Here is a 115343-nt window from a genome sequence, read left to right on the forward strand (position 1 = left end):
GGCTTCTTTATTCTGCATGGCACATATTCCGGTACTTTATTGTTACCAGCTGAGATCTATGTTAATGAATTTTGCAAAGGTTTCAGGCAAGAATAAGGGTTATACATAAATAAGAATGTATAACCCTTATAAAGCTGTGTGATTATCACGATAAATAATTATCTGTTTTGTCCTACATTTTCATATTCACGCGCACCATTATCATCTTCAGGCCTGCGATCACGGTTAGGACTGTAATTATTTATATTATACTGAAAGGATAATGTAAATATCTGACTCTGAGGCTTGAAATTGTTAACAGCCGAGAAATTTGTGCCGAGGGTTTCATTTCTGAATCTCATTGCATTAAAGACGTCGTTTACTCTAAGACTGACAGATAATTTTCTTTCAAGGAAAGATTTCTTTAAGCCGAGATCGGAGAAAAACATTCCTTTGGAATTTCCCTGCGGAGTAACATTTTTCGACATATAAAAGCAGTTGAACTGAAGGTCCATATCCCAGCCGAGCATTATCATAGATGTAAGTCTTGCATTCCACACCCTGCTTGTACTTGTATTACTCAGGCCCGGTGTATTGGGATCGAACTTTGTTCCATAATAGCTGTATCCGCCATTAAGAGTCCACCATTTGAAAAGAGAGGTATACCCGTTAAACTCAATTCCATAGGAAGTAACACCGGCAATATTGCGGAAAGTAGAAACTGTTACATTGTTTTCATTAAGGTCTGTAAACTGGTTTATATTATCATGAACCCGTCTGTAGAACACGTTTGAAAACAGTGAGGACTGATTAACTATAAGGTTATGGCCGAATTCATATGAGTCTGTATATTCAGGTTTCAGATATGGATTTCCTGCCCATGCATTCTGGGGATCCATATATCTTATAAAAGGATTTATCATCTGAAGCGGAGGACGGTTAAGTCTTCTGCTATAGCTGAGTTTTAGTTCCTGTCCTTCTGAGAGTTCCTGTGAAAGATGAATAGTCGGTATAAATGAGAAATAATCCTTTTTATATTCATTATTCAGTGTCTGCTGAACTGAGCGTGTAAGTGCTTCTTCCAATCTTAATCCGGTCTGAAATTTGAATTTGTTTATTTGACCGGAATACATTACATAGGCAGCGTGGATCTGTTCCTTATAAAGAAAAGCGTTGCTCTGGCTGCGGTCGTTAACCCAGTTATTCACGCTGTAGTCGTAGTTCTCGACGTTGTAATTTAGGTTGCGTTCTCTGAAAATAACTTTATAACCCGATTCAAACTTACCCGCCTCACCGACCGGGGAAACAAAATCAGTCTTAAAGGAAATAAGCCTGTTGGAGTTATCGGAGTAAGTGTTTTGCTTTTCAGGTCCTGCTGAAAGATTCTGTGCCATGTATGTATTAAGAATATCCCTGTCTGTACTGTCGCTGTTAATTGATTTTGAAAAATAAAAGTCGGCAGTAAGTTCCTCATCAGGTTTATCAAATTTCTTCTTGTAATCCAGCGTATAGTCAAGTGACTGGCCATTGCTTTCCGAGTGGTTACGCGTTGTATAACCTGTGACAGAGGAGCCGGGCAGCAGCCCGTCGTTAACGCTCACGGCGGAGTGATTAAAATTGCCGCCTCCTAAATTGAAAAGCAAAGTTGTATTTAATGAATTCTGTTCATTTATGGAATAATCTGCTCCCAGCTTTAAGTTATGGGAAAATCCCCCGGATCTGCCGTTCATTTCCTGGTGCATGCTGCTGGTCCCCTCTGCAAGAGTAGTACGCCTGTCCAGTGTGGCGCTCATTCCTCTTGTGTTAAAGCGGTTGTCATAGCTACCGAAAATATTCCATTTATTCTGTCTGAAGTTCAAGTTAACAGAACTGCCGTAGTTATCCCTGGTACCGGCATTAGCCTGGATCATTCCGTTCCAGTTCATTTCAGCCTGTTTCTTCATTATAAGGTTAATGATGCCTGCTGTTCCGTCTGCATCATATTTAGCAGAAGGATTTGTTACTACTTCAATTTTTTCAATTGCGCTTGCCGGGATCTGCTCGAGCATTTTTGAGTCAGTTACACCTGAAGGGTGGCCATCCAGTAAAATGGTAAGGTTTGTGTTGCCCCTTAAGCTTACGTTATTATCCATGTCCACGCTTACGGAAGGGGTATTCTTTAGGACGTCTATAACCGAACCGCCAGCAGCAGGAAGTGTTTTTTCAACGTTAACCACCATTTTATCGATTGCAAATTCAACTGCGCCTTTCTGTGCCGTTACTTCAACGCCTTTTAGCTGCACAGATTTTTGTGAGATTTTGATTACTCCAAGATTAACCGAGAGCCTCTGCGGAGTAATAATCACCGAATCTTTTGTAAGAGTATTATAACCCATAAAGGATATTTTTACCTTAAAAGGTCCGAACGGTACTTTCTCAACAATAAACTTTCCCTGTATGTCGGAAATAGAACCTGTAATTACTTTAGGGTCATTATTCCTCATGACTGAGATAGTGGCATATTCAATAGGTTTTGACGTTACTGAATCTATAATGCTGCCGCTTATTGTTCCTGCAGCGTTAAATTGTCCATTTCCCCTTTGAAAATTCTGAGCGGAAAGACTTCCCGATATAAGCAGCACAAAAACAAAAAACAAAATAGTATATTTTTTCATGGTTCCTTTTTTTACCTGACTTCTTTTTGATCAATATGATAATTATATACGCCCCAATAACCTTTTTTTTCGTTGCAAATATAACTCCGGAATGGAATAAAATGCCTTTAAAAAGTAAATTAATATCTGATTAAATAACTCTTTGGATCTTTTGTGGGGAATCAGTAATTTAATTCAGGAACAACGGGGGCATAGCAGTCAGATGGACTTTTCAAGTAAAATACCAGAAAAAAAAGCGGTTGTTTATCTGGTGCTCTTTCCTTTCTTATGCTTAATCTTCGTTATGGAGTGAATTATGGCACAAAATCCCTACAAGCCGCTCCTCCGGAGCTCTATGGGTGGGGGTGAGGCTGCCATTGTCTACAGACAAGTCGTACCTCCGGTACTCTTAGGAAGAGCAAAGGATGCGGGCGAAATTTAATCAAATCCGGGCGAGCCGCCGCTCGCCATACAGCAATAAATGTTTCGTAATGCTATTCTATTATTCGGCGATGAAGTATTGTGGGAGCATGTTGGCTATACCTGTATGCGACCAGGCGCCGAAGACCTGGAACGGGATCAGCTCTTTTACGTTGCCTTTGCTATCCATAGTGATTTCGGGATATAACATCCTGAGCCAGGTGGTTTCGTGGTTGTATTCAATTCTCAGAAAGCCCTTAAATTTAAGCGTGTATTCATCCCCTTTTGATCTGCTGCTTTTGTAGATCAGGTCATCGGCATTTATTCTTTCCGAGCTCATGCCGGCGTAGTTCTGTGCTTTGGGATACTGGTCGAGATAAATCCTGTAGCCTTTTTCAAAATAGTCGTTTTCAATGAGGCTTTGAAGAAAGCGCTCGGTGGAAAGTTCGTAGGCTTTCATTCTGTTCTGCTTCCATTTAAGAGTGTCCTGAGGACTCTTTGGTGCAAGGAGTGAAAATCCGGGTTTTACAATGTAGTTTACCATCTGGTTTGCCCTGTCCCACGTAAAGTCTTCCAGTATGCAGTTCAGGCGGTAGCCCAGGGCATTATTTATAATTGTAACGGGCACTTTTGCTTTGGCCTTCAGTATGTCGAAGCTTTCCCACTTCAGATCTATCAGCTCTTTGTTTTCAATTTCACATTCCTCTGCAAAGGAGGATTTCCCAAGGAAGAGTCCGCGGAAAAGGTTGTAGTTGTTCCGCCATTCCTTCGGGTCTTCAGCCGTAACACTGATGCCCTCAAGGACATAAGTCGCGGGACTCATTTTGAAATCCTTCTTTTGCTGGCGTGCATTATCGAAATACATGACCTGGCTTTTTGTATTATAGCCTATTAGCGAGGCAACGACTTCGTACTGCCCTTCGTGTATGCCGGAAATCTTATAGTATCCGCTGTCGTTTGACATTGCCCCGAGGAGTGAGTTTGACAGGTATACGTTAACATTTGCAAGAGGCCTGCCTGATGCATCGTCAAAAACGCGGCCGCTCAAAGTGTAGCCTGTTTGAGCCATAATGCATGAAGAGAGCAAGCAAAGAGTAAAAAATGCAATTTTCATTAATTCCCCTGACTGTTGTATGAAAACTTAAGGCAGGCAGGACAAAAAATAAAGGGAAAACAGGATAATTTTTATGAGCGGAAAAATGGCTGTTTGAGCGGTAAAAGTTTCCGGGAGGCACCCCACAGGGACCTCCCGGATAAAAGTGATGTATTTAGACGGCAGCGCTTACGCTTTCGGCTAATTCCATTCCTCTTCTTAAGGCCTGCTCATTAAGAGGAATGAGGTGATGATATCTTTCTGGGAGCACTTTCTTAAGCCCTTTAAGGATATTATCCATTGCAATTATGGGTTTTTTCTTCAGGAAGGCACCAAGGACGATCATGTTCATGATCTTTGAATTATTCATCTTTGTTGCCTCATTGGCGGCTTCAATCGGGAGCACGTCAATGTCTTTCCTGGTGGGCGGATTAAGGATGGTGGAGGCCTCATAAATAAGAAGTCCGCCGGGCTTAACCGCCGACTCGAATTTGTCCAAAGAAGGCTGATTAAGCGCAATAACAGTATCGAACTTTGTAAGGATGGGCGAGCTAATAGGTGTATCGCTGATAATAGTGATACAGTTAGCTGTACCGCCGCGCATTTCAGGTCCGTAGGAAGGCATCCAGCTTACTTCCTTATCCTCCATTACGCCTGAATAGCAAAGGATCTGTCCCATTGAGAGCACACCCTGACCGCCGAAGCCTGCAATAATGATTTCTTCAGTCATTTTATTTCTCCTTATCGTTAGGTACTTTTAATTCGCCAAGCGGGTAGTAAGGAAGCATATTTTCTTCCAGCCACTTGTTAGCCTGAGATGGTGTCATCTTCCAGTTTGAAGGGCAATTAGAGACTATCTCAACAAAGCAGAGTCCCTTATTAAGCTTCTGGTATTCAAAGCTTTTAGTAATAGCCTTCTTAGCCTTCCTGACGTTATTTGGAGTATTAACGGCGCAGCGGGTTGCATAGTAAACGCCTGGCAGTGTAGCAACGATATCTGTAATTTTCAAGGGGTTACCCATTGTTTCGACGTCGCGGCCATAAGGAGAAGTAGTGGATTTCATTCCGGGCAGTGTAGTCGGGGCCATCTGACCTCCTGTCATGCCGTAGATGCCGTTATTTATGAAAACGATTAGTATATTTTCACCGCGGTTGCAGGTATGTATAGTCTCGGCGGTGCCGATAGCCGCAAGGTCGCCGTCGCCCTGGTATGAGAAGACGAATTTTTCGGGCAGAACTCTTTTAATACCTGTAGCCACAGCGCTGGCGCGTCCGTGGGCTGCTTCCTGCATATCGATATTGAGGTAGTTATAAGCAAACACGGCGCATCCGACCGGGGCGACGCCGACGGTCTGGCTTTGAATGCCGAGTTCATCGATAACCTCAGCAATAAGTTTATGAGCAACACCGTGTCCGCAGCCCGGGCAGTAGTGCATCGGGGTATCGGTGAGTGTGTCCGGTTTTTCATAGACCACGTTTTCCGGGCAGCAGATCACTTCTTCGTTAGCTGCGGCATCCAGAGTGGATTCTTCTAACATTGTTTTCTCGTTCATACCAATTCTCCCACAAATTTTTCTTCAATTTTAGCGAGAACTTCTTCAGGACTAGGGACGACGCCGCCCATTCTGCCGTGAAATTCTACTCTTGTTTTGCCGTTGACGGCGAGGCGCACGTCTTCGACCATCTGACCGGCATTCATTTCAACGTCCAGTATACCCTTTAATTTCGGGCTGGAAGAGAGTTTTGAAAGTGCCTCATAAGGGAACGGGAAGAGAGTCTGGGGTCTGAAGACGCCAACTTTAATTCCCTTTTCCTTTGCGAGCTGGGCTGCCTTCTGGCATATTCTGGCCACAAGGCCGAAAGCAGTAAGAATAATGTCGGCATCCTCGCAGTTAATTGCTTCAAATCTTATTTCCTCTTCTTCAATTGCCTTATATTTCTTCTGGAGGTGGAGGTTAATTTCTTCCATCTTATCGGGCTGTATATGAAGAGAAGTAATGATATTTCTTTCCCTGTCCTTAGGTTTTCCGACAGTAGCCCAGGGTTCAACCTTAGTTTTTCTAGGCTGCTGTTCGAAGAACTCGACTTTTTCCATCATCTGTCCCAGTGCGCCGTCGGCCAGGAGCATAACAGGGTTTTTCCATTTGAAAGCCAGCTCGAAGCTCAGGCGTACATAGTCCACCATTTCCTGCACGGTTGAAGGTGCCAGAACGATCATCTTATAGTCGCCGTGTCCGCCGCCCTTGACGGCCTGGAAGTAGTCGCCCTGAGAAGGCTGTATAGTTCCGAGACCAGGTCCACCCCTCATGACGTTAACGATAAGGCATGGCAGTTCAGCGCATGCGATATAGGAGATACCTTCCTGCATAAGGCTAATGCCAGGGCTGGAGGATGAGGTCATAGCAAGTTTACCAGTGCCAGCGGCTCCATAGACCATATTAATAGAAGCCACTTCACTTTCTGCCTGAAGCACAATCATACCGGTTCTTTTATTAGCTTCGGCGCTAAGATATTCCAGTACTTCTGATTGTGGTGTAATAGGATATCCGAAGTAAGCATCGCATCCGCTGCGTATTACAGCCTCAGCCAGTGCCTCATTTCCTTTCATAAGTTTTAATTCTTTCATTGCTGCACCGTCACTGTTATATCGTTAGTTACATTAGTTATTATTGCTACCGGTTCCTTTTTGTTCAAGGTTTTTCTGTAGACTTTAATTATGCCTTCCGGGCATACAAGAGCACAATTAGTGCATCCTGTACAGTTATCCTCCACCCTCACGATGTAGTGATACCCTTTAGTATTAATTTTTCGTGAAAGTTCCAGGGAGTTCTGAGGACAAGCTACTTTGCAAAGTTCGCATCCTTTGCATTTTTCGATATCAACGATGATATCTCCTTTTACCTTAGCCATTATGGTACCCCGTATTTTATTTAAAAACAAAAAAGGTTACCGGGAAATCAGTAACCTTTCATTCCAATTATATATCAGAAAGAATAATCATGGATGAGTTTAGATAATAAAGATTCATTTTTATTCTCTTGCATGTTTATCTGCGTGATAAGAACTCCTGACCAAAGGAGCGCTTTCGACGGCTCTGAAGCCCATTTTAAGCCCCTCGTCTTTGTACATTTTAAATTCTTCAGGAGTCACGTATCTGTCAATCGGCAGGTGCATCTTTGTAGGCTGCAGGTACTGTCCGATTGTTAAAATATCGCACTCGTGTTCTCTCAAGTCGTGCATTAGGCTTAAGACCTCTTCGGTGCGTTCGCCGATACCGACCATAATACCGCTTTTAGTTCTCAGGCCGCGGGCCTTAAACCATTTAATAAGTTCAAGGCTTCTTTCGTATTTCGCCTGGGGCCTGACGACGTGATAGAGGCGTTTTACGGTCTCAAGGTTATGGTTCAGTATATCGGGCGGATTTTTCATAATAATTTCAAAAGCTTCTTCTGAACCCTTAAAGTCGGGTATAAGGATTTCGACCGTACAGCCGGGCACTTTTTGGCGTATTAGGCGTACGGTTTCAGAGAAAATAGTTGAGCCGCCGTCTTTAAGTTCGTCACGGTTAACCGACGTAATAACGGCATGCCTGAGCTGAAGTGTTTCAACAGCCTCGGCGACGCGTCTTGGTTCATCCAGGTCGACCTGGTTTGGGAGCCCGAGTTTCACGTTACAGAATCCGCAGCTGCGTGTGCACGTGTCGCCCAGTATCATAAACGTGGCCGTACGGGCATTCCAGCACTCGCCCATGTTAGGGCATCTAGCTTCTTCGCAGACTGTATGGAGCTTTGAAGATCTCATTAAATGATGAACGTCCGAAAAATTCTCCCCTATAGGGAGCCTGACCTTCAGCCATTCAGGTTTCTTACCCAGCTCGTCTTTATCTTTTTCTACCGACTCTTTATAATTTTTTTGGTACTGATTTATTTTCTGATTCTGATTTGTCAAAGCGCTCAACCTTTCTATAAAACAGTTGCAGAGCACAATTACCCTACAAAAGAAGAATTACGGTAATAAATTTAAGCAAATTATTTAAACTAAAAAACGAATTCCGTAAAATTTAATTCGGAGAAAATTCCCGTTTGTTTAATTAAATTTCAAAAGAATCGAAGTTTTCCAAAGTATCCTTTATGAATTTAAGGAATTTTCCGCCCAGCATACCGTCTACAAGACGGTGGTCGTGGCTGAGGGATAAATAGAGCATGTGTCTTACTGCAATAGTATCAGTACCGTCGACTTCTAGAACGACCGGCTTTTTGGTAACAGTACCGACTCCCAGGATTGCGACTTCCGGCTGATTGATAATAGGCGTACCGAAGAGTGTTCCAAAAACGCCATAGTTGGTAATGCTGAAAGTGCCCGAGGAAATATCATCAGGAGTCAGTTTTTTAGTTCTGGCTTTATTACTTAAGTCAGCAATTGCCCTTGCCAGTCCAACAATGTTCTTTTCGTCAGCATTTTTAATATTCGGAACAATTAACCCGTTAGGCTCCACCGCGACGGCAAAACCGAGGTTAATGAACCTTTTTAGTACAATATTAGTGCCATCAATTGTGGAATTCAGGTACGGATACTCTTTTAATGCTTTAATGCAGGCATAAGCAATAAATGACATATACGTAAGCTTGATATTTTCTCTTTTTAGGAAATTATCTTTATTGTTTTTGATAAAATTGTGAATTTTTGTCACATCTGCCTCCACAACGGCAGTTACATGGACAGACGTATCGCGGCTTTTAACCATGTGGTACATGATTTTCTGCCGTATGTTATCCATTGGAATCATTTCTGTGTTTCCGCCTACTGGTGCAGGCTGAGGCAATGGAGCAGAGGGCTTTGGCCTTTCCCGTTCCTCCGGGGCTTTTGAGTAGTAGGCAGCATGGGGCTCCTGCCTAATCTCTTCAGCCGTTAAGGCGCGAGGCCTTGGGGCTTCAGTCTTTCCCCTTTTAGAAATATAGTCGAGGATATCCTTTTTTGTAACACGTCCTTCGATGCCTGAGCCTTTAAGTCTGTTTAATTCATCAAAGCCGACGTTTTCTTTCTGTGCGATATTGAGGACCAAAGGAGAATAAAACCTACCTCCTGATGTACCCATTCCTTCGGGTGCTCTTTCCGTTGGGGGTTCCTTATAGTACTCAACGACGGTTCCTGCCTCCTTTACAGATTCTTCGATCAGGGGGGCCGGAGTCTGGACCTCATCTTTTACTGGCGCTACAACAGGCTCTTCAACTCTTTCCCGTGCTGACTGTTGAACAACTCCTCCTGTAGTTGAAATTCTGGCTACAATTGTGCCCACTGAGACGGTCTCCTGTTCCTGAACCAGGATCTCGGCAAGGACGCCGTTTTCGGGAGACGGGATTTCAGTATCTACTTTATCTGTACTGATCTCAAAAAGGGTCTCATCTTTTTTAACCGTATCGCCCGGCTTTTTATGCCATTTGATTATTGTGCCTTCCATGACGGATTCGCCCATCTTGGGCATTGGTATATCAACGAGGCTTCCTCCTGCCTGTTTGGTGGAAGGAGTTTCCTTCTGCTGAGGCCTGGACACAGGCTGAGGGGGTTCTGCCGGGGGCTGCGGCTGCGCCGGGGCAGGCACGGCTTTGGAGGCCTCGGTTTCAATTACAGCCACCACGGTATCCGTCTGGACAGTTTCCTGTTCAAAGACCCTGATTTCGGAAAGGATTCCGTCTGCCGGGGAAGGTATTTCGGTATCGACCTTATCTGTAGAAATCTCGAAAATGATCTCGTCTTTTTTAACGGTATCCCCCTGCTTTTTATGCCATTTTATAATTGTGCCTTCGTTGACACTCTCCCCCATTTTAGGCATAACAACATCAATTTTCATTTCATCCCTCTTATAAATATTTATTCAATAAAAGTGCAAGCCGCCCTTCCAGGGCTCAAAAAATTGTGGGAGACATGTTCTTTTCTACTGACAAGTCATCCCTCCGGGATTCTTTAGCTTAGATCCTCCTCATCTGATTTAATAAGCCAGAATTTCCTTTAATGATTTATAGATCCTCTGCCTGGTCGGGAGGACCGTATTCTCGAGGTTCGGGTGATACGGTACGTGTGTATCCATGGCTGCAATTCTTTTTACAGGCCCGTCCAGGTACTGGAAGCATCTGTCGGCAATGCGGGCCGCAATTTCGGCACCGAAGCCCCCGGTCAGCATATCCTCATGCACAATAACGGCTTTACTGGTCTTTTTAACGGATTCAAAAATCGCATTTTCATCCAGCGGGTTAATTGTACGGATGTCAATTAACTCAACCGAGTAGCCCTCTTCTTCCAGTTTGGAAGCCGCAAAATTCGATTCGTGCACCATTGCGCCGTATGTAATAACGCTTACGTCTGTTCCTTCCCTTACAGTCCTGGCCTTGCCGAAAGGAAGAAGGTAGTTTGCATCGGGTTCAGGCACGGTTGAATAGCTCTGGCGGTAGAGCCCCTTATGCTCCAGGAAAAGGACGGGGTCATTCAGCCTTAAGGCAGTCTTAAGAAGCCCTTTTGCATCGGCGGCATTTGAAGGGTAAGCTATGTATAGCCCCGGCATATGGGCAAAGAAGCCTTCAATATTCTGGCTATGGTAAAGACCGCCATGAATAAAGCCCCCTACTGCCACGCGCGTTACGACGGGAGCCTCCCAGAAGTTATTTGAGCGGTAGCGGTATGTAACCATTTCATCGCGGAACTGCATGAATGCGGGCCATATATAGTCCCCGAACTGGATTTCCACTACGGGCTTAAGTCCCGAGAGTGCCATACCTATAGCAACACCCACAATGCTTGCCTCGGCAAGAGGCGAGTTAAAGACCCTGTCAGTTCCGAACTGCGTGGAAAGGCCTTTTGTTGCAGAAAAGACGCCTCCTTTGAGGTCTGCCACGTCTTCGCCGAAAAGGTAGATCTTATCGTTTCTTTCCATTTCCTCTCGCAGAGCGTGGTTAATTGCGTCAACCATCACGACGGGCTTTCCGGAGGGCTTGGTTTTCTCGTAGTCCAGGCGGTCTTTTTTGCCGCTTTCGTCGTAAACGTAATGGGCCGCGGTTTCAGCTTTCGGGTCGGGGCGGCTCATAGCCCAGACCGAGGCCTCCTCGATATGGTTATTGACCTCTTTTTTCAGCTCGTTAAAGGCAAGTTCCGTAAGGACGCCTCTTTTTATTAAAAACTGTGAGAACTTTTCAATAGGGTCACGTTTTGAGTCCGTTTCTATTTCCAGGAGGTCGCGGTATTTTTTCTGGTCGTCAGAAGATGAATGGGAAAGGAGCCTGATGCATTCGGCTTCAATTAAAGCGGGGCCTTTGCCCTGTCTTGCGTACTTAAAAGCCGTCTGAGCCGCGGCATGCATGGCAAGGAAGTCGGTTCCTTCCACTCTTAGCCTGAGCAGGTTTTCATAGCCTTTCATCATCTCGGAAATTGAGTTATCCTTTCCTCCCGACTGCTGGCTTACGGGTACAGAAATGGCGTATTTGTTATTTTCAATTACAAATACTACCGGGAGCTTTTCTCGGCTTGCCCAGTTGACGGCCTCGTGGAATTCACCCTGGCTTGTTGTACCTTCGCCGCTTGAGACGTAGACCACGGCGCCTGAGTTTGTGCGGACACTGGCAAGGGCTGTTCCAACGGCCTGAAGGAACTGTGTTCCTGTTGGGCTTGACTGTGTGGGGATATTGAACTCCTTATGGCCCCAGTGGCAGGGCATCTGGCGCCCTCCGGTCATAGGGTCATCAGCCTTAGCCAGCATAGCCAGGAAGACCTCTTCTGGTTTAATTCCCACGGCCAGTGAGAACGCCAGGTCGCGGTAGTAGGGATAAGCCCAGTCGAGTCCTTTTCTCATAGCTAGGCCGCAGGCCACCTGAACTGCCTCATGGCCTGCTCCGGCGATATGGAAAAAAGACTTCCCCTGTTTAAGCAGGGTCATTGATTTCATGTCGATCTGCCTGGAGGTATACATCAGCCTGAGGGCGTTCATAAGCTCGTCCTTTGTAAGCCCTCCAAAGGTATCGCTCTTACCGGTCGGGCCTTCCGGTTTAATCTCGGCATCAACTATATTATCAGCAACTATGACATCTTTTTTAGTCATTGCACCCTCTTTTCATTGCATTTATGCATAATTAAATATTTTTTAGACAAACTATTTATTCACAATACAAGCAGAAAGTCCATAACCGCCTGTTGTGAAGTAATATACAAAACATAAGGCTTATGACAAACCGGTACTACGAAGAAGAAGCTGATTTTCCTGGTTTGAAAGTACTGAGTCATAATTAAAAATGCGCTTAAAGTTATTTACAAGCTTTTCCTTCACCTCGTTCATATCAGGATCATAACCCAGCTCTTTTGAAAGTGAAGTAACGCTTTTATCCGTAATGCCGCATGGAATGATGCCCTGGAACAAGGAAAGGTCGGTTGTGACATTAAAGGCGAAGCCGTGCATGGTAATCCAGCGGCTGACCTTAATGCCTATTGCGGCAATTTTCCTGTCTTCAATCCACACGCCTGTAAGTTTCTCAATTCTTCCGGCATGAAGACCGTAATCCCGGCAAGTAAGTATAATAACCTCCTCTATGCTGCGGAGGTAGAGGTGGGTATCCTGTTTCCACTCCGTGAGGTCCAGGATCGGGTAGCCCACGATCTGTCCCGGTCCGTGATAAGTGATATCGCCTCCTCTATCGATGTCGTAGACAGATATTCCCTTTTCCTTCAGGAAGTTTTCCGAACTGATGAGGTTTTTCCTGTCGGCAACCTTTCCCAAAGTGTACGTATGAGGATGTTCCAGGAGGTAGAGGGTATCGGGAACGTCCTTATTTCTTCTTGAATCGAAAGTTTTTCTCTGGAGATCCCACGCCTTTTCGTAATCGATAAGCCCCAGGTCGTAATAGACAAGTTCTCTCATATATGAATAGCTCCTTCATAAGCTGCTGCAGAAGCCTCGGCAACGGTTTCTGCGAGTGTTGGATGTGCATGAACAGTTTTAATAATTGATTCGTAAGTGGCTTCCATGGTTTTTGCCAGCGTAAACTCGGCAATAAGCTCGGTTGCCTCGGGGCCTATTATGTGAGCTCCTAAAAGTTCGCCGTATTTAGCGTCGAAAATAACCTTAACAAACCCCTCGCGTTCCCCAATTGCAAAGGCCTTGCCTGAGGCCATAAAGGGGAATTTCCCGATTTTTAGCTCATAGCCCATTTCTTTGGCCTTCCTTTCCGTCAGCCCCACGCTTGCCACCTGGGGGCTGCAGTAAGTGCATCCGGGAATTGAGTCGTAGTCGACCAGGGGCGGATTAAGGCCCTTAATCTTCTCGACGCAGCAGATCCCTTCGGCCGAGGCCACGTGTGCAAGCCACGGGGGCCCGATAACGTCTCCAATGGCATAGACGCCTTTAACGTTAGTCTCATAGGTGGATTTATCGACTTTTATATGCCGGGCATAAAGCTCGACACCAAGTTCCTCAAGACCGAAGCCTTCAACGTTGCCCGTAACGCCTACGGCGCTTAGGGCAACGTCAGCCGTAAGGACCTTAATTTCATCTGATTTGGATTTTATCTGAACTTCCACCCTGTTATCCTTGACTTCCGCCCTTTCAACCATTGTGCTTGTATAGAAAGTAATCCCCTGTTTTTTAAGCTCTTTTAAGAGCGCCTGGCTTACTTCCGTATCTTCAATGGGAAGAATATTATCCATAACTTCCACAACCGTAACTTTGGTGCCGAGGACGTTGTAAAAATAGGCGAATTCAATTCCTATTGCGCCGGCGCCGATAATTATCATCTCCTTAGGCTGGCTCTTAAGCGACATGGCCTCGGTTGATGTAATAATAAACTTTTTATCCACAGGAATCATCGGCAGGCTTCTGGGCCTTGCACCTGTTGCAATAATGATCCTGTCTGCATCCACCTGTTCAGTTTTGCCTCCTTCAAGCGAGACCTCGAGGGAGTTTTTAGAGGTAAGGCGACCGAATCCCCGCAGGCGGTCTATCTTGTTTTTCTTCATCAGGTATTCCACATTCTTGGAGATGCGGTCTGCGATGTCGCGGCTTCTTTTTATGACTTTTGAGAAGTCGAAGGAGTAACTGTCGATTTTAATGCCGTAATCGGCTGCGTGTTTAACCTTATCTAGCACTTCCACATTTTTCAAAAGAGCTTTGGTTGGAATACATCCCCAGTTGAGGCATATACCCCCAAGATTATCCTTGTCAATAACTGCCGTTTTCAGCCCAAGCTGAGAGGCTCTGATTGCCGCCACGTAGCCGCCCGGGCCCCCTCCTAAAACGGCAACGTCGTACTTTTTTGCCATATAGCCTTCTGTCCTAGTTATTTACTTAATATAAATAAAACATGCTAACTTAAAAAGAGGAAGAATCAGACAAGAGCAATTAAATACGGGGAGTGCTTTTTATCCAAAAAGTGTAAAATTCAGGTAAAAAGTATCAGAATGACGCCGATAAACATGATAAATGATCCAAGGATCCTTTCTCTCAGGTTAGCCTCACCCAGGATAAAGTGGCCGATAAGGACGCTCAGCATGCCGGAGGTTCTTTTTAAGGCAATAACGTAAGCCACGTAGGTTTGAGTAATTGCAAGGAGGAAAAGGAGGCTTCCCAATAAATTAAGTATACTGAGCATAAGGAGGTTTTTCCGCCCGCGGAGGAGTTCATCCGTCTTAAAGCTTTTTGTAAGAAGGACAATAGCCGTTACGCCTAAGAAAACGTAGAGGTTAAGGAACAAGAGGTGCTGCAAAGGCGAGGAGCAATTAACGGCAACCTTATCGAAATTTGAAGTTATGCTGTAGAGGAAAGATACAAAAAGCATGATCCTGGTTCCTGTATTTCGGAAAAGCGCCTTTACCGGGTCAATGAAGTTCCTTTTCCTGAGATTGACATTAAGGAGGTATGAGCCGGTAACGACCAGTATAATCCCTGCTATTCCGCCAGGCCTTGGGAACTCCCCTACAATTATGGGGGAAGTAATGAGCATAAAAAGGGGGGTAAAGCTGAGCATCGGGATAATTTCCGATATGTCCCCTTTTGAAACGGCGTGCATATAGAGGATCGTGGCAAAAATATTTATTGTACCGGTTACGCTGAGGGCTATAAAGTAGCCAGCTGTAAGTTTGAAATCCACGAAATAAGACAATAAAAGGACGAGTAAGACGACAACAACATTGTTGCTCCAGGAGATCAGTATGGGACGGACACCCATGAGGGAAGACTTTTTATTGAACAGGTTGCCGAAGGCGTCAATAAAAGGTATAATGGTGATAAGAAATATCCACATGTTTCAGAAGTGAAAAATGGAAAAAATTAGTTATTCGTGCATAAACAAAGATAAAAATAATTTGTATTTAGATAAAAATCTTTAATTTTGCATTATTATTTACTTACTTTGTAAGATATCCTTATACTCATTTTTTAGAAATTATTTTATTCGAATAAAGGAGGAACAATGCCTACCCTGATGGTAAGTATTTCAGGAATCAGAGGTATAATTGGAGATGGACTTGAGCCAGAAGTCCTGGTGAAATATACTTCCGCATATGCAGACTTTTGCGGAGGAGGAAAAATTGTTGTCGGCCGTGATGCAAGGGTTTCAGGCGAGATGGTCAGAAGCATAGTCAGCGGCACACTTGCCGCCAAAGGCAACGATGTAATTGATATAGGAATAGTTCCTACTCCAACCGTTCAATATACAGTTAAGACACTTAAGGCCGCAGGAGGAATAGCAATTTCGGCAAGCCACAATCCGAATGAGTGGAATGCCTTAAAGCTCCTGAACTCCACGGGGCAGTTCATGACGCCGGAAGAAAACCTTGAGCTTCAGAAAATCCTCCTAAGCGGAAAAAACGATTATCCCGCGTGGGATAAGATTGGTAAAATTACGTACTATGAAGAGGGGCTGAAAAGGCATGTTCATGACGTTCTGAACCTCAGGCACATAGACGTTGAAGCAATAAGAAAAAGAAAATTCAAGGTGCTCTGCGACTGTGTCAACGGCGCCGGAGTGTATGTAATACCCGAACTTTTAAGGGACTTAGGGTGTGAAGTAATTGAAATGAACTGTGAAAAGACCGGCATTTTCCCGCGGCTTCCGGAGCCCCTGCCTGAAAACCTGACCGAGACGATGAAAGCCGTCAAGGCCTCAGGGGCAGAGCTTGGTGTTGTGGTGGATCCCGATGTAGACCGCCTGGTTCTAATAACAGACAAAGGGGAACCCTTTGGAGAAGAAAACACAATTACGCAGGCCGTAAGGTTTGTCCTTTCAAAAGAAAAAGGGAACGTTGCAATTAACCTTTCCACCACAAGAGCAGTTGACGACGTTGCGCGTGAGGCCGGCTGCCAGGTCTTCCGCTCCCCTGTCGGAGAGGCAAACGTGGTAAAGAAGATGAAAGAAGTTGATGCTGTTATAGGAGGCGAAGGAAGCGGAGGCGTAATTTATCCTGCACTTCACTTCGGGCGTGACGCGCTGGTGGGCGTTGCAATTACGCTTCAGCACCTGCTGGAATTCGGGAAAAGCATCAGTGAGCTTAAAAAGGCTTTGCCCCAATACTATATAGCAAAAAGGAAAATTGTTCTGGGAGGCAAGGACCCCGACGAGATAGTAAAAATACTAACTGAGAAGTACTCGAAAGAAAAAATCAATACCGAAGACGGCCTCAGGATAGATTTTGAGGATCACTGGGTGCATTTCAGGAAGTCGAATACTGAACCTATCATCAGGTGTGTTACAGAGGCCAGAAGCCAGGAAGAGGCTGAGAAGTATATAGATAAATACTTTGGCGAAATAAAGAGCTTTTTCTAAAGAAAAATGGTCTTACTCCAGGAACGGCAGAAAGCCTGCCGTTCCATTTTTCTCTCTCCTAAAAAGTTCCTGTTATTCGGGTTATTATTTAATAATCCATTTGCATTTTCATAAGTTTTTACTAATTTCTAAACGGATTCAGATCGGATTTAAGCCGCCGGGACCGGCGCTGAAATTGGCTTTTTATGTTCTTTTGACCATAACAGTAATATTTCACAAGAGGAATTTCCGGAAAGATGAGGCCAAAGGTTTTCAGATCCACAATAGTAATATTTCTCTTCTCAATAGCTTTCTGCTTTACAGGGGAACTGCAGGCACAGGGAATTAACCATACAGTTTCAGGTTTTATAAAAGACAGGACCACGGGTGAATTTCTTTCAGGTTCAAGCGTACTTATCTACCGTGACAGCCTGAGTTTTTCCAATCCCCCTTTAAGAGGCTCCACTTCAAACCAGTACGGTTACTTTGCCATTCCAAATGTCCAGTCCGGAAAATTTCTTTTAGTTGCCCGGCGCCTCGGATACAGGCCTTTGATAAAAGAGTTACCGGCAGGTGGCAAAGAGCCCGTAATCAGGATCGATCTTGAGCTGGAGCCGCAGGATATAAGGCTTCAGGAGGTAGTGGTAAAAGGGAAAAAAAGCGAATCGGGTGAAGTCAGCTCCGTAGACGTCTCTCCCGGGCTTTTAAGCCAGCTTCCCTCTTTGAGCGGTGAAATTGACCTGTTCAGGAGCCTGCAGATGCTGCCGGGCCTGACGCAGAACAATGAGCTTTCTTCAGGGCTTTACGTAAGGGGCGGCAGCCCGGATGAGACCCTGACACTTCTTGACGGAGTAGTTGTTTACAACCCCTCGCATCTTGGGAATTTTGCAAGCACCTTTAATTCTGATGCCCTGCAGAACGTAAGGCTTATAAAAGGGGCCTACCCGGCTGAATACGGGGGAAGGCTTTCGAGCGTTCTGGACATTAAGCTCAGAAGCGGCTCCAGGGATAAGCATAAAGGCATACTTGGCCTTGGCATTATAAATTCGCATCTGACGCTTGAAGGACCGATGGATGATAATTCCACGTACATTTTATCAGGCAGGAAAATGTATTATGATGCTTTTCAGAAGATGACAGATAAAAACGGCATGGCGCCTAGATACAATTTCTACGACATTAATTCAAAGTTTTCATTCAATGCCTCGGGAAACGACATTGTTTCTTTGAGCGCACTTTTAAGCCGTGACCAGATTTACAGCTCCCCTTCCAACCAGGTGAACTATGATATACAGTGGCAGAATGCAATTGTGAGTCTGAACTGGTCGCAGGTGCTTTCAAATTCCAGGTTTTCAAATACCTCTTTTAGCTACGTCAGCTACAATTTCAAATCTATTCTGGACGACACTACGAGCAGGGTAACTACGTCTGACTATTATTCGTCGTCTGAACTACAGGACCTGGTATTTAAGAAGGATGTGGAATTTTATCTTTCTGAAAACAACCTGGGGAAGCTGGGGCTGGATTTATCGCTGCACGATTATAAGCTGATTTACAGCGACGTCTACAGCGAGCTTATTGAAAGGAGCCTGGGAAATGAAAAGGAAATTATGAACTTTGAGGCTGCGGTTTACCTTCAGAGCGAGTGGCAGGTCAGCTCCCGCTTTAAGCTTAGTCCGGGCTTAAGGTTATACTATTTTAACGACCAGAAGAAGCTTAAGTATGAGCCCAGGCTTTCCATGGCCTACAGCCTTACGGATGAGGCCACAATAAAAGGGGCATTTTCCGTTACGAACCAGTTCCTGCATATGATAGTAAGAAACGACATATCGCTTCCGACGGATCTCTGGTATCCATCGACCAACAGGGTTGAGCCATCAAGCTCAAGGCAGTATGTACTGGGGGTGGATTCATATTTCTGGCAGAAAGAGTATTTCTTCTCGGTTGAAGGATACTATAAGGATATGAAAAACCTGTATGAATTTAAGGACAACGCGCGTTATAACCCGCAGAGCACGGTTGTGGACCTGTTTACAAAAGGAAACGGTGAGGCCTACGGGGTGGAGTTTTTCTTAAACAAGATCTCGGGAGATCTCTCGGGATGGATCGGATACACTCTTTCATGGACGAGAAGAAAGTTTGACGAGCTTAATGCAGGACAGATATTTTATCCGAGGTACGACAGAAGGCACGACATATCTGTCCTTGCAGCCTATAAGATTTCCGAAAGCCTGACATTCAGCCTGACATGGACCTTTGCAACCGGGCAGGGCTACACGCTTCCGGTAAGTCAGTACCAGATCGGGTCGATTGACCTGGACCCGAACAAAAGAGTGCAGTTTGATTATACTGCCAGGAACGCCTATAAGCTGCCGGACTACCACAAGCTGGACCTGAATGTAACGTACAGGTTTTATTTGAGTGAGCTGCAGTTAGAGACGTACCTGAATATTTATAATGTATATGACAGGAAAAATCCATTTGCCTATTACGCCTCGGACGTTGAAAAGCCGACCCCGGAAGGAACAGTATCGCTTCCAAAATTCCATTCCATTACGCTGTTCCCTTTTCTGCCTACTGTGGGCGTAACATTAAAATTTTGAGGTCGTGAAAATTAACATGAAAACAACTGGGATAATATCATTTTTAGCAATTGCTCTTCTTTCTTTTGCGGGCTGCGAGAAGACAGAGACACTGGAGCCGGACAGTATTTATAAGGAAAAGACGGTTGTATTTTCATCACTTAAGAGCGATTCCCTCTTCCAGGGGGTGACATTTACACGGACGCTTCCACTTAATACTGAATTTGATATTAAAAAAGCTGAGCTTAAGGATGTTACGGCATACCTGAAAATTAACGGGGTTAGTATCATTCCGATTATTTATACTGCAGACGGCATTTATAAGCCCAGGGATCTGATGATGATCCATTCGGGAGATGTGTACGAACTATTTGCAAAATACGGCGAGAAAAGCATTTATGCACGCACCAGGATCCCTGTAAAACCTTCAGTTTTCAGTGCCACACTTGTCAACAGCAAGTATATTGAGGCCAGGATTGCCCCCAGGGAAAATGAGGCTTATGCCGCAGCCTGGTTCATAACAGGCGCAAATCAGTATTCCTATTCAGGCCTGGCGACAGACTTTTTCGAGGTATATAAGACTCCTGAAAATCCGCCGGCAAGTGTATCAATAAGAACGATGGACATTCCAGAGGATTACAGGACAGATAATCTGGCCGGCAAAACATACTTAAAGGTAATTTCCTTTGACAATGGGTTTTACGATTACTTCAGAACCAGGGGTAACAACCAGCAGGTCCATAACTCATTTACGCAGGGAGGAAGCCAGGTTATCTGGAATGTTTACGGCACAGATGTTATAGGAATGTTTATCGGAAGCGCCTCGGGGGAACTTGTTAAACCAAAATGATTTATTTCAGGCATAAATAATGAAATATAAGGTATTTATATATTTTTATCTCGTACCCCTTTTATTATCTTTTGAAGGGTGCATGGAAAACAATCTTATTCCTGAAAACCACACTTCGATGGATAATGCAGCAGAAATGCTGGTTTATTTTGAATCGGAAGGGGACTTCATAAATTCATTGGATGCGCCTCCTGTAGTCAGCGCCAGTGAAGTAAACAGCAGTCCTGAGAGTTACCTCATTATAGACACAAGAAGCCAGGACCTTTTCAGGGCAGGCCACATAAAAGGAGCCGTTAACGTTTTGGCGAAGGACCTGCTTAGCTATTTTAAGCAGAATAATACGGGAAAATATGTTAAAGCAGTGCTTGTAAGCAAAGCCGGGCAGGCATCATCATACTATGCAACGCTTTTAAGACTTTTGGGCTATAATAACGTTTATTCTCTTAATTTCGGCATGGCTTCATGGAATACAGCATTTTCGGCCATCATGAATGCGAATACAAAAAACTCTCCCAACATGCAGAAATATACAAATGCTGATGCAGGGATGAATCCCAAGACCGCACTTCCCCGCCTTGAATTCAGGACAAAGTCTCAGAACATAAAAGACAAGGTTGAAGAAAGGGTCTCTGATATGCTTTTAGAGGGTTTTAATGAGGATCTGATCTTTGAGGGCGCTCAAGTTTCGGGCCCCGCCATAACGGCCGGGCACCTCTTCCCAGAGGAAAAAGTAAGTGACTACTACACTATCTGTTACGGCTCTGAAGTGCTTTACGCGGCTGTTGGAAAGTCAAATCCTTACAGCGGCTTAGGGCATCCCGAGGGGGCCATTTCCTATGCCCCATATTCCTCGCTTAAAAGCAGCAATTACCTTCAGACTCTGCCCACGGACAGGAAGATAGGCATTTATTGTTACAACGGTCAGTTCAGCGCTTCTGCTGCGGCATATCTGAGGCTTTTAGGTTATGACGCGAGGTCGATGCTTTTCGGGGCGCACGTGCTTTTCTACAGCCGCATGCTTTATGAGCCGAGGCTTCAGAAGTATGCGTTCCAGAAATATGCGGCAATTGAGTACCCGTTTGTCACGGGAGACTGATATGTTTTTTTACAAAGTAGCTAGTGAAGCTGTGCCCTTTTCTTAAAATAGCTGAACAGGGCCTTATCGAATGGAACTGATGTATCAAGCAGATTATACTCGATTCCGGAGTTCAGGCATTCTTCCTTAATTCTTTCTATATATTCGCTCATCGCCTTCTGATATGCCTTTTGAATCTGGAAAGGCTGGGTTACCATTTCCTCGCGGGTTTCCATATCCTTAAAGACGGCGTCACGCCCGAAGGCAAAGCTAATTTCCATCGGGTCGAGGACCTGGAAGACCACGACCTCATTTTTCTTGTACCTGAAGTGCTTCAAGGCGGTAAGGACGGAATTAACGTCGTCAAAAAAGTCGGATATAATAATAACGAGTCCCCGTCTTTTTACTTTTTCAGCCACGTAATTTAAGCAGTTTGCAGTTTTGGTCTGGCTGGAGGGTTTAGCAGAAGCCAGAGCCTTAAGGAGTTCCGTGAGGTAAATTCTGCTGGATTTAGGGGCCATAAAGGTTTCGATCTTATCGGAATAAAGAGCCAGGCCTGCGGCATCCTGCTGGTGCGTCATTAGGTACATGAGGCTTGCGGCAAGAATGGAAGCGTATTCAAGTTTCTTTATGTTACTTCCGTATGCAAAATCCATTGAGCGGCTGACGTCCAGTATGACGTGGCTTACCAGGTTCGTTTCCTCTTCAAACTGTTTGATATAGTATTTTTCAGTTTTGCCGTATGCCTTCCAGTCGACGCTCTTCAGGCTGTCGCCCTGCATATAAGGCCTGTGCTCGCTGAATTCAACGCTAAAGCCGTGGTAAGGGCTTCTGTGAAGCCCTACCATAAAGCCCTCAACAACAAGCCGGGCCTTAAGTTCCAGTGAATTCAGCTTGGATACAACAGACGGGTTCAGGAATTTTCTATAATCCTGGTTAGTTTCAGCCACTATTTTTTTGCCTCAAGTTTCTTTTTTAAGATTTCATCGGGAGAAAGCCCCATATTGTCCAGCTCCGCCTGTGCTGAAGGCGACATTTCATGGTTAGGATAGCTTGACAAAAACTGCTTAAAAGACGCAGTTGCAGCGTTAAAGTCCTTCAGGTAATTTGCCTGGATGAAGCCAGCCATAAAAAGGGCGGTTGAAGCTTCGGCACTCTTAGGGTATTCTTTGAATATCCTGCTATAGTATTCAACGGCTTTTTTCAGGGACTCCGTCTCCGGTACATTTTTAACAGTTTTACCCTCATAAAGTTTCCCGATTTCGAATAAAACTTTTGGTGCCCTGGGGCTCTGGGGGTAGTCTTTGACCAGGGTTTCATAGGCATCTACGGCCTCTGTGTACTTCCCTTCCTGTACGTCTTTCTGTCCGGCGTTATATAGTTCCTGTTCACTTTTCTTAGAACATCCGGTTAACAATATAGCTGTAATAAAAACTGAGCATAGCAACACGAAGTATCGATTCATTTCTTTTCCAATTAGTTGTGATTAAATGTAAAAAAGACCGGATATTAATATAATAATAAATCAAATGAATTGAGACAAGTTTGCGGCGTGTTTCATGGAATCGCCGCGTGAGGTTGAGACCTTTCTTCCCATGGAGCTGATAATATGCTGAATTGAAGAGGCGCTGTTAAGCGGGTCGTCGACAATATATTTTTTATTGGGGTAAATGCAGTATTTATCCCTGTAAGGTTTTGGCGTAAAGTTAGGCATAATCACGTTTGCGCCTACTCTTAAGGCCTTTTCCCTGCCGAGCGAGTCGATAGTTGCGATAGCCGTTGTTGCCGGAATGTGTGTGTCTTTCATGAGTATGCGGCTGACGGCAATGGTCTTAAGCGTCAGTTCCACGCTTCCGACGGCCTTATTCCTGTATGGGGTGTTAGGAGACGGGATAAAAGGGCTGAAGGAAGCCATATCGACGTCCAGTTCCCTGCAGAGCAGGAGGTCTTCTGCGATATCTTCAACCGACTGACCGGGAAGCCCAATAATGTTGCCGCTTCCGATCTGGTAGCCGATAGATTTCAGGAACTGCAGCTGTTCAAGGCGTTCCTGAACTTTCTGCCTCTGGTGGTAGACGGAGTAAAGCCTGGGGTTTGCAGTTTCATGCTTAAGGAGATAGCGGTCTGCCCCGGCATAGCGCCAGGTTTTGTATTCCTCGAAGTCCCTTTGGCCGAGGCTAAGAGTAATAGCGACGTCGCAGTTCTGTTTTATGAAATAGATTATGTAAGCTATTTTATCTACGTCGAAGGCCTGGTCCTCGCCTGACTGCAGAACGATAGTACGGATGCCGAGGTTAGATATGAGTTTAGCCGTATCGATTATCTCGTCGGCATTCATCCTGTAGCGTTCTATTGTATCATTGCTTTTCCTGAGGCCGCAGTACAGGCAGTCCTGTTCGCAGTAGTTTGAAAATTCAATAATTCCCCTCAGGTGGACCTCGTCGCCGCAGTAGGCTTTTCTGACCTCATCGGCCTTATCGAAAAGCCTGCGCGTATTTCTGAAGTCAGAAAGCTCCAGGAGGTAAATTATCTCCTCTTTTGATAAATCCTTTTTATTTAAAATATGGTCGAGTTTCATTTCATGCCTTAGAGGTAGACGTCCCTTTCGCCACCAGTTACTCTTTCGAGCATTGAAGTTACAACATTTTGAGCTGTCCCGTTTTCCTGAGGGATACGGGTTTTGAGGAATTCTTCACCCAGGAGCCTGGTTTCCTCAGAAGCAAAATCCGTCAGGTATTCCCTGAAAGTAGAAAGTGCATTTTGAGTACAGAGCACTTCAACGCCTCCTGATTTAGCGAGTTCCATAAAGCGGCCGCCGGTTCTTTCAGAGCGGTAGCAAGCGGTGCAGAAGCTGGGAAGGTATCCCAGTCGGCAGCAGGCTTTTACCACGTCATCAAGGTTTCTGTGGTCACCCAGTTGGAACTGCTGCATGGTTTCATTTTCAGCTGAGACCTCGCTGTATGCTCCGGGTGAAGTACGGCTGCCGGCGCTCAGCTGTGAGACTCCTGCTGAGAGGAGTTCACGCCTGAATTCTGCTTTTTCCCTGGTAGAAAGGATAATGCCCGTATAAGGCACAGCAAGGCGCAAAACTGCAATAATTTTCTTAAAGTCTTCGTCGCTTACGGCGTGAGGGGGATTTTCGGCAGCAGGAGCGTTTAATGCAGGTTCAAGCCTTGGGACAGAAATTGTATGAGGGCCGATACCATATCTTACGTCGAGGTTAAAAGCGTGGCTTAAGAGCGCCAGAGTTTCGAACCTGTAGTCTGAAAGTCCAAAAAGTGAACCGATGCCGACGTCTTCAATACCGGCCTGCAGTGCCCGGTCCATTGCATAAAGCCTCCAGGCGTAGTCGCTCTTAGGGCCGTCGGGGTGCATAGTTTTATATGTATCGTAGTTATAGGTTTCCTGGAAGCACTGGTAAGTGCCAATTCCGAAACCTTTCAGCGTCTTAAAATCGTCAACAGACATTGGGGCGGAATTTACGTTTACCCTTCTTATGCTGCCGTTATTAATTTTTACAGAATAAATTTTTTCAACCGCACGGCCAATAAAGTCGAGTGCAGCTTTTTTAGGATGTTCGCCTGCAACTAAAAGCAGTCTTTTGTGCCCCTGTTCAACGAGGATTCCGGTTTCCCTTTCAATTTCCTCCAGTGAAAGGCTCTTTCTTTGAAGGTCCTTATTATCGCGTCTGAAAGCGCAGTAGAGGCAGTTATTGACGCAGGTATTTGTGATATAAAGGGGAGCAAAAAGTACGAGTCTGTTTCCGTAGATCTTTTCCTTTACTTCCCTGGCAGCATCGAACAGCTCTTCAAGGGTATCCCGGGAGGTAATATTTAATAATGCGGCGCTTTCCTTAAGAGAAAGCCCTCTAGCCTCTTTTGCCTTCCGTATAACCTCGAGCTGAAAAGAGCCATCCTTCAAGGAGCTGTCGCCCATTAAAGAACAGATATAAGCTTCATTAATAAATTCCACTAATTACCTCAAATTTTAACTATTAATGAATAATATAACAATTAACATACCACAGCTGTATTTTCTGCAATACGGTGTAAAAAGGAAAGGTTGGCGGATTTTATTCTTAAAAAAGAGAAATAAATTCCTTTTTTTTCATTAATTGCCGTTTTGAGGGGGTTAAGGGCGTAGTTTTGGTAAGTTTTTGTATTAACAGGGGTTATGCGGAAAAAGAGCCCTGAAGCTTTTGATGGGAAAAAATTGAGGAGTATTCCGGGGCTAAAACAAAAAAGCCCTGCTGAAAAATTCAACAGGGCTTTATAGAAACTAACCTGGAAATCTTACTTAACGAGCATCATTTTCTTTGTTGAAGAGAAAGAGCCGCTGGTAAGGTTGTAGAGGTAGATACCGCTTGAAAGTCTAGAAGCGTCGAAGGAAACTTCATAGCTTCCGGCGTTCTGCATCTTATTAACAAGTGTAGCTATTTCCTGACCTAACATGTTATAGATCTTAAGAGAAACCATTCCAGCCTGCGGAACAGCGTAACGGATAGTTGTAGCAGGGTTGAACGGGTTTGGGTAGTTCTGAGCAAGTGAATAAACAGTAGGAACCTTTGAATCCTTAAGTTCCTTTACGCCTGTAGTCATGTTGCCGAACAGAGCCTTAAGTTCAATTCTCCCGCTTGCTTCGTCCGTAAGGTTAAATACATGATTAACTCCACCTGAGGCTTCATTATCAAGAATCTTGGTATTTCCACTAGCGTGCTGGTCGGCACCTGTATACCAAATACCATATTTGAACTGCCTAAAGCCGCCTGGAGTCCCAGAGTTATAAACTACTTCGCGCGACCAGATATTATCTCCTGCAACCTTGTCGCCAAAGAACCCTTTATCGTTTAATGCAAGCATGCTTTTGCCTGTAGTATCTGCAACTACCCAGTTTCCACCCCATGCTCCGAGTACGGAGTCGGCGCCTTTAAGGCCAACAAACTGGATGTCATTAAGAGCGATATCTGAACCATCGTATGCGTTCTTTGCACCCTTTACATCTACCTGGAATAAAACGGCAATATTTTTTGTAATAGCCGGTCTCAAAAGAAGGAAAGAAGGAGCAATTGTTTCAAGAGCCATGCTGTCCTTGCCGCCAAAATCCTTAAAGTAAATATATCTGTTCGGAGCATTTATCTGTTCCCAGCCGTTATCCCCAAATAAGTTGTTGGGGAAAAGGCGAAACTTATAAGAAGCTGAATCGGCTAAGGCAGTAACCTGCAATGTCGTTTCATATACACCGGCTACAAGGGTTTCTTTCATTTTCCTTGAACCAATCACCTCTTTGCCTAAACCATCCCAATCAAGCCCCTGAACAAGAAGTGAATCTTTATTCGGGTCGAAACCCTGATTGTAGATTGAGCTTATATCAGCTGTAAACGTAATTTTGAATTTCTGACCAGAATACTGTGATACGTTAACCACTGAATCATTGTTATAGTAAACTGGATAAAGAATGATATTCGGGGTTGCATTGAGAGTGAAACTCCTGTTAGGGGATCCTTCCCAGCTATCAGGAGCAAGTACTAACTTATACTCATATCCGGTGCCAGCCTTTGCAATCGGGAAGTCAGCCGTAAGGGTATATATACTATCCTTATCAGCATCCTGGAGTTCGAATTTTGCTCCGCTCCAGTCATCGGTGTCTCCAGCATCTTTCTGGAAGCTGCCGCGCAGAAGCATCTTATTGGTGTTGACATCAAATGTACCTTCTTTAATCATAACCTTCATGTTAGCCTGGAAGGTAACAGGAATCACCGGGGCAGCTTTGAGGTTATCCCAGGTTTTAGCAACTCTGATACCATCTAAATTAGCTGTATATACTTTCCCACCCTGGCGCAAGCCGATTGCATTAATCATTAAATCTGAATCGAAACTACCGTTAAGTTCATCCAAGGTTATCGCAGGTGTAGTTGGTTCAGCTGCTGAAATATCAGGATTAATGAAAAGGCTGACTGAGTCATCTTTAGCAATAGTAGTACCAACATACTTGTATTTAACAACAACAAGATATGTGGTTTTATAATCATATTTAGTAGTTGTATAAGCCGCTGTACTGCTGGATTTAGATAACCCAAAATAAAAGCCGCCGGCAGCATCGCCTTTTACCCACAATTTACCTCTGAAATTTGTTGGAGCACTGCTGTTGGTAAAATGTAAGAGATAATCGCCGTCTGTAACTGCAGTATCAACACTTATCAGAAATGATGCATATACAGCGCCAGTGCTCTGCTTTTCAAAAGTATGATAAACATCTTCTCTCGAACCACTACCACCAGCCAAAACAAGCTTTCCTCCAATGTTTGACATCGGGTAGCCGGTATAAGTAAGATTACCAGTAGCTACTGTTTGGAAATTACCGGTACCGGTATTGTTGACATATCCGGTATCAACTAATTTAGTGCCGACAGGATAATTAAAGTTTTCATCAAACAATACCTGGGCATTGATTTGGCTGAAAACGGCCGACACTAGGATTAAAATTAAGAACATATAAGTAACTTTTTTCAAACCGACCTCCTATTTTTGATATTAAAGGTGATATAAAGTACAAAGAAGTTTTATTTATGTCCAATACTTTTTTCGGTCATTGAATAAAAAAAGAGTGACTATTCAACCGCATTTTCAGTTACCTCAACGGTGCATTTCGAGGTATTAATCCTGTAATTGAGCCCGAAAGCCATTGTTATGTTGTCTTTTATATGTCCGTGTTTAAAGTTATAAAGTACAGGGATTTCAAGGCTGCCCAGGTAATCCTCAATAACTTCATTAAGAGTGAGCGTTTTTTTGAACTGATCAGATTCATAACAGTCGACGAACCTGCCGAGAATGATTCCGCTGATCTGCTTAAAGACTCCAGCGAGTTTCATCTGGCTGAACATTCTGTCCACGCGGTAAGGCGGTTCACCAATTTCCTCGACCATCAAGATCTTGTCCTTGAATGAAGGAAGATAATTAGTTCCCATTAAAGAAGCAATAAGGGATAGATTTCCCCCTATTAGTTGGTTTTCTGCACTGCCGGGTCTAAGGACGTGGAATTTTTCGTTTTTAGGATTCTGGACCTTGCCGATTTTTTTTCTGGAAGTAACCATTGCCCAGAATATCTCTTCGGTAAAGGGGCTGACGTCGTTCCAGAAATCGACTGCAAGCATAGGTCCTGCAAAAGTAACGAGTCCCGTTTTTTTGAGGAAAGCCATCTGGAGTGCTGTAATATCGCTATAGCCGACAAAAATTTTGGGATTTTTCTTGATGAGGCTGTAATCTATGCCGTCGAGAAGCCTGGGAGTTCCGTAGCCGCCTCTGACACAAAATATAGCTTTAACTTCTTTTTTTCTGAACATGTAGTGCAAATCGTCGAGTCTTGCATCGTCTTTACCGGCAAGGTAGCCGTGGTTTTGTCCGACGTTGCGGCCGACTTCTACGCTATAGCCCAGTTTTTCAAGATATTTTACACCCTTGTCGATCCTGGTCAAATCATCCGGAGTTGAAGCCGGGGAAATAATTCCGATCAGGTCCCCTTTTTTAAGTTTGCCAGGTTTTAATAAGTCCATATATTCCCCTGTAAAAAAAAATAGTAAATCAGGGGCTAAAATAAATAATAAGACCGCTTCATGCAATAATTACTTTTAGCAATTACTTTTCGATGCAGTCCTGCCTGCCCCACTGAGTGAGCTTATCTCTAATAAAGTCGAGCACCAGGAGGTGTTCCTTAGCGCCTGTGGATTCCACCCTGAAGGGTTCACCAAAGCTCATAAAAACCTTTTTGCCGGGGTCGATTTTGCCGAAGTCCTTAATTATTTTCCCGTTACCCCAGGCATCGGTGACCAGAGCCGTAGGCACTACATAACATCCTGATTTTTTTGCCAGCTTTACGCCAAGTGTGTTGAACTGCTCAGCATTAAATTTGCTGCTTCTGGTCCTCTGTGGAAAAATAATAATTGAGCGGCCCTCTTTGATATACTTGGCGCCTTCATCCATAACGTGAACGAGGTCCTCGCGCGGATTGCTGCGGCCAACAACGATAGGGTTTCTTGACCCGAGAATGTCTCTGAAAAAAGGATATTTCATCAGCTCCTGCTTTACAACGAAAGTTACTTCCTTAACAGGCTGTATTACTGAAGGCAGTATGACCGTCTCAAGCGTGCTCATATGATTGGAAACAAAAACAGCAGGCCCTTCAAAAGAATGCAGGTTATGCATACCCGTAACCTCAATCCTTACGCCTGACCTTTCAATGGCATCCATTATATCGACGCTCGACTGCACCCATTCGACCGGTCCGTATTTCCCATTCTGTGCTACTCTGCCAGAATCTATTACAATTTTCAGGAGCCTCGGGAAGAAGTACAATGCAGGGTTGAGGACTAACTTCCCTTTCTTTTCTTTCGGGGTTATGTAGACGTCATTTTCCGCCAGGACGCGCGGGTATTTCAGCTTATTTAGTTCTGTCACTATGATTATTTTAGTTGTTTTAGATTCCGGAGTTAAACTTAACAGGCAAAATAATAATTTTTTGGCAATTATGCCCGTAATTAAGGCTGGGGAGTTTATAATTCCTGATTACCGGCTGCGAAAACTTGCTTTTAGAGGCAAGTCATCATTATCTTGCAGGCAAAAAATTTAAGAGGCTTATGGAAACCAAAACAGAAGAAGTAAAAACAGATGAAAAGAAGGGAGTATTCTCACAGTTTCCCTTAAATTACTGGATTGTGATAATAATGGAGTTTTTTGAAAGGGGCTCTTATTACGGCGTTATGTCTGTACTTTCGGTCTATCTTGTACTGAGTCCGAATGAAGGGGGGCTTGGGTTTTCGAAGGAAAGCGTTGGAGTAATAAAAAGCACGATTACGCCTTTACTATATTTTCTTCCGATCCTCTCGGGCGCAATAGCAGACAGGTTCGGCTACAGGCTGACGCTGATGTTCGCCTTTGTTGTTATGAGCCTGGGGTATTTCTTTACGAGCATGGTCAGTTCATATGGCCTCGTTTTCTTAAGTCTTCTTATGATGGTTTTAGGGGCGGGCACATTCAAGCCCATAATTTCAGGAACAATAGCAAGAAGCACCAATGAAAATAATTCCACGCTTGGCTTCGGGGTTTACTACTGGTCAATAAACCTGGGGGCGTTCATATTCCCTCTTTTGCTGGTGCCTTACCTTAAGAGCATTTCGTGGAGTTATATTTTCCTCATGGCGGCAGTGGGGACGGGCTGGCTTCTAATACTTAATATATTTGCATACAAAGAGCCTGAAAGGCCGAAGAGCAAGAAGTCGATTCTGGAAGTTCTGGGCGGAATCGTACTTGTACTTAAGGATTTCAGGTTCATACTGATGATCGTAATTTATTCAGGCTTCTGGATTCTATACTTCCAGCAGTTTGATACTGTGCTCTGGTACTTAAAAGAGCACGTGGACATGACGCCTGTAAACAATGCTGTCAATTCCCTGCTCGGCCTATTTGTCAGCAATCCGAACTGGAAATTTGATGCCGAGCACGTAACGGTAATAAATGCAGGGACAATCATTCTTCTGCAGATACTTATTTCCAGAATAGTAAAGAATACAAAAGCGCTGCCGACAATGATTACTGGGATCGGGCTTGGGACAATAGGCATGGGCATACTTGCAATTTCAACTCACGCATGGGTTTTTATTGCAGGGATGATAATTTTTTCTTTGGGTGAAATGACGGCACATCCGAAGTACCTGAGCTATGTGGGGCTTATTGCGCCCGAGGACAAGAAGGCCCTTTACCTGGGCTATTCGTTCTTATACGGAGTATTAGGAAGCGGGATTGGCGGAATACTGGGTGCAAGCCTTTACGTTCACTTTGTGGACAAGATGAATACTCCGGGAACGCTATGGGTTATTTTTTCAATGATAGGTGTTCTTACGATGGCAGGGCTGCTGCTTTACAACAAATTCCTGGCGCCGAAGAAAGTATAATAAAGAAGAAAATTTATCAAATAAAAAAACTCCTGAAGCAATAATTGTTCAGGAGTTTTTTTTATTTTAACTATTTAAAACACAAAAGCCTTAAAAGAAAAACTTTTAAGGCTTATTGTGACCTCAAGGGGATTCGAACCCCTATTACCGCCGTGAAAGGGCGAGGTCCTGACCATTAGACGATGAGGCCAAAAGAACAAATTTTATATTCGGGTGAGTGATGGGACTCGAACCCATGACCCTCAGAGCCACAATCTGATGCTCTAACCATACTGAGCTACACTCACCATTTAGAAGTACGCCCGAGTGGACTCGAACCACTAACCCTCAGCTTAGAAGGCTGATGCTCTATCCAGTTGAGCTACGGGCGCGTCCAAAGAAAGTTCCCGTTATTTGATCTCTGGAGTTGGACTTAGATGAGTTCTAAACCAAATTTTCCATACACTAAACATAAGAACAAATTAACAATCAATCAAGCACAAGTAACATCAGATTCCTATGTTTAAGTTCTGCAACTAGTTTCATCTTCATTACACATCAAACCGGGTATTGCAAGTACTATTCTTTAGTGTCGGGGCGGCAGGATTCGAACCTGCGACCTCCTGCTCCCAAAGCAGGCGCGATGAACCGGGCTACGCTACGCCCCGTTGTTTCAGTCAGTATTTCAAGAACAACATTATTTCCAATTGAGAGTTCTAAAATATGATTATTTTTATCATTAGTCAATTATTTTTTTCATTATTTTTGGAATTATATTTATTTATTGATAATTTTTGTTTTTAGTTTGTTCGATAAATTTTTTTACAACTTGACACTGGGGTGCTGCAAATAATAGATGTCAGTTTCTTTATTCATAGCGAACAGGTTTACGGGGTCTAAGAAGAATTCAAAACTTATCTCCCTGATTTCGGTCATCTCCATAGCAGGGATTGCCATTGGTGTAGCCACACTTATAATTGCGCTTACTGTAATAAACGGATTTGAAAAGGCAATTTCAGATAAGATAGTACAGCTTAATTCACACGTACAGATCAGTTCTTTCAGCAACAGGAATCTGCCTGATTACAATATAATACTGCCCGTTCTTGAGCGGAGGCTGAGGCCTTACTCGAGGGGGATCTCCCCTTTTGCGCTCAGGCTTGCAATAATCAAGCGCAGGCATAATACCGAAGGGATCACGTTAAAAGGGATTCTGCCCGGCTACACGAATACAGAGATCAGGAACTATATTGTGGACGGGAAGTTTGACATCAGTGTTCCTGATTCCGGGATACCGCCGGTAGTAATAGGACGGAAGCTTGCGGACAAGCTTTTTGCGCGTGTAGGCGACCGAGTAACGGTATTTACATTAAAGCAGCTCACAACGCCATCGCCCGAGAATCCGCCAAGCATAAAACAGTTCCGTATCTCGGGAATTTTTGAAAGCAACCTTGCAGAATACGATGACCAGTTCTGTTATATCAATATGCACATTGCGCAGGAGCTCTTCGGCATGAACGACAACGTCAACGGGTATGACATTAAGTTAAGCGACGTAACAAAAGCCGACAGCATTGCAAATAACCTTAACCATTATCTTGGCTATCCTTATTACGCAAGGAGCATATTCAAGATTTATCAGAATATTTTCACATGGATTGATCTGCAGAAAAGGCTCGTTCCGATAGCGCTTGTGCTGATTGTTGTTGTTGCCGCTTTTAACATAGTCGGGACACTTCTGATGATAGTGCTGGAACGCTCGAATGCCATTGGCACACTGAAGTCGCTTGGCGCGAGCGGGCGTCAGATAGTATCCATCTTTATTTATCAGGGAATTTATATCTCGCTAATCGGGATTTTAACGGGTAACATTCTGGCGTATATACTAAGCGTGCTGCAGGACAGGTTTGATCTTGTGACGCTTCCCGAGTCGGTATATTTCATGTCGAAGGCTCCGGTATTAATCGACTGGCACAATTACCTTCTGGTTTCACTTGCAAGTTTTGTGCTCTGTTTTTTCTCCACTCTGGTGCCAAGCTATATTGCTTCAAAAATAAACCCGATTTCGGCTTTAAGGTTTGACTAGGACAATATGAAATACGAAATATTCATAGCAAAAAGATATCTGCGCTCGAAGCACAAGCTGAACTTCATTACAATTATTTCAATTGTTTCCGTGCTTGGAATTACGCTGGGTGTTGCGGCGTTGATAGTAGTTTTATCTGTATTTAACGGATTTGGAAGCCTGGTAACTTCCATTCTTGTAAACTTTGACCCTCACATAAGGATTACAGCTCTCAGTGAAGAAGCATACGACAGGATGCCTGAGGCGGCACATGTGCTTAAGACGACGGGTCACATTAAATCGTACTCCCCTTTTGTTTCCGGAAAAGCAATTGCTCTAAAAAACCAGCTTACGAGCATTGTTGACGTAAAGGGTATGGAATACCCAAAAGGGGCCGATGAGGACTGGGGTGTCAGGTCGAAGGTTGAATACGGGAGGTTTGATTTAAGCCCTGCCGGAGACAAAGACGGCATCATAATTGGATTTAACCTGGCAAATAAAATACAGAGCCTCGTTGGCGACAGCCTATATCTGACGTCATTTAATTCCATAAGCCAGTCGGCTGCAAGCCTTTCTGTTCCGTCGGTTAAGAAGTATGTTATCCGAGGGATCTTTGAATCGAACAACAACGATTACGACTTGTATTCGGTATTTGTTTCTTTGAATTCGGCGCAGGACCTTTTAGGTTTAGGCGACCGTTTTCAGGGTTATGAAGTAAGGCTTGATGACATAAAAAACTCTATGCAGGTAAAGCAGGAGCTCCAGCAAAAGCTGGACGGAAGGCTTTTCAGGATAAACACCTGGTATGACCTTCACAAGGATCTTTATTCAATGATGCAGATTGAACGCTGGGCGGCTTTTATAATTGTAAGCCTTATAATTACAGTTGCCACATTTAACGTCCTGGGTTCGCTTTCCATGTCGGTAATTGAAAAGACCAAAGACATCGGAGTCTTGAGGTCAATGGGCGCGCGTGACCGTTCGATACTAAGGATTTTCATGTTTGAAGGAATGCTGACCGGAATAGTCGGAACAATAGCCGGAAGCATAATCGGCGTAGGCATAATACTGCTTCAGATGAAGCTGAAGTTTTATCCGCTGGATCCTAATAAATATATAATTGATGCGCTTCCTGTTGAACTGAGGCTTTGGGATTTTCTGGCCGTTGCGGTGATGGCTTTATTACTGTCGTTTCTGGCTTCACTCTACCCTGCCAAAAGGGCCGTTAAGGTTCCGGCTTTAGAAGCCATTAAATGGGAATAAGTTAATAACATTCTGAATTTTACTATCTGCAGACAAAAAATAATATGAGCGAAATAATCCTAAAGACTGAAAACATTCATAAATCCTATGAGAGCCTCGACAAGAAAAAGTTTGAGGTGTTAAAAGGAATTTCAATTAGCATTTCCAAAAACAAGATTACAGTTATCATGGGTGCCTCAGGCGCCGGTAAAAGTACTCTTCTTCACATAATCTGCGGGCTGGACCGCCCGGATACAGGGGTTGTAAATTTTGAGGGAAGTGACATACTGAAGTTTTCAGATGAAAAACTGGCTTCATTCAGAAACAGGAATACCGGTTTTGTATTCCAGTTCCATCATCTTCTGCCGGAGTTTACGGCCTCGGAAAACGTTGCAATTCCCTTGATGATAAACAACGTTTCACTGAGCGATGCACTGGCCAAGGCAAAGTTTCTTCTTAAGCAGGTAGGACTTGAAGACAGGATGGAACACAAGCCGGCTGAGCTTTCCGGAGGCGAGCAGCAGAGGGTAGCAGTTGCCAGGGCGCTTGCAAACGATCCTGAAATAATTTTTGCAGATGAGCCAACGGGCAACCTTGACTCTGTAAACAGCGAGGCCATAAACAGGCTTTTTGTTGAGCTGAGGGACCAGTTCAAAAAAACACTAGTAATTGTGACGCACAACCCTGATCTGATGAAGCTTGCAGACGAGGTATTTGAGATGAAGGATGGCGAAATTGTTGCTTTCAGGGCAAAAGGCGATAATTGAAGACTGCCATTAATTTATTCATTTTTCCATTAACCTATTGATTTAAAGAAATTTTTTTATAAACTTGATGTCAGCAATACCAAGACTTAATTCTTAGGCCCAAAAAACTCACGCTGTTGTTTACCAAGTTACGTTTTCGTTCCCTTTTAATCTGTTAGAAATTGTTCCCTTTAGATAGAGTTCAATCACCAATAAACAGAGAGGCGGAATATGAAACGTTATTATTGTATTTTGTTTATTCTTTCATTTCTTTCAATTTCCTTAAATGCCCAGACTACGGGTACCTTCAGGAGGCTTGATACACTCTCAGTCCAACCCCTTGATGCAGGCGGCTGGGGTGAAGTTGTTGCGGGTCTGGATCTGGACAAGGACGGGAAGCCCGAAATTTATGCCGTCAACAGCAATGCTATTGATGAGCCCCCATCGCAGTTAACCCCAAGAATCTACAAGTATGAGCTTAATAACAATAAGTGGGAAATGGTATGGAGTGCTGAAATCCCGGACATTAAGCAGAATACCTGGCCGGCATTAACATACGGCGATCTTGACAAAGACGGCAAGGGAGAGATAATCTTTGCCCCGGCAAACTGGGTTGATACAGAGCATCCGAATCCTGACAGGGTGTTTGTTTATGAAGCCAGGGAAGGCAGCGACAGTATGGGCGTTGACATTTTCGGCAGCTCTGCTCCAAATGCAAAGTTTAAGATTGCAACGACGGATAATTCTGACATAAGACCTATGAAATGGTTCGTCGAAGACTATGACGGCGACGGTACACCGGAACTTATGTTCTGCGACCGCAGCAGCGGTACAGGCGCTCTTGGTTTTGGCATCCTGTCGGTTGACAAAATTCCCGACAACGCCGACGGATCAGAAAAATGGACCATTGAGGCAAGCGGCCTGTCCAGCCTAACAGGCTTCCCTGCTGCTATATATTATGATATAGCATGGCTTAACAATGTCCTTTATCTGTGGGACAGTAAAGGAAACATTGTTTCGGTTAAATACAATACTGACAAGACCTGGAAGCTAGTTGCCACTCAGACAACTATAGGCGGAGCAACCGGATCTTTCAAGACCGCACAGGTAGCTGATATTGACAATGACGGGACCAAGGAAATCGTTTTTGGCGGCTGGTCTGACGGCAAGGCATACGTATGCAAGCAGCTAAATGACACCCTGGCTGCTACAGTAGCTGCCGACTATTCACTGCTTGGGGTTACAAGATTAAATGGCGGCGGTAAAGGTGACCTGGATAAGGATGGGAAAATTGATTTTGTTTTCGGAAGCAGAAACAATACAGCCACAAAGGTATTTGACGCCGTAGTGCGCCTGCAGTATACTGGCGGAAAAGCAGATGATCCCAAAAGCTACACCCCTTCAGTTATCGATTCATTAATTCATCCGAATACCGGGCAGCTGGATATTGTAACGGTAGGAGACGTTGATAAGGATTCAGTTGACGAGGCTGTATATTCTTCAGGTTATCCGAGAGGTACGCTCGACTTCCCGAACATTCCTCTTGTCATACTGAAATATCAGTCTCCTTCGGGTGTTCAAAAAGAAAACTCCCGCATTCCGGCTAATTTCTTCTTAGCACAGAACTTCCCCAACCCGTTCAACCCGTCTACAACCATTAGATTCGGATTGCCGGGCGATGCAGTTGTTACGTTAAGGATATTCAACATTCTTGGACAGGAAGTTGCGACCTTACTTAACAGCGAGCAGATGAGTGCAGGAAGCTATAATGTTGACTTTAATGCTTCAAAGCTTACAAGCGGCACATATATCTATCAGTTAAACTACAACAACCAGACCGTAACAAAGAAGATGTTACTGATGAAGTAATTTCTGTTTGAACAGAAGCCGGGGGCTCGTCTCCCGGCTTTTTTTACGGGCTGTCACTCCCCTTTCTTTCTGGGTTGCCAGGAATAGTTCTTTTTTTTCTTGAGGTGTAATAATGCTAAGGTGTTCATTCTTAACGACTATTGAAGACCGTATTAAGATTGTTGCGTGAAATGTATTTGCAGTATCTCTTTTTCAATTATGACAATATGAGGTTTTATAATGCAGAAAAAGTTTCTGACCATGGTTTTAATATTTTTAGCTGTTTTATCTCACAACCTGCTTGCCGGAACCACCGGGAAAATCGCCGGCAAAGTAACTGACCAGGAAACGGGTGAAGCTCTCATGGGAGTAAACGTCATTATTGACGGCACTACTCTCGGTGCAGCTACAGACATAGAGGGTTATTACACGATCAATAATATCCCGCCCGGGATCTATACGATCTACGCCTCTGCCGTAGGATACCAGAAAAGGCAGATAGTAAACGTAAAGGTTTCGGCAGATTTTACTACAAAGCTGGATATTCAGATATCCTCAACGGCAACAACACTAAGCACTGTTGTAATAACGGCTGAAGCCCCTTTGATCAGGAAGGATTTAACTTCTTCGCAGACTTCAGTAGATGCCGGGCAGATTGCGAGCCTGCCGGTTGAAAGTGTAAACCAGATACTTTCTCTTCAGGCAGGTTTTGTACAGGGCGCCGGCGGAGAGCTTCACATAAGGGGCGGGCGTTCAACAGAAATTTCATATGCCGTAAACGGCGTATCCATTTCAAATCCGTTCGACAATTCCCGAACGGTTGAAATTTCCACAAACGCCATACAGGAGCTTTCAGTTGTAAGCGGAACCTTCAACGCCGAATACGGAAATGCCCTTTCCGGCATTGTAAACACAATTACTAAGGAAGGCGGGAGCAAGTACCAGGGATTTCTTTCATTTTACACGGGGGACTACCTGAGCACGCACAGCAACGTCTTCTATAACATTAAAAACGTCAACCCCCTTAACAGCAATGTTTCAGAAGCCACCCTAAGCGGCCCAATTCCTTTTCTCGGGGATTACTTCTCCTTCTTTGCCTCCGGAAGATATAATTACGACAAGGGTTATTTATACGGCGTGCGTGAGCACAACCCACAGGATTCAGTCTACAGAAATCCGCAGAATCCGGATGACATCAGAATCGTTTCCACAGGCGACGGATCTGCCGTCTCGATGAACCCGAGCAAGGACATAAGTTCGACATTCAAGCTGACATTCAGGCCCATTTCCACGATCAAGATCAACTATGACGTGGTTTATTCAAATTCTGATTATCAGACCTATAACCACGACTTAAAGTATGACCCGGACGGGAATTACCACAATTATGAGTGGGGCCTTCTGAACTCAGTTGAATTAAGGCACGCCGTAAGCAACAGCACGTTCTACACTCTTAAGGGATCATATAACCTGAATGACTTTAAGCAGTATGTCTATCCCCTGCTTGATGCCGGCGGAAATGAAGTGGATTACTACCCCGGCCTTGGGACAGAAAACCTGCACGCGGATCCAAGATATCAGAACCGCAGCAAACTTGACCCGGCGATGAATTATACATTTGCCTCGGGCGGAACCTTAAATAACCAGTATTATCAGAGGAGCAAGAGCTACGGTGCAAAGCTTGACTTTACGAGCCAGCTGAACAAAAACCATGAAATGAAGTTCGGGCTTGATTTCAGGAGCCACGTTCTGGAATTTGAGAACTTTGAAGTCATAAAGGAATCCTCATTGCCCGAAATTCCCGACCTGACGACGCCGAAACATGACTACTATACAAAGAAGCCTCTTGAATTCTCTTCATACATACAGGACAAGATGGAATTTGAAAGCATCATCTTGAACGTGGGGCTCAGGTATGATTACTTTGCCTCGCGTTCTCCGTATTCAGTTGATACATTCCATCCGTCTCCGAACGACCCGAAGCTGCCGCCGCAGATTGATGCCGCGAGCCTCCTTAAAGACGCGCCGGCAAAATATCAGCTGAGCCCCAGAATAGGTATTTCGTACCCTATTACGGATAAAGGCATAATACACCTGTCCTACGGTCACTTTTATCAGATGCCACCATTCCAGTATCTCTACAACAACGCCAATTTCAAAACCAGTTTTTCATCCGGATTCCCCACATACGGCAACGCCAATCTGAACCCGGAGAAGACTGTTACATATGAGTTTGGACTGCAGCAGCAGATGACAGAAAATCTGGCTTTTAACCTGACGGCTTTCTATAAAGACGTACGCGACCTGTTGGCGCTTCAGCAGATCAGAATAAGCACACAGGAGACGTACAACAAATACGTCAACAAAGATTACGGAAGCATTAAGGGTGTTACCTTTTCTCTTAATAAGAGAAGGAATATCGACGAGTTTTTCGGGGCCTCGCTGGACTACACATTCCAGGTGGCAGAAGGAAACGAAACCAGCGCAGATGCATTCTTCCTGGATCTTTCTTCAGGCAGGCAGTCAGAAAAAGTGCCGGTACTACTCAGCTGGGATCAGTCGCACACACTAAACGGCTCGCTTCTTTTCGGGCACGACGACTGGAACGTTACCTTAGTCGGACGTATCGGCACGGGGCTTCCCTACACGCCGCAGATAGTTTCAGGCAAGATTTATCTTCCCACAAACAGCGACAGGAAGCCATCGCAGATGAGTGTGGATCTGTTGGCAGACAAGTCATTTAATGTTTTCGACTTTACTTTTACGCTTTTCCTGAAGGTTTACAACCTCTTTGACGCACTAAATGAAAGGTATGTTTATGATGACACCGGAAGGGCTACTTATTCGATTGAGGAAAAGATGGGCTCGGCCCAGAATACAAACGAGAAAGCGGCAAAAACCCCGGGCATGCATTCAGCAGACGAGTACTTTGTAAGGCCGAACTACTATCTTGCCCCGAGGAATGTAAAAGTAGGAATATCCGTAAAATTTTGACAGAATTCTAATTGGAGATTTTTCATAATGAAAAGAAAGATTCACATTAAGTTATTCATTGCAATAATTTTTCTCTTAACTGTCTATTGCGGCATAAATCAGGCGCAGAGCCGTGAAGAGATGCGGCGTCAGGAGCATCAGGCAGTAATAAATCTTATTAACGATTATATCAGCAAGCATCCGGCAAAAGTCAGCTCTGGCAGTTCCGAATCCAACGGCAAGTACGATTATGCAGGCTCGGGACTCAGGAAGACTACCGGATTCAGGGACCGCAAGTCTTTTCTGATGAACGGAAATAAAATTAAGGTAGGTTTAACTAATTACGGCGGCATTGGTGAAGGCTACGGCGGCATAAGGGAAATTACGGAGCTCGTATGGCATGGTTCGCCCTACATCTTCCAGTTCTCGCCGCTTGTAGGAGCCTCGGTGCCGGATTCAAGAAATCCGCAGAAAAGGATTCACATAATTTCAGACGGTCTGAATGACTGGCCCTCGTGGAACCTGCCGGAAGTAAGCCCCAAAGGGGACACATTATGGCAGTGGGAGCCTCTTCCGGGCTATGCAGACCCGAACCAGGCTTACATGGCATCAAATCCTTGTGATGACCTTGATCACGACGGAAAGCCCGACAGCTGGCCCAGTGAATGGTACAACTCTACTTTAGGGAAGTACGTCTGGCCGGGATATCTGACTCAAGGGGTGAACAATGCCGATCTGGAATGCTTCTGGTCGATGGATGACAGGGACAATGCCGAATTTTCCTACTTCCCTTTCAAGAACGATCTTAAGCGCAGGGGGCTTGGTGTTCAGATTGACGGAAGGGCCTTTCAGTGGAGCAACTCGCTGGCAGAAAATGCCATATTCTTTGTTTATACAATTACGAATGTAAGCGATTACGACCTGGACAGCGTGTTCTTTGGTGTTTACGGAGACCCTGATGTTGGAAACGCCGCAGACAATAAAGATGACCTGGGGTTTTTTGTTCCCCCGTACAGCACGCCGGACGTAAATGTGGATCAAATTCCTGTTTATTCAAGAAGCATGGTCTATTTCTATGATAACGATGGAATTGGCGCACAGGGAATTAAACTTGGTTACCTGGGCTGCAAATTCCTTGAAAGTCCCGGAAACTCCTCGGACGGGATTGACAACGACGGCGACGGGCTTGTTGATGAAAGGCAGGATGACGGAATTGATAACGATCACGACTGGAACGCCGAGACTGACGACGTGGGGAAAGACGGTATTGCGGGTACCGGGGACGAAGGTGAAAACGACGGAAAGCCGACCGCAGGAGGAAGGCTGGCTGACGGCTCGCCTGATCCTCTCTTTCCGGGTGAACCGAATTTTGAGCTGACAGATCTTGATGAAGTGGACCAGATTGGTTTAACAAGCTTCAACAGCTGGATCTGGAAAGACGGCGGAGCTGTAAAGGACGATGAGCTCATGTGGACGCGCTCGATTCCAGGTACATTCAGTCCCATTCCGAACAAGAATGACATCGTTTTTAATTACGGCTCGGGCTACATTTCGCTGAAGAAAGGTGAAACCAAGAGAATTTCAATGGCGCTTCTTTTCGGCGAGAATTTAGGTGACCTTCTTACAACGGCCGAGACCGTACAAGACATATACAATAAAAATTACAACTTCTTCAAGCCGCCTGACCTTCCGAAGGTTACAGCCGTACCAGGCGACAAGAAAGTAACGCTTTACTGGGATACAAAAGCCGAATCAAGCAAAGATCCCATAACTGGAAATGACTTTGAGGGGTATGTTATTTACAGAAGCACAGACCCCACCTTTACTGATATACTTACCATTTCTGACGGCAAGGGTGCAGGGTTCCTCTCTGAGCCTTTGAAGGACCTGCAGGGTTATGACGCAAGGTGGGACATGGACAATGCGTGGAAAGGGTTCCATCCTGTAGCATACCAGGGGCGCGGCGTGCATTATTTCCTGGGTGACAATACGGGACTTGTACACAGTTTTGTGGACTCAAATAACGTTATAAACGGGCAGACATATTACTACGCTGTTGTTGCATACGACCACGGCGATTCACTTGGAATTCCGCCCTCCGAGACCACAAAGAAAATAACGCTTGATCCTGTGACGTCGCAGTATAAGTTTGACGCAAATACCGTACAGGTAATTCCGGGTCCCAGGGCTTCGGGCTACATGCTGCCTGAGGTTGATAACGGCAGCAACCTACTGCACTCAAGCGGGCTGGGCAACGGCAGGATATCGTTTTCCGTTTACAACGACCTTCTGGTAAAGGATAACGAGTACAGGCTGGTCTTCAGCGACTCAATGCTTGTTGCAGATAAGATGGTCAAGGCAAAGAATTACAGCTTGTCCAGTTCAAATGCCGTAACCGAGTCATTTGTTGCAGTAAACGGGAAATTCACAGAACTGGGCAACAGGAATCTTGTTAAAGACGAGGTCATGAAGGTTACCGATGAGAATGGAACGGTTTACACTGAAGGGGCTGACTACATAATAAACTACATCCGCGGGGCCGTGCAGAGGATGGGAAACAGCAGGATGGCTGACGGCGGGCGTTTTAATATAACTTACCACTACTACCCGATCTTTCAGAGCACTTCCCTTACAGGAGACGACTCAAATCCTGTATTCGACGGGATCAGCCTGAAGATTCAGGATGAGAAAGAAGTCAGCGTTGATTCCAGCAGATCGGGCTTTAACGGGAAGAATTCAAATCTGACTTTCTCCAGCGGCCTTTATGCCTATGGTAAGAATGTGAAGAATCCGTCTGATTATGAAATTACATTTTCTTCTTCAAACAACGATTCGACCTTTTTGCTTGAAAGCGGCAAACTGGTTAAAACTCCTGTAAACTTTTCCATAAAGGATATTACCTCGGGTGTTCCTGTTCCGGTAGTATCTATGCTGGTTGAGCAGAACAGCACAAAGAACAAAAAGTGGGATATTGGAGAAGACCTGGTCCTCTTCAAGCCTGGTTCAAAAGGGACACAAAAGGACACACTGACCTGGGACATAAAGCTGAGGCCTCCGAAGGATACGTCAAAGGCAGCTGTAATGCCGGGTGACGGAGATATTCTGAAGATATTTACAAAGCGTCCATTTACATCCAAAGACATCTTTGTTCTTAAGACTACTGCGGCAAAAATAAGCACTGAAAAGGCGTCTGCCTCACTGGACAATATACGGGTTGTTCCAAATCCGTACGTTGGATATAACGAGCTGGAGCCCTTAAACCGTCTGCCAGATAAGAACAGGGGTGAAAGGAGGATTTACTTTGATAATCTTCCGCCCCAGTGTACAATACGAATCTTTACTTTAAGCGGTGATCCGGTAAGGACAATTGTTCATGACTCCAATATGCAGAACGGGCGCGAGTTCTGGAACCTGTTAAACCGTGACGGCTTCGGTGTTGCATACGGCTTGTATATAGCACACATAGAAGCTCCGGGTATAGGCGAAAAGCTAGTTAAATTTGCCCTTATAAAGTAGTCATGAATTAAAGAAGGAAAATCAGGAGTTTTATAATGAAATTAATAAAAATAATATTTGTGCTTATGATAATAACTCCGGCTTTAGCGTTTCCGCAGTCAATTACGAAGACCGGAACCACTGTCGGGCAGTTCTTAAAGATCGGAGTAGGCTCGAGGGCAGCAGGAATGGGAGGAGCCTTTTCGGCTTCTTCCGACGACATATCCTCAACTTACTGGAATCCGGCAGGGCTTGCCAGGATAACGTCTAATGAGGCAGCCTTTAATCACGTAAAGTGGTTTGCCGACATCAATCTGGAGAACGCAGCTTTTGCAACCACTGTGCCGGGTTTTGGGACTGTGGGAGCATTTGTCTCCGTGCTCACGACTGGTGAAATGATGGTTACCACTCCGGAGATGCCGGAAGGAACGGGAGAATACTTCAAGTACAACAATCTTGCCGTGGGATTAAGCTATGCAAGAAACCTGACTGATAATTTCTCTATAGGCATGAATGCAAAGTATATAGGTGAAAATATCTGGCACATGAATGCGCAGGGTTTTGCAATTGACCTTGGCACATTGTACAGGATACCGATCTTAAACGAATTCCGCATTGCAGCCAGCATTTCAAACTTTGGTACAAAGATGAAGCTTGAAGGGCGCGATGCCCTCAACATTAAAACCGTAGGCTCGGGTGATGCTAACCTGATCAATACAGACGTTGAAATGGAATCCTTCGACCTGCCGTTGATGTTCCGTTTCGGGGTTGCAGCCGATGTAATTAAGTCAGAGTCCTCAAGGCTCACGCTTGCTGCAGACGCCATTCACCCGAACGACCACACTGAGTATGTAAATACAGGACTGGAGTTTGCCTGGAGTGAAACGTTTTATATACGGGGCGGCTACAATTCCCTTTTTGAACGTGATACTGAAAAGGGGCTGACATTCGGTTTCGGGTTAAACTACCGTATGTTTGATTTTGCAAACGTTGTAATTGATTATGCGTATGAAGACATGCACAGGCTGAACAACGTGCAGTATATTTCGCTCGGTCTGAAGTTCTGATTTATCTAAGGTATAAATTAAAAAAGGCGGGAGGTTAGTCCCGCCTTTTTTTTGTCTTAAAGTTTTGAAAGGTATTCAAACAGGAGTCTTACGCCGAAGCCGGTCATGTATTTCTGGGTATAGTTATTAAGGTTATTTTGAATTGCAGGGCCAGCAATATCGAGGTGAGCCCAGGGAACTTTACCCGTGGTAAATTTCTCAAGGAACTTAGCCGCCGTAATAGCCCCGGCCCACTTCCCTCCCACGTTTTTAACATCCGCAACGTCGCTCGAGATGAGTTTATTGTACTCATTCCAGAGAGGCAGGCGCCAGAGTCTTTCGAAAGTGTTCATTCCGGCCTGGAAAAGGTTTTCTGCAAGTGTATCGTCCTGTGTAAAGAGCCCCGCCGTATATTCACCAAGAGCCACGACGCAGGCGCCCGTAAGTGTCGCCAGGTCTACTATTGCGTCTGGTTTTTCATCGTGAGCCAGTTCAAGTGCGTCGGCAAGGATTAGTCTTCCCTCGGCGTCCGTATTATCGACTTCAATAGATTTTCCCGATGCGGTTTTAATAATGTCGCCTGGTTTAATTGCCTTTCCTGAAGGCATGTTTTCAACCGCGGGAACAAACCCTATAAGTTCAACCTGCAGTCCGGCCTTTGAGGCCGACATGAAAGTACCTATAACGGCCGCGGCACCGCTCATATCGGCCTTCATTTCACCCATTCCGGCAGAAGGTTTAATGGATATTCCGCCTGAATCGAAAGTGACCCCTTTCCCGACAAGAGCAATCTTCTTTTTGGCTTTTGCGGGTTTATAGTTTAAGACAATGAGCCTCTGCGGGTTATCGCTTCCGCGTCCGACGGCAAGAATTCCGCCAAGTTCCCTTTTCTGAATATCCTTGAGGTCGTATATAGTTACTTTAACGCCCAGCTTTTCAAGCTCCTTTTTTGATCTTTGTGCAAGCTCCGCAGGCGTCAGGACGGACGAGGGTTCATTGGCCAGGTCGCGTGCAAAGCAGACGCCGTCCATAAGTGCCAGCCCGTTTTTTATTGCTTCATCCAGGCCCGCTTTATTTCCGTATAGTGATACGGTAACTGTTTTCGAACTATCCTTTTCAGACATGTACTTGTCGAACCTGTAGTTTCCAAGCTGTATGCCTTCGATAAATGTCTGGTAAAAATAGCTTTCATCAGAAAAATATTTTCCCACCGTGCTTAATTCTGGGAGAACTATCTGCAGGTTTGAAACATTTTCATCGTGCAGTGAGGATATAAAGCCCGCGAAATAATTCCTGAAGTAATCGTTTGAAAAATCTTTTTTTGTTTTAACCTTATGAAGGATGAGGATTGAAGGAAGCCCATCAGGGTTATAGATTTTAATTTCACTTCCCTTTTCAGAAAGGATGTTTTTTCTCTGTACCTCAGGAATACTTATTCCGTACAGGTTTTCGAGCACGCCAAGCTGTTTTTTAAGGTTTTCATCTTCAAACAGGAAGCGCATAAGAAGGGAATCTTTAAGAAGCGAAGTCTTAGTCCCTTCATTTTTGAATTTGATATTAAGCATTTACCCTCTCTCTATAGATTATTTCAAAAAATAGTACAGGAACAGTGTCCTTTTATTTCTGTTCAACCGTAAGGTACTTTTCCGCGGCCTCTACAATTTGCGCAACGTGGTCGTTCAGTGCGGCCCCGGCAAGGCGGATTCCGGAGGCGTTTGTGTGGCCCCCTCCGCCGAACTCCTCAGCCAGGAGGTTGACAGGTATTTTACCTTTAGAGCGGAAGCTGACCTTTATGCCGTCTTTAAGCTCAAAGAAAAGCATGCCTATCTTAACGCCCCTGATAGAAAGGCAGTAGTTTACAAAGCCGTCCACCTCAGCCTCCTGTGCGCCTGAGCGGTCTAAGGCCTCACGTGTAATTACCATATAGGCGATCCGGTTATCGGCAGCCAGGCGGATTGACGAAAGCGACTCTCCCAGGAGTTTAATTTTGCCGAAATGGCTCTGGTCGTAGATCTGGTCATATACGTAGTTTGGGTCAACGCCCGCCTCGAGCAGCCGGGCCACGATCATGTGAATGGCAGGGGTAGTCCTGTCAAAGCGGAAGCTTCCGGTATCGGTCATTATTGCAGCGTAGATGGGAAGAGCCGTGGAGTAGTCGAGCTTAACAATTCCCGTTTCATTTATGAGGTCATAAATTATCTGTCCAGTTGATGAGTATTCGGCATCGACAAAGAAGTGGTTGACAAAAGCCGAGGGGTTCTGGTGGTGGTCTATGCAGATTTTAGTTCTCGTGCTGTTAACAAAGGTATCCTCCATTCTGACGAGTCTTTTGGGGTTATTAAGGTCGAGAGCCGCCAGAACGTCCACGTCACTTAAGAGCAGGGCGTGTTTTTCAGCGTCGTATTTCTGTATGACATTATCTGTGTCCAGGAACGTCAGGTTATAGGGTACAGCGCTATGGTTAACTATATAGGCTGTTTTACCGAGCTGTTTGAGGATCTGGTAAAAGGCCACCTCGGAGCCGATTGCATCAGCGTCCGGGTTTACGTGAGTTGTAATTAAGAAAGTATGGTTTTCCCTAATGATTTTAGCCAGGTATGAGAAATCTATCATAAGTATGAGTATTTGATTAATAAAAAGTGAATCTAAAAGACATTCTTTATAAGATAAGAATTTTCCGGGTAATGTTCCTGAAATTAAGCAAATTCCGGGAATCAGCCCTAAAAAGAAAAAGGCGGAAGCTAAATATTTGCTTCCGCCTTAAAAACGAGCCTGCTTAAGGGAGGTAATTATTTAACTTCCCATGTATTACCGCTGAAGAGTAATTTTTCCAGATCGCCTTCGCCTTTTTTAGCTTTAACGGCATCGATCTGTTTCATCATATCTTCATGGTAAGTAGACTTTTTGATCTGTCTGAATATGCCGACCGGAGTCGGGAATTCAGCGTGGTTACTCATCTGCCCCAGCAGGTAAGCAAGCACGACGCTCTGGTCGAATTCGTTATGAACCAGGAGGTCGTTGACCGAATACTTCCCGTCCGTAAGGCTTACAACCTTAGGAGTTGTACCATCGACAATAATTCCCTTATCCTTATTCTTTCCAAAGACCATCGGTTTACCGTGTTCAAGGAAAAGAACGTTATCATCCTTTGTCTCCTTGTTTGCCTGTGCGTCAAAGGCTCCGTCATTAAAGATAACGCAGTTCTGGTATATTTCCACAAACGCGGTACCCTTATGTTCGGCTGCTCTTTTGAGCACATACTGGAGGTGTTTCGGGTCACGGTCCAACGAGCGTGCAACGAAGCTTGCCTCGGCACCCAAAGCCAGTGTAACAGGGTTAAATGGGAAATCGAGGCTTCCGTACGGGGAGCTCTTAGTTACCTTACCCTTTTCAGAAGTCGGTGAATACTGCCCTTTTGTCAGTCCGTAAATCCTGTTATTAAAGAGCAGGATTTTAAGGTCGATATTCTTTCTGCAAGTATGAATAAAGTGATTGCCGCCGATGCTAAGGAGGTCGCCGTCGCCGGTTGCAACCCAGACAGAGAGTTCAGGGTTAGCGAGTTTAGCGCCAGTAGCAATTGCAGCAGCCCTGCCGTGGATTGTATGGAAACCGTAAGTATTCATATAGTACGGGAAACGGCTTGAGCAGCCGATGCCGGAAATCCATACGATTTTTTCCTTCGGCAGACCCAGGTCGGGCAATGTTCTTTGGGTCTGTGCAAGGACTGAATAATCTCCGCATCCCGGGCACCATCTGACGTCCTGGTCGGTTACAAAGTCTTTAGCAGTAAGTTTAGTTTCGTTTGAATCTATGTTATTTGCCATATTATTGTTTTCCTCCAAGGAGATTCATTATTTCAGCTTCAATTTCTGAAGCCTTGAAAGGCAGTCCTCTCATTTTGTTATAAGTAACCACAGGTACCAGGAATTCGCTTCTGAGGATTCTGGCCAGCTGGCCGAGGTTAATTTCAGGAACCAGGACAGTCTTAAATTTTTTAAGCACCTCTGCCGTATTTTTAGGGAAAGGATTGAGGTACTTAAAGTGTGCCTGTGAGACTTTCAAGCCTTTTTGTCTGGCCTTAAGGACAGCCTCAGTAATTGCGCCATAGGTGCCGCCCCATCCAAGGACGAGGAGGTCGCCTTCCTGTTCATACTTAACATCCAGAAGAGGGATATCGTTTGCAATATTTTTTACTTTCTGATCCCTCATACGGACCATGAAGTCATGGTTATCTGGGTCATAGCTGACGTTTCCGTAGATGTGGGATTTTTCAAGACCGCCGATTCTGTGTTCAAGGCCCGGTGTACCAGGAACAGCCCAGGGTCTGGCGAGGTTTTCGTCCCTGTTGTAAGGATGGAATCCCTCAGTTAAAGTCCACTGTTTAGCTTTGATATCCGGCAGTTCGTCCGAGTGCGGGATTTTCCAGGGTTCCGAGCCGTTAGCCAGGTAGCCGTCCGTAAGAAGGAGCACAGGAGTCATATACTTTGTAGCTATTCTGCAGGCTTCATAAGCCATATAGAAGCAGTCGCTAGGTGTTGAAGCGGCAATGACAGGTATAGGAGATTCGCCGTTTCTGCCATAGATTGCCTGCATAAGGTCGGCCTGTTCAGTTTTAGTTGGAAGTCCTGTACTAGGGCCGCCGCGCTGAACGTCAACAATAACAAGTGGGAGTTCAGTCATAACTGCAAGTCCCATAGCCTCAGTCTTAAGAGCAAGTCCCGGTCCGCTTGTAGTAGTAATAGCAAGGTCTCCGGCATAAGAGGCGCCGATAGCCGAGGCAATACCTGCGATTTCGTCTTCAGCCTGGAAAGTTTTAATTCCAAAGTTCTTATGCTTGCTAAGCTCATGCAGTATATCGGAGGCCGGGGTAATAGGATAAGAGCCCAGGAACAAAGGCAATCCTGTTTTAACAGTAGCGGCAATAAATCCGTATGCAGTAGCCTGGTTGCCTGAGATATTCATATAAGTTCCCTTCGGCAAGGGAGCAGGCTCAACCTGGTAAGAAGAAGCGAATACTTCAGTAGTTTCGCCGTAGAAATAGCCGGCCTTAAGAGCCTTTGAGTTAGCCTCGGCAATTTCAGGTTTTTTAGAAAATTTCTGGTTAATCCAGGAAAGTGTCTGTTCGATGGGCCGGCTGTAGAGCCAGTACATCATTCCAAGGGCGAAGAAATTCTTGCAGCGTGTTACTTCCTTATTTGAAAGCGGGCTGCCTTCGAGGGCAGCTGCCGTAAGTGAGGTGATTGGCACAGGAATAACATTAAAGCCCTGCAGGGAATCATCTTCCAAAGGATTAGAAGCATAGTTGGCTAATTTCAGGTTCTTGGCATCAAATGAATCTGTATTTACAATGATAGTTGCAGCAGGCTTAAGGTCCTTCAGGTTAACTTTCAGGGCTGCCGGGTTCATAGCCACCAGAACGTCGGGATGATCTCCTGGAGTATGAATATCGCTGCTGGAGAAGTGGAGCTGGAAACCGCTGACGCCATAGAGTGTACCGGCGGGGGCGCGGATTTCTGCAGGATAATCGGGCAGAGTAATTAAGTCGTTACCAAACAAAGCTGTAGTATCACTGAATTGTGTTCCTGTCAGCTGCATTCCGTCACCGGAATCGCCGGCAAATCTAACCGTAACCTCGGAAAGACTTTTTACTTCTTTCTTTTTTGCCATTTTACTCACTTAATTTGTTTTAAATTGTGTTCTAAAAATACGAAGTCTTTTCTCTATTATCAATTTATCCGAGATATTTGTACCAAATATCTTATTTAATGTTTGAAACACCAGTAATGCGCTAAAAAGTTTCGTTTTCAAGCAAATTAGTCGACATTACTTATGATTTTATAGAACTCATCGGCATTGACGAATCCTGTAATTCTCTGGACTTCCTCCCCTTTTGAATTGATTATCAGGACGGTTGGCATACCGACAATTTTGAATTTATTTCTGATATTCGCAGTCTGTTCAGAGAGCGATTTAGTCATATCAACTTTGTAGGTATGGAACCTTCTGGATTCATCAATCACCCTGGCGTTGGAGAAGGTCATTCCGTCCAATTCCTTGCAAGGGATGCACCAGTCCGCAAAAAAGTCAATGATCACGGGTTTGCCCGTCTTAAGGGATGTGGTGTAGGCTTCCTCAGAGTAGTACTTCCAATCCGGAGTACTTTTCTTTTCAGGGAGCAACATATAAACTGCCGCGGCAATAATCAAGACAGAAAACGCAGTCTTAAAATATTTCATCCATTTTACGCTTCCGGCCGTGCGGTCGAATACAAGGAGGTAGATTGCGGCACCGATCATATAGACCGGAAGGACGTATTTGCCGAATGATTTCGGGAGAATGGGCTCCAGGAAGTAGAGCGCCATTCCAAGCAGTATAAATCCGAAGATATGCTTAACTGCTTCCATCCACATACCTGCTCTAGGGAGGCTTTTAATTTTGCCTGAGAAGAGTGCCAGTATGAGGTATGGGAATCCCAGCCCAAGGGCCAGGAAGAAGAACATCATAAAGCCGTAGTAAGGGTCACCCTTTGTTCCTACGAATGTTACAAGCCCCAGGACGAAAGGCCCGATGCAGGGGGCAGCAACAATACCCATTGTGAGTCCCATGAAAAAGGCTCCGAAGTATCCCCCTTTGGCTCCTCCTGCCTTAGCAACGAGCGTATCCGGGAGCTTAAACTCGTATACACCGAACATGCTTAAGGAAAGTGCAAATAGAACCAGGGCTACAGCAATAACAACAATGGGGTTCTGCATCAGTGTCCCAAATACCGCGCCGCTTAAGGCTGTTACAACGCCGATAACAGAATATGTCAGGGCCATTCCAAGGACATATAGAACTCCAAGCGAAAAGAGTTTGCCTGTACTTCCCTCGCTCTGGCCTCCAAAATATCCAATAGTAATGGGGACCAGGGGGTAGACGCACGGTGTAAGGTTAAGTGCAAGTCCGCCTAAAAATACGATTATAAGGCTCAGGAACAGTCCGCTTGAGGCAAGTTTGTCCGAGAGCGAGCCTTGCTGCTGAGTGACACTTCCCTGCTGAATGGAAGCAGGCTTTTCATTGCCCTGTTCCGAAGGCGGATTAGCCTGTGCAACGGGGGCTGAAGCGGTGTCTGAAGTCTTAGCCTGAAGGCTGCCTGCAGTGACGTTTAATGTAACATTGCTTTCAGCAGCTGAGGGCGGCAGGCACGTATTGTTATTGCACGACTGGTAATTAAGCACGAGTTTAACCGGGTATTTCCCAGGTTTTGCATCAGCCGGGACCTGTAGTTCAGCGTTTATAGTAACTTCCCCTTCATATACGCTTACCGGAGTTTCAGAAAACTCAAATTTTATATTTTTTGCCGCGGGATAACGGACCGAAGTAAGCTGAAGCCTGGCCGGGTTTTTAGCCTTATCGAGCGTAAGGGCTGTAGGGATAAGGTAATCCTCATTAGGCTTATTTGAGTTAATATGCCATGAGCTTTCAATTGAAACCCTGGCCGTAAGTTTAACTTTTGAGCCCGCTGCAGCTTCAGTTTGTGAAAGTCTGGCATTAAGCTTAATATGGCTTTCTTCCCCGCCCATCTGAGCCCGTGAGGAAGAAAAAGTAAACAGTAAAGAGAGCAAGACGGTCAGCAGAAAACTGAGCTTCAGGGCACTTTTTCTGCCTGAAAATTTGGGGAGTAAATTAACGTTTAATTTCTCCTTTCCGGTTGAACTGTTCAGGGTCATTATCTTCTCCATTTTTGGACTATTGGGAATCTTCTGCCGTAGCCAAAAGCTTTTGTAGAAACTCTAAGGGCAGGGGCAGCCTGTTTTCTCTTAAATTCATTGAAATCCACCAGGTTAAGGACTCTTTTGACAGTATCCGGGTGCCCAATCTCTTTAACAATCTGATTGAGCTCTTTGTTCTCCTCGAGATACATTTTCAGTATCTTATCCAGCAGGTCATATGGAGGCAGTGAATCCTGGTCTGTCTGGTTATGCCTTAATTCAGCCGAAGGGGCCTTATTTATTATTTCATAAGGGATTACTTCTCCTTCGCGGTTAATATAGTTTGCCATTCTATAGACGTCGGTCTTATATACGTCGGCAATAACCCCAAGTGCGCCGCACATATCTCCGTACAAAGTTGCATAGCCTACTGCAACTTCGGATTTATTGCCTGTTGTTAAGAGGAGGCTGCCGAATTTGTTAGACATGGCCATCAGGTACATTCCTCTTATTCTGGGCTGTATGTTTTCTTCCGTCACATCCTCCGGAAGCCCCTTAAAGTGGGGTTCCAGGACCTCTTTCACCTTTTCGAAGACCGGCTGAATTGAAAGCACATCGGATGAGATGCCCAGGATATCTATTAGTTTCTCAGAATCCTTAAGGCTTCCCAGGCTTGAATATTCAGAAGGCATCATAACCACGTGCACATTTTCTTTTCCCATGGCTCTTACGGCAATATAGGCAACGAGTGCCGAATCAATTCCGCCGCTAAGGCCTACCAGAATCTTCTTAAAGCCTGTTTTCATGCAGTATTCACGAACGCCGAATATGAGGGCATTTAAGACCTCCTCTTCATAGCTCCCTTCGGCCTGAGCTACAGGGGTGTAGTCTTCCTTTGTATCAAAAATAAAATAGTCTTCCCGGAACGCTTTACCCAGGCGGACGAGCTCCCCTTTTTTATTAAAGCACATGCTGGCGCCGTCAAATATTAAATCCGTCTGTGCCCCTGCGCAGCAGACATAGGCGAGGGGTATACTATCCCCTTTGGATACTGTTGAGAGCATTTTCCGTCTTTGTTCTCTTTTGCCGTAGGCATAAGGGGAAGCAGAAATATTAAGCAGGATTGTAGCCCCCATTTTTACAAGTGTATTAACCGGGTCTGTGGGGTATCTTCTTTTTTTCCAGAAATCCATGTCGTTCCAGATGTCTTCGCATATAGAAAGACCTAGTTTTTCTCCCTTAAATTCGTGCACCTGGCAGAGTTTTGCGGGTTCAAAATACCTGACTTCATCGAAGACGTCATAATTCGGGATAAGGCTTTTATCCTGTACGGCCTGAATTTTGCCGTTATAGCATAAAATTGCCGAATTATATACCCCTGTTCCAACGTTTTCTTCTTCCTCAGTTATTGAACCGAAAAGGAGTGCCGTATCTCCTGTCTGAGAGGCAATATACTGTGCAGTTGCTTCAACTTTACGCCTGAATTCCTCTTTTTCCACAAAGTCCAAGGGCGGATAGCCGCAAAGCGAGAGTTCAGGGCAGATAACAAGGTCGCAATTATCGCGGATACCCTGCTCATAGCCATGGAGTATCTTATCTTTATTCCCTTCAATGTCCCCGATTACCGAATTTATCTGGCAAAGCGCAATTTTCATAATTTCCTGCTTTTTTCTAACAAAAATAAAAAAGATATGAGCTTTTAACAACACTTACTCTGATTAGTATCACATTGTTTTATGAATAAAGTAAGGGCAGGCTCGTCCATAGTGCTGTATAAATCCCAAGCTTTCGTTATATTTGGCGCTGGATTAATGGTTTTAGCTAAACTTTGGAAAAATGAAATAAATGCATTCAGTCTGGATATATCCATTACTTTTTCTTACGGGTACCGTGGCAGGCTTAATTGACGCAATTGCAGGCGGCGGAGGCTTAATAACACTTTCTGTTCTTCTGGGCGTTGGTTTCCCGCCTCACATTGCGCTTGGGACGAACAAGTTCCAGGCATGTTTCGGAAGTTTTACGGCTTCATATTATTACATGCAAAAAGGCGGTGTTTCACTCAAGAGTGCCATGCCGGGCATCATATTTACCTTAATTGGTTCTGCCCTGGGAACCTGGACAGTACAGCAGGTAAATAGCGACATACTAAAAGATATCATCCCATTTCTTCTTGCCGCAATTATTGTCTACTCGCTTCTAAGCCCGAAGCTGGGAGAAACGGACAAGCATCCGCGCATGGGAAGATATTCTTTCTATATTGCTTTCGGCCTTATGCTTGGGTTTTACGACGGTTTCTTCGGCCCCGGGGTAGGTTCTTTCTGGGCAATATCATTTGTAATAATGCTGGGTTTTAATCTTACCAAAGCTACAGGCTATACGAAGGTTATGAACTTCACGAGCAACATTGTTTCATTTATCATTTTTATTGCCGGAGGGTTTGTAATGTTTGCGGCCGGGCTTGCAATGGCCGCCGGACAGATACTCGGCAGCAAGATAGGCGCAGGACTGGTAATAAAGCGCGGCACGAAATTCATCCGTCCGATATTTATTACCATGGTAGTTTTAACGACCTTAAAGCTGATATACAGCAGGTTTTTCTGAAACTTTGACTAAAGACGGTTAATTAATTATTTTAAGCCAATATTGAAAAAATCAATTTGAGGGGCAAGTGGTAAAAAAGCTGTTACTCTTATTTCCAGTTATAATTGCGGTCTTATCAGGATGTCTGAAGAAAGAAATTACACTCATGGATGAACTGGCAATCCAGGTGAAAGACACTTCGCGGGCTTTTTCATATACAAATAAAAAGTTCGGGCAGTATTACGGCGAGACGAACGCTTACTTTAAGGACGGCTGGCAGGGCTGGACGTTAAAGGAACAGAGGATATTTAACGACTACGCATTTGAGCAGGACGGGCAGGCTTTAGCGCGCACGACTTCGACGGCTACGGTTTACCCTCATGAACTCTTAAGAGAATATGCCGATGGGACAGGCGAAAGATTTTTCTTTGCCGACAGCCTGGACCTGATTATTCTTGAACTTAATTCCAAGGGCAGAAGCGACATTACATTCCGCCTGGACGGGCTGTTGGGTAATGACGATTTTGTTCTTGAGAACAACGTTGTAAAGCATGACTTAAGCCAGGCAATTCCGGGAAGTTTTCTTTTTATTACTTCGGACAAAAAGATTGCAAGCGCAGGGAAAGAAAACGGCACTTTCCGCCTCAAGATACCGGGTGAAAAATCGGCCAAAATTTACCTCTGTGTTTCAGACAAAACTCCAGACTTTAAGTCAATAATGGAAAGTGGTGAAAGCCTGATTGAAAAGAAGGAAAAAAGAATTGAAAACCTCCTTTCTTCAAGCTACGTCAAGACAAACAATAAGGAGTTTGACAAGGCCATGATGTGGGCCAAGATCTCGCTGGATGCTCTGATTACAGAGCAGGATACAAAAGGGATCTTTGCCGGACTTCCCTGGTTTAACAACTACTGGGGGCGCGATACGTTCATATCGCTTCCGGGAGCAACTTTTGTAACCGGCAATTATAAAGATGCCCGCGACATACTTCTCTCGTTTGCAAAGTACCAGGATAAAAATCCTGCAAGCCCAAACTACGGCAGAATTCCGAACAGGATCACATTAAAGGAAACCATATATAACACAGCCGACGGAACGCCCTGGTTTGTAATACAGTCCTACAACTATTTCCTGAGCTCAAACGACACATCGTTTCTTGGCAGCATATACCCTGCTGTAAAGCTGGCCTTTGAGGCTTCAGTAAAAAACGATACAGACGACAAAGGCTTCCTGATGCACAGGGATGCAGAGACGTGGATGGATGCCGTGGGCCCCGAAGGCCCGTGGTCGCCAAGAGGAAACCGTGCCAATGACATTCAGGCACTCTGGTATAAAGAGCTTACATACACGGCCGAGATGGCGCTGGTGATGAAAGATTCTTTGCTTGCGCGCAAGGCAGTGGCTTTGTCGGAAAAGTTAAGCACTAATTTCAGGAAGTATTTTGTAAATGAGGAAAAAGGGATTGTTTATGACAGGCTTACCTCTGAGGGGAAGGCAGACAGCACTTTGCGCCCTAATTTATTCTTTGCATTAAATGAGCCTGCATTCTTCCCCGATGCCCTTACAAGGCTTAAGATACTGAGATCTGCCGTAGGAAACCTTGTCTATCCTTACGGGGTCCTTTCGCTTTCACAGAGGGATCCTAATTTCCATCCTTATCACCAGTATCCGCCATACTACGTAAAAGATGCAGCCTACCATAACGGAATAATATGGCAGTGGAATACCGGAGCGGTAGTGCAGACGCTCTGCGGCTTCGGGAAGCAGGATATGGCATGGAGCCTTACAAAAGAGCTTACTAATGAGATATTAAACAGAGGCGCTGCCGGCAGTCTTGCCGAACTTATGGACGCCTTGCCAAGGGAAGGTGAAAAAGACCCGCGCCTAAGCGGAACATTCAGCCAGGCCTGGAGCCTTGCCGAATATATAAGAAACTTCTACCAGGATTATCTTGGTGTTAAGACGGATGCCCCGCATAAGGCTTTATATCTTTTACCCACGATGCCAAATGAACTGACAAACGTTGAATTTGACCAGAAGGTTGGAGATGACGTTCTTAGAATTAAGTATGCTTTTAATGACGAGTATTACAGGGTTTATATTGATGCCTCAAGGATTAAGGACAGCCTGGACGTCGGAATAGGGCTTTTCAACCGTGCAGAGGCAAACTTCCAGATGAAGACTTCAATTAAAAAGAACGACAAGATGATCTTTGAAGTCCCCTCTCATTCAAATAACCTGAATGACCTCCTGGCAGTAAGAAACGACAAGAGGATACACGTATCTTCGCAGATATACAATGAGCCGCCTGCAAATGCAGAACTGTATAACAGCATTAAGTTTGCTGTTCCCCATCTTGATAAGAGCCTTAAGGCTCTTCAGGGACCGGGATACAATCTTCTTAGCAACGGTGAAGTTAAGAAAGACAACCCTGCAGCACGTGTTATAATTGACAAGTCTTCTGCCGAGAAGGATGAAAAATATTCATACCCCACCAACCCAAATTTCAGGGACGGCATACTGGATATTACAAGGTTCAGTCTTAAGGAAGATGAGAGTAACTATTACTTTACGCTTACATACAGGAATCTGTCAAACCCAGGCTGGCACAATGAGTACGGCTATCAGCTGACATTTACAAGTATATGCATTCAGAATGAGGACATAAAAGAAAAAAGCCGCAGCGTGAACCTGAATTCTGGCTATACTCTGCCTGAGGAAAGAGCCTTTTCGAGGCAGGTGAACGTCGGGGGAGGTTTTGAGATAAAAGACTCACAGGGCAAAATCCTTGCTGCATATCTCCCGCTTCAGGAAGACATAAAAAACCCTCTTGGAAGCGTGGAGAAAAAGACAGTTAAGTTTGCAGTTCCTAAGGGGCTTCTGGGCAGGATAACGCCCACTTCAAAAATCACTGTACTTACAGGAGCACAGGATGACCACGGCGGGGCAGGCATAGGTGAGTTCAGAAATGTAAGCCCCAAAGTATCCGAGTGGGAAGGCGGAGGAAAGAAATCTCCTGCCGAGAGTAACGTGTTTGATTATCTACTGATAAATTAAGGTATAAATAAAAATGAAAAAAATATTGTTAATACTCCTGCTTATTTCATTAAAGCAGGCCTGCGGACAGAGTCTTTTAGTAAAGGATTCTAAAAATATTCCGCACGCGGACTCCTCGCTTGTATTTGTGCCCGAAGGCTACAACGAAACAAAGAGCTATCCCCTGCTCGTTATGCTGCACGGCTGGAGCGGGAACTACAAGCACTGGAATGAATTATCGGGCGGCCTCCAGAAATACGCAGACAAGTACCAGTTTATAATTGTATGCCCCGACGGGTTTTATGATTCGTGGTATTTGGACAGCCCGATAAACCCCAAAAGCCAGTTTGAGACCTTCTTTATTAAAGAATTCCTGCCCGAAGTAGAAAGCAGGTACCGTGTTGACAAGGCAAACATATTTATTACTGGCCTCAGCATGGGCGGCCACGGTGCAATGATGATGCTTTTGAAGCACCCTGATATTTTCAGGAGCGCAGGCAGCACAAGCGGAATTCTGGATATAACTGAGTTTCCCGACCGCTGGAGCATGTTAAACGCGCTTGGAAAGTATAGTGAATATCCTGAGAACTGGGAAAAGAATACGGATATTCTGCTCCTTGAGAATATAAAGGGTCTGAACAAGGAGATCATATTTGACTGCGGTACAGAGGACTTCGCATATAACGTCAATAAAAGGTTTAATGAAAAGTGCATAAGCTTAAAAATTAAGGCTACCTTCATCTCGCAGCCCGGAAACCACAACAGGCAGTACTGGAATAAATCGATTGAGAACCATTTCAGGTTCTTTAAGGCGCTTGAAGAAAGCACTCCGGTTCAAGGTGCAGAAAAACGGTAAAAAATATGTATCTGCAATAGAACTTTTGCGCACAAAGGACAGTCTAAACTGGTAGAAACAACCTAAAAAGGAGAAAGGTTATGCGTGAAAGATTATATCGCTCTCAAAAAGACAAGATGATAGCCGGCGTTTGCGGCGGACTTGCGGAATATTTTGACGTGGATCCGGTAATCATCAGAATAGCTTTTGTTGCCGCTACAATACTGTCGGGCATGGGTTTAATAGTATATATACTGCTTTGGATCATTGTTCCCTACAAGGAATCAGTTGCTGCAGCTGCGGCAGGCTCAGGATCTGCTGCTTATGCCGCCCCGGCCGGAAGTGAAACTGCTTCTGAAGGGGCTCAAGGCACAAGCGAAGCTGAAGCTCCCTATACATCATACAGGGAGAGAAGAAGGAACAGACCGATCCTCGGATACATACTTGTAGGGCTGGGTCTATTGTTTTTTGCTGATCGTTTTTTCCCTTATTTTGAATTTCACGATTTCTGGCCTCTTATACTGGTTGCAATAGGAATTGGATTATTACTCAGATCTTCAAAAAAATAAGCCTGGAGAACTACAATGCGTACAAATCATTTATTCTGGGGTATTCTCTTTATAACGCTGGGCATTCTTGTACTGATGAATAACTTTATGTCCCTGAGTTTCAACTGGGATATGATGTGGAATCTGTGGCCGCTTTTACTGGTGCTAGCCGGCGTTTATTTTATTTTCAGGGAAGGCAGGTTCAGGTGGATCATTGTTCTGGTTATAGCTTTTCTGCTGGGGGTTGTAATTTTTGCCGGGGTCAAGAGTTTTTCATTGTTCTTTGACGGTGATTTCGAGGATTTCAACGTAAGCGCGCAGGAATTTACGCTTCCCTATGAAAGCAGCATCAAGAAAGCAAAGCTGAACCTGGAGGCTGCAGCAGGAAATTTCAACCTGGACGGGACAACCGACAGCCTTGTATATGCAAAGACCAAAGGTGAGTTCAGTGACTATTCACTTAATAATGAAACAAGTGACAGTTCGGCAGATATAACCTTTGAGATGAATAACAAGCATCAGAGGATAGTTCATGGCCTGGGCAAAAACCGCATGGAGATAAAGCTTAATTCGAATCCCGTCTGGGATATGGATCTGAATGTAGGTGCAGCTTCAGTAAACCTGGATCTGGTGCCATTTAAGGCTGAGAACATATATCTTAAAAGCGGGGCTTCCTCACTCAAGCTCAAGCTTGGCGACAAGAATCCAATGACGAAGGTGAAATTTGAGTCGGGCGTATCGCGTCTTGAGATAATGATTCCAAAGACGAGCGGCTGTGAAATTAATTCCGACACGGAGTTCTCGAAGAAAGAGTTCAGTGAATTTGTAAAGATAGATGACAATGTTTACCGCACGCCAGATTTTGCACAGAGCGGGAAGAAGATTTACCTGGAAATTGCAGCCGGAGTATCCTCGGTAAAGGTTGAAAGGTATTAAAAAGTAAAGAAACGGGAATAAAAGAAATCTAAATTAAAAGTTAGATTTCTTTTTTTTTCCGGATGGTTTCTTCTCCGGCTTCCAGAAATATTTTTCCATAACGACACACCCCTCGCTATCGAACTCAACGCCCTCACTTTTAAGAAGGTCTTCCATTATATCCGGGCTTCCGAAGTGCACTTTCCCTGTAAGGGCTCCGTATCGGTTTACGACCCTGTGGCAAGGAAGACCTGAATCCTTTGCGCCGTTCAAGGCCCAGCCCACGGTGCGGGCAGAAGCCTTAGTGCCGCAGAATTCAGCTATTGCGCCGTAAGTGGTAACTTTCCCATAGGGTATTTGGGCTACAATCTCGTAGACGCGGTCGAAGAAGTCCTTATTATTTCCCCGGGTATCTTTTGTTGTTTTGGAACCTTTTGCCATATCAATTCCCTTTTTGTGGAATTATGCCGGGAAATGGTTCCCGGCAAATCTCCAAAGGTTATTCACCCATGACTTTAATGATGAGGCGTTTGCGGCGCTGGCCGTCGAATTCCGCATAATAGACCTGCTGCCAGGGACCGAAGTCGAGTTTCCCGTCTGTAACAGGAATTATGACCTCGTGGTGCACCAGGAGGCTTTTAAGGTGAGAATCCCCATTGTCCTCACCCGTATGGTGATGGCGGTAATTGGGGTTAAACGGGGCCAGTTTCTCGAGCCATTCGTCTATATCCTGAATGAGGCCTGACTCAGCGTCGTTAACGTAAACTCCTGCTGTTATATGCATTGCAGAGACCAGTATCATGCCATCCTTAATGCCGCTTTTATGGAGCACTTCTTCCACATTTCGCGTGATATTTATGTACTCGCGGTGCTTTTTAGTATTAAACCAGAGATATTCTGTAAATGTTTTCATGAATCCTATCCGTTTTTAGAGTAATATACCGACATTAAATCCGACAAATAGTTTATATCCTTTTAGAAAGTAATCAACTTTTGAGGACTTGTCAAAGGAAAATCCCAGGTCGTACATAATACGGCTCTCAGCAGAGGAGACATAATCCAGACCGAAGAATGCATTCATAATTGTTGCATTGAAACTGTTCTCCGGCATTGAAAGCTCAATAGTTTTCAGAGCTTCACCGTAATTAGCAATAGAATAATGGTATTCTGTAACACAAGAGAAACTGCTCCTTGTAAAACTGCTGTAGCCGTAACCGATTCCAACGTAGGGGCACACGCCCACTGTAGTCTTAAGATAATATCGGGCTGAGAGGAGGAAGTCTGAATTCCTGACCTCAAGGCTGGTTTTTCCAATAGTTTGTGGGAGTTCCAATTCCTTATATTTCACGCTGCCGGAAGAATATGAAAAGTTAATTCTGAGATAATCCAACAGTCTATAGCCTACGGAGAATGAATAATCGAATCCCACTTCTTTTTTTATTCTTGTCGGGATGTGCAAAAGTACCTTTTTCAGATATATTGGGTCATTTAGAAAATATGTCATATCATATTGGCTATAAGATGGATAGTAAAGGAGACCTCCTCCAAAAGTAATGCTGAAGTTATAGTCGCTTATTTCCTTCTGGTCCCAGTCTTTTTTCTCCTTTTCAATTGTCATGAATTTTTCTTTAGCCCTGAGGCGGAAGGATTTGACTGAGTCCTTAAATGACACAGCGAAGAATGGATTGCCGCTGGTGATATTTTCAACATACTGACAGAGCTCAAGCGATCTATTAAATTTCCTGCGGCTAAAGCATTCCTGAGCCTCTTTGAAATCCCTGTCGAGCGAGATTTTGATGCCTGAGATATAACTGTTCTTAAAAAAGCGGGCGATATAGAAATAAGTTATTGCCTCATCCTGTCTGCCCTTATTGGCCGAAGATTCGAATTTATCAAAAGCTCTTGAGGCCAGCATGCCTGCATAGGCTTCCGTATAGTGGCTCTTATTACTCCTGGCCTGTCCGATAAGAATGTCCTTACTATCCAGGTTCGGGATCTCCTTTACGGATGAGATTATTCCCTGGTAGGAAGCGGCCTTAGATGCGTTTGCATTTTTAAGAACTTCCTGAAGCTTAATAAAATTGCATTCAAGGAGCAATGAATCGGGATTATTACTTTCCTTCTGGGCAAAGGAGACAGTTGCAAAAAGGAATAAGAAAAGGATTAAGAGGCGTGAAACCATAATAAAGAGCTCCCCTGTTTTCGTTTTGAAATAGAAAAGAATATGAACGAGTCTGTAAAAACACGGATAAAAAAATAGGGAAATATTAAACTAAAATCGAGGCGGGCAGGCTGAAAAGTCATATTAAAATAAAAATACCCCGGAGGCTAAATATCTCCGGGGTAGAAGTTAAAGGAATTTCAAATTCATCAAACTTTATTATTCTGTGAGAACATGAGGAGGTAAGCTTTGATGAATTTATTCAGGTCGCCATCCATAACCCCCTGCACGTCTGAGGTCTCGACGTTTGTCCTGTGGTCCTTTACCATATTGTAGGGGTGAAAGACGTAGGAGCGGATCTGGCTTCCCCATTCGATCTTCATTTTGCCTTTTTCAATTTCATCGAGTTCGGCAATCTGTTTTTCCCTTTCGATCTGGTAGAGTCTGGACTTGAGGAGCTTCATTGCGTTATTCCTGTTCTGAAGCTGGCTGCGTTCGGTCTGGCATGCAGCCACGACACCGCTCGGGATATGAGTTATTCTTACGGCCGTTTCCACTTTGTTGACGTTCTGGCCGCCTTTACCGCCGGAGCGGTAAGTATCTACTCTTAAGTCTGCCGGGTTGATCTCAATTTCAATTGAGTCATCTACTTCAGGTATTACGAATACGGAAGCAAATGAAGTATGCCGTCTTTTATTTGCGTCAAAAGGAGAAATCCTTACCAGGCGGTGGACCCCGTTTTCAGCCTTAAGGTATCCGTAGGCAAATTCACCAGTAACCTCGATTGTAGCGCTTTTAATGCCGGCGCCGTCGCCTTCAAGCACATCGAGAACAGCCATCTTAAAGCCGTTCTGCTCGCCGTAGCGAAGGTACATTCTCATGAGCATTTCAGCCCAGTCCTGTGCCTCGGTGCCGCCGGCTCCGGAGTGGATGGTAAGTATACAGTTTTTATCGTCATCTTTACCGCTAAGCATGTTCTTAAACTCAAGGTTCTCGAGTGTATCCCTGAGCGAATCGAGCTCGGTTTGAATGTCCTCTAAAAATGAATCGTCATTTTCGGAGCGGGCAAGCTCAATGATGTCGTGTATATTTTCGCTTCTTTTCCTGACGTCCTCGTACAAATCTACCCATTCCTGCAGTGACTTGATCTGCTGGAGGACTTTTTGTGCCTCTGTCTGGTCGTTCCAGAACGAAGGGTCTTCTGTTTTAAGCTTAAGCCCCCTTATTTTTTCTTCCCTGGCATCTAAGTCAAAGATAGCTCCGCAGATTATTGATTCTCGACTGGTAATCCGATAACTTTCTTACTTCTTCATCGTACATTAAAAATCCCTGTTTAATTGTTAACTGAAATATATTAAAAATGCCCCGTCCGCTAAAGACAGGGCTAAAGAAAAACTTCCGGAATTGCAGACTATAAAGATCTTAAAAAAGACGTTAAATATCCAATTCCATTCTTAAAAGTGCCGCAGCCAGAGTTTTGCCCTGGGCGTCGTGTTTTAATGAAACGGTTCCACCGCCTCCTAAAGTTTCATGGAGCAGAAAATTTAAGGCTCTGAGGTTAGGAAGTTCAAAGCGTTCCACTTTCCCCTGGCAGATTCCCTTAAAATGCTCTTTAACTTTTTCTGCCGTTAGGTATTTCTGCAGGATTTCAAAGCCTTTATCGTCATAGGCTATAACTCCAATATTAGCAGCATCTCCTTTGTCGCCGCTGCGGCCGTGAGCGATGTCGCGCAGTTTAATTTTCATGTCAGTTCATCTCCATTATTTTAACTTCAGGGGTAACAAGATCCTTCGGGATTAAGGCCGGCCAGTATGCAACCACTTCAGAAGGCTTCGGACGTCCGCCGGCAAAGCCTGTTACGGCAGGAGGGCCGGTAAGGATTAAAGGTGCTATTTCCTTGCCGAATCTTTCAATCGAATAGTAGTCGTCTCCCCTCACGGCAACGCGGAGCATTACTTCATTTATATCGTCTTCAGGCAGTTTTTTGGATAACGGGCCGTGGCAGGCGTTAAAGCCCACGTATTCCGTTCTTATTTCATCAAATTTAAGCCCCAGGTTCTGAAGCCTTTCTCTAAGTATTCTGTCTGCCGCCTCTGCTTTTTTCAGGGCGTCGGGCCAGGAATAGGTAAGGCTTCCAACGGCCGAAAACCCTGCAGTATAGGAGCAGGAGACCTTATAGAACTCTGTTCCAGGTTTTCCTTTTACGTCAAAGACTCTGACCCTGTTAGCCCCCAGGTCCTCCAGATGAATGGAAGTAAAGTCGGCAATGCAATCGGGAGTAATGTATGATGCGGGGTCGCCTATTTCATAAACCAACTGTTCGGCGACGGTTTCAAATGATACCCTGCCTCCAAGCGACTCATGCTTGGTGATAATAAAGCTTCCATCGGGGTATGCCTCTGCAATCGGGAAGCCGATATCGGCCATATTTTCAATCGTCTGCCAGTCGCCCAGGAAGTTTCCGCCCGAGGCCTGAGCGCCGCACTCCAGGATATGGCCTGCCACGGTGCCCGAGGCCAGGAGGTCATAGTCTTGTTTCCCCCATCCGAATTCATAGATCATTGGAGCTAGTGTAAGCCCGGTATCCGTTGTGCGGCCTGTAATTACGATGTCAGCGCCTTTAGAAAGCGCCTCAACGATCGGGAAAGCCCCGAAATAGACGTTTGCCGATAAGATCTTATCCAGGTAGCGCCCGATGGATTCCCCAGTTTCCATATTGTCCAGGTGCGTGCCGGTATGCACGAAGCCATCAAGTCTGGGCTTTATATTGTCGCCTAAGACAATGCCCACCTTAAGGCCGTTTATTTCAAGAGCCTTTGCGACCTCAAAAACGGCCTCGGCGCAGGCCATGGGGTTTACACCGCCGCCGTTAGTAATAATCTTAATTCCTTTTTCCCTGCAGACCGGAAGGATTCTGCTCATAAGTTCGGGAATATCCTTTGCGTAGCCAAGTTTCGGGTTTTTATTCTTCTGTTTCTGGAGAATTGACATTGTTACCTCGGCCAAGTAATCCATTACGAGATAATCCACCTGTCCTTTTGTCACCTGGTTAAAAGGGGCCTCAATTAAATCGCCCCAGAACCCCTGTCCTGATGCAATCCTGATCTTTTCTTTCATTGTGGCTCTTTATATTGTTGATGGGATAAAACAATATATTAAAAATTCCTTATTGAAAGAATCTTAAAATCTTTTCAGGTATGCTCAAGAGGTCATCTAATGAATGGATATCGAACCAGTTTATTTGGGTATTGCGTCTGAACCATGTCATCTGGCGCTTGGCGTAGCGCCTGGTATTTCTTTTAATGAGTTCAACGGCCCTTTCCAGAGAAATTTCGCCAGAAAGATGCAGTATAATTTCCTTATATCCCACGGTATTAAGTGAATTGAGGTCCTTTGAATAGCCCATCTGAAGGATACTTTTAACCTCATCAACAAGTCCGGACTCAATCATCTCATCCACCCTCTTTTCAATATTCCTGTAGAGGACGTCACGCTGCCAGTTAAGTCCAAACTGCAGAAACTGAAAGTCGAGGTTTCTTTCATATTCCTCGTGGTGTTCCAGAATGGAGCGTCCTGTAAGGTGGAATACCTCAAGGGCCCGCATGACGCGTTTATAGTTCTGCGGGAGCATAGTTGAGGCTGCCTTAGGGTCTACTATTTTAAGTTCTTCGTAGAGGTGCTCGCGGCCTAAAGTCTCAAGTTTTGTTTTGATCTCCAGGCGGAGTTCCTCGTCTGTTGCGGCAGTTGTAGAGATTCCTTCAACGAGTGCTTTTATATAGAGGCCCGAGCCGCCGGCAACAACAGGGATTTTACCTTCCTTGTGAAGCCGCCGGATTATCTCCAAAGAGTCTTCCTCGAACCTGGAGACGTTAAAATCCTCATCGGGCGTAAGTGTTCCGATAAAGTGATGTTTTACTTTATTCAGCTCATCCACAGAGGGTTTTGCCGTTCCAATGTCCAGAAACCTATAGACCTGGCGGCTGTCGGCAGAGATTACTTCCGAGGAAAGCTCTTTAGCCAGGGATATGGCCGTCAGGGTTTTACCAGAGGCTGTTGGCCCAAGAATGACTACTACTTTTCGTTCCAACCTTCTCTTCCGATGAGGGGTACAAATGCAAACTTGGGGACGTCTTCGGTTTCGAAGGTATCCTCGCCTGTTTTTGTAATAATTTTAAGTGTCTGAGACTTCTTATCGCCGACGGGTATAACGAGTTTGCCCCCTATTTCCAGCTGTTTTTTCAGGTTAACCGGGACCACGGGGCTTCCGGCAGTTACAATAATTCCTTCATACGGGGCAAATTCGGACCATCCGATTGTACCGTCGCCGATGCGGCAGACGGCGCGGACGCCTAGTTTATCGAAAAGTTTCTGTGTCCTGAGGGATATTTCAGCATTGCGTTCAATAGTATAGACCCTCATCCCCATTTTATAAAGAATTGCCGCCTGATAGCCCGAGCCGGTGCCGATTTCGAGGACTTTACTGCCAGGCTTAAGCCTGAGTGCCTGGGACATAAAGGCAACGGTATAGGGCTGTGAAATTGTCTGGCCATAACCTATCGGAAGAGCAACATCTTTATATGCATGAGAGATCATAATCTCAGGGACGAAAAGGTGTCTTTCCACTTCTGAAAGAGCTTTTAACACCGCCTTATCAGTTATTCCGTTATTTTCTAGTTTTCGAACTAAATCTTCTCTTTCGCTTTCGTACATTTTTTATGCTAAAATATTAATATTTACAAAGCAATTTAAACTTTATTTAGGTCAAATTAAATATTATGTTTGGATAAAATATAAGTTACACCATGATTGAAACAATACTTGGCGCAATTTTAATAGCCGGCATGAGAGTCTGCGATGTAACGATCGGGACCATGCGGACAATTCTAGTAGTTCAGGGAAAGAAGTACTATGCAGGGCTTGCGGGTTTTTTTGAAGTCCTGATATGGATAACAGCTATGCGCTACATTGTGCAGCACATGGATCAGACTATAAATCTTTTCGGTTATGCAGCAGGTTTTGCCCTGGGCAATATATTAGGGATTACGCTTGAGCAGAAGATAGGTTTAGGTTTCATACAGCTGAATGTAATTTCGAGGCACTGCACGGATAAGATAGCCGACATGTTAAGAAAGTCGAAATTTGGTGTAACGATATTGCCCGGTGAAGGTGCTTCAGGGGGAGTAGCAATACTGGTGATTGTAGTAAAAAGGAAGCAGCAGAAACTTTTAGTACAGCTTGTAGAATCGTTAGATCCGGAAGCTTTCATTTCAATACAGCCGTCTGTTCCGTACAGAGGTTTTATACACGGATCGAGGAAATAAAATTATTTAGAGAGTTCGGGTGTAATCAGATCTGCTTAAATCGGAAGGGACACAAAGAAAGCCCAAATCTTTTGATTTGAGCTTTCTTGAGGCGCCGGTCGGATTCGAACCGACGAATAAAGGTTTTGCAGACCTTCGCCTTGGACCACTTGGCTACAGCGCCTTATTATCTAGAAACAAAAAAATCCACTCATGCGGTAAGTGGATCCTTGAGCGGGAAACGGGACTCGAACCCGCGACATCAACCTTGGCAAGGTTGCGCTCTACCAACTGAGCTATTCCCGCGTTTCAATTTTCGTTAAGAACAATCTTAAAAATTGTGCATTAAATATACCACCATTTTCGAAATTTTGCAAATGAATTCTATAAAAATATTCTAAACTTTTCATATTTATTTTTAATCTGGCGATTTTACTCAAAATATTTACCTGCTTAACTCAATGGGCTGTCCGTTGTAATTTAACGACCTGTCGGGCTTTGAAGATTCATCTCCTCCGGTGCCGTGATTTTTGTTTACCCAGATGATATTAAATGTCATCTTCTCCGGCATGCCGGGGAAGGTGCCTTCTCTTTTTCCGATTGTTAGCTCCTGATCTTTTTCATTCCAGCGGATTGGGATAACTGAATAGGTACCTTTTTCGTAATTGTAATTGTCCCCCTCATCGTCATATAAATCAAATGAGGCATCGGCCCCAGTGTAGATTCTGAGCTCAATCGGGCCACGGACTTTCTCTGATGCATACTGTTCAGCGGGACCCATCGGAAATATGGAGCCGGCTTTTATGTACAAGGGTATGATATCAATTGGAACTTCTCTTTTTAAGGTTTTGCCGCCCTGGGTGCGCTCGCCTGTCCAGAAGTCGTACCACCCTCCCGGCACATCAGGAAGGTAAACCTCCCTTGATCCGTTTTCTTTTAAGGGATCAAACTGCTTTGGAACCATGCCGGGTGTCCTCCAGGCAAGACGCAGCTTTGTGGCGTTTGCCATGCGGGCATATTCAATTTTGAAACTATGCCACGATCCCGCTTCCATAGGCATTTTAATGCGGTATGTTGTATCAATTCCTTTATTGTTCCAGCCGTCAATGATCTCTTTCCCATCCATATAAAACCTGACTGCATCGTCACTTGTCAGCCAGAATTCATACTCCCCTGCGCTAAGGGTCTTAAAAGATCCTGTCCACCTGATGCTGTTGCGCTCCCAGTTGACCTGAGGCGGAAGGTCCTGCCCGAGATAAAGGTCGAACAAGGTTGCGGACTGCAGGCTATCTACTTTAAGCGTATCAAAATTAACTCCGTTAAAATACTCCGCGCGGTAGAAGCCCTCAAGGCCCCATGGTGACCTGAGGCACGAGGAAGGAATAAGCCGGTTTTCATATCCTTCACCGTAATACATATGCTCTGTGACCGGATTAACCATTATTGAAGGACCGAACATGAACTGGTCTCCGATTGTGTAAAGCGTTGTATCCTCCGGGAAATCCATCGGGAGCGCGCGCATCATTGTGTAGCCGGAATGGGTCACTTTCCATGCAAGTGAATATATGTAAGGCATGAGGCGGTAGCGAAGCCTGTCATATTTCAGCAGGGCATCATAAGCCCATGAGCCGGGCTTACCGAAATTCCAGGGCTCGCGCGGCGTATCGGTGCCGTGAGAGCGGAATATGGGATTAATTGCCCCGAACTCAAACCAGCGCACATAGAGTTCCCTATAGCCCGGGTTATCTACTCCACCCGGGAAGGCTCCGTAGCGCCTGACGTGAAAGCCCCCGATATCGTTTGTCCAGTACGGGATTCCGGTCATGCAGAAATTAAGTCCTGCCGGGATTTGGTTACGGAGGACGAGCCAGCCGGCTACAATGTCGCCCGACCAGGTAGTTGCGGCGTTTCTCTGCTGCCCCAGGAAAGCCGAACGAGTAAGAATATAAACTCTTTTTTTGGGGTCTGAGGCCCTTTGCCCTTCATACACGGCTTTAGTTGTAAGCAAGGAATAAGGGTTCAGGTATCTGGCCATAGTACCAAGCGTGTTGCGCACAGCGGCTTTAAGGGACCTTTCATTTGGAGCCAGTATTATTTCGGGTTCAGTGGCATCCATCCAGAAGGCATCGACGCCCAGGGAAAAGAGCCCTTTATTAATTGCATTCCAATATATCCTCCGGGCAAGAGGGCTGTAAGCGTCATAGGTGTGGCCGTCGGTCCAGTGGTAAGGCTTAAACAAAAGTCCTTTTTTATTAAGCTCGTTATATAGGTCAGTTTTCCGGCCTGCAACGGGCCATATGCTTACCATCAGGCGTGCATGGTATTCCTTATGCAGGGAATCTATCATCCTGCTGGGATCGGGGTAGCGCGTGGAATCAAAGCGCATAGCGTTCCAGTATTCGTTATTATCGCCCCAGTACTGCCAGTCCTGCACAATGCAGTCAAGCGGGATATTAAGCTCACGGAATTTTCTGGCGGTATTTAATATCTCACTCTGTGTCGTATAGCGTTCTTTGGACTGGAAGTATCCGTAAGCCCAGCGGCTGTACATTGGAGCCTGCCCGGTGGCCAGGCGGCAGCCTTGGATTACTTCATCCATATCATCTCCTGAGGCGAAATAGTAGTCTATATTATCCGCAACTTCAAACCAGATGTAAGAGCTGTCAGAGCGGTCCTTAAACCTGATTTTGGAATAGTTATCGAATATGAGGCCGTATTTTTTTGTCGACAAAAGAAAAGGTACCACCGCCTTTGTATTTTCCTGCACGAGGGTTTCTTCATGCCCCCTAAAGTTCATGAACCCATCCTGAAACTGTCCCAGGCCATAGACGCCTTCTTTCGGAGAAAAGCTGAGGTTTAGCTGTGCATTAAAGGTATGCTCACCAAGCATAACCGCAGGGGTAAACACTGCGGCAGAGACAGGGTTTTCTGAAAAAATGATATTCCCAAGTAAGTCTGAAAAAGAAACTGAGCCTGAACGGAGATCTGCTTTTATATGAAGTTTTTTAGTTTTAATTGTAGCGCTGTTTTTCGTGAGGCTTACCTCAAAGGGTACTCTCTTCCAGCGTGCAGTTACAGAAAGGCTTTTGGGGGGAAGAAGTGTTTTTTCAGGGCTATGAAGGATACGTATAATTTTGTCGGAGCATATTACAATCTGAAGGCCTCCTTTAGGGAGCAGTACGGTAACAGAGGAATCGTTTTTTTCAAAGCGGTCCTGTGAATATGTCAGGCCGGAAGATGCAGTCTGAAGAATAATGGCAGCAATAGTAATGAGCCTGTAAAACATGGATGACATATAATGATCCCCTGCTTTCTTTGCCGTCAAAATACTTCAAGGAAAAGTAATATGCAACCGGTGAAGTGGTTTATGGGAGCACCACCTTTATTTGCCTATATCCTCGTTCCATAATTCAGGGCTTTTTTCAATAAAGCCTTCCATCATCTCAACGCACTCCTTAAGGCCAAGGACTTCAATTTTAACCCCTCTTGACGTAAGGAGCTCTTCCTCACCCATAAAAGTGCTGTTTTCACCGATAATTACTTTTGGTATGCCGTATAAAAGGACCGCGCCCGAGCACATGGAGCATGGTGAAAGTGTGGTATAAAGGACAGACTGGCGGTAGACTTCGGCCTTAAGGCGCCCGGCATTTTCCAGGGCATCCATTTCCGCGTGCAGTATTGCGCTTTTTTCCTGTATTCTTTTGTTGTGCCCGCGTCCGATAATTTTATCCTTATGGACCAGGACAGAACCTATAGGGATTCCACCTTCCAAAAGACCTTTTTGGGCTTCCTCAAATGCCGCACGCATGAACTCATCCATAAAATCCTCCATTAGTTTTATAGCAGAAAAAAAGCCTTAAAAACGTGAGCTTTTAAGGCTTTTATTTCAAGAGGTTAAAGTCTCTTATTCATTTACCTGATGATCTTCAGGATTCTTGACCCCGCCTGAATAAATAGATGCCCTGAGCTCCTCAATGTTTTTATCCAAAGAAGCCAGGTGGTCAATAAACTCGGGTACTTCGCGTTCCGGCTGATGCGAAAGCATAGTCTTCATTGAATGCAGAGTCTGTTGAATGCAGGTAACCGCGTCAAAGAGCTTTTTATTAATTTCCTGCTGACTTAAAGCCATAATTCCTCCTTTAGGGATTAAAATGAATACCCCTGATTTATATTTCAGTAATTTCGTATTCACTATTCGGTCCAAAGCTAAATTCCCTGGATCGGTTAACTTAGAATATGCATTAAATAATTAAAATTCAATCATTTTCTTTCTTTTCCGCCCTTAAATGCGTAATTCTTTGGCCAGTTTGCTAAAATCAGCCACTTCAAAGCCGGGCAGCGTAAAAAAACGAATAATAAGACAAAAAATCTTTTGGTACGGAATTAGTGTATTAATAAGCAAATAGATCCGAGGTTTTGGAAATGAACAAGTTAATACTAGATACGTTTTTATATGTAACAGATTTTGAACTGAGCTCGTATAGAATTCTGGACAGTTTAAAAAATTACAACGGTGAATTCAACCATAACAGGCTTTACCCCGGCTTGTCAGAGCTGATAGAGTTAAATCTTCAGTTAAAAGATATAGATGAAAACAATCTGAATGACATCTATATAGAAAACTTTGCAAAGAAGAAGTCCAAAGATGAGCGCCTTATGGTTGAGACCATAGAGGTAACAGACGACTATATTCAGCAGGTAGTTGATCTTATCGAATGGGCAAAACCTCTGATCAAAGAAGCGATTGACGAGGGGAAAATCCTGTACGAATTCGTCAAAAAGAACATTTATATTGAAGAAATCGGCATTGCCGACGCCAGCCGTGAAGAAGGCTACGTCCTTATCCCCGACAACAAGAAGTCGGTTATTCAGGTGCTCAGATACGATATTTCCATGATGTCTACAGGGAAAAAGTCGCAGCGGAGGTTAAATACAAGGGTGCTACAGTCAGTAGACAAGATTTTTGTAAACCAGGCACCTAACGAAGTTATCATGGATCTTTTTGAGCAGTTTGCAGATATGCCCAACTCATCAACCTTCATCTGCACGACAGACCTGGACTTTCCATTTACAGAGACAATACTTCCAGTGGTAAAAAGAAAGCTTATGTCGCGCATGGCAGCATAAGAAAGTGCAATTTTAGCCAATTGTGGACGATAATATTGCGCAACTGTTCAATATTAGCCAGATTAGCTTTCAAATTTCAGTAAAATCCTATAATTGGTCTGGTTTTAATTCTGGAACGGTAATTGGACTCATAATAACAGAGTTTATTTAAGAAGGGATGAAAGAAATGACATACTTAACAATTGACACGTTTTTATATGTAAATGATTTTGAATTAGGCCAGTACAAAGTATTAGGCGCATTAAAGAAGTACACAGAAGAATTCCAGAATAAAAACACACACCCGTATTTAGCAGAGCTGACTTCTCTAGTAAACACGTTAATAAGAGTTGAGAAGAAAAGAAGCAAGATTATAGACCTCTTCCCTATTCCGGTTGAGAAAGTCGATGCCGAGAAAAAGCAGCTTGTCTTTGAAAATTTCGTCCTCTACAACGAAGATATTGAAAGAGTATTTGATCTTATCAAATGGGCAATCCCAGTAATACACGACACTATAGATGAGGGCTTATGTGTCAGCAAGTCCTTTACAAAAGAGCGTTCAAGTGACGTTTTAGTTTAAGGAAAAAGAGTTTTAGAGTTATTTTTTATCCTCTCATTTCAATCCCCATAACAGCAATGATATGGGGGTTTTCTATTTTAAACCGATATATAGTAAGACAGGTCTAATAATTAAATCAAAAAGAGGGTTAATCCTGAACTTCCCAAAATTAAAACTGTTTAAATGAGCAGGAGTCTTTTAAATTTAAAAAACCCTCTTTTTTTATTATCTTTGAATAGTTTAACAGGAAACTCATATGAACAGAAATAAAATTATTCTTACCGGATTTTTTGTGCTAGTCATGATTTCCGCGGTTTTTGCCTACAGGCTCTTTTCAACGGACAAGGCAGGCAAGGATCTTTACTTTAATGTAAATGGCGGCGAGCGTACTCACGTTGTTACAACGCAGGAGCGTCAGGCGGTAAATGATCAGATTACTTCATCGAGGAATAATCTCATTACTGAAACCGTAAAGGCTGTAAGTCCGGCCGTTGTAGGCATTAACGTCACCGAAGTGGTTCAGTACCAGGATCCCTGGGCAAGCGACCCGTTTTTCAGGCAGTTTTTCGGCGACCGGTCGTACAATCAGGAAGTAAAAAGCCTTGGTTCAGGCACAATAATTTCGCCTGACGGCTACATCCTTACCAATGATCACGTTGCCGGCAACGGAGTAAAGATTACGGTTACAATGACAAACGGCAAACAGTTAACGGCAAGGAAGATCGGGACCGATCCGGCAAGTGATGTATGCCTTCTTAAGATTGACGGGAATAATCTTCCCTACATCCCGATGGGGAACTCGGATGATGTTTTAACAGGAGAATGGGTAATTGCATTGGGCAACCCGTTCGGGCTTTTTGAAATCAATGACCAGCCGACGGTTACAGTTGGTGTCATCAGCGCCAAGGGGATGAATCTTGAGCCTGATAACAACAGGTATTACCTCGGCATGCTTCAGACAGATGCGGCAATCAACCGAGGCAACAGCGGCGGGCCGCTTGTCAATTCCGTAGGTGAGCTGATTGGAATGAACACTTTAATTTATACAGCCGACGGCTCTTCAGGAAACATTGGACTTGGTTTTGCAATACCGATCAATAAGGCCAAGAGGATCATTACAGAGCTGAAGGCAAAAGGCATTGTAGACAGGAATTTCAAGATTGGTCTTGACGCACAGACAATTGACGAAGGGATTGCAGAATATTATAAGCTTGCAAGCACCCGGGGAGCCATTGTTACTGACGTAAAGCGCAACTCCCCTGCCGAGAAGGCCGGTCTGGAGCCGGGCGACATTATTGTGGAAGTTGAGGGCAACAAGATCATTAACCGCGGAAGCCTGGTAGGAGTATTCCAGGAGTTCCGTACGGGACAGACTATTAGTTTGACTATAATTAGGGAAAAACAAACATTAAACAAAAAAATGAGGCTTGAAAAAGCAGATGATCGAAAGATATACACTCCCCGAAATGGGTAAAATCTGGCAGGATGAGTTTAAGTACCAGACATGGCTCAAAATTGAAATCCTCGCCTGTGAAGCAAGAGCTGCAATGGGAGAAATCCCGCAAAAAGATGTTGAGGTAATTAAGGCAAAAGCCAATTTCGATATCAAAAGGGTTCTTGAAATTGAAGAAACCACAAAACATGACGTAATTGCTTTTCTTACAAATGTTGCTGAATATGTAGGGCCCGAAGCAAGGCATATTCATTATGGAATGACGAGTTCAGACGTTCTGGATACCTCGCTTTCCTATCAGATGAAGACTGCAGGCGAACTTTTAATGAAAAAGCTCCTGGATTTTAAGGCGGTCTTAAAGGAAAGGGCTTTAGAGCACAAAAACACTCTCTGTGTTGGGCGCAGCCACGGCATACATGCCGAACCTACAACTATGGGACTAAAGTTTGCACTCTGGTATGAAGAGACCAGGCGCAACATTACAAGGCTTGAGGCCGCAATAAAATCTATCAGCGTAGGGCAGATCTCCGGCGCCGTAGGGACGTTTGAACACCTGTCACCCAAAGTTGAAGAATATGTATGCAATAAAATGGGTCTTAGCCCTGCTCCTGTTTCAACACAGGTAATACAGCGCGACCGTCATGCCGAGTTTCTTACGACACTGGCAATTATAGGCACCACACTTGAGAAGATCTCAGTTGAGATCCGCCACCTTCAGAGGACTGAAGTCCTGGAGGCGGAAGAATACTTCTCCAAGGGGCAGAAGGGTTCTTCGGCCATGCCGCACAAGCGCAATCCGATTACGTGCGAGAGGATTACAGGGCTTTCAAGGCTTTTAAGGAGCAACTCGATGGCAGCCATGGAAAACGTTGCACTCTGGCATGAGCGCGACATATCACATTCCTCTGTGGAAAGAGTAATTGTGCCTGACAGTTGTATTATACTCGATTATATGTTACATTTATCTATAAAATTGATCAAGAACCTTCTGGTATACCCGGAAAACATGCTGAAGAATCTGAATCTGACGCGCGGGCTCATATTCTCACAGACTGTGCTTCTTAAGCTGGTAAGCAAGGGTGCAACAAGAGAAGATGCCTACAAGATGGTACAGACTCCGGCCATGGAAGTCTGGGCAGACAAGGGTAAAGACCTGAAAAGCGAGCTTTTGAAGTCTGAAGAGGTAAGTAAATATTTAAGCGAGCAGGAGCTCTCAGAGATATTCGGAAATCAGGCTACTCTGAAGAACGTAGATTTCATTTTTGCCAGAACCGTTGAAAAAGATTAGACAGGCGTTTAATGTTATAGAAAAAGTGTTATATTATAAAGAGGGCTGTTCCTAAAAAGAGCCATTACAAGAGGGGCCAATGTAAAGAAATTTACATTGGCACCGTTATTTTTGGAAGCATAAAATAAAATCAGTGATGCATTTCGGCAGTTTTTTCCGGAAACATAGCAGGCATCAGAATTTTCCCATCCCCTGAGATTCACCCCCGTTTTTCTGAAAGATTTAATGCTTCAGAGGTGCCGGCTTTAGGAACTGAAATAATGTTAATGAGGGCACAAAATGGAACAGAATCAAATTGCCAGGGCCTTAAAGGAAAGTGAAGACCGGTACAGGCAGCTGGTGGAATATCTTTCGGACGCAATAATCGTTCATTCGAGCGCCCAGATCTCATTTATTAATCCGGCAGGGCTGGAGCTCCTGGGAGCTGCATCCATTCAGCAAATTTTAGGCAAAGCCTTCATCAACTTTGTACATCCTTCCGACAGGGAATGCGTCCAGGAGCGCTTCAGGAAAGTAATAGTTGAAGGGGTTGAAAGCGGCTACTTTGAAGAAAGGCTGATGAGGCTGGACGGGAGTGAAATATTTGCCGAGACCATGCTCTCCCCTTTTACATTTCAGGGCGAGTGGGCAATTCTTATTGTAACGCACGACATCACAGGCAGAAAGCAGACCGAACAGGCTTTAAGAGAAAGTGAGGAACGCTTTAAGACAATGGTTCAGAACATAAGCGGCTATATATACAGCGTAACTTACAAGGGGAAAAAAGCCGTTTCTTCGTATCACAGCCCACAATGCCTCGTTATTACTGGATACTCCCCCGAGGAGTATCAGGAAGACCCCGATCTCTGGATAAAGATGGTTTATAAAGACGACCACGATCACGTTCAGATGGTTTTTGATTCCCTGAAGGAAAATCCGCAGCAGACGAGAGTCGAGCACAGGATTAACCATAAGGACGGCTCGATAAGGTGGATTGAGAACACGTATACTCTTCAGATAAATGAATCCGGCGAAATAGAAAGGATGGACGGGTTCATAATCGATATAACTGACCGAAAAACTGCAGAAAACGCGCTTCACGAGCAGTATTTTTTCCTCCAGAGGCTTATTGACACCATACCTAACCCAATTTTCTACAAAGACATTAACGGGGTTTTCCAGGGTTGTAATATTGCCTATGAAAAGCTCATGGGGGCAAGCAGATTTGAAATTATAGGGAAAACTGTATTTGATCTGATGTCGAAAAGTGTTGCCCTGAGCATACAAAAGTATGACGAGGAGCTTTACAGGCGCCGCGGAGTACAGATCTATGAAACTGAATTTGAGACACGGGACAGGAGAACGCTCAGCCTGATTCTAAATAAAGCGCTTTATTTCAATACTGACGGGACAGTTGCAGGGCATGTGGGGGTTTTGCTGGATGTTACGACATTAAAGCAGACACAGGAAGAGCTGAGGAGGGCTTTGCAGGAGCTGCGCGAGATGGCGATAATAATTAACAAGAGTCCTGCAATTGTATTTCTCTGGAAGGCAGTTGACAGCTGGCCCGTTGAATTTGTTTCAGATAATATAAATCAGTTCGGCTACAATTCAGAGGACCTGATTAAAGGAAAGATAAAATTCTCGCAGATAATTCATCCGGACGACCTGCCCAGAATTGCAGCTGAAATGAACAGTTTTATGCTTGAGGAGGTAAACGAGTTTATACAGGATTACAGAATTCTGACCAAGGAAGGTGAAACCCGCTGGGTGGACGACCGAACATGGATAAGGAAGGATGAAAGCGGCAAGGTTACGCATTATCAGGGTATAATAATAGACATTACGACCAGGAAAAATGCCGAGCAGATGGTGCGGGAAAGTGAAGAGCGATACAGGGCGCTTGCTGAAAACTCCTATGACCTGATAAGTGAAATAAGCCAGGATCTGAAGTTCCTTTATCTGAGTCCCAACTTTTACGACGTCCTGGGATACCATCCCCCGGAACTGATAAACAAGAGCATACTGGAGCTTGTGCATCCGGATGACGTGCCGTCGGCACTTTCATCCTTAAGGAGGGAATCAGGAAGTGCAGCACTTCGTTTCAGGCACAAGCAGGGAGAATGGTTCTGGTTTGAAAGCACGGGGAAGAAATTCCGCACGGCGCAGGGTGAAAACCGTGGTGTTATAGTTTCGCGCGACATTTCCGAGCGCAAGCGCCTGGAGCAGCAGATAATTCAGACCGAGAAGCTGATGGCCGTAGGTGAAATGTCGGCAATGATTGCCCATGAATTCAGAAATGCGCTCACCTCAATTAAAATGATACTTCAGCTTCAGGGCGAGTCGGAGAACCTGACTATCTCAGAGAAGGAATCCTTTGGAGTAGCAATTAATTCCATTTATCACATGGAATCTGTTGTGCAGCAGCTTTTGAACTTTGCCCACCCTGCCCCGATGGAGTCGCAGATTGAGGACTTAAACAGGGTTATGAGTGACTGTCTGCCTTTTATAGATCTCCAGGCAGCAAAAAAATCGATACACGTTGTAAAGAAAATAGAGCAAAACCTTCCCAAAATGCCGCTAAACTCGGCAGGTCTTAAAGATGCAATTATAAATCTCGTCTTAAATGCGGCGCAGGCATTTGACAGCGGCGGGAGCCAGGATAGAAGAAGAATTTCCATTATGCTAAAGAAAGTTGTACTGGATGAAACCCTGAGGGATTACGATTTCAGCGCCAGCGGCGATCACATGCTGATAAAGTACAGGAATGAGGAAAACCACGAGGTTGTTCTTGAGAAAGGCTGCCAGTGCGTGCTGATTGAAATTTCAGACAACGGCCCGGGCATACCAGAGGAAATTCTGGAGAAGATTTTTGAGCCTTTCTTTACCACAAAGGAAAAGGGTTCAGGCCTCGGGCTTCCGATAGTAAAAAGGACTGTAAATGCGCACGGAGGGGTAATTCAGGTCTTCAGCCGTGTAAATGAGGGTACGACATTCAGGATTTACCTGCCGGTTTGAAAAAGAAAAATGTGATGAAATAAAGTAATACAAAGGGAAAAATGTCTGAAAAGCCAAGAATACTGATTGCCGATGATGACGAGAAGATCCTTTATGCATTCATGGAGCTGCTGAAGAAAGACAACTATAATGGAATAGTTGCCAGAAACGGCGAAGAAGCCTTAATAAAGGCATCGGAAGAAAAGCCGGAGGTAATATTTCTGGATATAACGATGCCCAGGTTCAACGGGCTGGATGTGCTGGAAGAGATAAAAAAGACAGATCCGCAGATCCCTGTTATTATTATCACAGGTTTCGGCACAATGAATACCGCTATTAAGGCGATAAAGCATGGTGCCTTTGAATATCTGACCAAGCCTTTGGACCTGACAAAAATAAGGTCTGTTATAAAGCAGGCACTTGCAAGCACACAAAGCTCTATCGTGACATTTAAGGACCAGGAGCACTACGATGCCCAGATTGTGGAGCGCTATGAACTGATTGGTAAAAGCGCCCTCATGCTTGAGGTCTACAAGCTTATAGGATCGATATCGATGACTCCAAATAACACCTCAGTACTCATTACAGGAGAAAGCGGCACAGGCAAGGAGCTTATAGCCCGGGCAATTCATAACAACAGTGAAAACTGCAATGAGCCTTTTATTGCAATAAACTGTGCGGCTTTTCCCGAGACTCTGCTTGAGTCGGAGCTTTTCGGCTATGAAAAGGGAGCTTTTACAGGGGCAATGGACAGGAAGCTCGGGAAGTTTGAGATTGCAGGAGAAGGCACAATATTCTTAGATGAGATAAGCAATCTGTCGTTAAATCTGCAGCAAAAGCTCCTGAGGGTAATACAAAACCGTGAATTTGAGCGTGTGGGAGGAAACGAGATTATTCCTGTACAGGCCAGGTTTATTGCAGCAACAAACATAGAGATTGTACCCGAGGTAAAAAAAGGGAATTTCAGGGAGGACCTTTATTACAGGCTTAACGTGGCCGCTGTAAACCTCTCCCCTTTGCGTGAAAGAAAGGAAGACATACCCCATCTTGCAAATTATTTCCTCTCAAAATATAATTACCAGTTAAAAAAGTCGATAAAGGGCTTTTCAGACGAAGCCATGCAGATGCTTTTGTCCTACAATTATCCGGGCAACGTAAGGGAGCTTCAAAATCTGATTGAAAGGGCTGTTATGCTTTCAAAATCGGACGTTATACTGCCCGAGGTTCTAAGCGAGCTGACCTCAGTAGACGGCAATAAGGATTATACGATTCCGATAATAAGCCAGGATTTCGGTAAGGCAAAGGAATATATTATCGGATTATTTGAAAAAGAGTTCGTGGTAAACCAGCTGATAGAGAACTCGGGAAATGTTTCAAAAGCCGCTCAAAATTCAAATATGACGCGTCAGAACTTCCAAAGAATGATGCGAAAGCACGATATAAAAGCCGACCAGTTCCGCAGGTAATATTGGTATTATTACGGACCTGCCTTTCTCCATGTAAAACAACAAGCCTGTATGTTTTGTAAAAAACGGGTACTACAACTCGCAGTTTACACAAGTGTAAATTCGGAATTTACGTCCTCTGAAAAAATAATTAATGAAACTTGATTTTTAGCCCATTTATTATACTTTAATAGTTGGCACGGAAATGTTATACATTTTAATGTGACGCATTATAACGTAAAGATTGATTAAAAAAGGAGGGCAAATGTCTGTAAGGGAAGATTTTGATTCAGTTTCCCAGGAAGAAACTATTATTACTAAAGAGGTCTCAAAGGGCAATACCGGTAAAACGGTTTCAGTTGAAGGAGTTCAAGGGAAGCCAAACGTATTGGTAGTTGATGATGACAAAAAGATTTTAGAAGCATTTAAATATCTGATGGAATCCGAAAATTGCAACATGATTGGCGCATGTGATGTTGATGAAGTAATGCAGAAGATACAGGATGTGCATCTGGATTTAATTATCACGGATTTTATGCTGGAATCGAAGTCGAGTATTGAACTATTTACATTGATCAGAAAATCGCAGCCGGAGGTTCCGGTTGTGGTAATGACCGGTTATCCGGAATTGATCAGTGAAAAAGACGTAAAGATGTTCGGAGGAAATTATCTTTTAACAAAACCCCTTGAATTAGGCAGGCTGCGTGATGTAATCAGAACCTGCTGCAACCCGCTTAAAATAGTATCCTACTAGAGAAAGCAACTACTATTTAATAAAAATAAAAAGCCGGATCAGACCGGCTTTTTTTAGCTAACTTAGAAACTATCGTCTCCCCCGTTGTCTCCTCCGCCAAGAATTCCGCCAAGCAAAGAGCCTCCAAGAATAGCGCCCCCGATCGATCCAAGTCCGCCGAGGCCGCGTCTTTCCTCTTTCTGCTGGTAAGTAGCAGCAGCAAATATTCTGTCAGCAAGTCTTGAAAACGGCAGGCTCTGCAGGTAAACGGTACCAGGGCCAGTAAGTCTTACAAGGAAGAGTCCCTCTCCGCCAAAAAGAGCGTTTTTGAAGCCGCCGATAAACTGTATATCGTAATCGACGCTGGGAGCCAAAGCAACCAGGCAGCCCGTATCGACTCTAAGTGTTTCTCCCGGCTGAAGTTCCTTTTTAATTATTGTGCCTCCGGCATGAATAAAGGCCATGCCGTCACCTTCAAGCCTTTGAAGAATGAAGCCTTCGCCTCCAAATAATCCGGCGCCGATTCTTTTTGTAAATTCGACCCCTATTTCAATTCCCTTTGCGGCACATAAGAATCCGTCTTTCTGGCATATAAATTTTCCTCCGAGGGAGCTTAAGTCGAGAGGAATAATTTTACCGGGGTAAGGAGCCCCCAAAGTAATGTGTCTTTTCGCGCGGCCGTTATTAAGAAAAGTAGTAATAAAGAAGCTTTCGCCTGTAACCATCCTCTTAAAGCCGCTGAAAAGACCTCCACCGGTGGAAGTCTGCATTTCGATACCGTCTTCCATAAACATCATAGCTCCTACCTCGGCACGGACGCCTTCGCCGGGATCGAGTTCCACTTCAACAACCTGAATATCGTCGCCTATAATTTTATAGTCAATTACATCAGCCATTTTTATTGTCTCCAGTCATTTAATTGTAATAGCACAGTATTTAATTAACAAATGCCCGTGTAAACCGGGACCAAGATCCCGGTAACAGGCGGGCATTTCAAGAAAAAAAAGTTATTTAAGGGAATTATATGTCGAATTTAATTCCCTGAGCCAGCGGCAGGTCGGTGCCGTAGTTAATTGTATTTGTCTGGCGCCTCATATAAGCTTTCCAGGCATCGGAGCCTGATTCGCGGCCGCCGCCTGTTTCCTTCTCGCCTCCGAAGGCGCCGCCAATTTCAGCACCCGAGGTGCCGATATTAACGTTTGCAATGCCGCAGTCGCTTCCTGCCGAAGAAAGGAAGGCCTCGGCCTCTCTTAAGTTATTTGTAAATATGGCAGATGACAAGCCCTGAACGACGCCGTTCTGAAGTTCAATTGCCTGACTGACGTCGCCAGAATACTTAATGAGGTAAAGTATAGGGGCAAATGTTTCTTCCTGTACGATGCTAAAGCTGTTATCAGCTTCTACTATTGCAGGCATAACGTAGCAGCCGGACTCGTAGCCTTCGCCTGAGAGCGTCTGGCCACCGAAGATTACCCTTCCGCCTTCTTTTTCTGCTGTTTCGAGGGCTTTTGTAAACATGCTGACCGCAGATTTATCTATAAGCGGGCCGACGTGGTTTTTCTCTTCAAGCGGGTTGCCAATTTTAAGTCCGCTGTATGCCTTAAGGAGAGAATCCTTTACCTTGTCATAGATTGATTCGTGAATAATGAGCCGGCGTGTAGTAGTGCAGCGCTGTCCTGCAGTACCAACGGCACCGAAGACGACGGCAGGCATTGCCATTTTGAGGTCGGCATCGGGAGTAATAATAATAGCATTATTGCCGCCAAGCTCAAGGATCGATTTGCCGAAGCGTTTTGCAATTACTTCGGATGCATGCTGCCCTACTGCAGTAGATCCTGTAATAGAAATAAGAGGTACTCTCTTATCCTTAAGCATCAATTCGCCTATTGTTGCACCGCGCCCTATAACGAGAGAGAAGATGCCTTCGGGGAGGTTATTTTCCCTAATTACCTCGCCTATAATGTTCTGGCATGCAATTGCCGTAAGAGGCGTTTTTGACGAGGGTTTCCAGAGGTTGACGTCTCCGCAGACTGCAGCAAGCATGGAATTCCAGGACCATACGGCTACAGGAAAATTGAAAGCCGATACAATGCCCACGATGCCCAGAGGATGGTACTGGTCGTACATTCTGTGGTTAGGCCTTTCCGAATGCATTGTAAAACCGTAGAGCTGGCGCGACTGCCCGAGAGAAAAATCGCAGATATCGATCATTTCCTGGACCTCGCCCAGGCCTTCCTGGAGTGACTTTCCCATTTCGTATGAAACGAGTGTACCCAGGGGCTGTTTGTATTTTCTTAATTTAAGGCCAATCTGGCGAACAATTTCGCCTCTTTTGGGAGCAGGGACCTTTCTCCAGACCTTAAAAGCCTCATATGCCGTTGCTACGACAGATTCATAATCCTTTTCTGATGCCTGATATACAGAGCCTATAAATTCTCCGGTTGCAGGGGAATATATCTTAAGTTCGCCCTGATCGGTAGTTTCATTCCATTTTAATCCGCTTGAAGAACCGTAATTTTTTTCTTTGATCCCCAGGACTTTCAGAAAATCCAGGTTAGTGGCAGTTTCTTTTAACACTTCCATAAAATTCCTCCAAGGACAGAATGTTTAACAATTGATTTATAAAGGTAAGATTTGCTTTTCGAGACAACATAAGGAATTTATTTTAATTTACAAAGTCTAAGTAATATAACGCTAAAAGTCAATCGGATTCAGGACAAAAGAAAATGACAGCTAAGTCTTTATCATTTTATTTCTTCAGGAATAGTTTATAATACTATTAATGGAGGGAGTTACAATGAGAACAAGGGGTTTTGTTTTAATTTTGGCGCTGCCCGGGGTAATTTTGGTGGCGTTTCTTCTTTTATTCAATCCCCCGGCTGGAAGTAATTCAGGAGAGCGCTTTACGGGGGCAGTTTCAGCAGCTTTTGACCAGAAGGATGATGAATTAAGCGGTGTGCTGAAGGATATTTATAGCAAGGTTAAGGCCGTAAAGCTCACCAATAATCCTGAAAATGATTATTCCTTGGTTATGGCTATTTTTCTGGGAGGTGCCATTTCCCTTTCTCAGAAAGAAATCTCAAAAGGCAAAGACAACACTATGAAGGACCTGGCCAAAAGGACAGATAAAAGAGTAAAAAGTGAAATAAGTGATTTTAATAAGGCAAAAGACAAACAGGCCTCGAAGAAAGAAAAGGAAACCGGGCAAGGCATAACGACGCGCACACTATTTACCGCCATGGATCTCATGATTGACCGCCTGAGGAGTTACTCCCCTACGGGTGATCTTGATTATGATTTTGCCTCCATTCTAGTTATCCATCACCAGACGGCAACCGGTTTAAGCCAGGCATTTTTAGAAAACAGCATCGATTCGGATCTGACGAAGACAGCCCAAAAGCTGATCTATCAGGACGAGCAGGACATTGAGCAGATGCTGGAATGGAAAGCCAAAAGAAAGTATTCCGAGTAACAGGCCTCAAAAAGAAAAAATCAGCCTCTTTTCAGATAATTCCTTACTAGAAGAAAAGTTACCGTAACAGATACAATGAACATTATAACGCCCCAGCCCATAGCAGGAATATGGGTAGCGCGTGCAAGGACGCCTGCATCTGTATTTGTCTGTGAGGCTGAGGTAAGGAGGTCCTCCTTAATATCAATTATTACATAAAGGCAGCTCATAATGCCTATAGTTCTAAGGAGAAAAAAGTGAATAAAATTGGGAAGAAACCTGGGGGAAAGGAAAAAAAGGAGACAAAAACCCAGCGTAAAAAGAACGCCAAAGATCGTTTTAATGTAAAGAATAACCAGGAGGAGGAATACAAGAGCAAGCACATCACAGACCGCGCGGCTGAAATTGAAATTTTTTGTTGAGGCAAATATCAGGGCTCCAAGCAGGGCGCTGCCTATGTAACCAGCAGGGGCGATAATAAGAGGGTTCCCTCCTTTTGCAACGCAGGCTCCTCCTAGCTGATAGGTGATCTGCATTTCGATTATTCTGCCACCTGTAAGGAGCGTCATCACTCCGTGTGAAGATTCATGCAGAAGCACCACAAGGAGTTTAACGGGGAAAGTCACGAATGAATTCCAGAAGAAGAAAGCCGCAATTACGACAGCCGTTAAAAGAAATATTTCGGTTAATTTTTTCCCTTTTGCAGACAGCCTGAATGCCATAAAGTTTCTTGGAGTAAGTTATTAATACGGGAGCAAAGTTAATGCCGGAAGTGATATGAGACAAGAAGAATTTTCTTTATTTTTGCTTGAAAAATAAGAATTAGTTATTTAATTTAATGATAGTTCTTTGACGCTTATCGGGACTAAAAAAAAAAATGCGAGCGTAACTCAGTTGGTAGAGTGTCAGCTTCCCAAGCTGAATGTCGCGGGTTCGATCCCCGTCGCTCGCTCTAAAAAAAAGCAAAGTAAAAGCAAAAAAGTATTTGCTTTTTGGAAATAATAGACTTATATTTAAGTCTCACTTTTTGAAAGACTGATACGGGAGCTTAGCTCAGCTGGTTCAGAGCACCTGCCTTACAAGCAGGGGGTCATTGGTTCGAATCCATTAGCTCCCACAAAAGAAAGCCTGACATTTGTCAGGCTTTTTATTTTTAAAGAACAGTAAAAGTCAGCTACTTCTTTTCCCTGCCTCCGGTCATTTCATCATCTTTGTCTTTTTCATTCATCCTTGCGCTTTGGACTTCTTTGAGGCTCTTATCGGTATTAAATATATCAGCTACCACCTTTAATGACCCGTCAGGCATCATCTTCCATACGGTAACATATTTCCCTTCATCATCAACCGGATTACTCATATTCTTCATCCGGATGGTATTCTTATAAGTGCCAATCTCCATAAAGAGATTATTCTCTCCAAGTACATCAACGGTATTATATTCCACATTTGTAAACCTGTCGATGTTCTTGTTTTCGCCTTCATAAAAGGCTTTGATGGCATCTTTGCCGCGGAGCATTTTGGCGTTTGGAGGAAGCACGACTGCACTATCGGCATAAAAATCCCATATTGCCTGGAAGTTACCGGTTTTATCGTAGTTTGCCCACTGTTCATTTATCTGTTTTAATTTGCTTTTTACCTGGTCTATTTTCCCCTGCCCGTACAGGGAGGAAAGAGCAGTAAAGCAGAAAGCCGCAATAATCAACCGAACCAATCCTTTTCTCATTTCCATTCTCCTTCATACTATTTATAAATTACAATTGTTATAAACTGATATAAAAAAGAAAGGTCACAATCAATGCCAGAAAAACAGCTGGAATGTTATACGGGAGCTGAAAAAGGTCTTATGTTCTGCCTTTTACTGCCCATGCCCTGGCCATTAGCGGGATTGAGCCGTCGCTGGCTGTGGGTAAGGACTTGCGGAGTTTAGTTTCAAGTTTTTGCCTGTCTTTTTCACCTAAGCCCATCACGTAGCCCGGTGCCGGACCAACTTTTTCAAGAAAAGGCTCCCAAAAGTCGTCAAAATTACGGAATACAGTTTTAACCTCAATTGTCCTGGATTCAACCTGCTTTAACGCGGCTTTAAGAAAAAGAGATTCCAGAGCCCCCTTCCGGCATAAAGGGAACCTCAGGCCTTCGTCAGATTCTTCGGCACCACGGTCCAGTTCCACGGCGGCATCCCAGAAGAAACGCAGCATCTGCATCCCTTCGGCATAGTCCCATAGAAAAACACCTATTGTCCCGTCCGGCCTTGCAACTCTCTTCATTTCCGTAATTGCTGCCTCGGGATCAGGGACAAAGTTGAGGACGAGTCCCGATACTACGGCATCTATGGCGCCAGAAGGAAGTTCAAGTGACTGGGCTAAACCCACCTTAAAGCGGACAAGAGGGCTTGTAATATTTTTTTGTGCATGGGAAATAAAGTCATGCGAGGAGTCAACCGCCAAAATTCCCTCAGGATTTTGCTCTTTAAGAATGAGCCTTGTCAGTGTACCTGTGCCGCAGCCTACATCCAGCCAGGTTTTACCGGGAGGAACAGAAAGCCATTTCAGGAATTTGCGGGCAACCAGAGCGCTCCATCTGCCCATAAATTTATCGTAGGAATTGCCGCTCTGCCAGGAATCGTTCATAGATAAAAGACTCCTAAATTTGATATTCGTACCGCTTGCGTGTAATATAATGCTAAAGGTTAGAAAGGCAGGTTTCAAGAGTAAAGGATTAACCCCGGACCTAGAAGGAAAGTCCGGGGTTAATAAGAATCTGCTGATTAGTAGCTGATACCTACAGTAAAGTTATGAAGGTTGCCGAAAATTCCAAATTTTTGGAATGCGTAGTCGATTCTGAAAGGAACATTTGAAATTGTCTTTCTGAAACCCAGACCTGCGGAAAATCCTCTTTCATCTGTATTGGTAACGTAACCTGTTCTAACAAAAAATGTTTTCTCGTAGCTGTATTCAGCGCCATATTTCAGTTTTTCACCAAAATCTCTCGGGTGGTTTGATTCAAACATCACAACCAGGTCGTGTCCCTGCATGTTCTGGAAAGCAAACTGCAAGGGAGCAACAGTAAAGCCGAAGCTGACAGCAAATGGCAGCGGGAATACTTCGTTCTCGTATTTCATTTCGCGCGAGACGTTGGAGAGTGTAGCGGCAAATGTTATTCCTTTGAATTTGAAATCGTAGTATGTGCCGATATCAACAGCCACAGCGCCAAGCCCGTACTCCTTTAATTTAATCGTAGACTTACTGGCGTCCATGGAATCCATTGTAGCTGTCATCCAGGCGGAGCCCAGGTTCTGGTCAACGTATTTAATGTTTACGCCGTAAGAAAACCTGTCGGAGATCTTCTGTGCAAAACCTAGGCCCAGTGTAAAGGCTGTAGGAGAAAAAGTGCCAACTTCATCGTAGCCGTCTGAGGTAAGAGATCTGCGCGTTGCAATCAGGTCTCCATAGTTAACAATGGTACCGCTCAGAGTAACAACGCCGAAATCGAAAGCATTAAAGCTTGCGGCAACGGCATTATATGAGATATCGGCGATCCATTGATGGTAGTTCAGGCTGAGGTCGATATTTCCCGGAATCATGGAAGTAAGGGCAGGATTCCAGAAGATGCCGTTGGAATTAAATGTGGAATTAATGCCGGCAGTGCCCCTTCCGATCACCTCTGCCGAGACGGGATTGCTTAGAAACTTCATTCCAACCTGTGCCTTTTTAGTAATCTGGGCACTTGCCGGGACTGTAAAGATAAGCAGTCCAATCAGAACCATCAATTTATCTTTAATCTTAAAATTCATTTTTTATCTCCATAAATTGAGTATTATAAATTCTTATCTAATGATAACGAATTTAACAAACTGTTGATCCAGCGGTTTGCCTTCAATGTCCTTGCAATCTGAAACAGCCAGTATATAAAGGCCGCTTGATACAAACTGATTATAGTCGGTCTTCTGGTTCCATTTTTCATCGGCAGTTCCGTAATGATTTTTCTCCCAGACCAGTTCCCCTGCCTCAGTAAAGATACTGAGTTTGCAAGCGAAGGGAAGATTATAGAAATTAATTTGATTCGGGTCCTGCACGTAATAATTCAGTGCTGCACCGGCAACGCTGGTAAAAGGATTCGGAACGACTCTGACCAGACTGCTTGTATTAAGTCCCGGTTTAAAAGGAGTGACAGGCACCTGTGTCATATTAACGAATCTGGAGCTTTCGAGTCTTTCACCCGGCAAGTAGCCAGTAGTATTCTGAGATCCGTTATCGACAGCAGTTACTGCGTAATAGTAATCGTGGCCTCTTACAACGTTTGAATCCACAAATGACTTGATATTCCTGTCGCGGGTTGAATAGACAAGTTCCCATTTATTAATAACGCCTTCATCATTTGGGTCGAAAGTAAGGAAAGAACCTCCCTTTCTGTAAACTCTCCACTCGCTCCAGTCATCGGCATTTGTAACTGCGTCCTGAAAATAGGATTGGTCGGGGTAAGACCATCCGACTGTAACAATGTCGGGTCCTGCGGTCACGTTAACATCCGGCGGTGGCGGGGCGGCAGGAAGCTTAATGCCCTTATTGATCTGGTTCCAAGCAAAGTTAGCCTTATCGAGCGTATTAAAGAGGGAGTCTTTGCCGGGTTCAATAAAGCCGGCATTTTTTTCCTCGTCAGTAATTTTCTTGCTCAACCAGTCGGCGCCGAGCTGCTGTGCCTTATCGATGCCTATTGAGCCGCATCCGACTGCATATACAAAGGTCACGGAATCTGCCCTGTTATGGGCCCTGTCGAGCGTAAGGTCGTAGGGGCCGTTAACGACAAATCTCATTGCACCCTGTTCATTCTGATTAGGCCTGAATTTCTGAAGGTCCTCAGGCGTCGGGAAACGACCGAGCTGCGGGTGGCGTCCGCTGTATAAAAGGGCATTTTCATCAGCCTTATTGGCCCATTTATCCTGCCTGATTGAGGCATAAGAAAGAGCAAAAGGCTGGGATTTATCGTCAGTTGTAACCTCGTTGGCGCTTTTGCTTGCAAAAAGCAGAGCGTAACCCGGGATCTGCGGAGCATATAGGTATCCTGTTGTCAGATCCGGATCGCCTGAATCGTCAGTTGAACCGTTGGGATAGGTCTTAGGGCTGAACTTTTTGGAATCCCAGAAATAAGCAATCTTCAGGGAGTCGCGGCTCTGTCCTTTTACAAGGTTAGATTTCCTTGCAAACCAGCTGTTCTTGTCGTCGTCAGGAATTCCGCCGTAGTCTGAAGTAGTTTTATAGGTTCCAAGTCTTGAAGGTCCCATGGTAAAAGTTACAGGCCAGTAAAGTTGTACGGTCTGGCTTGGCATAGTATCCGTCTTGCCGAAAGTTTTATCGGGGCCGGTTCTTTTATAGCTTACAACAACTTCGCCGGTAAACTTATGAGTAGCCTTCCAGATGAGGTAATCGTCGTTATCCGGGTCGGCAAAGGCATACGTAGTAACGTGGCTGCGGAAGCCGTTTTCATAGACGTCTTCCCACTCAACCTTAATATCAGCCTCAAGGTTTCTGTCGACATACCAGTCATAAGGAGGCTGGACCTGAACGCCGTCAACGATGATGCTGGGAGGCCTGTAGCGTCTGATTTGGCGTCCCCAGTCGACTTCGCAGAGGTTAACGCACTTGTCAACTCTGGTAGGGTGGACAGAATACTTCTTTTTTCTTCCCAGTGGGTCCACGACACCATTGACGAAGACCAGCGGCTGGAAGAGGTTAGTCATCATATCAGAACGGAACTGGTCGCGTCCCCAGTTAAAATTAAGGACTCCGCCGTAGTTCCAGCTAGGCTGAACAGAAAGCCCGCCAGCTTCGTTCTGATTCATCCCATACTTCCTCTGAAGGAAGAAAGTATAGTTACCCACGTCAATATCCATCTTCGGGGGATCAAAGACAGGGGGCATGCTTTGCGCCGTAATCTCCCCTGTAGTAATAAGCAGCAGGAAGACAAAGCTAAAAACTGTAAATTTATTCTTCATTGTTCTACCTTTTAAATCTTAAATAATAATTCATGCGATTAAAGATTTACGCGAAGGCCGAGGACGACTCTTCTCGGGTTAAGGAAAAGGACATTTTCCCAGGAGGCCGTGAAAATTTTAGCCAGGTTAGGAGACTTATAATCGCCCCACTGTCCTCCGTTGTTTATGATCTCATTTCTATAGGCTGAAGCTTCGGCCTGAGTCATGTTTTCAGTACTTAAGAACTTGTTGTTGGTCAGGTTTTTCACCGTAAGTGATAATTCAAACATGCTGTTGACAAATGAGATCTCCTTGGAGAGTCTGAAATCGATGTTCCACCAGTTAACCCTGTCAGCCCACTTCTCAAGTTTCACATCGACATTATTAGTGAGTTTTTCTTTCCCGCCGTCTCTCCATTCAAAGAAGAAGTTGGCAAGCCAGTTTCCAAAGAGCGCCCCAAAATCATCCGGAGTATGCAGGTTTAGATTGATATTTGCCCTTGGTTTTGCTATCGGTGTATACTGTGTCGCGCTTCTTAGTTTATTTTCCTTGTTTAATACAAGATTCTCATACATAGTTTCAAAACCTGTATAACCTTCTGAAGTAATCATGTAATCGTACATTGAGCTAAAAGTAACAAACCTGCCGGCGTTTCTTTCAAACCTGAGTTCAACTCCTCTGATATCAGAGTACCTGTCAGGATAGTACTTAGAAACTATATTGATTGCGTTGAAGTCCACGAACTGTCTTGTCATTGGCTCGTTGGATACATCCTTATAGTAAGCAGTAATATTGGCTAGAAAGTCCAGAGGGAGCACCTGTTCGTAGCCGAATTCATACTGTACAGTTCTGGCCATGATGAGATCCGGAGTCGGAATAACGGTCGACATGGCGTTCAGCTTCATATTGTAGAGAATGGAAGCCGCAGGCCTCTGGTAAAAATGACCGTAGTTGAAGTACATTTTGCTCTTTTCGGTAATGGGGAATGAAACACCGAGTCTCGGTGAGAGCTTAAGCTGTGCTTTAGATTCAACTTCTGGCCATCCGGGAGGGTTAGCCAGGAGTCCTCTGAAGAGGAGCCATCTTTCATAGCTGTTGTAAGATCCGGGCGTATTGTTGTAAATATCTGTATAGAGTTTAGTATAGTCTTTATCCTCGGGGAATCCAACCTGGTAACCCTTTCTCATCGGATTGAAGTAATCTAACCTGAGTCCGGCATTCAAGATAATTCCCTCGAACTCAAGTTTATCCTGAGCGTAAAAACCGATATCGAGAGGAGAAGCCTTAAAGTACTGCCATGAATTCGGGGTAAAGGATACTACAGACTGATTCCAGTATCCGGCATAGACATTTATCTTCTGGAGCCCAGCGCTGAATCCAGCCTGGAACTGGTTAAACCTGTTAAACTGCCAGGTGAAATCGCCTTTCAGCTGGTAGCTATAAGAATATGAGGAATCGGCCCACTGCCCCCCGCCGTACATATTGAACTTGTTCATTGCGTCTAATGCAAGAAGGGTTGTTCCGTTCGGGACGCCGGAGGTAGGAAGGTTAAAATAGTACCATTTCTTTGCAGCCTGGCTGTACATCTTAACATAGTTATTACTGGAATCGGCATTCATGTCCATCATCATAGGAGTAATATCCTGTCCCGTGTAGCCCATCTGGAAATCGATTGTAAAATATGAGTTAGGCATCGGGACGTGGGTGAACTTAAAGCCGCCCATGGCAAAAGTCTGGTCGAAGAACTGAAAGCGGCTCTTGTTATATATATAGGGGAAGTTCGTACCCCCAATTTGAGCAGCCTGCCTTACAATTGACGAAGGTGTGTTATTATTCATATATGCAAAGGTCTGCGAGGCATCATAGCTTGCGGTCTGGCCGCTTGTGTTGCTATAGATTTTCGCGAGCATACCGTTTACGGACAACTTTGATTTTTCGTCAATTGTGGTAGTCAGTTTAAGCTGACCATTCCAGTCCTCATAGCTGTCTCTTGGGCCGATAGGGTAAACGAATTGTGAATTCTCGTATTTGAATGCAGCCATAAAAGCCGTATTAGGAATTACAAAAGGACCTGTAATGGTGCCTTCAATTACGTAGTCGGGCCTCCTGGCAACTCCATACTGCGGATGCTGAAGTTTCCAGAGCTCCATTCTCTGCAATGTATCGAGTGCTTTAAGGTCACCGCCAGTAGTTTTTTTCCAGCCCTTAAAATCCTGGAGGTCAACAGGCAATGTAGGGTCAGTTGTAGGAGAACCGCTTGATGCATACTCCCCTGAATAGATTTTGTAAATCCAGGAGTCGTTGCTGAAAGGGTTAGTTCCGAAGAACCTGTACTGTCCTTCAGGGGTATAGTCGGTCTTAAGTGAGACAGTAAATCTTTCGCGGCTGCCGTCTTTAGTTTTGATATTAAGGAGGCCGCTTCTGATGCCGCCGTATTTTGCCTCAAAGCCGCCTGTTACGACCTGGATTTCATTAATTGTAGTTGAATTAAATCCCAGGTATGAGTTTTCACTTCTTGGGTCCTTCAGAGATATATCATCCATTCTGATGTCGGTTTCCCTTATTGCGCCGCCTCTAACAGAAAGGCCGTATCCGTCGGAGGAGCTTGAGAGCTGGATACCTTTAAGTTTACCCAGAAATTCGTCGACTCTTACGACCGGAAGGCTCTGAAGAGTTTCAGAAGAAATCATCTGCTGCGTGCTGTAGACGTCGGCCTTAATGATTTCTTTTTTAGCAGTAACAACAATTTCATCTGTTTGAATTGAAGCAGGTTCAAGTTCAAAGTTGAAATTAATTGTTCTGTCGGGATCGACCCTTACTTCTCTGGCAACTACTGATGTGTAACCAATAATACTTGCCTTGACGGTATATTCTCCGGAAGGGATATTAAGGATCACATAATATCCTTCCCCATCCGTCCGTGCACCCAGGGGAGATGAAAGATTAATCATCTTCCCGTCCTGCAAGACTTGGGTAATAATGACGTTTGCAAAACCCAGCGCTTCACCGCTTTTCTTGTCAGTAATTCTTCCAGTCAGCTTGCCGCCGCCGGCAAAAACTGTCTGGGAGAGCAGCACTGCCAGAATAAAGAGCTGAAGGCTGGTTTTAAGTAGTTTTTGCAGATTCACTAAACTCATTTTCTACACCTCTACTTTTTGAGCTTTTTGGTAGTTAAAGAATGATTTGTCCAAATATATTTTGGATTATTGAGACAGAATGTTATTAAATGAACAGATTCCGAAGTTACATTATCCAGAGATAGGCTAATGCTTCCGGAAGATATGTCATAAATAAGGTATTTTTTTTGACTTACCCAAAATATCGTTTTCATTAAAAGAAATCAAAAGTTTTTAATGATTTATTTAAAAAAATTGGGGGAATGCCTGATTTTATTTAAAGCCCTGGGTGAAATATTTACGCCGCTAAAATATCATGGCTTAAAGCCGTGCGGTACATCTAGAAAAAGAAGAATTTCACTTTATTTCAGGATTTCTTAAAGGAGGGTTCCTGGACTTTTTGAAGCAGAAAAAGTCCGGCAACGAAGAAACTTCCAATGGCCAGGGCAGCAATCCTTTCGTTGGAGAAGTCGGCAACAATTCCATAGACCAGAGGGCCGACCACGGCAGAGGATTTACCAAAAAGGCCGTCATAAAACCCGAAGAACTCTGCTTCCCTTTCCTTTGGTGTTAAAAGTGCCATGAAGCTGCGGCTTGAGGACTGAGAGCTGCCGATTGAAAGCCCGGCAAGGAGCCCCACAATATAAAACTCCCAGATGGTGGTAACAAAGAATGCCCCAATTATAACGGCTATCCAGATAAGCAGTGTAATGCTAATTGTTTTCTTGGGCCCGATATGGTCAGAGATGATTCCGAAGGCAAAAGATCCGAAAACCGCAGTGCTCTGAACGATGACGAAAAAGTAAATTACCTCCTGGTCTGTCATCTTCAGAATATTCGATGCAAAAATGGAGGCAAAAGCAATAATAGTCAGGATTGCGTCATTGTACAAAAAGAAAGCCAGAAGGAATCTTGAGACCGCGGGATATTCTTTTGTAAAAAACAGAGCCTTAAAGGTGGAAAAACTCCTCTGGAGCCCTTTTTTTACGAGGTTTTCCCTCTGAAGGAGTGTTACCTGGGGTTCCCTGACGAAGAAAAATAAGGGTATTGCAAAGACAAAAAAGAAAGAAGCCGCAACAACAAAAGAAAGCCTGATATAGAAGTAGTATTCGGCCGAACTCTGCGGAGGAAGGAGCATCATAACGATTAAGAGCACTGCAAGAGCCCCGAGGTATCCCATTGCAAAGCCGTAGCCTGAGACGCGCCCGAAATTTTTCTTTTCTGTTAAATTCGGCAGGAAGGCATCATAGAAAACCAGCCCCCCTTCGAAGCCTATATTTGCCAGAACAAATAGTACAAAGCCCAGGAGTATATCCCCCTTGCCGACAAAAAACATTAAGGACGTGCAGACAATGGACAGGAGCGTGAATATGAGGAGAAATCTTTTCCTGTTCCTGGAACTATCGGCAATAGCGCCCAATGGAGGGCTAAGTATGGCAGCCAGTACCATAGAGATGCTGACTGCAAGCCCCCAGAGCCATCTTTTACCGCCGGTAACATAATTTGAAAAGTACTTTGAAAAAATAACAGTTACAATAATGACCGAAAAGGCGGTATTTGCAAAGTCAAAGAGAGTCCAGGCAAATATCCTACCTCTATTCTTCATCCGCCTTATTTCTTTTAGGTTTCTTCTGTATCGTTTCGTCAATAAGGCCGCGGCCAGTTTTATTAAGGCTGCCCGTTTCCCTGAGGCCGGAGAGCACGGTGTCCAGAATTCCGTTGATGAACTTCCCGCTGTTAGGGGTGCTGAAATTCTTGGCAATTTCAATTACCTCGTTAATAGTAACCTTTGGAGGGATATCGGGAAGATACATAAGTTCGCACAGGCCCATTCTAAGCAAGATTTTATCTATAAGAGCAATTCTGTTAAGCTCCCAGTTATTTACGCGCTCGTTAATTTTTTTATCGAGCTCCGTCTGATGGACGAGGGTTTTGTTAACCAGTATCCGGCAGAATTCCTTGTCTGTTTCCTCTTCAAGATCTGAAAGTATACCCTCGGTGAGGGCTTCAAGTCCCTCGTTATTCATTTCAAATGCATACAGAATCTGTAAAACTTTTTCTCTAAGGATCCGCCTGTTTATCTTTTTTTTCATTTTCCCACAATATTTTTTTCAAAAAAACACCAACAAGCATTCAGTATCACTATGGGGTTTTAGGGTTATATAATACTGAATGCCCTGTCAGATCTACTTCATAGTTAATTCACCAAGTCTACCGGAAAAGTTAGAAGTACCGGTATAAATTTTTCTAATGTTTCCCACGTGGCAGAGTCTTTCCTCTGCAATTTTATTTGATGCCACATGAGTCGGGACATTTTCCTTCTTTGAGATATCGATAATTTTCTGAAGGACGTCATAGATTCCTTCGGCCTGCTTCATTGCCCTGTCCTGCCGATAGCCTTCGAGTTCATTGGCCACGTTAATGAGACCACCTGCGTTAATTACATAGTCCGGTGCATAGAGTATCCCCTTCTGCAGGAGTGCCTGACCGTGTTTTGCCTCATCCTCTAGCTGGTTATTAGCGCCTCCGGCAATAATCTGGAACTTGAATCTTGGCAGTGTCTCGTCGTTAATAATTGCGCCCAGGGCCGTAGGGGCAAAGATATCGGCGTCAATATCATAGATTTCTTCAGGTTTTACGACGTGTGCTTTAACCGTTTCAAGGAGGCGTTTTACTTTTGATTCAACGATATCCGTAACAAATATTTCAGCGCCCTCGTTATAAAGGTGTTCGCAAAGGTAGCGGGCAACGTTTCCCGCGCCCTGCACTGCAACTTTTCTTCCCCTCAGAGAATCGGTGCCCCATTTTTCATGCGCACAGGCCTTAATGCCGACGTAAACGCCGTAGGCCGTTACAGGAGAAGGGTCGCCGCTGCCGCCCAAGGCCTTGGAGATACCGGTAACGAATTTGGTTTCCATGCGTACAAATTCCATATCGCGCACGTCTGTACCAACGTCCTCAGCCGTAATATAGCGGCCTGCCAGGCCATCGACAAATTTGCCAAAAGTTCTGAAGAGGACCTCATTTTTCTGTGTTGCCGAGTCGCCGATTATAACGGCTTTACCGCCGCCCAAGTTAAGGCCTGCAACCGAAGCCTTGTAGGTCATACCTCTTGAGAGCCTTAAAACATCCTTGAGTGCAGCTTCACTTGTGGTGTAGTTCCACATGCGGGTACCTCCCAGGGCAGGCCCCAGTGTGGTATTGTGAATCGCAATAATAGCCCTAAGTCCTGCTTCCTTATTGGTGCAGTAGATAACCTGCTCATGATTAAAAGTTTCCATCATTTCGAAATTAACCATTTAGGACTCCTCAAAATTGTTAAACTTCCTACAATTAAAGTTATAATGCAAACAACCAGAAAAGAAGTAATGCCAGGCTGTCCCTGAATTTATAGAAGAACAGCTTTTCGAGGCTAAGCCGCAAGCCGGAAGCTATTCCGTCGGCTTTAACGTTATAAAAGTCGCACATTTCCATTGCCCGTTTCAGGTGGAACTGATCGGAGACAATAATAATTTTTTTAAGTCCTCTTTTGTCAATAAGGTTTTCTTTAATATATTCAATCTGTTCCGAAGTTGAGGATGTTTTTCTTTCGATCCAGATATTCTCGGGATCGACGCCGTAACGGACCAGATACTTATAAGCTACTTCAGCCTCGCTCATCTCGCCGGGAGCGTTGCCGCCGGTAACGAGGAGTTTTTTCACCATTCCCGCGTTGTAGAGGTTATTTGCCTTCCCTATTCTTGAGGCAAAAATAGGGCTGGGTCTGTTCTTCGAGTAAACCGCAGCGCCCAGTATAACGGCAACATCAGCCCTCGAGCCGTCCTTGAAATATTTCTCTGAATTATCCTCATATTCATTTTCATGAATAAAGGCGCCAATAACCAGTACAAAAATAACAAATAGTGAATACAATAACGAACGCAAGTACAAATAATTATTATTCCTGAAAACAATCAGCCAGGTTGCAGCAGTCAGATAAAACAGGAGAAACTGAAAAATCGAAAACATCAGGGCCACATAAATATTCTCAAGAGGATAACCGAATAAATATTTAAATGGCAGGGGTAAATTAAACTCTTTAATGAATAAAGTAAATATAAGCGGAATATTCATAACAAGCGTAATAAATAAAAGTCCGTAGAGCTTTTTAATTTCTATTTTTTCGGGGTAGAAAAAAAGAATTGCAAAGCCGAGGGCAGGGATCAGTGTAAAGAGGAAATTCAGTATATTGCCCGTGCTCCTGGGGTTAAATTCCAATATTGAGAGATTCTTATGAGAATACTTGCTCAGGTAAAGGAATACCAGGTCGAACAGCAATATAAGAATAATGGACGTGCATATCCTTCTTTTAGCAATGGCATTATTTTTTTGTCCAGCTGAAGCCATTATTTCTCATAACCAGGTTTAATGACCACATTTACTCTTTGTGAGTCCTTGTCTATTCCGACCTCTGAATTTACCTCAAAGATTTTGTATATATTTTCCTTTGTCAGGATTCTGTCAGTTTTGTCGTCCTCAATAATTCCCCCCTGTTTCATCAGTATGATCCTCGAGCTGTAGAAGCCCGCGAGATTAAGGTCGTGTGAAACGCTCAGGACAGTAAGCCCCTTCTTTTCATTCAGGCTTTTGATCAGGTTGAATACTGAAAGCTGATGTTTAATGTCGAGGTGTGAATTTGGTTCATCGAGCAGTATGAGTTTCGGTTCCTGAACGATTGCGCGGGCAATAAAAGCTCTTTGAGCCTCTCCGCCTGAGACCTCATTGATTCCTTTGTCCTTCAGGTGAGCGATATCAACCATTTCAATAGCTTCCATAACGCGGTCGTGGTCCTCTTTTTTCTCGTAGCCGAACATATTCAGGTACGGAGTGCGCCCCATCATGACAATTTCATAGATTGAAAATGGGAAAATAGCCAGCGATGACTGAGGCACAAAGGCTATTGCCCTGGCAAGAGATTTCCTGGAAAGGTTCCTGTAATTCCGCCCCAGAAGGGTGATCTCACCCCGTGAAGGCTTTAAGAGTCCGGTAATTACTTTCAACAGGGTAGATTTGCCCGAACCATTTGGGCCCAGAACGGAGATAAATTCCCCGTCATCAATAGTCAGGTGGATGTCGTTGAGCTGAAATTCAGTTTCATCCTTTGAAGAACTATTATAGGAAAAGCAAATATTCTTTAATTCAACCAGAGGCATATTATTTGTAAAAAATCTAGTTCAAATTAAGGAAAAAATGCGCTCTATTCAAGAATATTTAAGTCCCTCATAGCTTCTTTTAATTCCTCAAAGGAGAAGACGGGGCGTCTGCAGGTATAATTCTGGCAGATGTAGTAGGTAATTTTTCCCTCAATTACCCTTTTCCCCTTCTGGAGTTCAATTTTTGCCGGGCTGCCCTCGGTGCGGCAGGAGAGGATTGAGAACGGGAAAAACTCATTAAAAAAGAGTCTTATTACCTCTTTCATCTCAAGTTCGGTATTTGTTACGACGGCAACTTCACGCGGCTTCATGAAGTCGTAGTATACGGCCGAGAGCATATAGGAAAAGCTTTCCGGGTGTTTTATAAGGAGGTCGTGCATATAAGAGTAATCCATCCTGGCAATTTCAGCAAAGCGCTGTTTATTGCTAAAGACAGCAAGTTTAAGGAGAGCCGTTACGGCCGAAGAGTTGCCCGAAGGGACTGCCTGGTCGTAGAGTTCTTTGGTTCTTAAGATGAGGCCGGGAGATTGCCTCGGGGCGAAATAAAAATCATAGGAGGCCGGGTCGTAGAAATTTTCTATCATTATTTCGCAGAGCGTGTCTGCCCTTTCAAGCCAGACTTCCTCAGATGTCACCTCATATAGGGAGATGAAAGCCTCCAGGGTGAAGCTGTAATCGTCCAGGAAGCCGGGGCTTTTAATCTCCCCATCCTTAAATGCATGCAGGAGCGTGTTTTCCTTAAAGCAGTTATTCCAAATGAAATCTCCATTTTTTCTTGCGGCATTAAGGTATTTTTCGTTACCCGTAACGCCATATGCCAGTGCGAAAGCCTGCAGCATGAGGGCGTTCCAGTTTACAAGTATCTTGCCGTCGAGGCCCGGTTTAACCCTTTTTTCCCTCGAGGCAAAAAGTTTAGTGCGGACGCCGCTTATTATGCTTTCTGCCTGTGTGGGGGTAATGCCGAGCTGTAGGGAGAGTTCCTCAAGAGTAACGTGGCTTGTAAGTATATTTTTTCCCTCAAAGTTCCCCTTCTTTGAAACGCCGAAGAATTTAAGTGCGGCTTCAAATTCAACTCCTGAAAGTATATTTTTAAGCTCGTCATAATCCCAAAGGAAAAACTTACCCTCAACGCCTTCCGTATCTGCATCCTGCGCCGAATAAAACCCGCCTGAAGAGTCTGTCATTTCGAGGATTACATAAGAAAGTGTATCTTCTGCAATTTTAAGAAAGAACCCGTTGTGTCTCAGCTGGTATGCTTCCAGGTATGTGCGGCTAAGGAGGGCGTTATCGTAGAGCATTTTCTCGAAGTGAGGTACAAGCCATTCATTATCTGTAGAATAGCGGTGGAAGCCTCCACCAATCTGGTCGTAAATGCCACCGTGGGCCATTTTCTTCAATGAATTTTCGACCATTTCAAGTGCGACCTTATTTTCCGTTCTGGAGGCGTAGCGCAGTAAGAACAACAGTGTCATTGCAGAGGGGAATTTTGGTGCTCGCCCGAATCCGCCATACTCCTCGTCGTAATCGTTCAGGATCACGGTAAAGACGCTGTTAAAGTCAGGAAGAGTAAATATATTCTTATTTTTCTTAAACTCCGAGGCCTTTGAGAGCGCATCGAGAATTCCTGGCGTCTGATTGAGTATATCATCTTTTCTAGTTCTGAAAATTTCAGAAATAGCGTTAAGTATCTGTACAAAGCCTGGCCTTCCGTATTTTTCCTCCGGGGGAAAATAGGTGCCGCCGTAGAAAGGAATGAGCTCAGGAGTCAGGAAGACCGTAAGAGGCCAGCCTCCGGATCCGGTTGTAATCTGGACGAAATTCATATAAAGGCTGTCAATGTCGGGGCGTTCCTCCCTGTCGACTTTGACATTAACAAATTTCTCATTCATCAAAGAGGCGATTTCAGGGTTTTCGAAAGACTCGTGCGCCATAACGTGGCACCAGTGACAGGCGCTGTAACCGATGCTGAGCAATATCGGCCTGTCGAGTTCTTTGGCGCGTCTGAAGGCCTCATCACCCCAGGGATACCAGTCGACCGGGTTATCCTTATGCTGCTGCAGATAAGGTGAAGTTTCATATTGCAGTCGGTTCATAGTTCTCCTCTTAATGTGCATCTATACAAGATAATACGCTTAAGACCGCAGTTCAAGGCAGTTAAAGAGATTACTGAATAAGAAATGGAATTTACAGCCAAGGATATAGCTAAGTTGTTGTTTTATTATAGTTTAGGGATTCTGCCGGAATTAAATTCCAGGGGATTTTTCAGTTTATATAAATGAAAAGTTATTAAAAGTCCCGTAAGGTTTTATTTCCCGTATTCCAGAACTGCCTTAGCTGCATCGTGACCGCTTTTAACTGCGCCTTCAATTGTAGCAGGAAGCCCTGTCTGTGTCCAGTCGCCAGCCAGGAAAAGGTTTTCTATGGATGAACGGGTTCCGGGCCTGTGTTTTATTATGTCAGGAGAAGGAATAAAAGTTGCCCTTTTTTCCTTAATGAGTTTTGCCCAAGAGACGAGACTCCGGTTAAACTGCGGGAAAAACTTTTCCAGCTCTAAGAAGATTATATCCTGAAGTTCTTCCCTGCTTTTGCCCGAAATTTCATCTGCATTGCTTATTACAATTGAGATAAATTTCCCATGGTTAAAAACCCAGTGAACCGGAGAATCTATCAGTCCGTAGAATTCGTCCTTAAAGGGGTTTTCCTTAAGCCATAGGTTCAGCGACAAAATGGATGAGTAAGCGATGCCCTCAAGGCTAAGGCTATCAACAAACTCCCCGGGGAATACCCTGGAAAAAGCGTGGTAAGGAAGGGCGGAGATGACAAAATCAAAGCCGGTTACTTCCCTATCCTGAATGATGATCTTTTTTATTTTGTTATTCTTAATTTCAACCGATTTAACAGGCTCAGAAAGTGTGATATTTCCGCCGTGCCGGCAGATGAAATCTACCGAATCCTGGCAATAAAGCCCGCTTAGGCCAGTGCGCGGCAGTATAATTGAAGCTGCACGGCTGCCTTTTAAGAACATCTCCTTAAGGATGGAGGCAAAAATGGATGCCGAGGCCCTTGTAATATCTGTATTTAACGCGCCAGTAGAAAGGATTTCCCAGAAGGCTTTTATAGTGCCCGGGCTTTGCTTTTCTTTTTTCAGCCACTGAAGAACGGTCAGGTCTTCTATACTTTCAGGCCTCAGGAGGATGAGCTTTGAACAGAGGCCTATAATTTCAAGCCTTTCTGAAAACTTAAGCGCTTTGTAGGACATAAGTCCAAGAAGAAGGTTAAAAGGATAGAAAGCATTCCCTGTTTTAAGAGGAGTAAGTCCCAGCGTTTTATCCACGAAGCTAACCGAGAGGCTTTTCTGAATTTTAAGCTTATCTACAGAGCCGATCAGGCGAAGGAATCTGAGGGTTTCATTGTAGCAGCCCATCATGATATGCTGTCCGTTATCTATTACGTCGCCTGTTCGTGCTTCAGTAAAAGAGTATGCGCGGCCGCCAAGTTTCGGGGCGCTTTCGAAAAGTTCAACACCGATTCCTGCCTTTGCAAGACTAACTGCAGCGCTGAGGCCTGCAAGACCGCCGCCAATAATTACACACTTAGGCTTCATCAATAGACAAGGCTGTATTTTGCCCAGACTCCGAGTGCAATGCCGACTTTTTCAAATTTAGTAACTTTGATCTTCTTGTCGTAGACATTATAGTGGCTGGCCTCGATTTTCTGCAGCAGTTTATAATAAATATGCTGCATTGCGCGGGCAGCAAACATGGCAGGTTTATCCTCAAGGTCGAGTGCGTGGTTGGCCTTATCGAAATAGTTCTTGGCTCTTTCGGCTTCATACTTCATTAGCTGTACGAAATTTCCATTATAGACGCTGTTTAAGAGTTCCTGTTCAGAATAGTTAAATTTGAGGAGATCCTGCTGAGGCAGATATATGCGTCCGTTCTGTGCGTCGGTTTTAACGTCCCTTAAAATATTTGTAAGCTGAAGTGCAAGGCCCAGGTTGACGGCAAAATCCTTAGCTGATTTATTCTTATAGCCGAAGATTTCAATGCACATGAGTCCCACGGTTGAGGCTACCCTGTAGCAGTAGAGAGTCAGGTCTTCAAAAGAAAGGTAGCGGTTTTTCTGCAGGTCCATTTCCATGCCGCCTATGAGTTCAAAGAAAGGCTCAATCGGGATATGGAACTGCTGAATAATATGGGAGAGCTTGTTAAAAAACTGATAGTCGGAGCTTCCGGTTAAAGATTTTTCGAGCTCAATGCGCCATTTGCGCAGCATTTCGTACTTGACTTCCTCAGGCTCATTGCCGCTGTCTACAATATCATCGGTCTGCCTGCAGAAGGCATAAACAGTATTCATGGCGTCTCTTTTGTCGTTCGGCAAAAGGCTGAACGCGTAGTAAAAACTGCTTTTGCTGCTTTTGGCAATCTGCTGTGAAAAGTCTGTCATAAAAGCTCAAAAAATTGATTTAATTAAAAGGTTAAAATATTCCAGTTTACCAATGTGCGGCCTATGGCTTAGCACATCGCAGCCGTTAGCTTCGATCCTGCTTAGTATTTTCTCTCCGCCAAGAATGGTCCACTTAATTTCATAGTTAAGCGGTCTTGGCAAGTGCTCTAAAAGAGGCCTGCCTAAAAGGAAAAGTTCTCTGGCCCTATGGACCTGAAGCTTTATCAGTTGTTTAAAGTTAGTATTAATTTTCTTTAACTCAAAATCATTTTCATTCACCCCGAAACTTTTCATCTCCTCAAGAGGAATATATATTCTTCCTTTTGCATAGTCTATGCAGACATCCTGGTAAAAGTTGGTAAGCTGAAGCGCCGTACATATTTTGTCGGATAATAAGGCAAGGCCAGGATCTCTTTCACCGAAGAGTTCAAGTATAATTCTTCCTACGGGGTTAGCCGAATAGCGGCAGTAGTCAAGAAGTCCATCAAATGTATTGTACCTTTTTACCTCAACATCCTGCCTGAAGGCCTTAAGGAGGTCAAAAAAGTAAGATGGGGTCAACTGCATTTCATTTATTGTACTGCTTAAAGCCCGGTAGAACGGGTTATTTCCTTTGTCCTCCAAAGCAAACTTAAGGTTTGACTCCATCTCGTTTAAGGCCGAGATCCTTTTCGCAGGCAGGACGTCACCCTCGTCTGCCAGATCGTCCGCCATTCGGGCATACTTATAAATAACCGCAACATGCTTCCTTAGTCTACGGGGAACGAAAAGCGAGACGACAGGAAAGTTTTCATAGTGCGATGAAGCTGCTTCAAGTGAAGTCTTATATTCTTTTTGTAATTCTTTATTATCCAATATCTTATAACTATCCGAATGTTTAATAATGAGGCTCATAAAAGCCGGATAAAAACGCCCTTCTAATTTAGTGTATGTTTGCATTTAAAGCAAAATTACACGCCTGGTGCTGTGAATTCTTTCAGTGACAGCCGTCACAATAGTCCCGGGCCTGAGTCTGAAAAAGTTGCGGGGGTCACAAATTCGGTTACATTTAATATAAAGGGATGTACCCGGATACAGCTAAATTAAGACACGCTGCTACTTACAAAAAGAGATGACAAATTATGAATATCAGAGGGATCCTTTTAATAATTATTTCATTGCTGCTTACCAACATACTCTTACTGGCACAAACCGACGAGACGGAAAAAATTGAATACTATCAGATGGAGCCATATAACGACAGCCTGTTTGTCAAGATACAGGAAGAAGTCTTTATAGATCCGCCTGATCCGAAGGCCGAGATAATTGTGGATTTAAGGGACGCAAACAATCAGACTGTTTCAATTAAAGGTGCCTTATACCCATTTTTATCTTTTACACCAGAGACGCGCGCAAAAATTATGACTTATCCATTCAAGATAAATCTGCTGGACGATATCAATTTCGGGAGTGTTTTTACGCGCGTTATAAGCAAGATCAGGATGAATAAGATTGTTGAGCCCCCGAGGAAAAACCAGATTGCCTCGACGCTGTTTTACGTTAATCCGTACCTGCAAATCTACGGCTGGGAAAGGTTCGGCATTCCATTTAAGGACGACCTTGGAATTTCCGTAGGATTCGGGACCCCATATTCCGCCCCTTTGGAGACAAACTTTGCAGAGGCAAATGTCCATATTCTGGGCTTCTACGGCGGGGCTTTTACAAATATGGAGCCTATAATAGAGCCGAAATTCTTCCGCAACCCGCTAATTGCAACAACCGGCTATCAGGTGGGTTATGTAATTCCGCTCGGAAATTTCTTTGAATTTAATTATCAGAGGACTGTGGAGGACTTAAGTAAAGATTATATTTCCACAATAATAAACGGCGACAGCCTGAAGCAGCTAAAGCTCATGCACGGCTCGTATTTCAACTGGGAATTCCGGTATCCTTTCAGGACCTTAGGCAGCAGCCGAGCAAAGCTTTATGTGGCTAAATATCAAAATGAGATCCACGTAGGTTATATGGGACGGGAATTATCACTGGCCGGGAGCACTTTTGACTTCAGATTCGACGCACTGGTAGAGACACACGACAGAAGGCACCAATATGCGCTTGATATACTGGTTCAGAGGGTTGCTTCGGGCTGGGGCTTTAGTACACTTGCCCTTGGCCCCAGCATAGTAATGGCAAGGGATCACGACGGGCATTTCGGCTTCATGACGTTCTTTATAAATGCCAGGCTGAAGGTAGGAACTTCACTTTAGAAGTTGAGCGATCTATCCTGCAATTGCCAGGAAGATGATATAAACGGCAAATATTACGGCAAAAACCGCAGCTATTTTGAGCAATCCTCCGGCAATTTTTCTGGCTTTAAGCCCGGCTTTTTCATAGGCGGAAGATTCATAATTAAAGCCCGCCTGCTTTTCACCTTCAGGCACAACAACTTCCTTTTTTTCTCCGTTTTCATAAAGAATCCTGGCCTTAAGTTTACCAGATTCATCGAAGAGGAGGTTTTCGCCGTGTTTTTTGCCAGTGACAAAGTTAATTTTCTCCTTCAGCTTTCCGTCTTTAAAGAAAATCTGCGTCGAGCCGTGGTCTTTACCGGCAGAGTAGTTTTTTTCTCCCAGGAGCTGGCCGTTTTCGTAATAAAACCTTGAAGGCCCGTCGGGGACGCCGTTTTTATAAGACCACTCCCCTTTGAGCATGCCGCTTTTGTAGTAAGTGGTCTTTTTCCCTTCAATTTTGTCGTCTACCAGTGTTTGATTTTCTCTTAGGGGGCCGGATTTGTAGAAAATTTTGGTTGGGCCGTTTTTCCTTCCGCCACAGTAGGAGACCTCAGCTTTTAGTTCCCCGTCCTCGTAATAATACTTAGCATCTCCGGAGATGAGGTCATCCTGGTACTGGATATCGCTTTTCAGTATACCGCTTTCAAAGTAAGTTCTTGAAGGGCCTTCTTTCTTCCCCGCCTTAAAGTAAGAAAGCTCCATTAAGCGGCCATCCGTGTAGTAAATTCTAGACTCCCCATCCGGAAGCCCGTTTTTGTAGCTGGTTTCTTCTCTTATGTTCCCGTTTTCGTAATAGGTTGTAAAAATGCCGTCATATACCATAAAGCTGTACCGGAAATTGTTGGGGAAATTGGTTTACGAGTGTAAAAATTTAAGATTTCAAAAAAAAATTGGAAAAACATATTTAATTATCGAAAACTTTTTCGAGTATTTAAAAGAAGAATTCAGAAAGTAGAAAACAGGACTAATGGAAAACGAATATCCAAATTTAACTCCGGATAATTTAGAGAAAGAATCTCCTTTTGATTACTCCAGCACATATTACGACAGCGGGAAAATCAAATGTGAGCGTTTTTTTACAGATGACCACCTCCTTCTTAAAGAGATTCACTACAGCCCTGCCGGACAGATCAGGGAGATAGTCAACTATAAGAAAGACGGGACGAAATATCTTCATCAGTATTTTCAAAATGAAATTGTAAAAAGCGGACTGGCACTTACTTATTATGAAAGCGGGGCCATACAGAGCCAGAAATACTATGTTGACGGAAAGGTGCACTGGGAGGAGAAGATATTCGGGCCCGAAGGGCAGCTTCTTGAGATAATTACATACATAAAGGGGGGTAAAACCGGGGTAAGCACAATATTCAACCAGCTGGGAGGTAAGATCAGTGAGATCACGTATAAAGATAATCAGCCCGAAGGGATATCCAGGTTTTATTATGACAACGGGCAGCTGAAGGCTGAAATAAGCTACATTAAGGGGAAGAAAAACGGCGTCTCAAAAATATACTACCAGAACGGAATAATGAAAGTAGCCGAAAGCATGAGGGACGACGTACGCGACGGCCTTACAAAAACTTTTTATGAAAACGGGGGTTCAAAGGAAGAGTGGTATTTTCTGGACGGAGAACTCAACGGAAACTGCAAGTTTTTCTACAGAACGGGGCAGCTCTTCGGGACCAAGAATTACGAGAACGGCAAAGAAGAAGGACTCTCGCAGTTTTTTTATAAAAGCGGGAAATTAAAAGAAGAGATTATATACCATGAAGGGAATAAATGGGGTGTAAGTAAAGTATATGATGAGAACGGCAATATACAGGTTGAATATATATACAAGGATAACGAGATAATTGAAGAAAAGAGGAGCGCGCCTGTTTATCAGGAGCCGGCCGGCACATCATCAAAAAGTGAAAACGTCAGGAGAAATATCAATTATTTCCTTATATTTTCAGCTGTGCTGATAATGCTTTATCTGCTCTACGCATTTATTCTTTATGTAGTGTAATAGGAACAACAGCTTCAGACGACAAATCCCGGGGACTGCTATCAGGATTTGTTAAATTTTGTTCCTTTCAGCAGAAGATTGGCACAGAAGACACTCACTCCGTAATTTTTCACATAATCGTTTAAGGCTTTTTCAAACTTCTTTTGGTCGGTGACATCGAAATCGAGCTCCTTCGAATAGAGAAGCTGATAGCAGAATTCGTTTGCTGTTATATCTTTTTTCAGATAACCTTTCATTGAGGAGGAGTCAGGAGTCTGAAGGACAAGACTAACGCCCATTGCCTTCTCCCACTCAGCAGGTGTTTTAACCGTTTGTTTCTGAAGGACTTCCATTATGCATCTCACTCCAATTATTGATGAGTAATTTTATTGATTTTCTTTTTAATATGCAATATGGGGAAATGAAAAATATAGATGGTGTTTATTTTACTTTCTCCCCCTTTTTTTTCCATCAGGCGGCAGACCAAATATTCCTGAATCTTTATTTCAAAAGGTGAATCTTATATAGAAGAACGTCATTAAGAGTTGTACAATACTATTTAATAAGAAGCTGTAATTAAGTCAACATTAATGACGCAATGCCATAAAATAAAGAAGGATATTTAATGCCCGCAGGACAGATCATTTTTTATATTTTCATCGCTTTTGCCGTAATTTTGTACATCAGGAAATCGCTTAGAACAAAGTCTCTCAAAAATTACAGTACACACGAAGTAAAAGACAAGCTAAAGAGCAGTGCCCGTGACTTTGTACTTCTGGACGTCAGGACAGACGCCGAACGGGCCGACAGGCATATAAAGGGCTCGATGCACATTCCGCTTAACGAGCTTAATTCAAGAGTGGAAGAGCTTAAAAAAGTAAAAGACAAAGAAATAATATGTTACTGCAGGAGTGGGAACAGAAGCACCACAGCCGCGCTTTTGCTTCAGAAAGGAGGCTTCAGGACCGCTAATATGAGGGGCGGCATGATGGCCTGGGACAACAGGTAGAAACCCTGAGGCAGATAAAAATAAAGCCGCATTAAAGATATGCGGCTTTGCAGCTTCGGCTTTCCAGCAGTGAGACTTAAAATCTCCTGTTTTCAGGCGGAGCATCGGCATTATAGTCTCCAGATGCTTCGGAAGTCGAAGAAATGTCCTCAGCGCCTGTCTGCGAGAGCATTTCCTTAGCTCTTCTAACCCAGTTTTCGTCATCGCAGTGTACTGAGAGAAGGATTCCGCCTTTACGTATGCGTCCGTCGTAGCGTTTAGCCTCGAATTCAGGGATTCCCATTCCGATGAGTGTTCCGGTAATACCTCCAATAGCACCGCCAGCGCCAGCGCCTGCAAGTGCAGCTACAATAGGACCTGCAGCCAGGAAGGGGCCGATGCCAGGAATTGCAAGTGCCCCGATACCAGCCAGCCATCCTAAAGCTCCTCCTACAACCAGTCCAGTTCCGGCTCCTGCTGCAGCGCCTTCGGGGGCTTTAGTTCCCTTTTCCAGTGCAAAGTCTTTTGAGCCTTCATTTTCCTGCATTAAGACTGAAATATCTGTATTTCTAAAGCCTGCATTCTTAAAGGCATCCACAGCATTTTCGACGCCTAAGCGGGTATTATATATACCGAAGACCGCCGTGTTTTTGCCAGCCATATGTCCTCCAGTTAGTTCATATAAGTGTAATAATTTACATTAGGCATTTAATTCCGGTCAATCAAGTGACTTTTATGGTAGGAAAAAGCGAACTAGGTATTGTCTTACACCTGGTTTTCCAGTAATTCTTATTTATCCTGTCTTGTAATTTGAAAGCTTTTCGGGTCGTAGCCCTGTTTTTTAAGGATTTCCCAGGCTTCATTCAGCTTTTCAGCAGGAAGCTTTGGTGTCCGGCTTAAAATCCAGCCGTATTTTCTGTCGGGCGAGCCAATGACTGCATATTGATAATCCTTATCCAGGCCGATTATCCAGTAATCTCCCCAGAAGGGCCTGATTCCAAGAATGCTGAAGAAGCTTACTTCGAGTTTTGAGTTTGTAGATTCCTCAACAATGCGGGCAATACCGGTGGCGACATTCCGTTTACCATCTTCCTCGTCGCAGCTATTAGTAACATTTATTCTGCCGTCTTCTCTAAGCGAATACTCTGCTGTTGTGTTTCCGGTGCAGTTTTTCTGAAATCTGTTTGGAATTCTAGCAATTTCATACCACAGTCCCGCATAGCTTTTAAGGTCGACGAAGGGCACGGTTTGAGGTTCATCTGTCTTTTTTTCCTGGGAGGAGACTATTCCGGCCAGGACCAATACTAAGGTCAAAGCTGTTTTCATGAATCAAATCCGGAAGTTTATACGTTAAAAGGGTGATTACTTAAAAATTTAGCACTGGAAACATCAAAATCAAGGCTGGAAGTGGTAAGGCAGAGATTTTTCGAGGGACCGGGAGCGAATTATTATTAAGCTTTATAGGGCCATATGCCTTATTAACATCACAAGAATAGATGATTAGCTTAATTTTTTAATAGTATTTGAATAAATTCCTTTTATAATTTAAATAATAGCCTTATTTTTGTGGCGTAATTTGAGTTTTGATATTTATATTTAGCAGACGGGCATTCTGGACAAAGCCCTTCCGTGAATTTATAAATATCATCTTAGTTTTATTTCACTTAAAGCAAAACTATAACAGGAGAAAGAAATCTTACATGAAAAAGTACTTATTTATACTGATGTTCTTTTTATCAGGTTCACTCATGGCTCAGAATTTACAGCTGCATTATGATATGGGAAAAGACAGGCACTATTTCACATCTACGCTCGAAATGTTTAAGCCTGACGAATATGGTTCCACATTTTTATTTATTGATATGGATTACAACCGCGGCGGCAATAAAAGCGCCTCGCTGGGATATATGGAAATTGCCCGTTACGTAAACCTTCCCTTTGTAAAAGGTTTATCTGCCACGGTTCAGTATAATGACGGATTAGTTTACAATAAAGACCTGAATATGGATTTCCCGCTCGGGCCCGTATGGCTGGGTGGATTCAGCTATCCGATAGATTTAGGTTTTGTTACTTTGAACACAGATCTTTTATACCGCGCAGATTATCTGTCGGAATCGAAGGCAAACGCGCAGCTGACGACGGTATGGTTCAAGTCGTTTTTCGACAACAGGGTTAATTTTACGGGTTTTATGGATATCTGGTCAACAAAGCAGGCCGGGAAGAATCAGATTGTACTGCTTACAGAGCCCCAGATATGGTTTAATTTAGTAAATCACCTTGCAGTAGGAAGTGAAGTTGAAATAAGCAATAACTTTATACCTGGCAAATCGAGTGTTCAGGTAAATCCGACTATTGCAGCAAAGTGGACATTTTAACTAATCAAATCCGGGGAATAACATGTTAAGTCAATTTTTTGAGTTCGGGAAAAATAAAACAGACCTGAAGACGGAGATTCTTGCCGGAGCAACTACATTTCTTGCAGCGATGTATATAATTGTAGTGAATCCAGCGATTTTAAGCAAGACCGGGATGTCATTCAGTGCAGTGCTTACGGCAACCGTACTGGTTTCCGCATTCTGTACAATAATGATGGGTATATATGCCAAAAACCCGATACTTGTGGCGCCGGGCATGGGATTAAACGCATTTTTCACGTTTTCAGTTGTTCTGGGCATGGGTGTCAGGTGGGAAACTGCACTGGGAGCGGTTTTCTGGGCCGGTGTGGCATTTATGCTTCTTTCAATATTTAATATACGTACATTTATAGTAAAAGCGATTCCGAAGCAGATACGTTACGCTGTTTCAGCGGGAATAGGGCTATTTATTGCGCTTATTGGTTTTGTAAACGCAAAGTTCATAGTATCCAACCCCGCAACCATTGTGGGAATAGGGCACCTGGATGCGGTTACAATAACATTTCTTATTGGACTTCTTTTAACATCGGTACTTGTAATTAAGCGCGTCAAAGGCGCTCTTATCTTCGGTATTATTCTAACTACAGTTTTTGCCATACCGATAGGCAGGTTTTACGGGGATGCCTCGGCCATTAACTTCGGGGTTCCGACACTTGTAACCTGGAAGGGTCTTTTCTCCGCGCCGGACTTCAGTCTCATAGGCAAGCTGGATCTTTTAGGCTCTCTTCAGCTCTCGATCTGGCCTATTGCTTTTGCATTTCTTTTTACAGATATGTTTGACAGCCTTTCGACATTTGTTGGTGTTGCCGAGGCAGCCGACCTTCTGGACGAAAAAGGCGAACCGAGGAATGTAAAGCAGTCACTTATAGTTGATGCAGTTGCAACTGCGGGTGCAGGTTTGGTAGGCAGCAGCGCAGGCACGGCGTACATCGAATCGGCTACAGGTGTCGAGGAAGGCGGAAGGACAGGAATGACAGCTCTTACAGCAGGGCTATTGTTCATTCCCTTTATGTTCATTTCACCGCTTTTGTCCATTGTCCCTTCAATTGCCACCTCCCCTGCCCTTGTGCTGGTAGGTGTATTTATGATGAAGCCGGTTCTAAAGATAAACTGGTCGCAGTTTGACGACGCGATACCGGCATTTTTAGCTCTCGTACTGATTCCATTTACTTATTCAATTACGGAGGGCATAATATGGGGATTTCTATCCTGGACGGTAATTAAGCTGGCTCTGGGTAAGCGTAATGAAGTTTCCCCTATGCTGATAGTAATTGATATATTTGCAATTGTTGCCCTCGTATTGGCACAGAGGTAATTGACGGTTATAGATTATAAAAAGGGCCTTGTGCCCTTTTTTTATGAACCTTTTTTTAGTAAAAGCATTTTCGAATTTTAAGAAGGAGTAAAATGGCAACCCGTGTTATTGATGTAAACGAAAGGCCCCCGGTGGCCGAAAGCATTCCATTAAGCTTCCAGCATTTATTTGCAATGTTCGGGGCATCGGTTCTGGTTCCAATACTTTTTAAGATCAATCCTGCTACAGTTCTTCTAATGAACGGAATAGGCACGCTGTTATACATTTTTATAACAAAAGGTAAGATACCTGCCTTTCTGGGGTCAAGTTTTGCGTTCATTTCCCCCGTATTTCTTGTCATCTCCGGGGGGAACTATCAGCAGGCCTTAAGCGGATTTATTGTTTCAGGGCTTGTATTTATTACGGTAGCAATTTTGTTCAGGTATTTGGGTACCGGATGGATTCACGTAGTATTTCCGCCTGCTGCAATGGGGGCAATTGTAGCTATAATAGGACTTGAGCTGGCACCGGTTGCGGCTAACATGGCGGGTCTGATATCGAAGAACAATCAGCCTCTGGATCCGAAGGCCGTAACGGTTTCCATAAGCACTCTTGCAGTGGTAATTTTAGGATCAATTCTGTTCAGGGGATTCCTGAAAATAATTCCTATACTGATAGGAGTTGTATTCGGTTATGTCCTTTCACTTTTAATGGGAGTTGTAAACTTCTCTGCCATCAGTGGAGCATCGTGGTTTGCGCTGCCGACTTTTTACACACCAGAGTTCAGTGTTTCTGCAATTGTAGTTATCATTCCGGCCTCTCTGGTTGTAATAGCCGAGCACATTGGCCATCTTATTGTAACGGGGAACATAGTAGGGCGCGACCTGGCAAAGGATCCGGGTCTGCACCGTTCACTGATGGGTGACGGGATTTCGACGACAATTTCAGGATTATTCGGTTCTGTACCTACGACCACATACGGAGAAAACATAGGGGTTCTGGCCATAACAAGAGTTTACAGCGTATGGGTAATTGGCGGCGCGGCAGTAATATCAATTGTAATATCATTTTTCGGAAAGTTTGCCGCTGCCATACAGACGATTCCACTTCCTGTAATGGGCGGAATTTCACTCATGTTATTTGGCGTTATTGCAGCCTCAGGAATCAGGATGCTTGTTGAGGCCAAGATAGACTACAGCAAGCCAAAGAATCTCATACTGACTGCCTTTGTTCTTATAATCGGCCTTAGCGGCGCGCAGATAAAGATCGGTTCTGTGACATTAGCCGGAATGGCTCTGGCAACGGTGTTCTCAATTTTTATCAGTCTGGCGTTTAAGCTTTTTGACGTCTTAGGGCTGATGAATGAGGAAGAGGTCCAACGTCCGACGTCCGAGGTCCGTCAGTAAGAGCAGAGGAAGAATTATTTGATCAGGAGCCACGGTTTTGTTTAGCCGTGGCTTTTTTGTATCTATTCCCCATCATTGATGCCGTAAAAGTTTGCACGGAGTCTGATAGATAATATTTATTACCCGATAAATGGGATTGATTTTAAGTTCAAAAGGGATTTATTTCGGAGTAATAGCACACATCTTCAGATTGGTTTTAAAACAACTAATTCCAGGGGAGGTAATTATGGTGAAGAAGAGGATACTTATTTCTTTTTTCGCAATCGTTCCCGTTTTACTCCTGTTATCATTTCAGACAATTTCCGCACAGACTTTAACCATTACAGTTGAAGGCCGTTCACCCGGACAGTTAAAACTAACCGAAACTACACAGATGTGGCCCGTTTCTTCGGGTCTGCCCGTTGTAGCACTCGGCAAGAGAGTATACCTGTCGGCAGATACAACTCGAGGGGGCGATACGACAGCCACAGCGCCTTTAGTGACATGGACGCTGACAGCAAAACCTGCAGGTTCAACTGCAACATTTGATTCGGCCGGTACAACCAGCGGGAATTCTTTCGTAGCCGATATGAGAGGCTTATATACGATAACCGCAACTATCGGCTCAAAAACGGCAACGCAGAACATTTTCGTCAGCGTATATAAAGGCATTACACTTACAAAGAACTGCGCCCCGTGCCACCAGACTCCGAAGACTATAGACAAATTTCCGCAGTGGAGCCAGTCGGCACATGCAACGATGTATAAGCGCGGCATCACAGGGCAGCTCTTCGGTGAATACGGTACATACTGCGTCAAATGCCACACGACGGGATGGGATTCAACGCTGGCAAACGGAAACTTTGGTTACAGGGCAAAGATCACCGGATGGGACACAACATGGTACAAGCCCAGAAAACCAGTCAATGATACAATTCATATTACACCGGGAGATTCGAGCAGATGGACACTGCTTGAGACACAATACCAGAGTGTAGATTCAGTAGCTAACATCGGGTGCGAGCAGTGCCACGGTCCGGCACAGGACCACGCATCGACTGCCGATCCGACAAAGGTTGCTGTTTCACTTCAGGGCAGCGTATGCAACGTTTGCCATGACCTGCCGCCTAGCTATGTGGTGGGAGGCGACTGGAGGCAGTCGAACCATGCAACAATGCCTTTAAGCGGCGAGGAAGCCGGACGTACAACCTGCTACCCGTGCCACAGCGGTGCTGCAATTGTAAAGTTCGCCAAGAACAAAACAACTCCGGGCTACAGTGCAACTACGGACAACGTTCCATCGATTTCGTGTGCAAGCTGCCACGATCCTCATCAGGCGAAGAATACAACATTCTCGGTCAGGCTGCTTACGCTTGATTCACTTGTCAACGGCTACAAGCCGCAGAACCCGACCGGAACGGGATCCATGTGCATGAACTGCCATCATGCCCGTGAGAACTCACAGGTA

General features: G+C 44.4%; 90 protein-coding genes and 8 tRNA genes (1 of these 98 running past the window's edge). 35 read left to right on the forward strand and 63 right to left on the reverse strand.

What is annotated here, in order from left to right; translation table 11 throughout:
• Window positions 1–158: 158 nt before the first annotated feature.
• The 12 genes from HF312_08115 to HF312_08170 form a co-directional block, all read right to left on the reverse strand.
• Window positions 159–2633 carry a TonB-dependent receptor gene (locus tag HF312_08115; GenBank protein MCU7520172.1) on the reverse strand — a complete coding sequence of 825 codons (2475 nt, stop codon included), beginning with the start codon at window positions 2631–2633 and terminating at the stop codon, window positions 159–161.
• A gap of 481 nt (window positions 2634–3114) precedes the next feature.
• Complete coding sequence (locus HF312_08120) at window positions 3115–4146, reverse strand: carboxypeptidase-like regulatory domain-containing protein (protein ID MCU7520173.1); 1032 nt, start codon at window positions 4144–4146, stop codon at window positions 3115–3117.
• A 154-nt stretch (window positions 4147–4300) separates the two neighbouring features.
• The gene (locus tag HF312_08125; GenBank protein ID MCU7520174.1) at window positions 4301–4855 is read right to left on the reverse strand and encodes a 2-oxoacid:ferredoxin oxidoreductase subunit gamma; all 555 of its coding nucleotides are present in this window, start codon (window positions 4853–4855) and stop codon (window positions 4301–4303) included.
• Between the two features lies 1 nt (window position 4856).
• Complete coding sequence (locus HF312_08130) at window positions 4857–5678, reverse strand: 2-oxoglutarate oxidoreductase (protein MCU7520175.1); 822 nt, start codon at window positions 5676–5678, stop codon at window positions 4857–4859.
• Window positions 5675–6751: a 3-methyl-2-oxobutanoate dehydrogenase subunit VorB gene (locus tag HF312_08135; protein MCU7520176.1), complete on the reverse strand. Its 1077-nt coding sequence runs from the start codon at window positions 6749–6751 to the stop codon at window positions 5675–5677. Before HF312_08135 ends, HF312_08130 begins: the two co-directional genes overlap by 4 nt.
• A complete protein-coding gene (locus HF312_08140; protein ID MCU7520177.1) occupies window positions 6748–7035 on the reverse strand; it encodes a ferredoxin family protein in 288 nt (95 codons plus the stop codon). The genes HF312_08135 and HF312_08140 overlap by 4 nt, the downstream gene beginning before the upstream one ends.
• Window positions 7036–7155: 120 nt before the next feature.
• The gene (gene lipA, locus HF312_08145; GenBank protein MCU7520178.1) at window positions 7156–8052 is read right to left on the reverse strand and encodes a lipoyl synthase; all 897 of its coding nucleotides are present in this window, start codon (window positions 8050–8052) and stop codon (window positions 7156–7158) included.
• Between the two features lie 163 nt (window positions 8053–8215).
• Window positions 8216–9973, reverse strand: coding sequence for a 2-oxoglutarate dehydrogenase, E2 component, dihydrolipoamide succinyltransferase (sucB, locus tag HF312_08150; protein ID MCU7520179.1), 1758 nt, complete (start codon window positions 9971–9973; stop codon window positions 8216–8218).
• Between the two features lie 138 nt (window positions 9974–10111).
• A complete protein-coding gene (locus tag HF312_08155; protein MCU7520180.1) occupies window positions 10112–12208 on the reverse strand; it encodes a tungsten formylmethanofuran dehydrogenase in 2097 nt (698 codons plus the stop codon).
• A 120-nt stretch (window positions 12209–12328) separates the two neighbouring features.
• A complete protein-coding gene (gene lipB / locus HF312_08160) occupies window positions 12329–13021 on the reverse strand; it encodes a lipoyl(octanoyl) transferase LipB (protein ID MCU7520181.1) in 693 nt (230 codons plus the stop codon).
• Window positions 13018–14418, reverse strand: a complete 1401-nt coding sequence (gene lpdA / locus HF312_08165; GenBank protein MCU7520182.1) for a dihydrolipoyl dehydrogenase — start codon at window positions 14416–14418, stop codon at window positions 13018–13020. The genes lipB and lpdA overlap by 4 nt, the downstream gene beginning before the upstream one ends.
• Window positions 14419–14537: 119 nt before the next feature.
• The gene (locus tag HF312_08170) at window positions 14538–15398 is read right to left on the reverse strand and encodes an EamA family transporter (protein MCU7520183.1); all 861 of its coding nucleotides are present in this window, start codon (window positions 15396–15398) and stop codon (window positions 14538–14540) included.
• A 168-nt stretch (window positions 15399–15566) separates the two neighbouring features.
• Here HF312_08170 and glmM point away from each other — a divergent pair, with 168 nt between their 5' ends.
• The 4 genes from glmM (at window position 15567) to HF312_08190 (ending at window position 21426) form a co-directional block, all read left to right on the forward strand.
• Entirely contained in the window at window positions 15567–16919 is a 1353-nt protein-coding gene (glmM, locus tag HF312_08175; protein MCU7520184.1) for a phosphoglucosamine mutase, read from the forward strand.
• A 236-nt stretch (window positions 16920–17155) separates the two neighbouring features.
• Entirely contained in the window at window positions 17156–19501 is a 2346-nt protein-coding gene (locus HF312_08180; GenBank protein MCU7520185.1) for a TonB-dependent receptor, read from the forward strand.
• A gap of 16 nt (window positions 19502–19517) precedes the next feature.
• Window positions 19518–20330 (forward strand): DUF4249 family protein, encoded by an 813-nt coding sequence (locus HF312_08185; protein ID MCU7520186.1) that lies wholly within the window; start codon window positions 19518–19520, stop codon window positions 20328–20330.
• Window positions 20331–20412: 82 nt separating this feature from the next.
• Window positions 20413–21426, forward strand: a complete 1014-nt coding sequence (locus HF312_08190) for a rhodanese-like domain-containing protein (protein ID MCU7520187.1) — start codon at window positions 20413–20415, stop codon at window positions 21424–21426.
• A 20-nt stretch (window positions 21427–21446) separates the two neighbouring features.
• Here the strand turns inward: HF312_08190 and HF312_08195 are convergent, their stop codons facing one another.
• The 7 genes from HF312_08195 to HF312_08225 form a co-directional block, all read right to left on the reverse strand.
• Window positions 21447–22253, reverse strand: a complete 807-nt coding sequence (locus HF312_08195) for a DUF58 domain-containing protein (GenBank protein MCU7520188.1) — start codon at window positions 22251–22253, stop codon at window positions 21447–21449.
• Window positions 22254–22354: 101 nt separating this feature from the next.
• Window positions 22355–22870, reverse strand: coding sequence for a tetratricopeptide repeat protein (locus tag HF312_08200; protein MCU7520189.1), 516 nt, complete (start codon window positions 22868–22870; stop codon window positions 22355–22357).
• Window positions 22871–22930: 60 nt separating this feature from the next.
• Window positions 22931–23983 (reverse strand): [FeFe] hydrogenase H-cluster radical SAM maturase HydE, encoded by a 1053-nt coding sequence (hydE, locus tag HF312_08205; protein MCU7520190.1) that lies wholly within the window; start codon window positions 23981–23983, stop codon window positions 22931–22933.
• Window positions 23984–23991: 8 nt separating this feature from the next.
• Window positions 23992–25377: a [FeFe] hydrogenase H-cluster radical SAM maturase HydG gene (hydG, locus tag HF312_08210; GenBank protein ID MCU7520191.1), complete on the reverse strand. Its 1386-nt coding sequence runs from the start codon at window positions 25375–25377 to the stop codon at window positions 23992–23994.
• Window positions 25378–25697: 320 nt separating this feature from the next.
• Window positions 25698–27914, reverse strand: a complete 2217-nt coding sequence (locus HF312_08215; protein ID MCU7520192.1) for a T9SS type A sorting domain-containing protein — start codon at window positions 27912–27914, stop codon at window positions 25698–25700.
• 98 nt (window positions 27915–28012) lie between these two features.
• Window positions 28013–28954, reverse strand: a complete 942-nt coding sequence (locus HF312_08220; protein MCU7520193.1) for an LD-carboxypeptidase — start codon at window positions 28952–28954, stop codon at window positions 28013–28015.
• 82 nt (window positions 28955–29036) lie between these two features.
• On the reverse strand, window positions 29037–29819 hold the full coding sequence (locus HF312_08225; protein ID MCU7520194.1) for a 1-acyl-sn-glycerol-3-phosphate acyltransferase: 783 nt from the start codon (window positions 29817–29819) through the stop codon (window positions 29037–29039).
• Window positions 29820–30034: 215 nt separating this feature from the next.
• Between HF312_08225 and HF312_08230 the strand changes: the two genes are divergently transcribed.
• Window positions 30035–31348, forward strand: a complete 1314-nt coding sequence (locus HF312_08230) for a peptide MFS transporter (GenBank protein ID MCU7520195.1) — start codon at window positions 30035–30037, stop codon at window positions 31346–31348.
• Window positions 31349–31466: 118 nt separating this feature from the next.
• On the opposite strand, the gene HF312_08235 is transcribed toward HF312_08230, so the two are convergent.
• The 4 genes from HF312_08235 to HF312_08250 form a co-directional block, all read right to left on the reverse strand.
• A tRNA-Glu gene (locus tag HF312_08235) sits at window positions 31467–31538 on the reverse strand.
• Window positions 31539–31560: 22 nt separating this feature from the next.
• A tRNA-His gene (locus HF312_08240) sits at window positions 31561–31635 on the reverse strand.
• A 10-nt stretch (window positions 31636–31645) separates the two neighbouring features.
• Window positions 31646–31719 (reverse strand) — tRNA-Arg (locus HF312_08245).
• 200 nt (window positions 31720–31919) lie between these two features.
• Window positions 31920–31995 (reverse strand) — tRNA-Pro (locus tag HF312_08250).
• Window positions 31996–32183: 188 nt separating this feature from the next.
• On the opposite strand from HF312_08250, the gene HF312_08255 reads away from it, so the two are divergent.
• From HF312_08255 to HF312_08285, 7 genes are all read left to right on the forward strand, one after another.
• Window positions 32184–33413: an ABC transporter permease gene (locus tag HF312_08255; GenBank protein MCU7520196.1), complete on the forward strand. Its 1230-nt coding sequence runs from the start codon at window positions 32184–32186 to the stop codon at window positions 33411–33413.
• 6 nt (window positions 33414–33419) lie between these two features.
• The gene (locus tag HF312_08260; GenBank protein MCU7520197.1) at window positions 33420–34655 is read left to right on the forward strand and encodes an ABC transporter permease; all 1236 of its coding nucleotides are present in this window, start codon (window positions 33420–33422) and stop codon (window positions 34653–34655) included.
• Window positions 34656–34699: 44 nt separating this feature from the next.
• Window positions 34700–35401: an ABC transporter ATP-binding protein gene (locus HF312_08265; GenBank protein ID MCU7520198.1), complete on the forward strand. Its 702-nt coding sequence runs from the start codon at window positions 34700–34702 to the stop codon at window positions 35399–35401.
• Between the two features lie 210 nt (window positions 35402–35611).
• The gene (locus HF312_08270) at window positions 35612–37249 is read left to right on the forward strand and encodes a T9SS type A sorting domain-containing protein (protein MCU7520199.1); all 1638 of its coding nucleotides are present in this window, start codon (window positions 35612–35614) and stop codon (window positions 37247–37249) included.
• 219 nt (window positions 37250–37468) lie between these two features.
• Window positions 37469–40222 carry a TonB-dependent receptor gene (locus tag HF312_08275; GenBank protein MCU7520200.1) on the forward strand — a complete coding sequence of 918 codons (2754 nt, stop codon included), beginning with the start codon at window positions 37469–37471 and terminating at the stop codon, window positions 40220–40222.
• Between the two features lie 27 nt (window positions 40223–40249).
• Window positions 40250–43717, forward strand: a complete 3468-nt coding sequence (locus HF312_08280) for a hypothetical protein (protein ID MCU7520201.1) — start codon at window positions 40250–40252, stop codon at window positions 43715–43717.
• Between the two features lie 35 nt (window positions 43718–43752).
• The gene (locus tag HF312_08285; GenBank protein MCU7520202.1) at window positions 43753–44763 is read left to right on the forward strand and encodes a UPF0164 family protein; all 1011 of its coding nucleotides are present in this window, start codon (window positions 43753–43755) and stop codon (window positions 44761–44763) included.
• A gap of 56 nt (window positions 44764–44819) precedes the next feature.
• Here the strand turns inward: HF312_08285 and HF312_08290 are convergent, their stop codons facing one another.
• From HF312_08290 to HF312_08315, 6 genes are all read right to left on the reverse strand, one after another.
• The gene (locus tag HF312_08290) at window positions 44820–46307 is read right to left on the reverse strand and encodes a leucyl aminopeptidase (GenBank protein MCU7520203.1); all 1488 of its coding nucleotides are present in this window, start codon (window positions 46305–46307) and stop codon (window positions 44820–44822) included.
• A gap of 52 nt (window positions 46308–46359) precedes the next feature.
• The gene (locus tag HF312_08295; protein ID MCU7520204.1) at window positions 46360–47355 is read right to left on the reverse strand and encodes a bifunctional oligoribonuclease/PAP phosphatase NrnA; all 996 of its coding nucleotides are present in this window, start codon (window positions 47353–47355) and stop codon (window positions 46360–46362) included.
• A gap of 176 nt (window positions 47356–47531) precedes the next feature.
• Window positions 47532–48566 (reverse strand): 2-oxoacid:ferredoxin oxidoreductase subunit beta, encoded by a 1035-nt coding sequence (locus HF312_08300; protein MCU7520205.1) that lies wholly within the window; start codon window positions 48564–48566, stop codon window positions 47532–47534.
• A 1-nt stretch (window position 48567) separates the two neighbouring features.
• Window positions 48568–50409: a 2-oxoacid:acceptor oxidoreductase subunit alpha gene (locus HF312_08305; protein ID MCU7520206.1), complete on the reverse strand. Its 1842-nt coding sequence runs from the start codon at window positions 50407–50409 to the stop codon at window positions 48568–48570.
• A 146-nt stretch (window positions 50410–50555) separates the two neighbouring features.
• Window positions 50556–52304: a thioredoxin fold domain-containing protein gene (locus HF312_08310; GenBank protein ID MCU7520207.1), complete on the reverse strand. Its 1749-nt coding sequence runs from the start codon at window positions 52302–52304 to the stop codon at window positions 50556–50558.
• Between the two features lie 146 nt (window positions 52305–52450).
• Window positions 52451–54088: an NAD+ synthase gene (locus HF312_08315; GenBank protein MCU7520208.1), complete on the reverse strand. Its 1638-nt coding sequence runs from the start codon at window positions 54086–54088 to the stop codon at window positions 52451–52453.
• 190 nt (window positions 54089–54278) lie between these two features.
• On the opposite strand from HF312_08315, the gene HF312_08320 reads away from it, so the two are divergent.
• The 5 genes from HF312_08320 to HF312_08340 all read left to right on the forward strand — a co-directional run bounded on the left by HF312_08320 (window position 54279) and on the right by HF312_08340 (window position 60366).
• A complete protein-coding gene (locus HF312_08320) occupies window positions 54279–55034 on the forward strand; it encodes a TSUP family transporter (GenBank protein ID MCU7520209.1) in 756 nt (251 codons plus the stop codon).
• Window positions 55035–55101: 67 nt separating this feature from the next.
• The gene (locus HF312_08325) at window positions 55102–58068 is read left to right on the forward strand and encodes a hypothetical protein (GenBank protein ID MCU7520210.1); all 2967 of its coding nucleotides are present in this window, start codon (window positions 55102–55104) and stop codon (window positions 58066–58068) included.
• A 13-nt stretch (window positions 58069–58081) separates the two neighbouring features.
• Window positions 58082–58903 carry a prolyl oligopeptidase family serine peptidase gene (locus HF312_08330; protein MCU7520211.1) on the forward strand — a complete coding sequence of 274 codons (822 nt, stop codon included), beginning with the start codon at window positions 58082–58084 and terminating at the stop codon, window positions 58901–58903.
• An 80-nt stretch (window positions 58904–58983) separates the two neighbouring features.
• Entirely contained in the window at window positions 58984–59451 is a 468-nt protein-coding gene (locus HF312_08335) for a PspC domain-containing protein (protein MCU7520212.1), read from the forward strand.
• A gap of 15 nt (window positions 59452–59466) precedes the next feature.
• Complete coding sequence (locus HF312_08340; protein MCU7520213.1) at window positions 59467–60366, forward strand: hypothetical protein; 900 nt, start codon at window positions 59467–59469, stop codon at window positions 60364–60366.
• A 33-nt stretch (window positions 60367–60399) separates the two neighbouring features.
• On the opposite strand, the gene HF312_08345 is transcribed toward HF312_08340, so the two are convergent.
• The 8 genes from HF312_08345 to HF312_08380 form a co-directional block, all read right to left on the reverse strand.
• Entirely contained in the window at window positions 60400–60786 is a 387-nt protein-coding gene (locus HF312_08345) for an MGMT family protein (protein MCU7520214.1), read from the reverse strand.
• Between the two features lie 58 nt (window positions 60787–60844).
• Window positions 60845–61258: a YjbQ family protein gene (locus HF312_08350; GenBank protein MCU7520215.1), complete on the reverse strand. Its 414-nt coding sequence runs from the start codon at window positions 61256–61258 to the stop codon at window positions 60845–60847.
• A gap of 15 nt (window positions 61259–61273) precedes the next feature.
• Window positions 61274–62527, reverse strand: a complete 1254-nt coding sequence (locus tag HF312_08355; protein ID MCU7520216.1) for a hypothetical protein — start codon at window positions 62525–62527, stop codon at window positions 61274–61276.
• Between the two features lie 188 nt (window positions 62528–62715).
• A protein-coding gene (locus HF312_08360; protein ID MCU7520217.1) for a peptide chain release factor 2 occupies window positions 62716–63826 on the reverse strand; the annotation gives its coding sequence in 2 pieces (ribosomal slippage) (window positions 62716–63756 and window positions 63758–63826; 1110 coding nt in all).
• Window positions 63827–63940: 114 nt separating this feature from the next.
• Window positions 63941–64252, reverse strand: coding sequence for a hypothetical protein (locus tag HF312_08365; GenBank protein ID MCU7520218.1), 312 nt, complete (start codon window positions 64250–64252; stop codon window positions 63941–63943).
• 1 nt (window position 64253) lies between these two features.
• A complete protein-coding gene (locus HF312_08370; GenBank protein MCU7520219.1) occupies window positions 64254–65624 on the reverse strand; it encodes a DUF1446 domain-containing protein in 1371 nt (456 codons plus the stop codon).
• A gap of 49 nt (window positions 65625–65673) precedes the next feature.
• The gene (gene miaA, locus HF312_08375) at window positions 65674–66594 is read right to left on the reverse strand and encodes a tRNA (adenosine(37)-N6)-dimethylallyltransferase MiaA (protein MCU7520220.1); all 921 of its coding nucleotides are present in this window, start codon (window positions 66592–66594) and stop codon (window positions 65674–65676) included.
• Complete coding sequence (locus HF312_08380; GenBank protein MCU7520221.1) at window positions 66579–67217, reverse strand: protein-L-isoaspartate(D-aspartate) O-methyltransferase; 639 nt, start codon at window positions 67215–67217, stop codon at window positions 66579–66581. The genes miaA and HF312_08380 overlap by 16 nt, the downstream gene beginning before the upstream one ends.
• A gap of 92 nt (window positions 67218–67309) precedes the next feature.
• On the opposite strand from HF312_08380, the gene HF312_08385 reads away from it, so the two are divergent.
• Complete coding sequence (locus HF312_08385) at window positions 67310–67828, forward strand: DUF2179 domain-containing protein (GenBank protein ID MCU7520222.1); 519 nt, start codon at window positions 67310–67312, stop codon at window positions 67826–67828.
• Between the two features lie 89 nt (window positions 67829–67917).
• Here the strand turns inward: HF312_08385 and HF312_08390 are convergent.
• From HF312_08390 to HF312_08410, 5 genes are all read right to left on the reverse strand, one after another.
• A tRNA-Cys gene (locus tag HF312_08390) sits at window positions 67918–67991 on the reverse strand.
• Between the two features lie 49 nt (window positions 67992–68040).
• Window positions 68041–68113 (reverse strand) — tRNA-Gly (locus HF312_08395).
• Window positions 68114–68252: 139 nt separating this feature from the next.
• Window positions 68253–71102, reverse strand: coding sequence for a DUF5110 domain-containing protein (locus HF312_08400; protein ID MCU7520223.1), 2850 nt, complete (start codon window positions 71100–71102; stop codon window positions 68253–68255).
• Between the two features lie 87 nt (window positions 71103–71189).
• Window positions 71190–71627 (reverse strand): nucleoside deaminase, encoded by a 438-nt coding sequence (locus tag HF312_08405; GenBank protein MCU7520224.1) that lies wholly within the window; start codon window positions 71625–71627, stop codon window positions 71190–71192.
• A gap of 84 nt (window positions 71628–71711) precedes the next feature.
• On the reverse strand, window positions 71712–71936 hold the full coding sequence (locus HF312_08410; protein ID MCU7520225.1) for a hypothetical protein: 225 nt from the start codon (window positions 71934–71936) through the stop codon (window positions 71712–71714).
• 293 nt (window positions 71937–72229) lie between these two features.
• Here HF312_08410 and HF312_08415 point away from each other — a divergent pair, with 293 nt between their 5' ends.
• The 7 genes from HF312_08415 to HF312_08445 all read left to right on the forward strand — a co-directional run bounded on the left by HF312_08415 (window position 72230) and on the right by HF312_08445 (window position 81388).
• On the forward strand, window positions 72230–72934 hold the full coding sequence (locus HF312_08415; GenBank protein ID MCU7520226.1) for a hypothetical protein: 705 nt from the start codon (window positions 72230–72232) through the stop codon (window positions 72932–72934).
• A 166-nt stretch (window positions 72935–73100) separates the two neighbouring features.
• The gene (locus HF312_08420) at window positions 73101–73493 is read left to right on the forward strand and encodes a hypothetical protein (GenBank protein ID MCU7520227.1); all 393 of its coding nucleotides are present in this window, start codon (window positions 73101–73103) and stop codon (window positions 73491–73493) included.
• Window positions 73494–73773: 280 nt separating this feature from the next.
• Window positions 73774–74946, forward strand: a complete 1173-nt coding sequence (locus tag HF312_08425) for a PDZ domain-containing protein (GenBank protein MCU7520228.1) — start codon at window positions 73774–73776, stop codon at window positions 74944–74946.
• Window positions 74912–76213, forward strand: coding sequence for an adenylosuccinate lyase (locus HF312_08430; GenBank protein ID MCU7520229.1), 1302 nt, complete (start codon window positions 74912–74914; stop codon window positions 76211–76213). Before HF312_08425 ends, HF312_08430 begins: the two co-directional genes overlap by 35 nt.
• 279 nt (window positions 76214–76492) lie before the next feature.
• Entirely contained in the window at window positions 76493–79210 is a 2718-nt protein-coding gene (locus tag HF312_08435; GenBank protein MCU7520230.1) for a PAS domain S-box protein, read from the forward strand.
• A gap of 41 nt (window positions 79211–79251) precedes the next feature.
• Window positions 79252–80655: a sigma-54-dependent Fis family transcriptional regulator gene (locus HF312_08440; GenBank protein ID MCU7520231.1), complete on the forward strand. Its 1404-nt coding sequence runs from the start codon at window positions 79252–79254 to the stop codon at window positions 80653–80655.
• Between the two features lie 244 nt (window positions 80656–80899).
• Window positions 80900–81388: a response regulator gene (locus HF312_08445; GenBank protein ID MCU7520232.1), complete on the forward strand. Its 489-nt coding sequence runs from the start codon at window positions 80900–80902 to the stop codon at window positions 81386–81388.
• Between the two features lie 62 nt (window positions 81389–81450).
• Here HF312_08445 and HF312_08450 read toward each other — a convergent pair whose 3' ends face one another.
• Window positions 81451–82263: a TIGR00266 family protein gene (locus tag HF312_08450; GenBank protein ID MCU7520233.1), complete on the reverse strand. Its 813-nt coding sequence runs from the start codon at window positions 82261–82263 to the stop codon at window positions 81451–81453.
• Window positions 82264–82387: 124 nt separating this feature from the next.
• Window positions 82388–83920 (reverse strand): aldehyde dehydrogenase family protein, encoded by a 1533-nt coding sequence (locus HF312_08455; GenBank protein ID MCU7520234.1) that lies wholly within the window; start codon window positions 83918–83920, stop codon window positions 82388–82390.
• Between the two features lie 244 nt (window positions 83921–84164).
• Between HF312_08455 and HF312_08460 the strand changes: the two genes are divergently transcribed.
• On the forward strand, window positions 84165–84839 hold the full coding sequence (locus HF312_08460) for a DUF305 domain-containing protein (protein ID MCU7520235.1): 675 nt from the start codon (window positions 84165–84167) through the stop codon (window positions 84837–84839).
• A gap of 20 nt (window positions 84840–84859) precedes the next feature.
• Here the strand turns inward: HF312_08460 and HF312_08465 are convergent, their stop codons facing one another.
• Window positions 84860–85540 carry a M50 family metallopeptidase gene (locus HF312_08465; GenBank protein MCU7520236.1) on the reverse strand — a complete coding sequence of 227 codons (681 nt, stop codon included), beginning with the start codon at window positions 85538–85540 and terminating at the stop codon, window positions 84860–84862.
• 157 nt (window positions 85541–85697) lie between these two features.
• Between HF312_08465 and HF312_08470 the strand changes: the two genes are divergently transcribed.
• Both HF312_08470 and HF312_08475 read left to right on the forward strand, forming a co-directional pair.
• A tRNA-Gly gene (locus HF312_08470) sits at window positions 85698–85770 on the forward strand.
• A gap of 90 nt (window positions 85771–85860) precedes the next feature.
• Window positions 85861–85935 (forward strand) — tRNA-Val (locus tag HF312_08475).
• A gap of 57 nt (window positions 85936–85992) precedes the next feature.
• On the opposite strand, the gene HF312_08480 is transcribed toward HF312_08475, so the two are convergent.
• From HF312_08480 to hpnC, 14 genes are all read right to left on the reverse strand, one after another.
• The gene (locus HF312_08480) at window positions 85993–86541 is read right to left on the reverse strand and encodes a DUF4440 domain-containing protein (protein MCU7520237.1); all 549 of its coding nucleotides are present in this window, start codon (window positions 86539–86541) and stop codon (window positions 85993–85995) included.
• Between the two features lie 118 nt (window positions 86542–86659).
• Window positions 86660–87445: a methyltransferase domain-containing protein gene (locus HF312_08485; GenBank protein ID MCU7520238.1), complete on the reverse strand. Its 786-nt coding sequence runs from the start codon at window positions 87443–87445 to the stop codon at window positions 86660–86662.
• Between the two features lie 137 nt (window positions 87446–87582).
• A complete protein-coding gene (locus HF312_08490) occupies window positions 87583–88608 on the reverse strand; it encodes a PorV/PorQ family protein (GenBank protein ID MCU7520239.1) in 1026 nt (341 codons plus the stop codon).
• 33 nt (window positions 88609–88641) lie between these two features.
• Window positions 88642–90807 (reverse strand): hypothetical protein, encoded by a 2166-nt coding sequence (locus tag HF312_08495; GenBank protein ID MCU7520240.1) that lies wholly within the window; start codon window positions 90805–90807, stop codon window positions 88642–88644.
• A gap of 38 nt (window positions 90808–90845) precedes the next feature.
• Complete coding sequence (locus tag HF312_08500) at window positions 90846–93923, reverse strand: TonB-dependent receptor (GenBank protein ID MCU7520241.1); 3078 nt, start codon at window positions 93921–93923, stop codon at window positions 90846–90848.
• A gap of 346 nt (window positions 93924–94269) precedes the next feature.
• Window positions 94270–95508, reverse strand: coding sequence for an MFS transporter (locus tag HF312_08505; GenBank protein ID MCU7520242.1), 1239 nt, complete (start codon window positions 95506–95508; stop codon window positions 94270–94272).
• Entirely contained in the window at window positions 95498–95995 is a 498-nt protein-coding gene (gene nusB / locus HF312_08510) for a transcription antitermination factor NusB (GenBank protein ID MCU7520243.1), read from the reverse strand. Before nusB ends, HF312_08505 begins: the two co-directional genes overlap by 11 nt.
• A gap of 93 nt (window positions 95996–96088) precedes the next feature.
• A complete protein-coding gene (locus HF312_08515) occupies window positions 96089–97201 on the reverse strand; it encodes a Glu/Leu/Phe/Val dehydrogenase (GenBank protein MCU7520244.1) in 1113 nt (370 codons plus the stop codon).
• A gap of 40 nt (window positions 97202–97241) precedes the next feature.
• The gene (locus HF312_08520; GenBank protein ID MCU7520245.1) at window positions 97242–98288 is read right to left on the reverse strand and encodes a DUF218 domain-containing protein; all 1047 of its coding nucleotides are present in this window, start codon (window positions 98286–98288) and stop codon (window positions 97242–97244) included.
• Complete coding sequence (locus HF312_08525) at window positions 98288–99094, reverse strand: ABC transporter ATP-binding protein (GenBank protein ID MCU7520246.1); 807 nt, start codon at window positions 99092–99094, stop codon at window positions 98288–98290. The genes HF312_08520 and HF312_08525 overlap by 1 nt, the downstream gene beginning before the upstream one ends.
• Window positions 99095–99138: 44 nt before the next feature.
• Entirely contained in the window at window positions 99139–101187 is a 2049-nt protein-coding gene (locus HF312_08530; GenBank protein MCU7520247.1) for a thioredoxin domain-containing protein, read from the reverse strand.
• 212 nt (window positions 101188–101399) lie between these two features.
• Entirely contained in the window at window positions 101400–102698 is a 1299-nt protein-coding gene (locus HF312_08535; GenBank protein MCU7520248.1) for an NAD(P)-binding protein, read from the reverse strand.
• Window positions 102698–103540, reverse strand: coding sequence for a presqualene diphosphate synthase HpnD (hpnD, locus tag HF312_08540; protein MCU7520249.1), 843 nt, complete (start codon window positions 103538–103540; stop codon window positions 102698–102700). Before hpnD ends, HF312_08535 begins: the two co-directional genes overlap by 1 nt.
• 6 nt (window positions 103541–103546) lie before the next feature.
• Complete coding sequence (gene hpnC, locus HF312_08545) at window positions 103547–104395, reverse strand: squalene synthase HpnC (protein ID MCU7520250.1); 849 nt, start codon at window positions 104393–104395, stop codon at window positions 103547–103549.
• A 266-nt stretch (window positions 104396–104661) separates the two neighbouring features.
• Here hpnC and HF312_08550 point away from each other — a divergent pair, with 266 nt between their 5' ends.
• Window positions 104662–105786, forward strand: coding sequence for a hypothetical protein (locus tag HF312_08550; protein MCU7520251.1), 1125 nt, complete (start codon window positions 104662–104664; stop codon window positions 105784–105786).
• Between the two features lie 12 nt (window positions 105787–105798).
• On the opposite strand, the gene HF312_08555 is transcribed toward HF312_08550, so the two are convergent.
• Entirely contained in the window at window positions 105799–106629 is an 831-nt protein-coding gene (locus tag HF312_08555) for a toxin-antitoxin system YwqK family antitoxin (protein ID MCU7520252.1), read from the reverse strand.
• 145 nt (window positions 106630–106774) lie between these two features.
• Between HF312_08555 and HF312_08560 the strand changes: the two genes are divergently transcribed.
• Complete coding sequence (locus HF312_08560) at window positions 106775–107815, forward strand: toxin-antitoxin system YwqK family antitoxin (GenBank protein ID MCU7520253.1); 1041 nt, start codon at window positions 106775–106777, stop codon at window positions 107813–107815.
• Between the two features lie 41 nt (window positions 107816–107856).
• On the opposite strand, the gene HF312_08565 is transcribed toward HF312_08560, so the two are convergent.
• Complete coding sequence (locus tag HF312_08565) at window positions 107857–108147, reverse strand: hypothetical protein (GenBank protein ID MCU7520254.1); 291 nt, start codon at window positions 108145–108147, stop codon at window positions 107857–107859.
• Between the two features lie 272 nt (window positions 108148–108419).
• On the opposite strand from HF312_08565, the gene HF312_08570 reads away from it, so the two are divergent.
• Window positions 108420–108803, forward strand: coding sequence for a rhodanese-like domain-containing protein (locus HF312_08570; protein ID MCU7520255.1), 384 nt, complete (start codon window positions 108420–108422; stop codon window positions 108801–108803).
• A gap of 76 nt (window positions 108804–108879) precedes the next feature.
• Here HF312_08570 and HF312_08575 read toward each other — a convergent pair whose 3' ends face one another.
• Both HF312_08575 and HF312_08580 read right to left on the reverse strand, forming a co-directional pair.
• Window positions 108880–109443, reverse strand: coding sequence for a DUF3341 domain-containing protein (locus HF312_08575; protein ID MCU7520256.1), 564 nt, complete (start codon window positions 109441–109443; stop codon window positions 108880–108882).
• A gap of 128 nt (window positions 109444–109571) precedes the next feature.
• Window positions 109572–110108 carry a lipocalin family protein gene (locus tag HF312_08580; GenBank protein MCU7520257.1) on the reverse strand — a complete coding sequence of 179 codons (537 nt, stop codon included), beginning with the start codon at window positions 110106–110108 and terminating at the stop codon, window positions 109572–109574.
• Between the two features lie 374 nt (window positions 110109–110482).
• Between HF312_08580 and HF312_08585 the strand changes: the two genes are divergently transcribed.
• The 4 genes from HF312_08585 to HF312_08600 form a co-directional block, all read left to right on the forward strand.
• Complete coding sequence (locus tag HF312_08585) at window positions 110483–111157, forward strand: DUF5020 family protein (GenBank protein MCU7520258.1); 675 nt, start codon at window positions 110483–110485, stop codon at window positions 111155–111157.
• 22 nt (window positions 111158–111179) lie between these two features.
• A complete protein-coding gene (locus tag HF312_08590; protein ID MCU7520259.1) occupies window positions 111180–112511 on the forward strand; it encodes an NCS2 family permease in 1332 nt (443 codons plus the stop codon).
• Window positions 112512–112603: 92 nt separating this feature from the next.
• Window positions 112604–113896 carry a uracil permease gene (gene uraA / locus HF312_08595; GenBank protein MCU7520260.1) on the forward strand — a complete coding sequence of 431 codons (1293 nt, stop codon included), beginning with the start codon at window positions 112604–112606 and terminating at the stop codon, window positions 113894–113896.
• Between the two features lie 226 nt (window positions 113897–114122).
• A protein-coding gene (locus HF312_08600; protein MCU7520261.1) for a T9SS type A sorting domain-containing protein crosses the window boundary here: on the forward strand, window positions 114123–115343 show its 5' portion. Its footprint extends 876 nt past the window's final position; the window shows 1221 of its 2097 coding nt (coding positions 1–1221); the start codon lies at window positions 114123–114125; its stop codon lies off the right edge, out of view.

It is taken from the genome of Ignavibacteria bacterium, assembly GCA_025612375.1.
Classification (GTDB): domain Bacteria; phylum Bacteroidota; class Ignavibacteria; order Ignavibacteriales; family SURF-24; genus JAAXKN01.

Excerpts from the sequence above, each read along its gene's own strand:
- HF312_08115 (MCU7520172.1), bottom strand. The coding sequence starts at position 2,633 with ATGAAAAAATATACTATTTTGTTTTTTGTTTTTGTGCTGCTTATATCG.
- HF312_08120 (MCU7520173.1), bottom strand. The coding sequence starts at position 4,146 with ATGAAAATTGCATTTTTTACTCTTTGCTTGCTCTCTTCATGCATTATG.
- HF312_08125 (MCU7520174.1), bottom strand. The coding sequence starts at position 4,855 with ATGACTGAAGAAATCATTATTGCAGGCTTCGGCGGTCAGGGTGTGCTC.
- HF312_08130 (MCU7520175.1), bottom strand. The coding sequence starts at position 5,678 with ATGAACGAGAAAACAATGTTAGAAGAATCCACTCTGGATGCCGCAGCT.
- HF312_08135 (MCU7520176.1), bottom strand. The coding sequence starts at position 6,751 with ATGAAAGAATTAAAACTTATGAAAGGAAATGAGGCACTGGCTGAGGCT.
- HF312_08140 (MCU7520177.1), bottom strand. The coding sequence starts at position 7,035 with ATGGCTAAGGTAAAAGGAGATATCATCGTTGATATCGAAAAATGCAAA.
- sucB (MCU7520179.1), bottom strand. The coding sequence starts at position 9,973 with ATGAAAATTGATGTTGTTATGCCTAAAATGGGGGAGAGTGTCAACGAA.
- HF312_08155 (MCU7520180.1), bottom strand. The coding sequence starts at position 12,208 with ATGACTAAAAAAGATGTCATAGTTGCTGATAATATAGTTGATGCCGAG.
- lipB (MCU7520181.1), bottom strand. The coding sequence starts at position 13,021 with ATGAGAGAACTTGTCTATTACGACCTGGGGCTTATCGATTACGAAAAG.
- lpdA (MCU7520182.1), bottom strand. The coding sequence starts at position 14,418 with ATGGCAAAAAAGTACGACGTTGCCGTTTTAGGAGGGGGCCCGGGCGGC.
- HF312_08170 (MCU7520183.1), bottom strand. The coding sequence starts at position 15,398 with ATGTGGATATTTCTTATCACCATTATACCTTTTATTGACGCCTTCGGC.
- glmM (MCU7520184.1), top strand. The coding sequence starts at position 15,567 with ATGCCTACCCTGATGGTAAGTATTTCAGGAATCAGAGGTATAATTGGA.
- HF312_08180 (MCU7520185.1), top strand. The coding sequence starts at position 17,156 with ATGAGGCCAAAGGTTTTCAGATCCACAATAGTAATATTTCTCTTCTCA.
- HF312_08185 (MCU7520186.1), top strand. The coding sequence starts at position 19,518 with ATGAAAACAACTGGGATAATATCATTTTTAGCAATTGCTCTTCTTTCT.
- HF312_08190 (MCU7520187.1), top strand. The coding sequence starts at position 20,413 with ATGGAAAACAATCTTATTCCTGAAAACCACACTTCGATGGATAATGCA.
- HF312_08195 (MCU7520188.1), bottom strand. The coding sequence starts at position 22,253 with ATGGTAGGGCTTCACAGAAGCCCTTACCACGGCTTTAGCGTTGAATTC.
- HF312_08200 (MCU7520189.1), bottom strand. The coding sequence starts at position 22,870 with ATGAATCGATACTTCGTGTTGCTATGCTCAGTTTTTATTACAGCTATA.
- hydE (MCU7520190.1), bottom strand. The coding sequence starts at position 23,983 with ATGAAACTCGACCATATTTTAAATAAAAAGGATTTATCAAAAGAGGAG.
- HF312_08220 (MCU7520193.1), bottom strand. The coding sequence starts at position 28,954 with ATGGACTTATTAAAACCTGGCAAACTTAAAAAAGGGGACCTGATCGGA.
- HF312_08230 (MCU7520195.1), top strand. The coding sequence starts at position 30,035 with ATGGAAACCAAAACAGAAGAAGTAAAAACAGATGAAAAGAAGGGAGTA.
- HF312_08255 (MCU7520196.1), top strand. The coding sequence starts at position 32,184 with ATGTCAGTTTCTTTATTCATAGCGAACAGGTTTACGGGGTCTAAGAAG.
- HF312_08260 (MCU7520197.1), top strand. The coding sequence starts at position 33,420 with ATGAAATACGAAATATTCATAGCAAAAAGATATCTGCGCTCGAAGCAC.
- HF312_08265 (MCU7520198.1), top strand. The coding sequence starts at position 34,700 with ATGAGCGAAATAATCCTAAAGACTGAAAACATTCATAAATCCTATGAG.
- HF312_08270 (MCU7520199.1), top strand. The coding sequence starts at position 35,612 with ATGAAACGTTATTATTGTATTTTGTTTATTCTTTCATTTCTTTCAATT.
- HF312_08275 (MCU7520200.1), top strand. The coding sequence starts at position 37,469 with ATGCAGAAAAAGTTTCTGACCATGGTTTTAATATTTTTAGCTGTTTTA.
- HF312_08280 (MCU7520201.1), top strand. The coding sequence starts at position 40,250 with ATGAAAAGAAAGATTCACATTAAGTTATTCATTGCAATAATTTTTCTC.
- HF312_08285 (MCU7520202.1), top strand. The coding sequence starts at position 43,753 with ATGAAATTAATAAAAATAATATTTGTGCTTATGATAATAACTCCGGCT.
- HF312_08290 (MCU7520203.1), bottom strand. The coding sequence starts at position 46,307 with ATGCTTAATATCAAATTCAAAAATGAAGGGACTAAGACTTCGCTTCTT.
- HF312_08295 (MCU7520204.1), bottom strand. The coding sequence starts at position 47,355 with ATGATAGATTTCTCATACCTGGCTAAAATCATTAGGGAAAACCATACT.
- HF312_08300 (MCU7520205.1), bottom strand. The coding sequence starts at position 48,566 with ATGGCAAATAACATAGATTCAAACGAAACTAAACTTACTGCTAAAGAC.
- HF312_08305 (MCU7520206.1), bottom strand. The coding sequence starts at position 50,409 with ATGGCAAAAAAGAAAGAAGTAAAAAGTCTTTCCGAGGTTACGGTTAGA.
- HF312_08310 (MCU7520207.1), bottom strand. The coding sequence starts at position 52,304 with ATGGGCGGGGAAGAAAGCCATATTAAGCTTAATGCCAGACTTTCACAA.
- HF312_08315 (MCU7520208.1), bottom strand. The coding sequence starts at position 54,088 with ATGAAAATTGCGCTTTGCCAGATAAATTCGGTAATCGGGGACATTGAA.
- HF312_08320 (MCU7520209.1), top strand. The coding sequence starts at position 54,279 with ATGCATTCAGTCTGGATATATCCATTACTTTTTCTTACGGGTACCGTG.
- HF312_08330 (MCU7520211.1), top strand. The coding sequence starts at position 58,082 with ATGAAAAAAATATTGTTAATACTCCTGCTTATTTCATTAAAGCAGGCC.
- HF312_08335 (MCU7520212.1), top strand. The coding sequence starts at position 58,984 with ATGCGTGAAAGATTATATCGCTCTCAAAAAGACAAGATGATAGCCGGC.
- HF312_08340 (MCU7520213.1), top strand. The coding sequence starts at position 59,467 with ATGCGTACAAATCATTTATTCTGGGGTATTCTCTTTATAACGCTGGGC.
- HF312_08345 (MCU7520214.1), bottom strand. The coding sequence starts at position 60,786 with ATGGCAAAAGGTTCCAAAACAACAAAAGATACCCGGGGAAATAATAAG.
- HF312_08350 (MCU7520215.1), bottom strand. The coding sequence starts at position 61,258 with ATGAAAACATTTACAGAATATCTCTGGTTTAATACTAAAAAGCACCGC.
- HF312_08355 (MCU7520216.1), bottom strand. The coding sequence starts at position 62,527 with ATGGTTTCACGCCTCTTAATCCTTTTCTTATTCCTTTTTGCAACTGTC.
- HF312_08365 (MCU7520218.1), bottom strand. The coding sequence starts at position 64,252 with ATGAAAATTAAACTGCGCGACATCGCTCACGGCCGCAGCGGCGACAAA.
- HF312_08370 (MCU7520219.1), bottom strand. The coding sequence starts at position 65,624 with ATGAAAGAAAAGATCAGGATTGCATCAGGACAGGGGTTCTGGGGCGAT.
- HF312_08380 (MCU7520221.1), bottom strand. The coding sequence starts at position 67,217 with ATGTACGAAAGCGAAAGAGAAGATTTAGTTCGAAAACTAGAAAATAAC.
- HF312_08385 (MCU7520222.1), top strand. The coding sequence starts at position 67,310 with ATGATTGAAACAATACTTGGCGCAATTTTAATAGCCGGCATGAGAGTC.
- HF312_08400 (MCU7520223.1), bottom strand. The coding sequence starts at position 71,102 with ATGTCATCCATGTTTTACAGGCTCATTACTATTGCTGCCATTATTCTT.
- HF312_08405 (MCU7520224.1), bottom strand. The coding sequence starts at position 71,627 with ATGGATGAGTTCATGCGTGCGGCATTTGAGGAAGCCCAAAAAGGTCTT.
- HF312_08410 (MCU7520225.1), bottom strand. The coding sequence starts at position 71,936 with ATGGCTTTAAGTCAGCAGGAAATTAATAAAAAGCTCTTTGACGCGGTT.
- HF312_08415 (MCU7520226.1), top strand. The coding sequence starts at position 72,230 with ATGAACAAGTTAATACTAGATACGTTTTTATATGTAACAGATTTTGAA.
- HF312_08420 (MCU7520227.1), top strand. The coding sequence starts at position 73,101 with ATGACATACTTAACAATTGACACGTTTTTATATGTAAATGATTTTGAA.
- HF312_08425 (MCU7520228.1), top strand. The coding sequence starts at position 73,774 with ATGATTTCCGCGGTTTTTGCCTACAGGCTCTTTTCAACGGACAAGGCA.
- HF312_08430 (MCU7520229.1), top strand. The coding sequence starts at position 74,912 with ATGATCGAAAGATATACACTCCCCGAAATGGGTAAAATCTGGCAGGAT.
- HF312_08435 (MCU7520230.1), top strand. The coding sequence starts at position 76,493 with ATGGAACAGAATCAAATTGCCAGGGCCTTAAAGGAAAGTGAAGACCGG.
- HF312_08440 (MCU7520231.1), top strand. The coding sequence starts at position 79,252 with ATGTCTGAAAAGCCAAGAATACTGATTGCCGATGATGACGAGAAGATC.
- HF312_08445 (MCU7520232.1), top strand. The coding sequence starts at position 80,900 with ATGTCTGTAAGGGAAGATTTTGATTCAGTTTCCCAGGAAGAAACTATT.
- HF312_08450 (MCU7520233.1), bottom strand. The coding sequence starts at position 82,263 with ATGGCTGATGTAATTGACTATAAAATTATAGGCGACGATATTCAGGTT.
- HF312_08460 (MCU7520235.1), top strand. The coding sequence starts at position 84,165 with ATGAGAACAAGGGGTTTTGTTTTAATTTTGGCGCTGCCCGGGGTAATT.
- HF312_08465 (MCU7520236.1), bottom strand. The coding sequence starts at position 85,540 with ATGGCATTCAGGCTGTCTGCAAAAGGGAAAAAATTAACCGAAATATTT.
- HF312_08480 (MCU7520237.1), bottom strand. The coding sequence starts at position 86,541 with ATGAGAAAAGGATTGGTTCGGTTGATTATTGCGGCTTTCTGCTTTACT.
- HF312_08485 (MCU7520238.1), bottom strand. The coding sequence starts at position 87,445 with ATGAACGATTCCTGGCAGAGCGGCAATTCCTACGATAAATTTATGGGC.
- HF312_08490 (MCU7520239.1), bottom strand. The coding sequence starts at position 88,608 with ATGAATTTTAAGATTAAAGATAAATTGATGGTTCTGATTGGACTGCTT.
- HF312_08495 (MCU7520240.1), bottom strand. The coding sequence starts at position 90,807 with ATGAAGAATAAATTTACAGTTTTTAGCTTTGTCTTCCTGCTGCTTATT.
- HF312_08500 (MCU7520241.1), bottom strand. The coding sequence starts at position 93,923 with ATGAGTTTAGTGAATCTGCAAAAACTACTTAAAACCAGCCTTCAGCTC.
- HF312_08505 (MCU7520242.1), bottom strand. The coding sequence starts at position 95,508 with ATGAAGAATAGAGGTAGGATATTTGCCTGGACTCTCTTTGACTTTGCA.
- nusB (MCU7520243.1), bottom strand. The coding sequence starts at position 95,995 with ATGAAAAAAAAGATAAACAGGCGGATCCTTAGAGAAAAAGTTTTACAG.
- HF312_08515 (MCU7520244.1), bottom strand. The coding sequence starts at position 97,201 with ATGGTTAATTTCGAAATGATGGAAACTTTTAATCATGAGCAGGTTATC.
- HF312_08520 (MCU7520245.1), bottom strand. The coding sequence starts at position 98,288 with ATGGCTTCAGCTGGACAAAAAAATAATGCCATTGCTAAAAGAAGGATA.
- HF312_08525 (MCU7520246.1), bottom strand. The coding sequence starts at position 99,094 with ATGCCTCTGGTTGAATTAAAGAATATTTGCTTTTCCTATAATAGTTCT.
- HF312_08530 (MCU7520247.1), bottom strand. The coding sequence starts at position 101,187 with ATGAACCGACTGCAATATGAAACTTCACCTTATCTGCAGCAGCATAAG.
- HF312_08535 (MCU7520248.1), bottom strand. The coding sequence starts at position 102,698 with ATGAAGCCTAAGTGTGTAATTATTGGCGGCGGTCTTGCAGGCCTCAGC.
- hpnD (MCU7520249.1), bottom strand. The coding sequence starts at position 103,540 with ATGACAGACTTTTCACAGCAGATTGCCAAAAGCAGCAAAAGCAGTTTT.
- HF312_08550 (MCU7520251.1), top strand. The coding sequence starts at position 104,662 with ATGAATATCAGAGGGATCCTTTTAATAATTATTTCATTGCTGCTTACC.
- HF312_08555 (MCU7520252.1), bottom strand. The coding sequence starts at position 106,629 with ATGGTATATGACGGCATTTTTACAACCTATTACGAAAACGGGAACATA.
- HF312_08560 (MCU7520253.1), top strand. The coding sequence starts at position 106,775 with ATGGAAAACGAATATCCAAATTTAACTCCGGATAATTTAGAGAAAGAA.
- HF312_08565 (MCU7520254.1), bottom strand. The coding sequence starts at position 108,147 with ATGGAAGTCCTTCAGAAACAAACGGTTAAAACACCTGCTGAGTGGGAG.
- HF312_08570 (MCU7520255.1), top strand. The coding sequence starts at position 108,420 with ATGCCCGCAGGACAGATCATTTTTTATATTTTCATCGCTTTTGCCGTA.
- HF312_08575 (MCU7520256.1), bottom strand. The coding sequence starts at position 109,443 with ATGGCTGGCAAAAACACGGCGGTCTTCGGTATATATAATACCCGCTTA.
- HF312_08580 (MCU7520257.1), bottom strand. The coding sequence starts at position 110,108 with ATGAAAACAGCTTTGACCTTAGTATTGGTCCTGGCCGGAATAGTCTCC.
- HF312_08585 (MCU7520258.1), top strand. The coding sequence starts at position 110,483 with ATGAAAAAGTACTTATTTATACTGATGTTCTTTTTATCAGGTTCACTC.
- HF312_08590 (MCU7520259.1), top strand. The coding sequence starts at position 111,180 with ATGTTAAGTCAATTTTTTGAGTTCGGGAAAAATAAAACAGACCTGAAG.
- uraA (MCU7520260.1), top strand. The coding sequence starts at position 112,604 with ATGGCAACCCGTGTTATTGATGTAAACGAAAGGCCCCCGGTGGCCGAA.